At 70.8% G+C, this 111,675-nt stretch carries 98 protein-coding genes and 1 tRNA gene (2 of these 99 cut by a window edge); 44 read left to right on the top strand and 55 right to left on the bottom strand.

What is annotated here, in order from left to right:
* The 3 genes from ACFO6Q_RS01315 to ACFO6Q_RS01305 all read right to left on the bottom strand — a co-directional run.
* Positions 1-1,213 carry the 5' portion of an N-acetylmuramoyl-L-alanine amidase gene (locus ACFO6Q_RS01315; protein ID WP_380018677.1) on the bottom strand. The gene continues 581 nt to the left of window position 1, outside the view, so 1,213 of the gene's 1,794 nt are visible here — the first part of the coding sequence; the start codon lies at positions 1,211-1,213; its stop codon lies off the left edge, out of view.
* A gap of 328 nt (positions 1,214-1,541) precedes the next feature.
* A complete protein-coding gene (locus ACFO6Q_RS01310) occupies positions 1,542-2,192 on the bottom strand; it encodes a response regulator (RefSeq protein ID WP_380018676.1) in 651 nt (216 codons plus the stop codon).
* Entirely contained in the window at positions 2,189-3,316 is a 1,128-nt protein-coding gene (locus ACFO6Q_RS01305) for a sensor histidine kinase (protein WP_380018675.1), read from the bottom strand. Before ACFO6Q_RS01305 ends, ACFO6Q_RS01310 begins: the two co-directional genes overlap by 4 nt.
* A 178-nt stretch (positions 3,317-3,494) precedes the next feature.
* Here ACFO6Q_RS01305 and ACFO6Q_RS01300 point away from each other — a divergent pair, with 178 nt between their 5' ends.
* The 5 genes from ACFO6Q_RS01300 to ACFO6Q_RS01280 all read left to right on the top strand — a co-directional run bounded on the left by ACFO6Q_RS01300 (position 3,495) and on the right by ACFO6Q_RS01280 (position 8,542).
* Entirely contained in the window at positions 3,495-4,214 is a 720-nt protein-coding gene (locus tag ACFO6Q_RS01300; RefSeq protein ID WP_380018674.1) for a hypothetical protein, read from the top strand.
* Between the two features lie 34 nt (positions 4,215-4,248).
* Complete coding sequence (locus ACFO6Q_RS01295; RefSeq protein ID WP_380018673.1) at positions 4,249-4,773, top strand: DUF6622 family protein; 525 nt, start codon at positions 4,249-4,251, stop codon at positions 4,771-4,773.
* On the top strand, positions 4,770-5,189 hold the full coding sequence (locus ACFO6Q_RS01290) for a DUF2141 domain-containing protein (protein ID WP_380018672.1): 420 nt from the start codon (positions 4,770-4,772) through the stop codon (positions 5,187-5,189). The genes ACFO6Q_RS01295 and ACFO6Q_RS01290 overlap by 4 nt, the downstream gene beginning before the upstream one ends.
* Before the next feature lie 10 nt (positions 5,190-5,199).
* Entirely contained in the window at positions 5,200-6,714 is a 1,515-nt protein-coding gene (locus tag ACFO6Q_RS01285; protein ID WP_380018671.1) for a carotenoid oxygenase family protein, read from the top strand.
* A gap of 94 nt (positions 6,715-6,808) precedes the next feature.
* Positions 6,809-8,542 carry a DUF885 domain-containing protein gene (locus ACFO6Q_RS01280; RefSeq protein WP_380018670.1) on the top strand — a complete coding sequence of 578 codons (1,734 nt, stop codon included), beginning with the start codon at positions 6,809-6,811 and terminating at the stop codon, positions 8,540-8,542.
* 58 nt (positions 8,543-8,600) lie between these two features.
* Here ACFO6Q_RS01280 and ACFO6Q_RS01275 read toward each other — a convergent pair whose 3' ends face one another.
* The 3 genes from ACFO6Q_RS01275 to ACFO6Q_RS01265 all read right to left on the bottom strand — a co-directional run bounded on the left by ACFO6Q_RS01275 (position 8,601) and on the right by ACFO6Q_RS01265 (position 10,522).
* Positions 8,601-9,215 (bottom strand): OmpW/AlkL family protein, encoded by a 615-nt coding sequence (locus tag ACFO6Q_RS01275; protein WP_380018669.1) that lies wholly within the window; start codon positions 9,213-9,215, stop codon positions 8,601-8,603.
* A 186-nt stretch (positions 9,216-9,401) separates the two neighbouring features.
* Positions 9,402-9,812, bottom strand: coding sequence for a VOC family protein (locus tag ACFO6Q_RS01270; RefSeq protein ID WP_380018668.1), 411 nt, complete (start codon positions 9,810-9,812; stop codon positions 9,402-9,404).
* On the bottom strand, positions 9,812-10,522 hold the full coding sequence (locus ACFO6Q_RS01265) for a hypothetical protein (RefSeq protein ID WP_380018667.1): 711 nt from the start codon (positions 10,520-10,522) through the stop codon (positions 9,812-9,814). The genes ACFO6Q_RS01270 and ACFO6Q_RS01265 overlap by 1 nt, the downstream gene beginning before the upstream one ends.
* 138 nt (positions 10,523-10,660) lie before the next feature.
* On the opposite strand from ACFO6Q_RS01265, the gene ACFO6Q_RS01260 reads away from it, so the two are divergent.
* Both ACFO6Q_RS01260 and ACFO6Q_RS01255 read left to right on the top strand, forming a co-directional pair.
* A complete protein-coding gene (locus tag ACFO6Q_RS01260) occupies positions 10,661-11,062 on the top strand; it encodes an MbcA/ParS/Xre antitoxin family protein (protein WP_380018666.1) in 402 nt (133 codons plus the stop codon).
* Between the two features lie 5 nt (positions 11,063-11,067).
* Entirely contained in the window at positions 11,068-11,751 is a 684-nt protein-coding gene (locus tag ACFO6Q_RS01255) for an RES family NAD+ phosphorylase (protein ID WP_380018665.1), read from the top strand.
* A gap of 13 nt (positions 11,752-11,764) precedes the next feature.
* On the opposite strand, the gene ACFO6Q_RS01250 is transcribed toward ACFO6Q_RS01255, so the two are convergent.
* The 11 genes from ACFO6Q_RS01250 to ACFO6Q_RS01200 all read right to left on the bottom strand — a co-directional run bounded on the left by ACFO6Q_RS01250 (position 11,765) and on the right by ACFO6Q_RS01200 (position 21,512).
* Positions 11,765-12,061 carry a hypothetical protein gene (locus ACFO6Q_RS01250; protein WP_380018664.1) on the bottom strand — a complete coding sequence of 99 codons (297 nt, stop codon included), beginning with the start codon at positions 12,059-12,061 and terminating at the stop codon, positions 11,765-11,767.
* The gene (locus ACFO6Q_RS01245; protein ID WP_380018663.1) at positions 12,058-12,330 is read right to left on the bottom strand and encodes a hypothetical protein; all 273 of its coding nucleotides are present in this window, start codon (positions 12,328-12,330) and stop codon (positions 12,058-12,060) included. Before ACFO6Q_RS01245 ends, ACFO6Q_RS01250 begins: the two co-directional genes overlap by 4 nt.
* A 121-nt stretch (positions 12,331-12,451) precedes the next feature.
* Complete coding sequence (locus ACFO6Q_RS01240) at positions 12,452-13,732, bottom strand: acetyl-CoA C-acetyltransferase (protein ID WP_380018662.1); 1,281 nt, start codon at positions 13,730-13,732, stop codon at positions 12,452-12,454.
* Positions 13,733-13,825: 93 nt separating this feature from the next.
* Positions 13,826-14,758, bottom strand: a complete 933-nt coding sequence (locus tag ACFO6Q_RS01235; protein WP_380018661.1) for a class I SAM-dependent methyltransferase — start codon at positions 14,756-14,758, stop codon at positions 13,826-13,828.
* 110 nt (positions 14,759-14,868) lie between these two features.
* A complete protein-coding gene (gene ntrC / locus ACFO6Q_RS01230; RefSeq protein WP_380018660.1) occupies positions 14,869-16,272 on the bottom strand; it encodes a nitrogen regulation protein NR(I) in 1,404 nt (467 codons plus the stop codon).
* A 16-nt stretch (positions 16,273-16,288) separates the two neighbouring features.
* Positions 16,289-17,332, bottom strand: a complete 1,044-nt coding sequence (locus ACFO6Q_RS01225; RefSeq protein WP_380018659.1) for a two-component system sensor histidine kinase NtrB — start codon at positions 17,330-17,332, stop codon at positions 16,289-16,291.
* A 40-nt stretch (positions 17,333-17,372) separates the two neighbouring features.
* Positions 17,373-17,963: a 1-acyl-sn-glycerol-3-phosphate acyltransferase gene (locus ACFO6Q_RS01220; protein ID WP_380018658.1), complete on the bottom strand. Its 591-nt coding sequence runs from the start codon at positions 17,961-17,963 to the stop codon at positions 17,373-17,375.
* Positions 17,960-18,385 (bottom strand): alternative ribosome rescue aminoacyl-tRNA hydrolase ArfB, encoded by a 426-nt coding sequence (gene arfB / locus ACFO6Q_RS01215; protein ID WP_380018657.1) that lies wholly within the window; start codon positions 18,383-18,385, stop codon positions 17,960-17,962. The genes ACFO6Q_RS01220 and arfB overlap by 4 nt, the downstream gene beginning before the upstream one ends.
* Positions 18,386-18,430: 45 nt before the next feature.
* Entirely contained in the window at positions 18,431-19,150 is a 720-nt protein-coding gene (locus tag ACFO6Q_RS01210; protein WP_380018656.1) for a hypothetical protein, read from the bottom strand.
* A gap of 29 nt (positions 19,151-19,179) precedes the next feature.
* Complete coding sequence (gene ubiB / locus ACFO6Q_RS01205) at positions 19,180-20,856, bottom strand: ubiquinone biosynthesis regulatory protein kinase UbiB (RefSeq protein ID WP_380018655.1); 1,677 nt, start codon at positions 20,854-20,856, stop codon at positions 19,180-19,182.
* A complete protein-coding gene (locus tag ACFO6Q_RS01200) occupies positions 20,853-21,512 on the bottom strand; it encodes a ubiquinone biosynthesis accessory factor UbiJ (RefSeq protein WP_380018654.1) in 660 nt (219 codons plus the stop codon). The genes ubiB and ACFO6Q_RS01200 overlap by 4 nt, the downstream gene beginning before the upstream one ends.
* A gap of 128 nt (positions 21,513-21,640) precedes the next feature.
* Between ACFO6Q_RS01200 and ACFO6Q_RS01195 the strand changes: the two genes are divergently transcribed.
* Positions 21,641-23,005 carry a hypothetical protein gene (locus ACFO6Q_RS01195; protein ID WP_380018653.1) on the top strand — a complete coding sequence of 455 codons (1,365 nt, stop codon included), beginning with the start codon at positions 21,641-21,643 and terminating at the stop codon, positions 23,003-23,005.
* A gap of 28 nt (positions 23,006-23,033) precedes the next feature.
* On the opposite strand, the gene ACFO6Q_RS01190 is transcribed toward ACFO6Q_RS01195, so the two are convergent.
* A complete protein-coding gene (locus tag ACFO6Q_RS01190) occupies positions 23,034-23,435 on the bottom strand; it encodes a DUF4156 domain-containing protein (RefSeq protein WP_380018652.1) in 402 nt (133 codons plus the stop codon).
* Positions 23,436-23,669: 234 nt separating this feature from the next.
* On the bottom strand, positions 23,670-26,495 hold the full coding sequence (locus tag ACFO6Q_RS01185; RefSeq protein ID WP_380018651.1) for a M16 family metallopeptidase: 2,826 nt from the start codon (positions 26,493-26,495) through the stop codon (positions 23,670-23,672).
* Positions 26,496-26,649: 154 nt separating this feature from the next.
* Here ACFO6Q_RS01185 and ACFO6Q_RS01180 point away from each other — a divergent pair, with 154 nt between their 5' ends.
* The 9 genes from ACFO6Q_RS01180 (at position 26,650) to trmL (ending at position 39,667) form a co-directional block, all read left to right on the top strand.
* Positions 26,650-27,342, top strand: coding sequence for an SDR family oxidoreductase (locus tag ACFO6Q_RS01180; RefSeq protein WP_380018650.1), 693 nt, complete (start codon positions 26,650-26,652; stop codon positions 27,340-27,342).
* Between the two features lie 7 nt (positions 27,343-27,349).
* Entirely contained in the window at positions 27,350-27,877 is a 528-nt protein-coding gene (locus tag ACFO6Q_RS01175) for a hypothetical protein (protein WP_380018649.1), read from the top strand.
* A 107-nt stretch (positions 27,878-27,984) separates the two neighbouring features.
* On the top strand, positions 27,985-30,375 hold the full coding sequence (locus ACFO6Q_RS01170) for a winged helix-turn-helix domain-containing protein (protein ID WP_380018648.1): 2,391 nt from the start codon (positions 27,985-27,987) through the stop codon (positions 30,373-30,375).
* 244 nt (positions 30,376-30,619) lie between these two features.
* Positions 30,620-33,661: a choice-of-anchor J domain-containing protein gene (locus tag ACFO6Q_RS01165; protein ID WP_380018647.1), complete on the top strand. Its 3,042-nt coding sequence runs from the start codon at positions 30,620-30,622 to the stop codon at positions 33,659-33,661.
* A gap of 71 nt (positions 33,662-33,732) precedes the next feature.
* A complete protein-coding gene (locus ACFO6Q_RS01160; protein WP_380018646.1) occupies positions 33,733-36,552 on the top strand; it encodes a hypothetical protein in 2,820 nt (939 codons plus the stop codon).
* A gap of 31 nt (positions 36,553-36,583) precedes the next feature.
* Positions 36,584-37,639: a hypothetical protein gene (locus ACFO6Q_RS01155; RefSeq protein WP_380018645.1), complete on the top strand. Its 1,056-nt coding sequence runs from the start codon at positions 36,584-36,586 to the stop codon at positions 37,637-37,639.
* Positions 37,640-37,726: 87 nt separating this feature from the next.
* A complete protein-coding gene (locus tag ACFO6Q_RS01150; RefSeq protein WP_380018644.1) occupies positions 37,727-38,494 on the top strand; it encodes a hypothetical protein in 768 nt (255 codons plus the stop codon).
* Between the two features lie 221 nt (positions 38,495-38,715).
* On the top strand, positions 38,716-39,132 hold the full coding sequence (locus ACFO6Q_RS01145; protein ID WP_380018643.1) for a hypothetical protein: 417 nt from the start codon (positions 38,716-38,718) through the stop codon (positions 39,130-39,132).
* A 70-nt stretch (positions 39,133-39,202) separates the two neighbouring features.
* Entirely contained in the window at positions 39,203-39,667 is a 465-nt protein-coding gene (gene trmL / locus ACFO6Q_RS01140; RefSeq protein WP_380018642.1) for a tRNA (uridine(34)/cytosine(34)/5-carboxymethylaminomethyluridine(34)-2'-O)-methyltransferase TrmL, read from the top strand.
* Between the two features lie 34 nt (positions 39,668-39,701).
* Here trmL and ACFO6Q_RS01135 read toward each other — a convergent pair whose 3' ends face one another.
* The 3 genes from ACFO6Q_RS01135 to ACFO6Q_RS01125 all read right to left on the bottom strand — a co-directional run bounded on the left by ACFO6Q_RS01135 (position 39,702) and on the right by ACFO6Q_RS01125 (position 41,780).
* Positions 39,702-40,730: an NAD(P)H-dependent glycerol-3-phosphate dehydrogenase gene (locus tag ACFO6Q_RS01135; protein WP_380018641.1), complete on the bottom strand. Its 1,029-nt coding sequence runs from the start codon at positions 40,728-40,730 to the stop codon at positions 39,702-39,704.
* A gap of 26 nt (positions 40,731-40,756) precedes the next feature.
* On the bottom strand, positions 40,757-41,260 hold the full coding sequence (gene secB, locus ACFO6Q_RS01130; protein ID WP_380018640.1) for a protein-export chaperone SecB: 504 nt from the start codon (positions 41,258-41,260) through the stop codon (positions 40,757-40,759).
* Between the two features lie 76 nt (positions 41,261-41,336).
* Complete coding sequence (locus tag ACFO6Q_RS01125) at positions 41,337-41,780, bottom strand: rhodanese-like domain-containing protein (protein WP_380018639.1); 444 nt, start codon at positions 41,778-41,780, stop codon at positions 41,337-41,339.
* Positions 41,781-41,895: 115 nt separating this feature from the next.
* On the opposite strand from ACFO6Q_RS01125, the gene ACFO6Q_RS01120 reads away from it, so the two are divergent.
* The 3 genes from ACFO6Q_RS01120 (at position 41,896) to ACFO6Q_RS01110 (ending at position 43,440) form a co-directional block, all read left to right on the top strand.
* A complete protein-coding gene (locus ACFO6Q_RS01120) occupies positions 41,896-42,348 on the top strand; it encodes a helix-turn-helix transcriptional regulator (RefSeq protein WP_380018638.1) in 453 nt (150 codons plus the stop codon).
* Between the two features lie 134 nt (positions 42,349-42,482).
* Positions 42,483-43,019 carry a DUF4199 domain-containing protein gene (locus tag ACFO6Q_RS01115; protein ID WP_380018637.1) on the top strand — a complete coding sequence of 179 codons (537 nt, stop codon included), beginning with the start codon at positions 42,483-42,485 and terminating at the stop codon, positions 43,017-43,019.
* 40 nt (positions 43,020-43,059) lie between these two features.
* Complete coding sequence (locus ACFO6Q_RS01110; protein WP_380018636.1) at positions 43,060-43,440, top strand: VOC family protein; 381 nt, start codon at positions 43,060-43,062, stop codon at positions 43,438-43,440.
* A gap of 27 nt (positions 43,441-43,467) precedes the next feature.
* Here the strand turns inward: ACFO6Q_RS01110 and ACFO6Q_RS01105 are convergent, their stop codons facing one another.
* The 7 genes from ACFO6Q_RS01105 to ACFO6Q_RS01075 all read right to left on the bottom strand — a co-directional run bounded on the left by ACFO6Q_RS01105 (position 43,468) and on the right by ACFO6Q_RS01075 (position 51,362).
* Positions 43,468-45,147, bottom strand: coding sequence for a SulP family inorganic anion transporter (locus ACFO6Q_RS01105; RefSeq protein WP_380018635.1), 1,680 nt, complete (start codon positions 45,145-45,147; stop codon positions 43,468-43,470).
* A 29-nt stretch (positions 45,148-45,176) separates the two neighbouring features.
* Positions 45,177-45,602: a hypothetical protein gene (locus ACFO6Q_RS01100; protein WP_380018634.1), complete on the bottom strand. Its 426-nt coding sequence runs from the start codon at positions 45,600-45,602 to the stop codon at positions 45,177-45,179.
* A 49-nt stretch (positions 45,603-45,651) separates the two neighbouring features.
* Positions 45,652-46,131 (bottom strand): YiiD C-terminal domain-containing protein, encoded by a 480-nt coding sequence (locus tag ACFO6Q_RS01095; RefSeq protein ID WP_380018633.1) that lies wholly within the window; start codon positions 46,129-46,131, stop codon positions 45,652-45,654.
* A gap of 62 nt (positions 46,132-46,193) precedes the next feature.
* On the bottom strand, positions 46,194-47,495 hold the full coding sequence (locus ACFO6Q_RS01090) for an aspartyl/asparaginyl beta-hydroxylase domain-containing protein (RefSeq protein WP_380018632.1): 1,302 nt from the start codon (positions 47,493-47,495) through the stop codon (positions 46,194-46,196).
* A gap of 28 nt (positions 47,496-47,523) precedes the next feature.
* Positions 47,524-48,156 (bottom strand): YbhB/YbcL family Raf kinase inhibitor-like protein, encoded by a 633-nt coding sequence (locus tag ACFO6Q_RS01085; protein ID WP_380018631.1) that lies wholly within the window; start codon positions 48,154-48,156, stop codon positions 47,524-47,526.
* A 3-nt stretch (positions 48,157-48,159) separates the two neighbouring features.
* Positions 48,160-49,269, bottom strand: coding sequence for a PQQ-dependent sugar dehydrogenase (locus ACFO6Q_RS01080; protein WP_380018630.1), 1,110 nt, complete (start codon positions 49,267-49,269; stop codon positions 48,160-48,162).
* Between the two features lie 11 nt (positions 49,270-49,280).
* The gene (locus ACFO6Q_RS01075; protein WP_380018628.1) at positions 49,281-51,362 is read right to left on the bottom strand and encodes a tetratricopeptide repeat protein; all 2,082 of its coding nucleotides are present in this window, start codon (positions 51,360-51,362) and stop codon (positions 49,281-49,283) included.
* 152 nt (positions 51,363-51,514) lie between these two features.
* Here ACFO6Q_RS01075 and ACFO6Q_RS01070 point away from each other — a divergent pair, with 152 nt between their 5' ends.
* On the top strand, positions 51,515-53,005 hold the full coding sequence (locus ACFO6Q_RS01070; protein ID WP_380018627.1) for an AAA family ATPase: 1,491 nt from the start codon (positions 51,515-51,517) through the stop codon (positions 53,003-53,005).
* A 76-nt stretch (positions 53,006-53,081) separates the two neighbouring features.
* Here the strand turns inward: ACFO6Q_RS01070 and ACFO6Q_RS01065 are convergent, their stop codons facing one another.
* Both ACFO6Q_RS01065 and ACFO6Q_RS01060 read right to left on the bottom strand, forming a co-directional pair.
* Positions 53,082-54,074 (bottom strand): YheT family hydrolase, encoded by a 993-nt coding sequence (locus ACFO6Q_RS01065; RefSeq protein ID WP_380018626.1) that lies wholly within the window; start codon positions 54,072-54,074, stop codon positions 53,082-53,084.
* Positions 54,075-54,098: 24 nt separating this feature from the next.
* Positions 54,099-54,902 carry a lysophospholipid acyltransferase family protein gene (locus tag ACFO6Q_RS01060; protein ID WP_380018625.1) on the bottom strand — a complete coding sequence of 268 codons (804 nt, stop codon included), beginning with the start codon at positions 54,900-54,902 and terminating at the stop codon, positions 54,099-54,101.
* Between the two features lie 132 nt (positions 54,903-55,034).
* On the opposite strand from ACFO6Q_RS01060, the gene ACFO6Q_RS01055 reads away from it, so the two are divergent.
* A complete protein-coding gene (locus tag ACFO6Q_RS01055) occupies positions 55,035-55,487 on the top strand; it encodes a hypothetical protein (protein WP_380018624.1) in 453 nt (150 codons plus the stop codon).
* A 34-nt stretch (positions 55,488-55,521) separates the two neighbouring features.
* Here ACFO6Q_RS01055 and ACFO6Q_RS01050 read toward each other — a convergent pair whose 3' ends face one another.
* The 3 genes from ACFO6Q_RS01050 to ACFO6Q_RS01040 all read right to left on the bottom strand — a co-directional run bounded on the left by ACFO6Q_RS01050 (position 55,522) and on the right by ACFO6Q_RS01040 (position 58,643).
* Positions 55,522-57,162 carry a Na+/H+ antiporter gene (locus tag ACFO6Q_RS01050; RefSeq protein ID WP_380018623.1) on the bottom strand — a complete coding sequence of 547 codons (1,641 nt, stop codon included), beginning with the start codon at positions 57,160-57,162 and terminating at the stop codon, positions 55,522-55,524.
* Between the two features lie 83 nt (positions 57,163-57,245).
* Positions 57,246-58,199: a serine/threonine protein kinase gene (locus tag ACFO6Q_RS01045; protein ID WP_380018622.1), complete on the bottom strand. Its 954-nt coding sequence runs from the start codon at positions 58,197-58,199 to the stop codon at positions 57,246-57,248.
* Positions 58,200-58,211: 12 nt separating this feature from the next.
* Positions 58,212-58,643 carry a hotdog fold thioesterase gene (locus tag ACFO6Q_RS01040; protein ID WP_380018621.1) on the bottom strand — a complete coding sequence of 144 codons (432 nt, stop codon included), beginning with the start codon at positions 58,641-58,643 and terminating at the stop codon, positions 58,212-58,214.
* 93 nt (positions 58,644-58,736) lie between these two features.
* On the opposite strand from ACFO6Q_RS01040, the gene ACFO6Q_RS01035 reads away from it, so the two are divergent.
* Both ACFO6Q_RS01035 and ACFO6Q_RS01030 read left to right on the top strand, forming a co-directional pair.
* Positions 58,737-59,786, top strand: a complete 1,050-nt coding sequence (locus ACFO6Q_RS01035) for a CDP-6-deoxy-delta-3,4-glucoseen reductase (protein WP_380018620.1) — start codon at positions 58,737-58,739, stop codon at positions 59,784-59,786.
* Positions 59,787-59,843: 57 nt separating this feature from the next.
* Positions 59,844-60,410 carry a DUF2845 domain-containing protein gene (locus ACFO6Q_RS01030; protein ID WP_380018619.1) on the top strand — a complete coding sequence of 189 codons (567 nt, stop codon included), beginning with the start codon at positions 59,844-59,846 and terminating at the stop codon, positions 60,408-60,410.
* Between the two features lie 16 nt (positions 60,411-60,426).
* Here the strand turns inward: ACFO6Q_RS01030 and ACFO6Q_RS01025 are convergent, their stop codons facing one another.
* The 4 genes from ACFO6Q_RS01025 to ACFO6Q_RS01010 are packed head-to-tail and all read right to left on the bottom strand — an operon-like array spanning position 60,427 to position 64,164.
* Positions 60,427-60,927 carry a YegJ family protein gene (locus ACFO6Q_RS01025; RefSeq protein ID WP_380018618.1) on the bottom strand — a complete coding sequence of 167 codons (501 nt, stop codon included), beginning with the start codon at positions 60,925-60,927 and terminating at the stop codon, positions 60,427-60,429.
* Between the two features lie 44 nt (positions 60,928-60,971).
* Positions 60,972-62,222, bottom strand: a complete 1,251-nt coding sequence (locus ACFO6Q_RS01020; RefSeq protein ID WP_380018617.1) for a heme biosynthesis HemY N-terminal domain-containing protein — start codon at positions 62,220-62,222, stop codon at positions 60,972-60,974.
* On the bottom strand, positions 62,219-63,322 hold the full coding sequence (locus ACFO6Q_RS01015) for a uroporphyrinogen-III C-methyltransferase (RefSeq protein WP_380018616.1): 1,104 nt from the start codon (positions 63,320-63,322) through the stop codon (positions 62,219-62,221). The genes ACFO6Q_RS01020 and ACFO6Q_RS01015 overlap by 4 nt, the downstream gene beginning before the upstream one ends.
* A 56-nt stretch (positions 63,323-63,378) precedes the next feature.
* Positions 63,379-64,164 carry a uroporphyrinogen-III synthase gene (locus ACFO6Q_RS01010; protein WP_380018615.1) on the bottom strand — a complete coding sequence of 262 codons (786 nt, stop codon included), beginning with the start codon at positions 64,162-64,164 and terminating at the stop codon, positions 63,379-63,381.
* Positions 64,165-64,299: 135 nt separating this feature from the next.
* On the opposite strand from ACFO6Q_RS01010, the gene ACFO6Q_RS01005 reads away from it, so the two are divergent.
* From ACFO6Q_RS01005 to ACFO6Q_RS00990, 4 genes are all read left to right on the top strand, one after another.
* Entirely contained in the window at positions 64,300-65,532 is a 1,233-nt protein-coding gene (locus ACFO6Q_RS01005) for a sterol desaturase family protein (protein WP_380018614.1), read from the top strand.
* Between the two features lie 71 nt (positions 65,533-65,603).
* Positions 65,604-69,170 (top strand): indolepyruvate ferredoxin oxidoreductase family protein, encoded by a 3,567-nt coding sequence (locus ACFO6Q_RS01000; RefSeq protein ID WP_380018613.1) that lies wholly within the window; start codon positions 65,604-65,606, stop codon positions 69,168-69,170.
* 267 nt (positions 69,171-69,437) lie between these two features.
* A complete protein-coding gene (gene yjjJ, locus ACFO6Q_RS00995; RefSeq protein WP_380018612.1) occupies positions 69,438-70,817 on the top strand; it encodes a type II toxin-antitoxin system HipA family toxin YjjJ in 1,380 nt (459 codons plus the stop codon).
* A 142-nt stretch (positions 70,818-70,959) separates the two neighbouring features.
* The gene (locus ACFO6Q_RS00990; protein WP_380018611.1) at positions 70,960-74,262 is read left to right on the top strand and encodes a DEAD/DEAH box helicase; all 3,303 of its coding nucleotides are present in this window, start codon (positions 70,960-70,962) and stop codon (positions 74,260-74,262) included.
* Between the two features lie 179 nt (positions 74,263-74,441).
* On the opposite strand, the gene ACFO6Q_RS00985 is transcribed toward ACFO6Q_RS00990, so the two are convergent.
* The 3 genes from ACFO6Q_RS00985 to ACFO6Q_RS00975 form a co-directional block, all read right to left on the bottom strand.
* On the bottom strand, positions 74,442-77,501 hold the full coding sequence (locus ACFO6Q_RS00985; RefSeq protein ID WP_380018610.1) for an NHL repeat-containing protein: 3,060 nt from the start codon (positions 77,499-77,501) through the stop codon (positions 74,442-74,444).
* 191 nt (positions 77,502-77,692) lie between these two features.
* On the bottom strand, positions 77,693-80,500 hold the full coding sequence (locus tag ACFO6Q_RS00980) for a protein kinase domain-containing protein (protein ID WP_380018609.1): 2,808 nt from the start codon (positions 80,498-80,500) through the stop codon (positions 77,693-77,695).
* 16 nt (positions 80,501-80,516) lie between these two features.
* Positions 80,517-81,110, bottom strand: coding sequence for an ECF-type sigma factor (locus ACFO6Q_RS00975; RefSeq protein ID WP_380018608.1), 594 nt, complete (start codon positions 81,108-81,110; stop codon positions 80,517-80,519).
* Positions 81,111-81,433: 323 nt separating this feature from the next.
* Between ACFO6Q_RS00975 and ACFO6Q_RS00970 the strand changes: the two genes are divergently transcribed.
* Entirely contained in the window at positions 81,434-81,568 is a 135-nt protein-coding gene (locus tag ACFO6Q_RS00970; RefSeq protein WP_380018607.1) for a hypothetical protein, read from the top strand.
* Positions 81,569-81,590: 22 nt separating this feature from the next.
* Here ACFO6Q_RS00970 and ACFO6Q_RS00965 read toward each other — a convergent pair whose 3' ends face one another.
* The 4 genes from ACFO6Q_RS00965 to ACFO6Q_RS00950 form a co-directional block, all read right to left on the bottom strand.
* Positions 81,591-82,274, bottom strand: coding sequence for a Dph6-related ATP pyrophosphatase (locus tag ACFO6Q_RS00965; RefSeq protein WP_380018606.1), 684 nt, complete (start codon positions 82,272-82,274; stop codon positions 81,591-81,593).
* Positions 82,271-82,867, bottom strand: a complete 597-nt coding sequence (locus ACFO6Q_RS00960) for a DUF938 domain-containing protein (protein WP_380018605.1) — start codon at positions 82,865-82,867, stop codon at positions 82,271-82,273. The genes ACFO6Q_RS00965 and ACFO6Q_RS00960 overlap by 4 nt, the downstream gene beginning before the upstream one ends.
* Positions 82,868-82,936: 69 nt before the next feature.
* The gene (locus ACFO6Q_RS00955; RefSeq protein ID WP_380018604.1) at positions 82,937-83,557 is read right to left on the bottom strand and encodes a hypothetical protein; all 621 of its coding nucleotides are present in this window, start codon (positions 83,555-83,557) and stop codon (positions 82,937-82,939) included.
* A 25-nt stretch (positions 83,558-83,582) separates the two neighbouring features.
* The gene (locus ACFO6Q_RS00950) at positions 83,583-85,112 is read right to left on the bottom strand and encodes a M91 family zinc metallopeptidase (RefSeq protein ID WP_380018603.1); all 1,530 of its coding nucleotides are present in this window, start codon (positions 85,110-85,112) and stop codon (positions 83,583-83,585) included.
* A 219-nt stretch (positions 85,113-85,331) separates the two neighbouring features.
* Here ACFO6Q_RS00950 and ACFO6Q_RS00945 point away from each other — a divergent pair, with 219 nt between their 5' ends.
* Positions 85,332-86,561, top strand: coding sequence for a nucleoside recognition domain-containing protein (locus tag ACFO6Q_RS00945; RefSeq protein WP_380018602.1), 1,230 nt, complete (start codon positions 85,332-85,334; stop codon positions 86,559-86,561).
* A gap of 16 nt (positions 86,562-86,577) precedes the next feature.
* Here ACFO6Q_RS00945 and ACFO6Q_RS00940 read toward each other — a convergent pair whose 3' ends face one another.
* Genes ACFO6Q_RS00940 through ACFO6Q_RS00930 form a run of 3 tightly spaced genes read right to left on the bottom strand, consistent with a single transcriptional unit; the run spans position 86,578 to position 87,801 of the window.
* A complete protein-coding gene (locus tag ACFO6Q_RS00940; protein ID WP_380018601.1) occupies positions 86,578-86,937 on the bottom strand; it encodes a hypothetical protein in 360 nt (119 codons plus the stop codon).
* Positions 86,938-86,970: 33 nt separating this feature from the next.
* Entirely contained in the window at positions 86,971-87,585 is a 615-nt protein-coding gene (locus tag ACFO6Q_RS00935) for a DUF924 family protein (RefSeq protein ID WP_380018600.1), read from the bottom strand.
* A gap of 12 nt (positions 87,586-87,597) precedes the next feature.
* On the bottom strand, positions 87,598-87,801 hold the full coding sequence (locus ACFO6Q_RS00930) for a hypothetical protein (RefSeq protein ID WP_380018599.1): 204 nt from the start codon (positions 87,799-87,801) through the stop codon (positions 87,598-87,600).
* A 234-nt stretch (positions 87,802-88,035) separates the two neighbouring features.
* On the opposite strand from ACFO6Q_RS00930, the gene ACFO6Q_RS00925 reads away from it, so the two are divergent.
* Together ACFO6Q_RS00925 and ACFO6Q_RS00920 are read left to right on the top strand one after the other, a co-directional pair.
* The gene (locus tag ACFO6Q_RS00925) at positions 88,036-88,863 is read left to right on the top strand and encodes a protein-disulfide reductase DsbD domain-containing protein (RefSeq protein WP_380018598.1); all 828 of its coding nucleotides are present in this window, start codon (positions 88,036-88,038) and stop codon (positions 88,861-88,863) included.
* Positions 88,864-88,899: 36 nt separating this feature from the next.
* Positions 88,900-89,508 (top strand): redoxin domain-containing protein, encoded by a 609-nt coding sequence (locus tag ACFO6Q_RS00920; RefSeq protein ID WP_380018596.1) that lies wholly within the window; start codon positions 88,900-88,902, stop codon positions 89,506-89,508.
* Between the two features lie 133 nt (positions 89,509-89,641).
* On the opposite strand, the gene ACFO6Q_RS00915 is transcribed toward ACFO6Q_RS00920, so the two are convergent.
* The 4 genes from ACFO6Q_RS00915 to folE form a co-directional block, all read right to left on the bottom strand.
* On the bottom strand, positions 89,642-90,769 hold the full coding sequence (locus ACFO6Q_RS00915; RefSeq protein WP_380018595.1) for a slipin family protein: 1,128 nt from the start codon (positions 90,767-90,769) through the stop codon (positions 89,642-89,644).
* Between the two features lie 414 nt (positions 90,770-91,183).
* Positions 91,184-91,257, bottom strand: a tRNA-Ile gene (locus tag ACFO6Q_RS00910).
* Between the two features lie 497 nt (positions 91,258-91,754).
* The gene (locus ACFO6Q_RS00905) at positions 91,755-93,080 is read right to left on the bottom strand and encodes a TCR/Tet family MFS transporter (RefSeq protein ID WP_380018594.1); all 1,326 of its coding nucleotides are present in this window, start codon (positions 93,078-93,080) and stop codon (positions 91,755-91,757) included.
* Between the two features lie 176 nt (positions 93,081-93,256).
* Complete coding sequence (folE, locus tag ACFO6Q_RS00900) at positions 93,257-93,850, bottom strand: GTP cyclohydrolase I FolE (RefSeq protein ID WP_380018593.1); 594 nt, start codon at positions 93,848-93,850, stop codon at positions 93,257-93,259.
* Positions 93,851-94,024: 174 nt separating this feature from the next.
* On the opposite strand from folE, the gene ACFO6Q_RS00895 reads away from it, so the two are divergent.
* Positions 94,025-96,259, top strand: coding sequence for an HzsA-related protein (locus ACFO6Q_RS00895; RefSeq protein ID WP_380018592.1), 2,235 nt, complete (start codon positions 94,025-94,027; stop codon positions 96,257-96,259).
* A gap of 30 nt (positions 96,260-96,289) precedes the next feature.
* Here ACFO6Q_RS00895 and ACFO6Q_RS00890 read toward each other — a convergent pair whose 3' ends face one another.
* Positions 96,290-96,877 carry a helix-turn-helix domain-containing protein gene (locus tag ACFO6Q_RS00890; RefSeq protein ID WP_380018591.1) on the bottom strand — a complete coding sequence of 196 codons (588 nt, stop codon included), beginning with the start codon at positions 96,875-96,877 and terminating at the stop codon, positions 96,290-96,292.
* A 90-nt stretch (positions 96,878-96,967) separates the two neighbouring features.
* On the opposite strand from ACFO6Q_RS00890, the gene ACFO6Q_RS00885 reads away from it, so the two are divergent.
* The gene (locus ACFO6Q_RS00885; RefSeq protein ID WP_380018590.1) at positions 96,968-98,857 is read left to right on the top strand and encodes an aspartyl protease family protein; all 1,890 of its coding nucleotides are present in this window, start codon (positions 96,968-96,970) and stop codon (positions 98,855-98,857) included.
* An 84-nt stretch (positions 98,858-98,941) separates the two neighbouring features.
* Here the strand turns inward: ACFO6Q_RS00885 and ACFO6Q_RS00880 are convergent, their stop codons facing one another.
* Positions 98,942-100,126 carry a class I SAM-dependent rRNA methyltransferase gene (locus ACFO6Q_RS00880; protein ID WP_380018589.1) on the bottom strand — a complete coding sequence of 395 codons (1,185 nt, stop codon included), beginning with the start codon at positions 100,124-100,126 and terminating at the stop codon, positions 98,942-98,944.
* Positions 100,127-100,520: 394 nt separating this feature from the next.
* On the opposite strand from ACFO6Q_RS00880, the gene ACFO6Q_RS00875 reads away from it, so the two are divergent.
* From ACFO6Q_RS00875 to phhA, 6 genes are all read left to right on the top strand, one after another.
* Positions 100,521-101,111, top strand: a complete 591-nt coding sequence (locus tag ACFO6Q_RS00875) for a hypothetical protein (RefSeq protein ID WP_380018588.1) — start codon at positions 100,521-100,523, stop codon at positions 101,109-101,111.
* Positions 101,112-101,270: 159 nt separating this feature from the next.
* Positions 101,271-102,491, top strand: a complete 1,221-nt coding sequence (locus ACFO6Q_RS00870; RefSeq protein ID WP_380018587.1) for a hypothetical protein — start codon at positions 101,271-101,273, stop codon at positions 102,489-102,491.
* Between the two features lie 832 nt (positions 102,492-103,323).
* Positions 103,324-104,322 carry a hypothetical protein gene (locus ACFO6Q_RS00865; RefSeq protein WP_380018586.1) on the top strand — a complete coding sequence of 333 codons (999 nt, stop codon included), beginning with the start codon at positions 103,324-103,326 and terminating at the stop codon, positions 104,320-104,322.
* A gap of 277 nt (positions 104,323-104,599) precedes the next feature.
* On the top strand, positions 104,600-105,556 hold the full coding sequence (locus ACFO6Q_RS00860) for a TerC family protein (RefSeq protein ID WP_380018585.1): 957 nt from the start codon (positions 104,600-104,602) through the stop codon (positions 105,554-105,556).
* Positions 105,557-105,608: 52 nt separating this feature from the next.
* Positions 105,609-106,403, top strand: coding sequence for a rhomboid family intramembrane serine protease (locus ACFO6Q_RS00855; protein WP_380018584.1), 795 nt, complete (start codon positions 105,609-105,611; stop codon positions 106,401-106,403).
* Between the two features lie 65 nt (positions 106,404-106,468).
* Entirely contained in the window at positions 106,469-107,362 is an 894-nt protein-coding gene (phhA, locus tag ACFO6Q_RS00850; RefSeq protein ID WP_380018583.1) for a phenylalanine 4-monooxygenase, read from the top strand.
* A gap of 30 nt (positions 107,363-107,392) precedes the next feature.
* Here phhA and ACFO6Q_RS00845 read toward each other — a convergent pair whose 3' ends face one another.
* Complete coding sequence (locus tag ACFO6Q_RS00845; RefSeq protein ID WP_380018582.1) at positions 107,393-108,187, bottom strand: undecaprenyl-diphosphate phosphatase; 795 nt, start codon at positions 108,185-108,187, stop codon at positions 107,393-107,395.
* Between the two features lie 188 nt (positions 108,188-108,375).
* Here ACFO6Q_RS00845 and glnA point away from each other — a divergent pair, with 188 nt between their 5' ends.
* From glnA to amt, 4 genes are all read left to right on the top strand, one after another.
* Entirely contained in the window at positions 108,376-109,785 is a 1,410-nt protein-coding gene (gene glnA, locus ACFO6Q_RS00840; RefSeq protein WP_380018581.1) for a type I glutamate--ammonia ligase, read from the top strand.
* Between the two features lie 367 nt (positions 109,786-110,152).
* Positions 110,153-110,908: a TorF family putative porin gene (locus ACFO6Q_RS00835; protein WP_380018580.1), complete on the top strand. Its 756-nt coding sequence runs from the start codon at positions 110,153-110,155 to the stop codon at positions 110,906-110,908.
* Positions 110,909-110,934: 26 nt separating this feature from the next.
* A complete protein-coding gene (locus ACFO6Q_RS00830; protein ID WP_380018579.1) occupies positions 110,935-111,273 on the top strand; it encodes a P-II family nitrogen regulator in 339 nt (112 codons plus the stop codon).
* Positions 111,274-111,284: 11 nt separating this feature from the next.
* Positions 111,285-111,675: the 5' end (the start) of an ammonium transporter gene (gene amt, locus ACFO6Q_RS00825; RefSeq protein WP_380018578.1), read on the top strand. 1,022 nt of this gene lie beyond the right edge of the window; only the first 391 of its 1,413 coding nucleotides appear in the window; its start codon is at positions 111,285-111,287; its stop codon lies beyond the right edge, outside the window.

Below are 111,675 nucleotides of genomic sequence, written 5' to 3'. Positions count from 1 at the left end.
CCCAGTTGATGCCCGGGTCGGTGTGGGTCTGTCCCGGATAGTGCTGGTGTCCCTTGATCTTGACCGACGCCGGCAGGACGTTGATGCCGCTGCCGGCGGCGCCGTTGTAGGCGCTCGAGCAGGGGATCGAGTAGCGCGTGCAGAAGTGGCGGGTCAGCGCGGCGGACGCGTTGTACATCGCCGTCGTGTACCAGGCCGCATTGTCGACGTAGCCCTCGTGCTCGATGCCGAGCGTGTAGCCGTTCTCGCTGCCGATGTGATGCGCCGCCTGCGCCTCGCGCACCATCTGCGTGACCTGGCCGTCGGAACTGCGGATCAGGTAGTGCGCGCTGACCGAGGACGGGTTGTTCTGGAACCAGGAGATGCTGCCGGCGTAGGAGCCCTGCATGGTGTGGATCGCGACCGCCGTCGTCGACCCGCTGCGCGCGTGGAAGTAGGGCGAGGCGACCCACAGCGCCGGCGCGTAGTCGGTGCTGTTGAGGCCGGGGTCGCCACCGCCGGCGCGATCGGCCGCGTGCAGGGTCTCGTCGCGCGCGTCGATCGCGTAGCCGTCCGTCTCGACGCTGCCGCGGGACAGGTCCAGCCGCACGAACGGCGCACGCTGGCGGACCAGCGCCGCGGGCGCGAACTGGCGCTCCCACTCGATCGCGCGTGCCTGGACGCGGATGCCGTCGTCGTCGACGCCGCGGTCGAGCGCGAGCAGCACGTCGTAGGCGAAGCCTTCGCGCGCGAACGCGTCGATCGCGGCACGCGACGCCGGGCCGAAACCGGCGTAGGCGGCGAGCAGGTCGGCCTCGCCTGCGTCGGGCGGCAGTCGCCGCGCGGCCTCGGCCAGCAGCGCCGCCGCACCGAGGATGTTCCAGCGCGGATCGCGCTCGACCTGCGCGCGGCCGACGCCGAGCAGGGCCGCCGCGTCGCCGACCTGGTCGGCGAAGCCGCCGCCCTCGTACAGGCCCATCACGCCGACCGCCGGCGCGGACTCGGCATCGGGCGCGCGCACGCCGTCGAGCATGACCCAGCGGCTCTGCACGTAGGCGATCGATTCGAGCACGCCGCGCGGCAGCTGCGGATAGCGCGCGTAGGCGGCTTCGAACAGGGCGGGCCAGCCGGCGCGCGCGGCGGCCAGCGCGGCGCGATCGGTGGCGGCCTGCCGTTCGGCCACGACCGCATCGCCGGCGTCGCGCGATTGCGCAAAGGCGGTCGTGCACGACAACAGGGACAATCCAAGCACAAGTCGGTTGATGCGCATGATTCCTCTCCAAGGTCCGTGTGGGTTGCGGGAGCCCCCTGAGGCGAGGCGCCCGACTGCGGCGGCGCTGCCCTCCCCGCGAATACGGGCCGCGTCGCGCAGCTCCCTGGACGCTGGCCGAAATCCAGACTAGCCATGCGTCCGGAACCCGTCGATTGCGGGTTTTCCCCAGCATTTCGGCCGCCGCGAGGCGTTCGCTTTGTGCGCTGCATCCCAGTCGCGGATCGCGATTGCGGATGCGGGAAATCGTGCGAAGTGCGGGCGGGCTCGTCGTTCGCGAGCACCGATCGCGTCAGATCACGCGCAGGGTGATCGCCTTCAGCACCGCGCGCGTGCGGTCGCGCGTGCCGAGCTTGTCGAGGATGTCGGAGACGTAGTTCTTCACCGTGCCTTCGGCGAGGAACAGCGAGCGTGCGATCTCCTTGTTGGAGTAGCCGCCGGCGAGCAGGCGCAGGATGGCGATCTCGCGTTCGCCGAAGTTCGCCTTCGGCGCCTCGGTCTCGCGATACGCGTAGCGTGCGCGCACCGGATCGGTCGCCACCGGCTGCAGCAGCGAATCACCGCGCGCGACCGCGCGGATCGCGTCGTGCAGGTCTTCCGGCGCAGCGTCCTTGAGCAGGAAGCCCTGCGCGCCGGCGGCCACCGCGTCGAGCAGCAGGGCACTGTCGTCGAACGTGGTCAGCAGGATCAGCGGCGTCGCGTCGCCGCGGCCGCGCAGCGCGCGCAGCGCATCGGTGCCGGACAGGCCCGGCATGCGAATGTCCGACAGCACCACGTCGACCGTCGTGGTCGCGAGCGCGTCGAGCAGGGCCTGGCCGTCCTCGGCTTCGGCGACCACGTGCAGGTCGCCGAAACCTTCCAGCAGCGACTTCAAGCCGGCGCGCACCAGTGCCTGGTCGTCGGCCAGCGCGATGCGGATCGGCGCGGTTTCCGGCACGGTCATGCGAGGGGAATCCAGGCGTCGATGCGGAAGCCGCGGTCGCCGGTCAGGGCGAGCCCGCCGCCGAGCGCCTCCAGGCGTTCGCGCATGCCGGCCAGGCCGTTGCCGGGACGCACGACCTCGCTGCCGCGGCCGTCGTCGCGCACTTCCAGCACGATGCGCCCTGCTTCGCGAGCGAGCCGCAGCCACACGTTGTCGGCGCCGGAATGGCGCGCCGCGTTGGTCAGCGCCTCCTGCGCCGTGCGCAGCAGCGCCTGTGCCTGCACCACGTCGTCGACGCGCGCGTCGGCGGCGACGTCGACGTGCACGCGCGGGCGCGGCAGCGGCGCGGCGAGTTCCTCGATCGCGCGTTTCAGATCCAGTCCTTCGTGCCGGCGCAGCTGTCCGACCACGCCGCGCAGGTCGTCGAGCAGTTCCCCGGCGAGCCCGGCCGCGGTGCTCACCGCCGGCGGTGCGCCGGCCGGATCGCGCGCGAGCAGGGACAGCTGCAGCTTCAGCGCGGTCAGCTTGTGCCCGGCGACGTCGTGCAGTTCGCGCGCCAGGCGCAGGCGCTCGCCGTCGCGCGCGCTCTCCTCGAGCAGCGACCGCGTGGCGAGCAGGTGCGCATTGACCTGCGCCAGCTCGTCGCGCGAGCGCTCGGCCTGCTTGGCGTAGTAGCCGGTCAGGCCGGCGAACGCCTGGAAGCCGGCGAACAGCAGGGTCACGATCAGCGCGCTCGCGACCGGCCACGCCGACAGCAGGATCGCAAGCAGGCCGAGATTGGCGCCGACGACCAGCGCGATCAGCTGGCCGCGCGGCAGGTCGACCGCCTGCGCGACGACGAGGATCAGCAGCACCGGCGCGATGCCGTCGCGGGTCAGCGCAACCAGCGCCAGCGCGGCCGCCGCCTCGACCAGCAGCGCGGCGAGCACCGGGCCGCGCCGCGGCGAGCAGGACGACCACCAGGCTTCGAACACGAAGCCGGCGAGGAACACCAGCATCAGTGCGATCACCGCCACGTACGCCGCGCGACTGCCCCCGGCCGGGGTGTTGAAGCCGCCGACGAGCAGGCCGGCCAGCACCGTCGCCCAGGTCAGGTAGGCGGCGCAGTGCAGCGGCGAGAACAGCCGGCGGAGACGATCGGGCATGGCCGGGCTCGGGCGGACGGAACCGTTGTGTACCGCCTCGCCGCGGTCGGCTCAAGCCCTCCGCGCGAAGTGGTGACTTCCGGCAGGTCGAAGTCGTGACGGGCGGCATCTGTCGTCGCCGTGCCGGCGCGCCGAGGATGGCGTCACCGCCGCCACGGCGCCCAGCCCGGTTCCTTCCGTGTCCGATCGCCTGCGCATCCGTCCGACCCTCGCCTCGATCGCGGCCTTCCTCTGCCTGACCCTGCTGCTGGTCGAGGCGCACGAACAGCTGCACGCGCTGTCGACGCGGCTGCTGTGCGGCGGCTGGGCCGAACGCACGTTCGACAACGTGCTGCCCTACCCCGGCTGCGGCGCGTCGCGGCTCGCCTTCGTCGACGCCGCCGGCCCGCTGTTCTCCTATGCCTGCCTGTGGATCGGCGCCGCGCTGACGGGGCGCGCGAACCCGCGCGTGCAGGCCTTCGGCTTCGCCCTGCTGTTCGCCAGCCTGCCGCTCGGCCGCGTGCTGCCGCAGGTCGTCACGATCTTCGCCGCCGGCTCCACCTCGGACGAGTACTCGTTCGTGCGCCGCCTCGCCGGCGATGCGCTGGGACGCGACGCGACCGGCTGCGCCGCGCTCGCGCTGGCCCTCGCGCTGAGCGTGCCGCCGTTGCTCGTCGCCTGGCGCCGCCTGCCGGCGCAAGGACGCCTGCGCACGTTCGCACGCTTCTACCTGCTGCCGCTGCCGTTCGTGATCGCCTGGCTGATGGTCGGCATGAACGGCCTGCTCGCGCGCGGTGTGCTGGGCTCGCTCGACCTCGCCGGCTGGCCCGGCCTCGTCGCCGTGCACACGGCGGCGGTCGGCGTGCTGCTGATGCTGCTGCGCACGCATCTGACCGGACGCGCGGCGGTCGCCGCGTGACCGTCCTCGTCTTCACCGTCCGGGAGAGCCGCCAATGATTCTCGACATTCTTCGCGCCACGCCGGTCTGGGTGTTCGCGCTGTTCGCCTGGCTGCTGTGGATGGGCGTGGCGCGGTTGCGCACGCGCGTGCGCCGAGTGCGTTCGCTGTGGATAGCTCCGGTGCTGTTCGTCGCCTGGGGTCTGTCCGGTCTGCTCGGGCGCGCCGGTCCGCTCGCGCCGACGCTCGCCTGCTGGATCGTCGGTGCCGTGGCCGGCGCCGCGATCGGCCGGCGGATCGAGCCGATGCCGGTCGTCGACCGCGCGTCCGGCGCCGTCCGCCAGGCCGGCAGCGCGATTCCGCTGCTACGCAATCTGGCCCTGTTCGGCGCGCACTACCTGCTGCACGTCGCCGCCGCGTTCGCGCCGGCCTCGGCCGCGCGGCTGATGAGCTGGGACATCGCGGTGTCCGGGCTCGGCGCCGGCTACTTCATCGGCTGGGCGGCGCTCGTCGCGCAGATGTGGCGCGCCGCGCCGTCGTCGTCCGTCACCGCCACCGTTCCCTCCAGGAGTTCGCCATGATCGCTCATCCGAAGTACGTGCTCGCCGCCGCCCTCCTCGCCTGCACGACGGTGCGTGCCGCAGGCCTCGACGTCACCGTCACTGGCGTGAGTCCGGCCAAGGGCACGCTGCAGATCGAAGTGCTCGATTCCGCCGCGGCCTGGGACGGCAAGGGCAGGTCGGTCGCCGCCGCCACGCGCCGGGCCGCCGCGGCGCAGGAGACGTTCCGTTTCGACGGCCTGGCACCGGGCAGCTACGCGGTGCGCGTGATGCTCGACGAGAACGACAACGGCAAGCTCGACACGAACTTCATGGGCATGCCGGTCGAGGCTTACGGCATCAGCAACGATCCGAAGGTGATGCGCCGGCCGACGTTCGACGAGGCGAAGTTCGAGCTCGGCGCCGACGGCGGCGCGATCACCGTCCGTCTGCGCTGAGGGCCGGCCCGTGGACCGCCGCCAGTTCCTGCACCGTTTCCTCGCCGGCAGCGCCGCGCTGGCGCTGGCGCCGCGCCTGCTGCGCGCCGAAGTCGCCGTCGCCTCCGACAGCACGCGCTTCGCGCAGGCGCTGGCGAAAGAGCCCTGGCTGGCCGGCTGGAAGGACGTCGCCGCCGAATCGCTGGGGCCGACCGTCGCGACGCTCGAAGGCCGCTGGCCGAAGGAACTCGCCGGCACGCTGTACCGCAACGGTCCGGCGCGCTTCGAGCGCGCCGGCTTCCGCTACCGGCACTGGTTCGACGGCGACGGCATGCTGCACGCGTGGCGCTGCGCGAACGGCCGCGTCGAGCATCGTGCGCGCATGGTCGCCACCTCGAAGTACGTGCGCGAGCAGGCCGCCGGGCGCTTCCTGCTTCCCGCCGCCGGCACCACGATCGACGATGCGCTGCCGATCCGCAACAACGACGACGTCAACACCGCCAACACCGCGGTGATCCGCTTCGGCGGGCGCGTGTTCGCGCTGTGGGAGGGCGGCTCGGCCATCGAGGTGGATGCCGACGAGCTGCGCACGATCGGGCCGGTGGCCTGGCGCGAGGATCTCGTCGCCGCGCCGTTCTCGGCCCATCCGCTGCTCGATCGCGACGGTTCTCTGTGGAACTTCGGCTCGCTCGACCTGCTCGGCGGTTCCGGGCTGCTGCTCTGGCACCTCGGCGCCGACGGCAAGCCGATCCGGGTGGCGACCTTGCCGAGCGAGGGACACGGCTACCTGCACGCCTTCGCGATGACCGCGCGGCATCTGGTGTTCGTGCTGACGCCGTACCGGATCGAGGAAGGCCGGGCGGCGTTCTTCGAGCGCCTGCGCTTCACGCCGGAGCGGCCGTGCCGCATCGCGGTCGTGCCGAAGGACGCGCTGGACGCGCCGCGCTGGTTCGAGGCCGACTTCGCCGCCGTCTACCATTTCGCCGACGCCTGGGAGCGCGGCGGCGAGATCTTCGTGCGTGCGGCGCGGCATGCCGACGTCGAGGCGATGCGCTCGCCGATGGCCGCCGCGATGCGCGGCGAGCGCGGCGACGGCGCCACGCGCACCGACCTCGCCACCTTGCGCCTGGACACGGCCACCGGCCGCGCGCGCTGGGAAGCGGGCGGCGTGCGCGGTCTGGAATTTCCGGTGTTCGACACGCGCCATGCGGCCGCCTCCGCGGCGCGCGTGTACGCGCCGCTGCACCTGGACCGCGGCTCGCCTTACTTCGACGCGGTCGCCGCGATCGACGGCGAGCGCACGGCCATTCATCGCTACGGCGCCGGCGTGCTCGCCGAGGAGCATCGATTCGTGCCCAAGCCCGGCCGCCGCCGCACCGGCGAGGGCTGGCTGCTCGGCACGCTGCTCGACACCCGGCGCGGCCGCAGCGGCCTGGCCGTGTTCGACGCCGAACGCGTCGCCGACGGCCCGCTGGCGCAGGCCTGGCTGCCATACACGTTCCCGCTCGGGTTTCACGGCTGGTTCGCCGGCTCCGCGCGCGCCTGAGCGCGCCGGTCCGGCGCGCCGCGGGCCTGACCATCGGCACTGCCGCGGCGGGGAATCGATGCGATCATCGGCGTTTCTCTGGACGGAGAACGCGATGAAACCCTGGTCCGTGACCCTGTTCTGCGCGGGCGTTGCCCTGAGCGCGCTCGCCCACGCCGAAAGCGCCGACCAGCGCTTCGAGGCGCTGTACAAGAAGGAATGGAGCTGGCGCCAGGAGCAGTTCTCCGGCTACGACGACGAGGACCGCCAGTCCAGCCCGCGCGACCGGCGCCTGCCGGACGTCGATCCGGCGACGCAGAAGCGGCGCCTGGCCTACTGGGACGACGTGCTCAAGCAGCTCGGGACGATTCCCGCGGGCGAGCTGTCGGCGGAGAACCAGGTCAACTTCGCCGTCTACCGGCCGCAGATCGAGAACTACGCCGCCGGCCTGCGCTTCCGCGACTACGAGATGCCGTTCAACAGCGACTCGCAGTTCTGGTCCGATCTGGGCTTCATGACGCGGCGGCCGCTGAAGAACGCCGACGCCGCGCGCAGCTACGTCGCCAAGCTCGACGACGTGCCGCGCTACTTCGAGCAGCAGATCGCCAACATGCGCGCCGGCCTGAAGCGCGGCTTCAGCGTACCGCGTGCGGTGCTGAACGGGCGCGACGTCTCGATCGCCAGCTACGCCGAGGCGAAGACGCCGCAGGACAGCGAGTTCTACAAGCCGCTGAAGTCGCTGCCGGCGTCGATCCCGGCCGACGAGCAGGAGCGCCTGCGCGCCGATGCGGCGCGCGCGATCGGCGAGCACGTGATTCCCGCCTACGCGAACCTGCTGAAGTTCTTCCGCGACGAATACGTGCCGAAGGCGCGCAAGACGCTCGCCGCCGAGGCGATGCCGGGCGGCAAGGAGTGGTATCGCCAGCAGATCCGCGACTACACGACGCTCGATCTCAGCCCGGAAGAAATCCACCAGATCGGCCTGAAGGAGGTCGAACGCATCGACGCCGAGATGCAGGCGACGATGAAGCAGACCGGCTTCCAGGGCGACTTCGCCGCGTTCCTCGAGTTCCTGCGCACCGACCCGCAGTTCTACGCCAAGACGCCGGAGGAACTGCTGATGCACGCGGCGTGGATCTCCAAGCAGGTCGACGCCAAGATCGGCCAGTTCATCGGCCTGCTGCCGCGCGGGCGCTTCGGCATCGAGCCGGTGCCGGCCGCGATCGCGCCGTTCTGGACCGCCGGCCGCGGCAGCGCGCATACCTACTGGGTCAACACCTACGACCTGCCCTCGCGCCCGCTGTACAACCTGCCGGCGCTGACCCTGCACGAATCCTCGCCCGGCCATTCGCTGCAGGGCGCTCTGGCCGACGAGCAGAAGGGCTATCCGGATTTCCGCAGCAAGAACTACATCTCCGCCTACGGCGAGGGCTGGGCGCTGTACTGCGAGAAGCTCGGCAAGGAGATGGGCATCTATCACACGCCGTACGAGGAGTTCGGCCGCGAGACCTACGAGATGTGGCGCGCCGCGCGCCTGGTCATCGACACCGGCGTGCACCACAAGAACTGGACGCGCGAGCAGGCGATCGACTATCTCGCCTCGCACACGGCGCTGAGCCGGCACGAGGTCGAGACCGAAGTCGACCGCTACATCTCCTGGCCGGGCCAGGCGCTCAGCTACAAGCTCGGCGAGATCAAGATCGTCGAGCTGCGCGCGCGCGCCGAGAAGGAGCTGGGTGCGAAGTTCGACCTGCGCACGTTCCACGACGCCGTGCTCGCGCTGGGCTCGGTGCCGCTGCCGGTGCTCGAGCAGCAGATCGAACGCTGGATCGCCGACCAGAAGGCGTGACGGCGCGGATTCGGCGCGGCCGCGACGAGGCGGCCGCGCAGCGCGTTGCGCGCGGGGATCAGAAGCGGTAGCCGAGCGCCACGCCGTAGACCCAGGGATCGATCTTCACGGTGCCGACCTTGGCGCCGTTGACCTTCGCGTCGGTTTCGATGCTGATCCAGCGCAGGTCGGCCATGAACGACCAGCGTTCGTTGATCGCCACGTCGACGCCGGCGTGGACGGCGGCGCCCCAGGAATCGGACAGGTCCAGATTCGTGCCGGCCAGCGGGCCTTTCTCCTTGATGCTGAAGAAGCGCGTGTAGTTGAGGCCGACGCCGACGAACGGCGAGACCTTCGCGCCGGGCGCGAAGTGGTACTGCACGCTGACCGTCGGCGGCAGGTGCTTGACCTCGGCCGCCCGCGCGCCGTTGAGCCGGACCTCGTGCTCGAACGGCAGCGCCGCCAGCACTTCCAGCCCCCAGTTCGGCGTCAGGAAATACTCCAGCGACACCGTCGGACGCGCGTCATTGCCGACGTCGGCCTTCAGCGCGCCCCCGGCGAGGCGACCGTTGTTGGATTTCGGCGATACCTGATGCGCGCCGAACTTGACGATCCAGTCGCCGGCTTCCGCGGCCTGCGTGGTTGTGGCGATGCCTGCCAGGCACGCGGCCAACACGATCGCTTTGCATCTCATCGAGCGTTCCTCCGTGATGGACGCCCGGCGGTGTCGACGGAATGTCGCGCTGCCCCGGGCGCCGTGCGGAACGCTAGCAAACGCCATGCCTTTGAAAAACCGGAAAAAAGGTATTGTGCGTCACATTCCCTTTGTAAAAAGGTGCGCATTAATGTCGCAGCCCGGCACGGCGGCTGTCGACGTGCGTCAGTGTGCGATTTCGTCGTAGCCGCGGCCGAGGAACTGCAGCAGGCAGAAACCGTGGCCGAACGGATCGGCGAGCGTCGCGATGCGACCCCAGGCGGCCGTGCGCGGTTCGCCTTCGAGTACGGCGCCGGCTTCCTGCGCGCGACGCAGCGCGAGCGTCAGATCGGGCACGACGAAATCCAGGTGCACGCCGGTCCAGTGGCGGCGATAGTCGCGCGTCTGCGCGATCGCCTCGCCCGCCGCGCTGCCGGCGGCCTTGCGCAGCAGGTAGATCGGCGAGGTCGCGCCGAGCAGCTCGACCACGTCGCCGCCGAAGCGGCGGCCGACGCGCAGTCCGAGCGCGGCGACGTAGAACGCCTCGGCACGCTCGAGGTCGTCGACGTCGATGTTGGCCAGCAGCGACAGGGACATCAGGGCTTGGGCGCCGGCTCGCGCGCGGACGGCCTGGTCTTCGGCTTGGCCGGCGCGGCCTTCGCCGGTGCGCCGCGTGCGGCTTCCGCCTCACGCTTCCACTGCTCGAGCAGGGCCGCGCGAATGGCTTCCGGCGAGGCCGTGGTCTCGGGCGCTGCGGCCGTCGCGGCCGGTGCCTCCGGCGTGCCGGTGTCGAGGTAGCGTACGAGGCGGGCGACCTGCATGCCGAGGATCTCGTCGACCTGCGGTGCCAGCGCGTCCAGCCCGCTCGAACCGGCGCCGTTGACGCGGTACTCGACGTCCAGACGCGCCGTGCCGTCGTCCTCGGCACGGATCCAGAAGCTGAGGATGCCCTTCAGCGCGAGTTCCTGCAGGGGACCGAGCGCCGTCTCGATGCGCAGCAGGTGCTCCGGCATGGCCATGACCACGCGGCCGTGCTCGGCGCTGCCGCCGGACCAGCGCTCGCAGAAGCAGCCGCCGGCTTCGGCCTTCAGGCTGAGATTGGATGCCTGGCCGGACCAGGTGTGTTCGCCGTTCCACCACATCGGCACCGCCGTGACCGCCGCGTAGGTCTTGGCCGGGGGCGCGGAGACCGGCTCGGAATAGGCGAGGAAGAAGCTGTCCGCCGCCGCCTGCCGGACTTCCGCGTGGGCGGAGGCAGCGAGAGCGAACAGCGGCGCGAGCGCCGCCGCGGGGAGGATGCGTTTCATGCGGATTTTCGTCTCGGCGGAGGGCCGGTTCATGGACGCCGTCGCGGCGCATTAGTTTCGCGCAAATCGCCGCTGGGCTGGCGATGACTTTCCATATGAAGTAGTATCTACTCATACTTCATCTATGGAGTTCTTTCCATGAACGACGTCGCACTGCACCCGACCCGCGAGCCCGCCGGCGAACTCGGCGGCCCGGCGCTGCGCGCGTTCTTCGCGATCGCCGAGCGCTGGGGCCTGCGCATCGCCGAACAGCGCCGCCTGCTCGGCGACCCGCCGGAGTCGACGTTCTACAAGTGGAAGCGCGAACGCGAGGGCACGCTCGGCCGCGACGTGCTCGAACGCATCAGCTACGTGCTGGGCATCTACAAGAACCTGCAGATCCTGTTTCCGGAACCCGAGCGCGCCGACGCCTGGGTGCGCAAGCCCAGTTCGGCGCCGACCTTCGGCGGCCAGTCGGCGCTGGAACGCATGCTCTCGGGCAACGTCGCCGACCTCTACGTGGTGCGCCAGTACCTCGACGCGCAGCGCGGCTGGAACTGACCGCGATGGCCGCCCTGCCACCCGAGAAACGCATCCGCTGGACGCGCGCCTACCGCATCGTGCCGAGCCGCTTTCCGCCGGTCGGCGTGTACGACCGCGTCGCCGATCCGGCCGACCTGGAAGCCCTGTACGAAATCGAGGCGCTGACCAACCCGCGCCTGCGCGAGGAGCTGGGCAGCCTGCGCATGCTGCCGAAGGAACGCCGCATCAGCGGCGCCGGCACGACGCCGATCATGGCCGCGTTCACGCATCTGAATCCGGACGGCAGCCGCTTCTCCGACGGCAGCTGGGGCGTGTTCTACGCCGCGCATCGCGTCGCCACCGCCGTCGAGGAGACGGTCTACCACCGCGAACGCTTCCTGCGCGCGACCAGCGAAGCGCCGCTCGACGTCGAGATGCGCTGCTACCGCACCGCGGTCACCGGGCGCCTGCACGACCTGCGCGGCGGCTGGCGCGCCGAACACGATCCAAACGACTACGCGGCCAGCCAGTCGCTGGCGCGCACGCTGCGCGCGGACGGCTCGAACGGACTGGTCTACGACAGCGTGCGCGATGCGGGCGGCGAATGCGTCGCGCTGTTCTATCCGGACCTGGCCGCGCCGTGCGTGCAGGCGCAGCACCTGATCTACCGCTGGGACGGCGAACGCATCGCCGCCGTGCTCGAAGTCAACGCGGTGACGCGGCGCTAGCTGCGCCTTCCGTTCAAGGGCCGCGGCGCTCGAAGCCGTCGGCGAAGATCGCGTCCGTGGCCGCCGCGCGGCGCAGCAGCAGCTGCGCGGCGGTCTGCGTGCCGCCCAGCGACACCGGCTTGAGCGCGACCACGCGCCAGCCGAGCTGCGCGAGCTGGTCGATCGTGTGCGAGCCGGCGACCGGGCAGGCGAACACCGTGTCGGCGGTCGGCGTGGTCGCGGCTCCCTCGGCCGGCGCGTAGCAGATTTCCGACGCCTGCGCCGTCGCGGCCAGGGCGGCGACGGCGAGCGCCGCTGCGGCGCGCTTCATGGTTTCTGGATCACGAGCTGGTTCGCCGTCGTGTTGTTCTCGGTGACCACCGGGCTGAGCTGCACCACCTGCCAGCCGGCGGCGGCGAGCTGGTCGATGGTCTTGTCCTGGCCGGCCAGCGGGCAGTCGAACTGCGTCGTGCTGGTGGGCAGGTTCGGATCGGTGAACGGCAGGCTGGGGCTGTAGCAGATGTCGGCCTGGCCGGCCTGCGCCAGCGAGGCGCAGCACGCGAAAGCGGCGCACAGCATCGACACGGGAGTGAAACGCATGGGCGGGATTTCCGTAGAAGGGGCTACGCAATGTACGCGCCCGCAAGCGTGAAGTGCGCGCGCGGGCGGTAACGAAGCAGTAACGCTTCGCGCGAAAAAGGGGAAGGCGCGGTTTTCGCGCCTACGGCCGTTCGAGGATCGCCGTCACGCCCATGCCGCCGGCGGTGCAGATCGAGATCAGGCCGCGGCCGGAGCCCTTTTCCTCGAGCAGGGCGGCCAGGGTCGCCACCACGCGCGCGCCGGTCGCGGCGAACGGATGGCCGGCGGCGAGGCTGGAGCCGTTGACGTTGAGCCGGGCCGGATCGATCGAGCCGAGCGGCGCGTCCAGGCCGAGGCGGTTCTTGCAGTAGTCGGCCGATTCCCACGCGCGCAGCGTGCACAGCACCTGCGCGGCGAACGCCTCGTGGATCTCGTAGAAATCGAAATCCTGCAGGGTCAGGCCGGCTTCGGCCAGCATGCGCGGCACGGCGATCGTCGGCGCCATCAGCAGGCCTTCGCCGCGCAGGAAGTCGACCGCGGCGACGCGCGCGTGGGTCAGGTACGCCTGGATCTTCAGGCCGCGTTCGGCGGCCCATTCGTCGCTGGCGAGCAGCACCGCGGCGGCGCCGTCAGACAGCGAGCTGGAGTTGCCGGCCGTCAGCGTGCCGTGGCCGGAGGTCTTGTCGAACGCCGGCTTCAGTGCGGCGAGCTTTTCCAGCGTGGTGTCCGGCCGCAGGATGTTGTCACGCTCGACGCCGCGGAACGGCACCACGAGATCCTTGAAGAAGCCGCGCGCGTACGCCGCGGCGAGCTTCTGGTGGCTGGTCAGGGCCAGGCGGTCCTGCTCGTCGCGGCCGATCTTCCACTCCCGCGCCATCAGCTCGCAGTGCTCGCCCATCGACTTGCCGGTGCGCGGTTCGGCGACGCCGGGGAACGAGGGCTTGAGCTCGGACAGCGAGAAGCCCTTCACCGCCGTCTCGAGTTTCTCCAGCGGCGTCTTCGCGCGGTTCATCGTCAGCAGGCGCTGCTGCAGGCCCTTGGAATACACGATCGGCACGTCGCTGGTCGTGTCGGAGCCGCCGGCGATGCCGGCGTCGATCTGGCCGGCGGCGATCTTGTTGGCGACGATGATCGCGTTGTCGAGCGAGGTGCCGCACGCGCGTGCCGTGGTGATGCCCGGCGTGGTCGGGGCCAGGCCGGAGGACAGCGTCGCCTCGCGCGCGATGTTCCAGTCCGAGGAGTGCTTGATGACCGAGCCGAAGGCGACTTCGCCGAGCTCGAGGCCGTGCAGGCCGAAGCGCTCGACCAGGCTGCCGAGCGTCTTCACCGCCATGCCGAAATTGCCGACGTCCGCGTATGCGGTGTTGTTGCGGCAGAACGGAATGCGCACGCCGCCGATGATGCCTACCCGTTTCGAGCTCACGATCTACCTTCCGTATCCGCTGCTGTCGTCCTGGTCAGCGCCGTCGCCGTTCGACTTCGCCGGGGCATTGTAAGCCGAGCCTGCGCGGCGTGTTCAGGCCAGCCCGGCGGGCAGCGGGCCCCAGTGCGCCTCGTTGTGCCGCCACAGCTCGCGGAACCAGACGCGGAACATCGCCACTTCCTCGCCGCGCGCATCGTCGCCGAGCGCCTCCAGCATCGCCTGCGGCTGCAGGCCGCCGCCACTGACGCGGACCATCGCGTCGAACAGTTCGTTCCACAGCGGCGTGTAGGCGATGCGTGACGCGTCGCGCTCCACGCGCGCGCGTTCGGCCACCGCGTCGCGCCGGCCGCCGGTCTTGATCGCCACGGCCTGCACCCACGGCGAATCGCTGAACGTCGCCAGCGGCTCGAAGCCGGCGCGCTGCGCGAACGTGCGCACTTCCTCCGGCGTGGAGAACTGGTTGCGCGCGACGTCCTTGCGGTGGCTCGGGTCGGCGTTGCGGTGCTGGTCCACTTCCAGCGCGAAACGGCGCCAGCCGATGTCGCTGGCGAGGTTCCAGGTGTCGAAGAACACCAGGCCGCCGGGTTCGAGCACGCGCGCCAGCTCCTCCAGGTAGAGGAAGAAGTCTTCCTTGTCCATGTGGATGAACACGGCGACGCAGTACGCCTTGCTGAAGCTCGCCGACGGCAGCGTCTCGAGGCGGGTGCGCTTGAGTTCGGTCAGGCCGACGTTGGTGAAGTCGGCCAGGCGCTCGCGCGCGACGCCGAGCATGTTCGCCGAGATGTCGGCGCCTTCCCAGTGCGCCACCTTCGGCGCCAGCTCGCGCCCGATGCGGCCGACGCCGCAGCCCAGCTCGAGCACGCGATCGCCGGGCTGGAGGTCGAGCGCGCAGGCGACCTGGCGCGCGGTGTACGCGCCGGTCAGGCGCGCGACGTCCTCGTTCGCGCTGCCGTCGACGGCGATGAACGCGCCGGTCGTCGTGCTCGCCTTGTCGTCCCAGAAGGTCTTGTAGTTCGTTGCAGCCATGGAATGTCGGATCCGCTCAGCGTTTCAAGGAGGGCAGCGATGGTACATGCAAGCCCGCTCCGCGGCCTCGCCGCCGTGCCGTTTCCGGCGCCGGACCGCGGCGGCGGCCGTCACGAGGGCCGCTTCCGGCGCGAGCTGCCGAGCTTGCGCGTCAGCGTGTTGCGGCCCAGCCCCAGCGCCTTCGCGGCGTGCTGGCGATGGCCGCGATGCGCGGCGAGCGCGGCGTCGAGCAGGACCCGCTCGAACTCGGTCAGCGCCTGCGCGTGGAGATTGGCGGTGCCGGCGGCGAGTGCGCGGTCCGCCCAGGCGCGCAGGGCCGCGCTCCAGCCCGACGGCTCGGGCTCCGGCGCGTCGGCGAGCAGCGACGGCGGCAGGTCGCCGACGCCGATCTCGCGGCCCGGCGCGAGCACCGCCAGCCGGCGGCAGAGGTTCTCCAGCTGGCGCACGTTGCCCGGCCAGTCGTAGGCGCGCAGCGCGCCGAGCGCGGCCGGCGAGAAGCGCTTCGCGCCGCTGCCGGCCACCGCTGCCGCGCGACCGAGGAAATGCTCGGCCAGCGCCGGGATGTCGTCGCGCCGCTCGCGCAGCGCCGGCAGGTGCAGGCGCACCACGTCCAGGCGATGCAGCAGGTCGGCGCGGAATTCGCCGCGCGCGACCTTGGCGTCGAGGTCCTGGTGCGTCGCCGCGACGATGCGCACGTCGGCGCGGATCAGTTCGCGTCCGCCGACGCGGTAGAACTCGCCGGCGGCAAGCACCCGCAGCAGGCGCGTCTGCAGGGCCAGCGGCATGTCGCCGATCTCGTCGAGGAACAGTGTGCCGCCTTCGGCCTGCTCGAAGCGGCCGGCGTGGCGCCGCGCGGCGCCGGTGAATGCGCCGATCTCGTGGCCGAACAGCTCCGATTCGAGCAGCTCGGCCGGGATCGCCGCCGTGTTCAGCGCGACGAACGGCTGGCGCGCGCGTGCGCTTTCGCGATGCAGGGCGCGCGCGACCAGCTCCTTGCCGGTGCCGGTCTCGCCGGTGATCAGCACGCCCAGGCCGCTCGCGGCGACGCGGCCGATCGCGCGGTACAGCTCGCGCATCGCCGCGCTGCCGCCGATCAGCTCGGGCTCGCCGCTGGCCGCGGCGAGCGGCGGCGCCGGTGGCGTGCTGCGCGGCGTCGATGCGGCGCGGCGCGCGGCGGCGACCGCCTGGTCGAGATCGAACGGCTTGGGCAGGTAGTCGAAGGCGCCGAGCCGGTACGCCGAAGCGGTCGAGGCGACGTCGGTGAACGCGCTCATGACCACCACCGGAATGCGCGGCTCGCGCAGGCCGATGCGTTCGAGCAGCTTGAGCCCGCTCGCGCCGGGCATGCGCACGTCGGTGAACAGCACGTCCGGCTCGTCGGTTTCCAGCGCGGCGAGGGCCGCTTCGGCGTCGGCGAATTCGCGCGGACGGAAGCCCGCCTCGCGCAGCGCGGCGCCGAGCACGACGCGCACGCTGCGGTCGTCGTCGACGATCCAGGCGGCGGTTTCGCTCATGTGGTCGTGCCTCGCATCAGGATTCCGTCTCGCCGAGCGGCAGCAGCAAGGTGAACACGGTCGCGCCCGGACGGCTGACGTAGCCGAGTTCGCCGCCGTGCTCGCGCGCGATCTCGCGCGCGATCGCCAGGCCCAGGCCGGTGCCGTCGGCGCGGCCGGAGACCAGCGGCTCGAACAGCGTGTCGGCCAGTTCGGCCGGCACGCCGCGGCCGTCGTCGGCGAAGTCCACGCGCAGCGCGTAGCGCGGGCCGTGTCCGCCCAGGCGCGCGCCGTGCTCCACGCGCGTGCGCACGCTCAGCGTCCGCGCGCCGGCCTCGGCCGCGTTGCGCGCGAGGTTCAGGCAGGCCTGCTGCAGGCGATCCGCGTCGGCGGCCAGCGGCGGCAGGCTCGGATCGTAGTCGCGCCGGATGCCCGGCGTGTCCGGCTCGGCCGACAGCAGCGCGGCGACGCGCTCGACGACCTCGTGGATGTTGACGCGCGCGAGGTGCGGCTTGGCACCGGCGTTGAGCAGGCGGTCGGACAGCGCGGCGAGGCGGTCGACCTCGGCCACGATCAACTGCGCCAGTTCGGCCATCTCCGGCTCGTCCAGGCGCCGCTGCAACAGCTGTGCGGCGCCGCGCACGCCGGCCAGCGGTCCCTTGACCTCGTGCGCGAAGCCGCGCAGCGATTCGGACAGGCGCAGCGCGGAATGCTCGACCGGCGCGGACTGCAGCTCGAGCAGCAGCGTGTCGGCGTCCAGCGGCGTCAGCGCCAGATCGGCCGCGCGGTCGCCGATGCCGGTGCGCAGGCGCGCGTCGCGCAGCCAGACGCGGCGGTCCTCGGCCAGCGCGCGCGCGGCGGCCTCGGCCAGGCGAGGCGGCTTCGCGTCAAGCAGGGCCAGCGCTTCGCCGCGCCAGCTGCGCGCGCCGGCGCCGAGCCAGTCGTGCAGGCTCTGGTTGACCGCGCGCAGGACCAGGCTGCGGTCGACCAGGGCCATCGCGGTGGCGCACGATTCCAGCGCCGCCCAGACCGCGCCGGAGCGGTGCGTCGGTGCCTTCGGGGAGGGCGTCTGCGCGGACATTGCACCAGTCTAGTGCATGCGCCGCCGGTGTTGGCGCGGCTCAGACGCCGTGATGGCGTCCGCGATACGGTCGGTAGAACGCCTTCAGCGCGGCGAGGTCGGCGTCCATGTCCTCGCCCGGCCGGAACAGCGGGCCGATGCCGATCGTCCTGGACGGATAGTCGAAATACACCGGCAGGATCGGCACGCCGGCCGCGCGCGCGATGTGCCAGAAGCCGCTGCGCCATTTCGCGACCGGACGGCGCGTGCCTTCCGGGGCGATGCCCAGCCACAGGCGCGGACTGGCGCGGAAGCGGTCGACCATCTGCTCGACCACGCCGTGGGTCGCGCTGCGCTCGATCGGAATGCCGCCGAGGCCGCGCAGAAGCCAGCCGAGCGGGCCGCGGAACAGTTCGCGTTTGCCCATGAACGCGATGTCGACGCCGAGCGCGACCTTCAGCAGCAGTCCCCACACGCCGTCCCACCAGGAGCTGTGCGGCGCGGCGATCAGCACCAGCTTGCCGACGTCGGGAAAGGAGCCGGCCATGCGCCAGCCGCAGCGGTGCAGCGCCCATGCGCAGAGCGCGCGCCGGCGGTTCGGCGCCAGCTGCGGAACGCCGGCCGGCAGCGGCGCCAGGCCGATGCCGCTCATTCGGCGCTCCAGTGGCGCCCTCCACGCGTGCGCTTGATCGACGAGCGGGTCTTCTTCGCCTCGATGCGGCGTTCCTTCGAGGCGCGCGTCGGGCGCGTCGCGATGCGCCGTTTCGGCGCCACCAGCGCGGCGCGGATGATGTCGGCCAGGCGTGCGCGCGCGTCGTCGCGGTTCTTGGCCTGATCGCGGAAGCGGTTGGCCTGGATCACCAGCACGCCGGCGTCGGTGAGCCGGCGGTCGCGCCGCGCCAGCAGCCGCGCGCGCACCGCGTCGGGCAGCACGGTCGAGGTCGCCACGTCGAAGCGCAGTTCGACGGCGCTGGCGACCTTGTTGACGTTCTGGCCGCCGGGGCCGGCGGCGCGCACGAAGCGTTCGACGAGTTCCTCGTCGGGAATGGTCAGCACGCCGTCGATGTCGAGCATGGGCAGGTCCGGCGTCGGGTGGGCGTGCTGGGTTTCGGGCGGCCGTTACTGGCCGGCCGGCGGCAGGGCGAGCACGTCGCGCGCGGTCTTGGCGGAATTGGACGCTTCTTCGCCGAGTGCCTCCATCGCTCCCGCATTGCCGTGCTTGGCGAACTGCTGCATGCGGCCGCGCAGCTTCCCCATGCTGGTGGTGCAGTAGGCAGCGAAGCGCACCAGTCGCTGATTGGCGCCCGGCTCGGCGGCCTTCTGGTTGGCCTGCTGACACAGAGTCTCCGCCTCTTGCAGCGCCGTACCCGCCGTGCCGAGATCGACATTGAGATCGGGTGCCGGAACGGCCTGGGACGGGAGCGCATTGGGCGCCGCCGGCGGCCGCTGGCCGCCGAGCTTGGCCATCGCCGCGGCGCTGCGCGCGGCCTGCAGTTCCATCGCCCGGCGCACCACGCCCGGCGCGCTGACGTCGGCGAAGGTGAACTTCTCCGGATTGCGGCCGGCATCGGCGATCCAGCCGTCGAGCTTCGTGCGGCACGCCTTGCGGCCGTCCTCGCCGGCCGCGCGCATCGGCAGGTTCTTGACCAGGTCCGAATCGCCCGACCACGCGCGCAGGCATTCAATCGCCAGTCCGTCGAGCGGCGCGGCGGCATCGGCCGGGCTGGCGCGCTCGCTGCGCAGCAGGGTGCCCAGCTGCGGATCGGTGGGTTCGCGCAGGCGCGAGCAGGCCGTCGCGCCGAGCGCGCAGGTGATCGCGACCAGGAGGAATTTGTTCATGTGCCGATCTCCGTCGAAAAGCCGTGGATTCAGGTACGCCGCCGTGCGGCGGCGAAGCAGGCCGCCGCCGCGGCGAGGCCGAGCCATGCCGCGGGCGGAAGGCCGGCGAACCGCGGCGACGCGGGCGAGAGCACCGCGATCGCCAGCGTGCCGGCCAGGAGCGATACGCCGAGCGCGAGCCACACGGCCACGCGCTGCCCGCGCCGGATGCGCAGGTCCAGCTGCCTCAGATCGTCGGAAGCGATGCGAAGTTCCAGGCGGCCGCTGCCGGCCTGGGCCAGATAGTCGTGCACCAGCTGCGGCATGTCCGGCGCGGCGGCGATCCATTCGGGTACGCGTCGGCGCAGCGCCTTGAGCATCGCGCGCGGACCGTGGCGGCGGCGCCAGATCCGCTCGAGCACCGGCTTGGCGGTCGCCCAGATGTCGATGCGCGGGTGCAGCAGGCGGCCGACGCCCTCGATGTTCAGCAGCGTCTTCTGCAGCAGGATCAGCTGCGGCTGCAGGGTCAGTTCGTGGCGGCGTGCGACCTGGAACAGCTTGACCACCACTTCGGCAAGCGAGATCTCCGACAGCGGCCGCGTGAAATACGGCTCGCACACCGCGCGCACGGCCGCTTCCAGTTCGTCCAGGCGCGCGTGCGCCGGCATCCAGCCCGCGCGCACGTGCAGCTCGGCGATGCGCGCGTAGTCCTGCTCGAACAGGGCGAGGAAATTTTCCGCCAGCCAGTACTGGTCGCGCTCGGGCAGCGAACCCATGATGCCGAAGTCGAGCGCGATGAAGCGCGGATCGTGCGTGCGCGTGGCGTCGACCCAGATGTTGCCGGCGTGCGCGTCGGCGTGGAAGAAGTTGTCGCGGAACACCTGCGTGTAGAACAGCCGCACGCCCTTCTCGGCCAGCGCGACGCGGTCGATGCCGGCCGCGTCGAGCGCGGCGAGGTCGTCGACCGGGATGCCGCGCACGCGCTCCAGCGTCAGCACGCCCTCGGTCGTGTGCGACCAGATCACCTCGGGAACGAGCAGGTCGTCGGAGCCGGCGAAATTGCGCCGCAGCAGCGAGGCGTTGGCGCCTTCGCGCTGCAGGTCGAGTTCGTTGGTCAGCGTCGTCTCGATCTCGGCCACGACGTCGCGCGGGCGGATCTTGTCGGCGTTGGGATGGAAGCGCTGCACGAGGTCGGCCAGCGCGTGCAGCAAGGCGACGTCGGCGGCGATGCGGACGTGGATGTCCGGGCGCAGGATCTTGACCACGACCTCGCGCGCCGGCGAATCCGCGCCGGCCGGCAGGGTCGCCGCGTGCACCTGCGCGATCGAGGCCGAGGCCAGCGGCGCGTCCGCGAAGCTGGCGTAGCGCTGCTCGATCGGCGCGCCCAGCGCGCGCTCGACGGCGGCGCGCGCGAGCGCGGGATCGAACGGCGCCACCTGGTCCTGCAGCCGCGTCAGCGCATCGGCCACGTCCGGCGGGATCAGGTCGCGCCGCGTCGACAGGATCTGCCCGAACTTCACGAAGATCGGGCCGAGTTCGGTCAGCGCCAGGGTCAGCCGCTCGCCGCGCGGCAGCGTGGCCACGTCGGCGCGCGCGCGCGGCAGCAGTGCGCGCGCATAGTTGAGCGGGCGGAAGCGATGCGTCGCGTCGACCAGATCGTCGAGGCGGTAGCGCACCAGCACGCGGGCGATGCGTACCAGGCGCGGGATCTGGCGCCAGCTCGTCATCGTGCGGTGTTTCCGGCGTGCGCGGCGAGGCGGCGCACGCGCGCATCCAGCCGGTCGGCGCGCTCGCGCAGGGTGTCGACGTCGTCGAGGAAGCGGTCGAGCTCGGCGCGCGCGACGAGGTCGCGGCCCTCCTCGGTGAGGAATTCGGCCGTATCGCGCGCGAGGCCGCGCGCGGACGCCGTCGACCACGCCAGCGCGCCGCGCAATGCGCGCGCCAGCGGCACGCCGAGCACGTCGCCGAACGTGCGTGCGAACGCCTCGTCGAAGTCCGGCGCGAAGCGCGAGGCGATCCGTTCGAGCCGGCGCGCCAGTTCCGCGTCGCCGGCGATCTCGACGCGGCCCGGCAGCGGCGACGCGTCGCGGCCGCGGGCGAGTGCGAGCGAGAGCAGCGCGCCGGGCGTCGCGGCGACGCGCAGCGCGCTCTCGCCCTCGAAAGCCGGCCCGACGCGCAGGCGCTCGCCATCGACGGCCAGGCGCAGCGACGGCGCCGCGCCCTTGAAGTCGATCGTCAGCGCGCGTCCGTGCAGCGCGGACAGCGCCGACTTCGTTTCCGGGTCGAGGCCGACGAGGCGGTTCAGCGCCGCTTCGAGCGCACGGCCGAGCACGGCGAGCAGCGGGTTGGGCGCACGTGCGGCGCGGGCGGCGGATTCGGACATGGGCGGCGATTCTACCTGCCCGCTCCGTCGAAAGGCCGGCCCGCCGCCTCGCTCGCGCGTGGTCCGTTCACGCAGCGCCGACGCGGGCGCGGCAGAATGGCGCCGGACACCGCAGCAGGGGAATTTCGATGATCCGCCGATGGCTCGCCTTCGCGTTGCTCGCCCTCGCCTGCGGCGGCGAGCTGCAAGCGACGCAGGAATTCAGCGGGCGCGCGCCGTCCGGTGCGTGGTTCCGCATGGAAGCGCCGGACGACTGGAAGCCCGGCGATGCGCTGGTGCTGTTCCAGCACGGCCTGGACTTCAGCGACGCGAGCGGTCCGCCGAGCCTGGGCCCGCTGAAGTCGGTGATGCTTGCCGAGGGCTACGCGATCGCCGCCAGCGCGTTCAACCAGCGCGGCTGGGCGATGTTCACGGCGATCGACGACAACCGCGAGCTGGTCGCCCTGTTCGAGCAGAAGTTCGGCCTGCCCGGCGAGATCGTGCCGTTCGGCGGTTCGCTCGGCGGCCTGATCGCGTTGAAGCTGGCCGAGGCGCCGGGCTTCCCGCCGGTGCACGCGGCGTACTCGCTGTGCCCGGCCGCCGCCGGCTCGCGCATCTGGGACACCGCGATCGACGCGCGCCTGGCCTACGACGTGGTCTGCAAGGACGCCGGCGAGCTGGAGGAAGGCGCACCGCCGCTGCCGTGGGCGCTCGACCTGGAGGACATCCCGGACGACCTCGGCGACCTGCTCGACCAGGCGCGCGTGCTGCCGACCCTGGTCGACGTGAACCGCTGCACCGGCGTGAACCTGCCAGAGTTCCTGCGCAATGACGCGATGAAGCGCCGATTGAAGGAACTGATGGACTTCACGCAGATCACCGACGAGAAATTCTTCGTCACCAACATCGGCTACTCCATCTACGTGATGAGCGACCTGGTGCGCGCGCCGGACAAGCTCGGCGGGCGCAATCCGTTTACCACGGCGGGCGTGGACTACGGCAGCGACGCGAACATCCAGGCCGGCATCACGCGCATCCGCGCCGATCCGCGCGCGGCGGCGCGGCTGCGCAGCGTGTCGGATTTCCGCGGCCGCGTCGGCTCGGCCAGGATCGTGTCGATGCACACCAGCCGCGACCAGCTGGTCATTCCGTCGAACCAGGAATTCGTGCGCAAGGTGCTGCCGGCGGATCAGCTCACCAGCGTGATCGTCGACGAGGAGACGCCGAGCCACTGCGGCTTCAGCACCGCCGAAGGCATCGCCGGCTGGGAAGCGCTGCGCGCCTGGCGCGACGGCGCGGTGCAGCCGGACGCGACTTCGCTGCAGCAGTTGTGCGAAGCCCTGGTCGCCGGCGGACAGGTGACCGGCGCCTGCCGCTTCGACGCGGATTCCGAGGTCGCCGCGTTCGACGGCATCGTGCGGCCGCGGCCGCCGGCCTCGCTGCAGCGGCCGGCGCGTTCGAACCGTCCGCTGCCGCCGCTACTGCCCGTGCACGGAACGCGCGCGCTGCCCTGACGGCGGCGCGCGCCGGCCGCGGTGCAGCTCAGTTGCCCTTGACCGGGTAGGTCTCGACCGCGCCGTTCTCGTTGCGCTGCTCGATGCGCATCGCCGGCTTGCCTTCGCGCGAGGCCGGGCCGCAGTGGAACGCGCGCCAGGCCTGCTCGCCGTCCTGCGGATCGCCGACCGGCTGCACGGTGTCGGCACCCATGCGCGCGGCTTCGTTGCGCGCCAGCACCTCCAGTTCGTCGCGCACCTTCAGGTCGCGGCGGCCGATCGGGCCGACGTGGTCGAGCACCGACACGGTCACCTTGCCCATGTCCTTGCAACCGGCGCCGACGTCCTGGTTCCAGGCCGTGCGCACCTTCTCTCCGCCGGAATCGAGCTTGACGCCCCAGCTGCAGGCGGCGAGCGGGACGGCAGACAAGATCAACAAGAAACGTTTCATTGGGTACTCCGTAGATGCCCACATTGGGGATCAAGCGATTGCGCTATCCGGAAAAGCCGTGCGCAGACTCCCCTCTCCCGCTTGCGGGAGAGGTCGGCGCGCGCAGCGCGCCGGGTGAGGGAGGACCTGCAACGATCCACCAAAGTTTCCCTCATCCGCCTCCGGCACCTTCTCCCGCAAGCGGGAGAAGGGACAGCCGGTCACTGGACGGCTTGCCTGCGCCGCGAAACCCTTCTAGCGCAGCGTCTTGCCTTCCGCGTCGATGACCTTGACCTCGCCGAGCTTCAGGTCGCGGATCGGCTGCTCGATCTTCTTGAGGTCGCCGACGATGACCCAGGTCAGCGCGTCCGGCTTGACCACCTCGACCGCGGCGGCCTGCACGGCGGCGTCGGTCTGCGCCTCGATGCGCGGCTTGAGCGTCTGCACGTAGTCGTCCGGGCGGTCGTACAGCACGATGCCGCTGAGCGCGCCGAGCACGGCGCCGGTGGTCTGGTACTCGCCGGGCATGCTGCGCACGTCGCCGACTTTGATCTTGTCGATCTCCTCGTGGGTCAGCGGCTTCGGGCCGATCACGTCCTTCGCCTCGCGCAGGATCTCGGCCACCGATTCGCCGGTCTTGTCGGTCTGCACCGGCGCGTACATCAGGTACGGACGCTGGCCGAGCGCGTTCTGCAGGAAGCTGAAGGCACCGTAGGCCCAGTGCTTGTCCTCGCGCAGATTCATGTTGAGGCGCGAGGTGAAGCTGCCGCCGAAGGCGCCGTTCATGGTCTGGATCTCGAGGTTGTTCTTCGCCTTGGTCGACGGCGCGACCACGCCGGCGAGGATCAGCGACTGCAGCGCGCCGGGACGGTCCATCAGGAACACGCGCGGCTTCGCCGGTGCGGCGACGTCGGCGACGTTCTTCTTCGGCAGCGCCGATTCCGGCGCCTTCCAGTCACCGAACACGGCGTCGAGCTTGGCCGTGATCGCCTCCAGCGTGGTGTCGCCGGCGACCAGGATCCTGGCGTTGTCCGGCCGCACGAAGTCGCGCACGTAGGCGCGCAGGTCGTCCTGCGTCAGCGACTGGATCGAAGCCTCCGTGCCGGAGCCGGTGAACGGAATCGCGTAGGCGTGGCCTTCGCCGTACAGCAGCGGCGGCAGCGTGCGCAGCGCCAGTCCGGTCGGCTGGGTCTTCTCCTGCGCGATGCGCGCCAGCCACTGGCCGCGGATGCGCGCGAGGTCGGCGTCGCGGAACGCGGCGTTGCGCACGATGTCGGCGTACAGCTTCAGCGAGGGCTCGAGCTGCGAGCTCAGCGCGTTCAGGCTGGCGCTGGAGGTGTCCAGGCCGGAGCCGGAGCCGATCTCGGCGCCGAGCCGCTCGGCGCGACGCGCGATTTCCAGCGAATCCAGTTCCTTCGTGCCCTCGTCGAGCATCGCCATCGTGAACGCCGAGGTGCCGAGCTTGCGGCCCTGGTCGGAGGCGTAGCCGGCGTCGAACAGCATCTGCATCTGCACGACCGGAATCGCGTGGCGCTCGGCCAGCACGACCTCGATGCCGTTCTTCAGCTTGCCGCGCTGCAGCTTGGGGAAGGTCAGGTCGGGGAAGCTCGTCACCTGCGGCACGCCCTTGCTGCGGTCGACCTCGGACTTGACCGTGCGCAATTCCTGCTTCGCCGGCAGCTTCGACTCCGGCCGGCCGGCCAGTTCGGCGCGGCCGGGCTTTTCCATCTCGTCCTCGCCGGAGAAGTCGGCGTCCTTCGGCGCCGGCGTCACGGTCAGCGTGTAGTCGCCCTTGGCGATCCACTTCTTCGCCGCGGCCAGCACCTGCGCCGGCGTCGCCGCCTCGATGCGCGCGAGGTCGGTCTTGTAGGCGGCCGGATCGTCGCGGTAGAGCTGGCCTTCGGCGAGGATCGTCGCCTTGCCGTTGACCTTCTCCAGCGCGCGGATGAAGCCGGCGCGCGTGCCGATCTTGACGCGTTCCAGCTCGTCGGCGGTCGGGCCGCCGGCGAGGAACTTCTTCCACTCGTCGGCGACGGCGGCCTCGACCTTGGCCGGATCGACGCCGTTCTTGACGTCGACCTGCAGCTGCAGCTGCGAAGCCAGCGCGAACGGCTGCACGCTGACGGAGACGCTGTCGGCGAGCTTGTCCTTGTAGACCAGGCGCTCGTACAGGCGCGAGGTCTTGCCGCCGCCGAGCACCGCGGCGGCGAGTTCGAGCTGGGTCTCTTCCGGATCGCCCAGCGCCGGCACGTTCCACTGCCGGTAGATGCGCGTCTGCGCGACGTGGTCCTGCATGGTGTCGCGCGTGGACTGGCTGCGTTCGGCGGTCCAGGGCTGCTGGCGCGCGACCGGCGGGCCGGCCGGGATGTCGCCGAAGTACTGCGTCATCTTCTGCCTGGCGACTTCCGGCGTGATGTCGCCGACCAGCGCCACGGTCACGTTGGCCGCGCCGTAGTACGTGCCGAACCACTGCTTCACGTCGCCCAGCGAGGCGGCGTTGAGGTCCTTCATCGAGCCGATCGTGTCGTGATGGTAGGGATGGTTGGCCGGGTAGGCGTTGGCGCTGATGCGCTGGTCGACGCGGCCGTAGGGCTGGTTCTCGCCCTGGCGCTTCTCGTTCTGCACCACGCCGCGCTGCTCGTCGAGCTCCTTCTGGCCGATCGCGCCGAGCAGGTGGCCCATGCGGTCCGACTCCATCCACAGCGTCATGTCGAGCGCGGTGGTCGGCACGGTCTCGTAGTAGTTGGTGCGGTCGAACCAGGTGGTGCCGTTCTGGTCGGTCGCGCCGGCCAGCTCGAACGGACGGAAGAACTCGTCCTTGTGGTTCTCCGAGCCCTGGAACATCAGATGCTCGAACAGATGCGCGAAGCCGGTCTTGCCCTTCGGTTCGTCGGCCGACCCGACCCGGTACCAGACGCTGACCGCGACCACCGGCGCCTTGTGGTCCTCGCTGACGATGACGGTCAGGCCGTTCGGCAGCGTGAAGCGCGTGAACGGGATGTCGATGCCGTCCGGGGCGGCGGCGGCCGCGCCCTGGGCCAGGCCGAGGGTCAGCAGGACGGCGGCGATCTGCTTGCGCATGAGAACTCCTTGTTGGGTCCGGCCGATCCGTCGGGGCCGGATGAGAAAAGCTGGACGGAAAACCTGCGGCAGGCTAACCGCGGCGTCGGCCCCCCGCAACGGACGGATGTCATAGACTGCCGATCGAATCGGGCCGTTCGTACAGGAGCGCGACATGACGCACGTCCTCGTCACCGGCGCGAACCGTGGCCTCGGCCTCGAATTCGTGCGCCAGCTGCTCGCGCGCGGCGAACGCGTCGTGGCGACCTGCCGCCAGCCCGGCCGCGCGCTGCCGCTGAACCGGCTCGCCGGCGAACATCCGGGGCATCTGGTCGTGCTGCCGCTGACCCTGCCGGAGCCGCGCTCGATCGCCGAACTGGCGCGCGAGCTCGAAGCGCTGGACCTGCGCATCGGCCTGCTGATCAACAACGCCGGCGCGACCGTCAACGGCGAACGCCTCGGCACGATTGCGCTGGAAGGCCTGCATCACGCCTTCGACGCCAACGCGGCCGGTCCGCTGCTGCTGACGCAGGCGCTGGCGCAGCGCCTCGAGCCGTCGGCGAGGATCGTCAATCTGTCCAGCAGCCTCGGTTCGATCGCCGGCACCCGCGCGCTGTACACGCCGAGCTACGCGATCAGCAAGGCGGCGCTGAACATGGCGAGCAAGCTGCTCTCGGTCGCCCTGGCCGATCGCGGCGCCATCGTCGTCGCGCTGAGCCCGGGCTGGGTGCGCACCGACATGGGCGGCGCCGGCGCGCCGCTCGGCGCGGACGAATCGGTGGCGGCGATGCTGCGCGTGATCGACGGCCTGAAGCCGTCCGACAACGGCCGCTTCCTGGCGCAGACCGGCGCGGCGATCGACTGGTAGGTCGGGCGTGGATGCAATACTGCGCAATTCACGGATCGGCGGCATCGCCGACGAGGGCGGCATGCGGCAGATCTCCTCGCGCTGGACGTACTTCCACAAGCGGATCTTTCCGCTGCTCTGGTTCGGTTTTCTCGCCCTGTTCGTCGTCGTGGTTCTGCTGGCGCCGCGCGGACAGGACCCTTTCGAGCCGGTCTTCCTGCTCGGTCCCGTCGCGATGGCCGTGTTCGGGTATTTCCTCATGCGCTCGCTGATCTTCGACCTCGTCGACGAAGTCGTCGACGCCGGCGACGCGCTGATCGTGCGCAAGGCCGGCGAGGAAGCGCGCATTGCGCTCGCCGACATCGTCAACGTCGATTCGACGACCCTGGTGAACCCGCCGCGGATTACCCTGACCTTGCGCACGCCGTGCCGTTTCGGCCGCAAGGTCGCGTTCTTGCCGCCGCCCCATCGCCGCCTGTGGGCGCCGTTCGCGCCGAATCCGATCGCCGAGGAACTGGTCGAACGCGTCGATCGCGCGCGCCTTGCGCGCGGCTGAAACGCGCGTCCGCCGCGCAGGTCCGACCGCGCGATCGGTTTGAGGTACCCTGCCGTGCCGCCTGCGCAACGCAGGCGAGGCACGTGTGGGTGGAGCAAGTTTCGTCGATGTCCGCGAGCAGTTATCGGTTTGGCCGGTTCCGTCTCGATCCGCGCTCGCGAGAGCTGTGGGCCGACGGCGAACTCGTCGGCATGCCGCCGAAGTCGTTCGACTGCCTCGCCTATCTGATCGAGCATCGCGACCGCGCAGTCGGCCGCGACGAACTGATCTCCGCCGTCTGGGGCAGCGCCGACGTCGCCGACCATTCGCTGGCGCAGACCCTGCTGCGCGCGCGGCAGGTGCTCGGCGACACCGGCGCCGAACGCACGATGATCCGCACGGTGCCGCGCTTCGGGCATCGCTGGGTCGCGGCGACCGAGGAAGTGGCCGCCGTTCCGGCCACCGTCGCCGTGGTCGCAGCCGCAGCCGCAGCCGCAGCCGCAGCAGAGCGGCCTGCGGAAAATCCGCCGCGCGCCGACGCGGGCGCGGACGCCGCGCCGATGCCGCCGCGGACGCCGCGAGGCTACCGATGGCTCGCCGCCGCCGCGCTGTTGCTCGCGCTGGCGCTGGCCGGCGGCTACCTCTGGCAGGCGCGCGCGCCGGCTCCGGCAAGCGTCGCCGATGCGGCGGAGCTGTTCGTCGTGCTGCCGGTCCGGCTCGCCGATGCGCAGGTCGAATCGGCCTGGGTGCGCCTGGGCGCGATGGACTACATCGCGACGCTGCTGCGCCAGAACGCCAAGCGGCACGTGCTGCCGAGCGAGCAGGTGGTCAGCGTGGTCGGCACCGCCGGCCGCGCCGAGGCGAGCGACGACGGCCAGCTCGGCCGCCTGCGCGCGGTCACCGGCGCCGGCTGGATCGTCAGCCCGCGCGCGAGCGCGTCGGCGCAGGGCTGGCGCTTCACGCTCGACGTCTACCACGGCGACGGCCTGCGCAGTTACGAGGGTGCGGGGGCGACGCCGCTCGAGGCCTCGCGCGCCGCGGCGATCGCCCTGATGGACGCGCTCGGCGTGCCCGACGCGGCGGCACCGCAATCGCCGCTGCCGGTCGACGAACTGCTGCAGCGGATCGACGCGGCCCTGCTGGTCGGCGACCTGGCGCAGGCGCGCGGCCTGGTCGACGGCGCGCCGCCGGCGCTGCGCGGCGATCCGCGCCTGCGCGTGCGCGCCGGCCAGATCGCGGTGCGCCAGGGCCGGCCGGACGAGGCGGAGAGCCTGTTCCGTCCGCTCGCCAGTGACGACGCCTCGATTGCGCTGCAGGTGCGCGCGCTGGCCTACCTCGGCCTGGGCACGGTCACCGTCGGCCGGCTCGACTTCGGCGGCGCCGAAGCCGCCTACGACAAGGTGATCGCGCTGCTCAAGGACAGCGACGAAATCCGCCTGCTCGGACGCGCCTACATGGGCCGCGGCGTGGTGCACGCCAGCCGCAACGAATTCGGCGCCGCGATGGCCGACTTCGGCCGCGCGCGCGTCGACCTGCAGCGCGCCGGCGACCGCATCGGCACGGCCAACCTCGAAATCAACGTCGGCATGGCCGAAATCAACCGCGGCCGCATCGAGCAGGGCATCGCCGCGCTCGACCGCGCGATCCCGATCCTCAGCGGCTTCGGCGTGCGCGACCAGCTGGTGATCAGCCTGCACAACAAGACCTACGCCCAGCTCGGCCTGCTCGACGTCGGCGGCGCGCTGGCGACCAGCCAGCGCGCGATGGAGCTGAGCGCGCAGCTGGCGAACCAGGTCTTCGGCCGCCGCGTGGCCGCGGCGCGGGCGCGCGCGCTGTTCGCCGCCGGGCGCCTGCGCGAGACCGGGGAACTGATCCGGCGCTTCGATCCGCAGCCCGACGATCCGAGCCAGAGCGACACCGAGTTCTCGATCCTGCGCGCGGCCCTGCTCGGCGAACGCGGCGACTACGCCGCGCTCGACGCGCAAGGCGACGCGCTGCTGGCGCGCGTGGCGCGTTCGGCCGACGCCACCGGACAGGGAATGCTGTCCGAGGCGAGCTGGATGGTCGTCGACGCGGCGCTGCGCCGCGGCAGGATCGAGCGCGCCGCGCAGGTGCTGCAAGGCCTGAAATCGGCGCCGCCGGCGCCCGAGGATCTCGATCGCCGCTGGATCGAAAAGCTCGCCGAGGCGCGCCTGCTCGCCGCGCGCCGGCAGCCAGGCGCGGAGGCGGCGTTCGATGCCGCGCTCGCCCTGGTCGAGGAACGCGGCGCGCCGTCGGCGCTGGTCGTGGCGGCGACCGGCTGGCTGCCGGTGCTGCTCGAATCGGGCGAACTCGAGCGCGCGGCCGCTCTCGGCGGCCGCCTGGTGCCCTACGCCGACCGCGACTACCACGCCGCGCAGGCGATGGCGCAGCTGTATCGCACGCTCGGTCGCCAGGAGCTCGCCGCCGAAGCCCAGGCGCGGCTGCGCCTGCTGGCCGGCGAGCGCGCGCCGGACTCCGACGCGCAAGCCGCACGCTGAGGCGACCCGCGCGAGCGCCGCCGGCGGCCGGATCCGGGCGCCCGGCGAGGCGGTTCCCGCTCCTGCGGCGCCCACGCAAGCCGATGATTTCCGGACGATGTTTGGAGTCCGTGCGGGTTCCGTGCGGAGCGCATGGCGGCGCTGTGCGGTGGCCGCGGCGGCGCGGCGGGTATTGATCGGAGACGGCGACGGCGGCGCATCGGCGATCCGCACGCGGCCGACTATTTGAAAGATGGGGAGCACGATGAAAACGATCCGCAGCAAGGGACCGGCGCTGGCCGGCCTGATCGCGCTGGCTCCGCTGGCGCTGGCCGGGACCGGCGCGAGTGCGCCGACGCCTCCCGAACGCGCCGCCAGCCTGGCCGCGGCCTGGCCGGCCACGGCCGGCCTGCTCGATCCGGCCGTATCGGCCGCCGGCGGCCGCAGCGACCGCACGCCGCCGCGCGCGGACCCGGCCGGGTCCGCGCTGCGCGTCATCGACGAAGGCTTCGCGCAGATCGACCTGTCGCAGGGCATCTTCGCGCAGGGCTGGATCCGCCAGAACAACAGCGACCATCCCTGGCTGGTCTGGCAGCAGGGCGGCCTGGTCAACACCTTCCTCGCCTACGACGGTTCGCCGAGCGCCTACATCGCCTCGCATCCGTACTCGACGCTGGCCAACGCCGGCACCCTCAGTTCCTGGCTGGTGACGCCGCCGATCGAGTTCGGCCCGAATACGAAGGTCTCGTTCTACACGCGCACCGTGCTCGGCTCGCAGTGGCCCACACGCCTGCAGGTGCGCGCGTGCAGCGGCGCCTGTGCCGACGTCGGCACGCAGCCGGAGGACGTCGGCGGCTTCCAGACCCTCCTGCTCGACATCAATCCGGACGAGGCGCCCTCGGTCTATCCGGAGGAATGGACGCGCTATGAGCTGACCGCCGCCGACGGCCTGCCGGCCGGCGGCAGCGGGCGCCTGGCGTTCCGCCACTACGTGCACCAGGACGACGGCGTGCTGCGCGGCGAGTGGACCGGGCTGGACCGCGTCGTGGTCGAGCAGGACGACGCCGCCGACGCGCCGCTCGATCTGGAAGTGACCGTGGCCGCCGCCGATCCGGCGCAGCCGGACGCCTGCGGCAGCGCCACCTCGCTGGAGATCGCCGCCGGCGACCAGGTCAACTTCTGCTATCGCGTCACCAATCACACCGGCAAGACGCTGCGCTACCACTCGCTGCGCGACACCCAGGTCGGCACCATCCTCGACCGCGAGCCGATCGAGCTCGCGCCCGGTGCGAGCCACCAGTACAACCGCATCCTGACCGTCAGCGAATCGATCGCGCCGACGGTGACCTGGTCCGGGCAGGCCGATCCGCCCGGCGGCTACGCCGTCGACGACGGCCAGCCGCTGGACTGGGTCGACGTCAGCGACGGCACGCTGTCGCTGGACGGCCGCATCGACTTCCCGGCCGATTTCGATTTCCGCCTGTTCGGCGATCGCATCCAGACGCTGTGCACCGGCTGGGGCGCGGTCACCAACCTGCGCGATTTCTACGGCAGCTGCCCGTCGCTGGCGCAGTTCGGCGTGCTGCCGCTGCCCGATCCGTCGCTGGCGCCGTACGCCAACGCGCTGGCGCTATACGAGACCTCGATCGGTGGCGGCAACGTCTACTGGAAGATCCTCGGCAGCGCGCCGGACCGCCGCTTCGTGATCGCCTACGAGGACGTGCTGGTGACCGGCGGCGACGGCAATCCGGACCACGGCCTCGACGCCGAAGTGATCCTGCACGAAGGCAGCGGCGTGATCGAGTTCCAGTACGCCAACACCGCCTTCGGCGGCCAGCCGGCCTGCGCCCACGGCGGCTGCGCCGGCATCGGCCTGCAGAACAAGAACCTCGCGCAACAGTACTCGTTCCACCAGCAGAGCCTGCGCGACGTGCGTCGCCTGGTGTGGACGCCGTCGGATCCGGACGTCTACGCGCGCACGCGCCAGGTGCAGGTCGTCGCGCGCCGCGCCGAGGTTTCCGTCGACACCGATTCGATCGAGCGCGCCGTGCCGCTCGGCGGCGAGGCCACGGCCAGCGTGCAGATCGCCAACCTCGGCGACGGCCGCCTCGACTGGCAGGCCGGCGCCGCGGCGGCGAACAGCCACCTGCCGTCGACGCCGCGCTTCGCGCTGCCGCTGCACGACGCCGCCGCGGCGCGGTTCGCCGCCAGGCCCGACGCGAACGCCGTCACCGGCAAGCGCGGCGCGGTGCCGCGCGTGGCCGGTACCACGCCGGCACCGCGCGGCAGCGACGACCGTCCGCTGTGGGCGCTCGACATCTGGGGCGGCTATCTGCTGAACGGCACGATCGACTCGGCCGACTACTCGGGCACCTGGGGCGGCGGCTTCGACCTGCGCGGCATGTTCGGCGCGACCACCTTCACCGGCGCCGATTTCCTCGACGACGACTTCGGCGCGCTGTACGCGCTCGACGCCGACGACCACCAGCTGTGGCGCTTCGCGCCGATCAGCACCGTGCCGAACGCGTACGCCGATGCCGAGCTGATCGGCACGCTGGCGCTGCCGTCGGCGGAAACGCCCAGCGGCCTGAAGCAGGACCCGACCAGCGGCGCGCTCTACCTCGCCACCTCCGACGGCTACGGCAGCCGCCTGTGGACGGTCGATCCGCGCAACGCGACGGCGAGCCAGGTGGCGGTGCTCGACGGCGCGCCCGGCATCATCAGCATCGACTTCGACAACGACGGCCGCCTGTACGGCATCGACGTCACCGAAGACGCGCTGTACGCGATCGACAAGACCACCGGCGCGACCGGCGTGGTCGGCTCGCTCGGCTTCTCCACCAACGGCTACATCAGCGCGCTGGCCTTCGATCCGGCCGACGATTCGGTCGCCTACCTCGCCGCCTTCGGCTACCTCGACGCGACCGGGCGCGAGGACGGCTCGCTCTGGCGCGTGGACAGGAGCACCGGCCAGGCCAGCTTCCTGCATCCGATCGTCGGACCCGACGGCGGCTGGTCGCAGATCTCCGCGATCAGCTTCGCGCACCGCGGCAATCGTTGCGCCGAGCTGACGCAGATTCCCTGGCTGCGCCTGGACGCCTCCGGCGGCTCGCTGCAGCCGGGCGATCCGGCCGCCACGCTGAACCTGGTCTTCGACGCGGGCACGCTCGGCGACGGTACCTACCGGGCCGACCTGTGCATCCACAGCAACGACCCGCTGAAGCTGCGCACGGCACTGCCGCTGACCTTCGTCGTCGGCGATCCCGACCGCATCTTCCGCAACGGTTTCGACGGAGCCGCGCCGTGAGCCGCGCCCGCCTCCCGCATGCCTCGGCCGGCGCCGGCGGCGCCGCCTTCCCGCCCATTCCGGAAAACTCCATGAAACGCCTGCGCCGACTTTCCTGCCGCCTGCCGCTGCTGTGCCTGCTCGCGCTGCCGCTGTTCGCGGCCTCCCAGCCGGCCTCGTCTGCCACGCCGTCGCCGGACGAGATCGTCGGCCTCGACGACGGCTTCGACCCCGGCGCCAACGGCACGATCGACGTGCTGGTGCCGCAGGCCGACGGCAAGCTGCTGGTCGCCGGCGGCTTCGACTACATCGGCGGCGGCCAGGCGCTCGGCTTCGCGCGCCTGCTCGTCGACGGCCGCATCGACCGCACGTTCGACGTCGACCTCAACGGCCCGGTCAAGACCCTGCTGCCGCTCGACGACGGCCGCGTGCTGATCGCCGGCTACTTCAGCAAGGTCGACGGCGTCGACCGCTACGGCTTCGCCGCGCTGCAGGCCGACGGCCGCCTCGACCAGGACTACGACCTCGGCCTGGGCAATGCCCCCGTCGCGTTCATGCGCCAGCCCGACGGCAGCATCCTGCTGGTCGGCGTGGGCACCGGCCTGATGCGCCTGGATGCGCAGGGCCGGCCCGACGCGGATTTCGTGCCGTTCTTCGTGACGGAAGGCTGGTACGGCTCGGTCTATTCGGCGGCGACGCAGGCGGACGGCAGGATCGTCGTCGCCGGCTACTTCGAGCCGGCCGACGGCTCGACGCCGCTGGCCTTCGTGCGCCTGAACCCCGACGGCAGCTGGGATGCGGGTTTCCAGCAGCCGTCCGACGAGGACGCGCAGATGCTGGCGTTCTCGGTGCACAAGCTGGTCACGCTCGGCGACGGCAGCCTGGTCGGCGCCGGCCCGTTCGAGCTGCCCGACCACGGCAGCGGCAAGCAGACGGGTCTGCTCAAGCTGCATCGCGACGGCGGCCTCGACGCGGACTTCCGCCCGGACCCGAACGCCGCGGTGAAGGACATCGCCGCGCAGCCCGACGGCCGCCTCCTCGTCGCCGGCGCGTTCAGCCGGATCGACGGCACGCAGGTGCTGCGCGTGGCGCGTCTGAACGCCGACGGCCACCTCGATGCCGGCTTCGCCGCCAACGCGAGCGCGCCGACCAACGCCCTCGCCGTGCTGGCTGACGGCAAGATCGCGCTCGGCGGCGAGTTCACGCGCGTCGGCGGCCAGCCGCGCCAGCGCATCGCGCGGCTGGAGGCCGACGGCCGCGTCGAGACCGCCTTCATCGCCGGCACCGATCCGGTCTATCCCGGCGTCGACGCCACGCCGCGCTGCCTGGTGCAGCTGCCGGACCAGCAACTGCTGATCGGCTGCGGCTTCACCTACGTCGGCACCACGCGCGCGGGCATGGCGCGGCTGCGTGCCGACGGCAGCATCGATCCGGGTTTCGTCGCGCCGACGATCGAGCCGGGCTACTCGAACGCGGTCGAGGTGATCTCGCCGCAGCCGGACGGCAAGTTCCTGATCGGAGGCCGCTTCACCAAGGTCAACGGCGTGGCGCGGCCGGGCCTGGCGCGGCTCAACGCCGACGGCAGCCTCGATGCCAGTTTCGCGCCGCCGAACTGGGCCGGCTCCGGCGAGCCGTGGGCGCGTGCGGTCGCGCTGCAGCCGGACGGGCGCATCGTGGTTTCCGGCCTGCGCGTGGTGACCGATCCGCTGGAACACCAGCCGACGATGACCCGCCTGAACGCGGACGGCTCGATCGACGCCGGCTTCCACGTTCCGGCGCTGGACAACCCGGTCGAGCCGCTGCAGCTGCTGCCCGACGGCAAGATCCTGATCGCCGGCTACTTCGGCCGCATCGACGGCACGCCGCGCCGCGGCATCGCGCGGCTGAACGCCGACGGCACGCTCGATGCGGCGTTCGCCTCGCCGTTCCAGGACAGCGGCGTGGTCAACATCCTGCAGCCGCTGCCGGGCGGCAGGATCCTGATCGCCGGCTATCTGCCGATCGACGGCGAGTCGCAATGGCTGGCGCGCCTGAACGCCGACGGCTCGCTCGACCGCAGCTTCCGCCCGGCGATGCCGGACGAGGCGATCCAGTCGCTGGTGGTCGGGGCCGACGGCGCGATCGCGCTCGGCGGCAAGTTCACCCGCGTCGGCGGCGAAACGCGCCGCAACCTCGCGCGCCTGCGGCCGGACGGCTCGCTCGATCCCGACTACCGGCCGGCCGTGGACGAATGGATCACCGCGATGGCGCAGCTGGCCGACGGCAAGCTGCTGGTCGCCGGCGACTTCACCGGCATCGACGGCCTGACGCGTTCGCACCTGGCGCGCCTGCCGGCCGCCGGCGGCGCTTCGCGGCGTCTGGACGTCGACGCCGCCGGCACGTTGCGCTGGACGCTCGGCGGTGCTTCGCCGATCGCCACCGAGGCGCGCTTCGACGTCTCGCTCGACGGCAGCACCTGGACGCCGCTCGGCCAGGGCCAGCCGACCGCGAACGGCTGGCGCTACGCCGCCGGCGCCGCGCTGCCGCGCGACACCGGCTTCTGGCTGCGCGCGCAGGGCCGCACCGGCGGCCGCGAAGGTGCCACCGGCAACGGCTCGGTGTCGCTGCTCGAATCGACCTTGTTCGCCCGCCTGCAGACCGCAGCCGTCTACATGCTGACCCCGCAGGCCGGCGTCGGCGGCCGCCTCGATCCGGCCAAGCCGGTGGCGGTCTACGCCGGCGAGGTGCGTCGCTTCGAGGTCGTCGCCGAGCCCGGCTACACGGTCGAGGGCGTCAGCGGCTGCGGCGGCAGCCTCGCCGGCAACGTCTACACGACCGCGCCGGCCGGCGCCGACTGCACGGTGACCGCGAGCTTCCGCGACGACGGCGGCGACCGCCTGTTCGCCGATGGCTTCGATGCCGCGGCGCGCTAGGCGCCGCATGGTCCGGCCTCGGCGCAAGACCATGGCGCATCGATACACCGCGGCGATCGCGCTGCTCGGCCTCGCCGCAGCGGTGCCGAGCGGCGCCGCCGAATTCGCAGCGCTCGGCCTGCCCGGCAGCCAGCTCGCCGCGCTGTCGGCCGACGGCTGCACCGCCGCCGGCGGCATCAGCGGCGGCGAGGCCGGTTTCCGCTGGAGCGTCGGCGGCGGCGTGCAGAAGCTGGAGGCGGCGATCAGCGTGCGCGCGCTGTCGGCCAGCGGACGCTACGCGGCCGGTTCCAGCCTCGACGCCGAGCGCCGCGAGGTCGCCAGCTACTGGGACGCCGACGGCCGCCTGCACCGCCTCGGCGGCGCTCCCGGCGTCGATGCGATCAGTGTCGTCAGCCAGGCGTTCGGCGTGACCGACGCGCAACAGGTCGTCGGCAGCGTCGGCAACGCCGCCGCCGCGTTCGCGTGGACGCCGGCCGATGGCCTGCGCCTGCTCGACGCCGGTGGCGCGGCGGCCGCACGCGCCGAGGGCGTCAGCGACGACGGCACGCTGGTCTACGGCTGGAGCGAGAGCGCCGACGGACACCGCCGTGGCGTGCGGTGGTCGTCCGGCGCGGCGCGCCCACTGCGCGGCGACGACGCACGCGACGTACGCGAGATCGCGGCGTCGAGCCGTTCGGCCGGCGTGCTGCTCGGCCTGGCCGAGGACGCGCGCGGCGGCGTGAGCGCGTATCGCTGGAGCGCCGATCGTGGCGTCGTCGCGCCGCCGCCGTTCGAGCCGGCGCGCTTCGTGCGCCTGCTGGCCAGCAGCGAGGACGGCCGGCTCGTCGTCGGCAGTGCCGGCCAGGGCGACGAGCGCCGCGCGATCGTCTGGAGCGCCGCCGACGGCGTGCAGTTCCTCGATCGCTGGCTGGCCTCGCGCGGCGTCGCCGTGCCGCCGGGCTGGCGGCTCGGCGCGGCGACCGCGATCTCCGCCGACGGCCGCCGCATCGGCGGCTGGGGGCTGCGCGACGGACGCTTCGATTCGTTCGTCCTGGATCTGGGCGCCGATACCGGTTCCGCGACCACCGGCTGCGCCACGAAACGCTAGGAGAATCCCGACTTTTCCTTTGCGGCGAACTGCGGGACACTCGGCCAACGCTCTCGTGCGTCGCGCACGCCGGAAGATTCGTCAGCCATGCGCAATCCGCGTCTGTTCGTCATCGGCGCCCTGATCGCCGTCGCCCTGATCTGGCTGTACTTCGTCCTGCCCAGGCCGCCAGCCGAGCGCCCTGCGCCCGTGGCGGCATCGACCGCCGCACCGCCGCACCCGGTCGTGAAACGTGTCCTGGCCGAGCCTCCGCCGGCCCCGCCGACGCTGCCGCCGACCGTGCCGATCGCACCGCCCGTGGTTCCTCCCGGCGACGATCCGCCCGCGCCGGAGCCGGTGCCGGCTGAGGGCGAGGCCGCCGCCGAGGAAGAACCGCCGGCCACGCCGCCGGCCGATCCGGATCGCGCCGCCGACCTGTTCGCCGACCTGCTCGCCGAACAGGAAGCCGAGCCGGAGAAGGACCGCCTGCCGAACACCGCGCGCGACCTGTGGAAGCGTTTCGACGAGGAGAAGGCGGACGAGGACTGGTCCGCCGCGGCGACGCCGAAGCTGCAGGACTCGCTCGACCGCTGGGTCGGCGAGCTGCCCGAAGGCACCGGCGACCACATCGCGCTGGTGCACGTGGAGTGCCGCGCCAGCCTGTGTCAGGTGCTCGCCGCCGACAACGACCTGTCCGGTCAGGGCGCGCGCGCGCAATCCGGGCAGGAGTGGCAGCAGGCGATCGCCGGCCTGCGCGGACAGCCGTGGTGGAGCGAGTCCGGCTTCACCGACATGACGACCCAGGTCGTCACCACCGACGGCTACGTGCTGTACACGACCTACCTCCTGCGCGGCGGCACGCCGCCGTCGTCCTGAGCGCCGCGCAGGCGTCGCGGGACCGCGGATTTTCCCGTCTGCACCGGCGTACGCGGACACCGGCGTACGTCCGCCGGCGCGTCCGTCCGGCCACCCATGACTTTCGGACTAGCAACGCAACTGCTTGATCCTGCATCTATTGAGCTGCAGACGGACCCTGCGACTGCGTTGGCATGGTGCTTGCGTAGTACGGATCACGAACCGTCTTGCAGGAGAGAGTCATGAATACCCGTATGTTGCGCAGTGCCCTGACCCTGGCGTTGATCGCCGGCGCCGCCGCGCACGCGAACGCCGCCACGATGTCGGTCGACGCCGGTGCGCCGATCCAGGCGACCCTGCTGCCCGAGGTGACCGTCGTCGCCAGCAGCTCGCGTCCGTACCAGGAACCCACCCTGCGCGTCGCCGCGACCGCGCCGCTGAGCGTGACCCTGCTGCCGACCGTGCACGTGAATGCGCGGGCGCAGGAGGAACTGGCGATGGTCGTGCTGCCGACCGTGCGCGTCGTCGCGCAGGCCGAGGAGAAGATGGAAGACACGCTCGCCTACCAGAACGAGCGTGCGCACGGCTTCCAGCGCGTCAACGCCGCGGCGACGAGCACGGCGGTCCCCGGTTTCCGCGCCAGCCTGATGCCGCAGTGAGCGGTTCGACGAACCGCTCCGGCGCGGTCCGGCTTCCGGCCGCCCCGCTCGCGCATGCGATCATGCGCGCATGCTGCATGTCGTCCTGTTCCAGCCCGAGATTCCGCCGAACACCGGCAATGTGATTCGCCTCTGCGCGAACAGCGGTGCGGCCTTGCATCTGATCCAGCCGCTCGGTTTCGAACTCGACCACGCCAAGCTGCGCCGCGCCGGGCTCGACTATCACGAATTCGCCACCGTGGCCGCCTACGACGATCTCGCCGCGTTCCTGCACGCCGTCGCGCCGCGGCGCCTGCTCGCATTGTCGACGCGCGGCAGCCGGCGCTACGACTCGGTCGAATACGCCGACGGCGACGCGCTGCTGTTCGGCCCCGAGACGCGCGGTTTGCCGCAGGACGTGCTCGACGCGGTCGATGCGCAGCACCGCCTGCGCCTGCCGATGCGTCCGGGCAACCGCAGCCTGAATCTGTCGAACGCGGTCGCGATCGTCGTCTACGAGGCGTGGCGGCAGCTTGGGTTTGAGGGGCAGGGCTGAGGGCTGAGGGCTGGAAAAGTGGCCTCTCCAGCCCTCAGCCCTCAGCCCTCAGCCCTGCTTCCGGATACTCCGGCTTCTGCTCGCGCGACAGCAGCGCGTGCATGCCTTCGGTCGGGGTGAGTTCCTCGTGCAGCACTTTCTGCACCAGCGCGGTGATCGGCAGTTCCACGCCGTGCGCGTCGGCCAGCTTCATGACCGTGTCGACGGTCTGCACGCTCTCGACCACCTGGCCGATCTCGGCCACGGCCTGCTGCAGGCCGACGCCGCGGCCGAGCGCGAGGCCGAGGCGGCGGTTGCGCGACAGATCGCCGGTGCAGGTCAGCACCAGGTCGCCGAGGCCGGCGAGGCCCATCAGCGTTTCGGGACGCGAGCCGAGCGCGCCGCCGAGCCGCAGCATCTCGGCCAGGCCGCGCGTGATCAGTCCGGCGCGCGCGTTCAGTCCCATCTGCATGCCGTCGGCGACGCCGGTCGCCACGGCGAGCACGTTCTTCATCGCGCCGCCGAGTTCGGCGCCGGGCACGTCGCTGCCGGTGTAGGCGCGGAAGAACGGCGAGTGGAGCTTCTGCGCCACGTCCTGCGCGAAGGCGGCGTCGCTCGAATGCACGGTCAGCGCGGTCGGCAGTCCGAGCGCGACCTCGCGCGCGAACGAGGGGCCGGTCACCACCGCGGCCGGGCGGCCGGGCAGGCGGTCGGCGACGAGTTCGTGCAGGAAGCGGCCCGATTCAGGATCGAAACCCTTGGTCGCCCAGGCGATGCCGACGCCGGGAGCGACCCAGGGCGCGATCGCCGCGAGCACGCCGTCGAAGGCGTGGCTCGGCACGGCGATCAGGATCGTGCCGGCGTCGCGCGCGAGCGGCTCGATCGTGGCCGACAGCTGCAGCGACCCGGGCAGCTCCAGCTCGGGCAGGTAGCGAGCGTTGCGGCGCGTCGTCGCCATCTCGACGATCGCCTGCGGCGACCGTCCCCACAGCGTCGTCGGCACGCCGTTGCGCGCCAGCTGTACGGCCAGCGCGGTGCCCCAGGAACCGGCGCCGAGCACGGCGACCGGTGACGTCGCACTCACCGCCCGTTCCCTGCGTTGCGCCGGGGTCAGGCGTTCGCGCTGGTTTCGCCGGAACCGGCTTCGGCGCGGCGGCGCACCTGTTCGGCGTAGAGCGCGTCGAAGTTGATCGGCTGCAGGAAGAAGGGCGGGAAGCCGCCGTTCTGCACCAGATCGGACACGGTCTGGCGCACGTACGGGAACAGCACGTTCGGGCAGTACGTGGAGAGCACCGCTTCGCGCGCGGCGGCGTCGAAGCCGCTGAGGCCGAACACGCCGGCCTGGTGCACTTCGGCGAGATAGGCGGTCTTGTCCTCGACCTTGCACGTCGCGGTGACGCTCAGCACGACCTCGAAGGTGTCGGTGGCGATCTGCGCCACGCGCTGGCTGAGATTCAGCTCGACATTCGGCTGGCCCTGCTGCTGGAAGATCTGCGGTGCGCCCGGCGCCTCGAAGGAGACGTCCTTGAGGTAGATGCGCTGCAGATTCAGCTGCGCCTGGGCCTGCTGCGGAGGGGTCTGGCCGTTCGGCGCGCCGTTGCTGTTGTCTGCCATGAATCTGCTCGCAAGTATGAGAGGGAAAGGACGTCGATTATTCCACGGACACGCAGGCCGCGCATCCGCGAAGACCTCAGGTGCGTCCCTTCGCCAGCGGCATCTGCGCCTCGATCCACGCGCCGATGCCGCCTTCGAGCCAGAACACCTTGCTGAAGCCGGCCTTCTTCAGGCGCTGCGCGGCCTGCGCCGAGGTCTGGCCGTTCTTGCAGACGACCGCGACCGGCAGGTCGCGCACCTTCGCCAGTTCCTTGCTCTCCGGATCGAACTGGCTCATCGCGACGTGCCTGGCGCCGGGGATGTGCCCCTTCTCGAAATCGGCCAGGCTCGACACGTCCACCAGCAGCGCGTTGTCGCGGTTGATCAGCTGGGTCAGGCCGGCCGGCGTCAGCGCCTTGTAGCTGCGCATGAGGCGCTGCGCCTCGTTGGCGACCAGCGCGATCAGCACGCCGAGGAAACCGAGCGACAGGAACGGATGGTTGCCGAGGAACTCGGGCAGGCGATGCAGGAAGTCGGACATGGGGTCGGCGGCGGGCGCGAGGGCCGCGCATTATCCCGGAGCCGTCGCGGCGAGGCAAAGCCGAAGGACGCATTCCGGTCTTGGCTCGATCCGCGGCGCGGGCGATCATCCGCGCATGCGTTCGTCGACTTTCCGCCTGATGCTCGCCTACGGCGCGCTCGCCGCCGTGGTCGCGGTCTGCCTGCGCCTGGTCAGCCTGATGCCGCTGCGCTTCGACTGGGGGCGCGAACTGGTCGCCGCGGCGATCGCCCTGGCCGGCGTCGGCGCCGGCCTGTGGTTCGCGCGGCGTCCGCGCGAGCCGGCCGTCGTCGCACGGCCTGACCCCGTCCCGCCGCCGCCCGACGCGGCGGGCGCGGAGCAGGGCGGGACGATCCTGCTCAGCCCGCGCGAGCGCCACGTGCTCGACCTGCTCGCCGAAGGGCGCAGCAACAAGGAGATCGCGCGCGAACTGGGCGTGTCGGCAAACACGGTCAAGACCCATCTGGCCAACCTGTACGCCAAGCTCGGCGCGCGCCGGCGCACCGAGGCGGTGGCCGCGGCGCGGCGCAGCGGGATGATCGTGCGCTGACGTCGTGCGGGAGCCTGCGGCGTGGCGGAACCGTCCATCCTGCCGGAATTCACCCGACAATCACCCGTTCGGGCGATGGGGCGGCGGCGCCGGGGCCGCTAGCGTTGCGTCCACCTTCCCACGGAGATCGCGTGATGAAATCCCCGATCCTGAAGTACGGCGTGCTCGCCGGTATCGTCGTCAACGTGCTGATGTTCGGCCCGATCGTGGTGTTCGGCGAGCGGCCGGACTGGATCCGCTACGGCGAGATCGTCGGCTACAGCGCGATGGTGCTGACCATGACCCTGGCCTACTTCGCGATGCGCCACGAGCGCACGCGGCTCGGCGGTTTCCTGAGCTTCTCGCGCGGGCTCGGCGTCGGCGTCGGCGTGACGGCGGTCGCTTCGGTGCTGTTCGGGCTGGCCACCTACGCGTTCTACTGGATCGTCGGTGATCGCTTTCCGCAGAAGCTGTGGGATCACTACGTCGCGCAGATCCAGGGCAGCGGCGCCGACGCGGCGAGCATCGCGCGCCAGCTCGCCGAAATGGAGCAGATGCGTCCGCTGTTCTTCAGCTACGCTTTCCAGGCCGTGCTGATGTTCGCGACCTTGTTCCTGATCGGCCTGGCCGTCAGCCTGGTCTCCGCGGCGCTGCTGCGCCGTCCGGCGCAGCTGGCGCGCGCCGCGGCGTGAGCGGCCGGCTCCTCACCATCCATCCTCATCGGGAGACGACATGAAGCGGGTCACGGGCATCGGGGGAATCTTCTTCAAGGCCAGGGACGCGGCGGCGCTGCGCGCCTGGTACGCCAGGCATCTGGGCATCGACGTGCAGGAGTGGGGCGGCGCGGCGTTCCGCTGGTCCGACGCCGACGGCAAGCCGGTCGGCGGCACCACGGCCTGGTCGATCGGCGACGGCGGCTATTTCGCGCCGAGCCAGTCGCCGTTCATGGTGAACTACCGCGTCGAGGACCTGACCGCGCTGCTGCAGGCGCTTCGCGAGGAAGGCTGCGAGGTGCTGGACAAGACCGACGAGTCGGAATACGGCAAGTTCGGCTGGGTCATGGACCCGGAAGGCAACAAGGTCGAACTGTGGCAGCCGCCGCCGGGCGGCTGACGCGCGCCTTCGCGGCATCGCCTGCGCTCAGCGGCCGGCCAGCTCCAGCGCGGCCCTGAAATCCGGCGCGAAGCGCAGGTGCGCGCCGTCCGGCACGACGTGCATCTGCGCCAGCACGCGCCGCGGCTGCTCCTGCAGCCCGGAAAGAATCACCTGCGTGCCCATGCGCCGGCAGCGCTCGATCATCTGCGTCAGCGCGGTCACGCCGGAGGCGTCGATCAGCGGCACCAGGCGCAGGCGCAGGATGAACACCCGCGGCGGCTGCCGGTACTGGTTGAGCACCTCGTCGAGGCGGTTGGCGACCGCGAAGAACAGCGGCCCGGAGATCTGGAACGCCTCCACGCCGGGCGGCAGCTGCGCGCGCTGGTCCGGCGCCGGTTCGCTGCCGTCTTCGTCGTCGAGCAGCGACACGCCCGATTCCATCGCCACGACCTCGCTCATGCGATGCATGAACAGGAACGCGGCGAGCACGAGGCCGACTTCGATCGCGACGGTCAGGTCGAACATGACGGTCAGGGCGAAGGTCAGCAGCAGCACGGCGCGATCGCCGATCGGCCCGCTCATCAGATGGCGGAAGCTTTCGATCTCGGCCATGTTCCAGGCCACGATGACCAGCACGGCGGCCAGCGCGGCCAGCGGCACGTAGCTCATCAGCGGCGCCAGCACCAGCATGAACAGCAGCAGGAACAGCGCATGCGCGATGCCGGCGACCGGCGAGCGGGCCCCGGCGCGCACGTTGGTGGCGGTGCGCGCGAGGGCGCCGGTCGCCGGCAGGCCGCCGAACAGCGCCGAGCCCGCGTTGGCCACGCCCTGCGCGATCAGCTCGCAGTTGGAGCGGTGGCGGCCCCCGATCATGCCGTCGGCGACCACCGCCGACAGCAGCGATTCGACCGCGGCGAGGAAGGCGATCGTGAACGCGCTCGGGAACAGCTCGTGCGTGCGCTCGAACGGGATGTGCGGGATCTCGAACGACGGCAGCGTGGCCGGAATGCCGCCGAAGCGCGTGCCGATGGTTTCCACCGGCAGCTGGAACAGGGCGACGGCGAGCGCGCCGAGGATCACCGCGATCAGGAAACCCGGCGCCGACGGCTTCCAGCGGCGCAGCGCGACGATCGCTGCGATGCACACGGCGGCGAGCGCGGCGGCGGCCGGCGTGAAGCCGGGCAGGTGCTGCAGGTAGGCCGACCAGCGCTCGAGGAACTCCGGCGGCACCTTGTCCAGCGGCAGACCGAGCAGATCCTTGACCTGGCTGGAGAAGATGCTGACCGCGATGCCGGCGGTGAAGCCGGTGATGACCGGCTTGGGAATGTATTTCATCAGCGTGCCGACGCGCAGCAGCCCGGCGGCGATCAGCATCAGCCCGGCCAGCAGCGTGCACAGGATCAGGCCGCCGTAGCCGAACTTGTCGATCACGTTGAAGACGACCGGGATGAAGGCCGCGGTCGGCCCGCCGATCTGCACGCGCGAACCGCCGAGCAGCGAGATCAGGAAGCCGGCGACGATCGCCGTGTGCAGGCCCTTCTCCGGCGTGGTGCCCGACGCGATCGCCAGCGCCATCGACAGCGGCAACGCGACGATCGCAACGGTCAGCCCGGCGACGAGGTCGTGGCGCAGGTCGGCCGGGCCGTAGCCCTGCCGCAGCACGGTGTAGAGCTTGGGCACGAAGATCTGCCAGCTCGCCGCGCGGGCGGGAGTCGCGGCATTCACGTCGGTATCGGTGACGGCATCGCGGCGGTCTATTGCGACTGCGTGATGTCCGGCAGGCCGGTCATCAGCCACCAGCGCTTGCCGGCTTCGTCGTAGCGCCAGGTCTGCCGGTCGATCACGCTGCGCGCAGCCTGCGTGTTGACGTTGACGAGGCCGATCTCGACCACCTGCTGCACTTCGTTCTCGCCGACCGGGATCGCCGGCTGCTCGTTGTAGCCGGTGATCTGCACCTGCCGGAACCGCGCCAGCTCGAGCGGCGTCGGCGGCCGTTCGGCCAGCACCTTCGGATCGATGAAGGCCTGCGCGTTCTCGACGGTGCCCCAGCGCAGCGTCGCTGCGTAGGTGCGCAGCGTGTCGGTCAGCACGGTTTCCTTCGAGCGCATCTTGTCGGTCGCGCAGGCGGCGAGCATCGCGCTCGCGACGGCGATCAGCAGGACTTTCGCGTGACGGTGCATGAGGGGGATCCTCCCGAACCGCGATTGTGCCGCAATCGGGTGGCGGCCGTCAGCGTTTGGCCAGTGCGACAAATCGCGCATCGAGCGTCGCCGCGGGCGAGCCGTCCGCCAGTGGCACGGTGCAGTGCACGCGCAGGCGGCCCTTGCCGCGCGCGGCCAGCGTCGCGAAGAACTCCTCGAACGCCTCGCCCTCGGCGAGCCGCGCGACGGCGGCGAAGTCCTGCCACACCGGCGCGAGGTAGCGGACCGAGCTGTCCTGCACGTAGATGTCGCACGCCAGCGCGCGCGCGTCGACGGCGAGCTTGATCAGGCCCCAGCCCGACAGCGTCATCAGGCTGGCGAGGCTGCCGCCGAACGCGCAGCCCTTGTCGTTGACGTTCGGCGCCAGCGGCGCGGCCAGGGTGAGCGAGGCACCGTCGTAAGCGTCCGCGCGCAGCGCCATTGCGCGGGCGAGCGGAATGTCGGCGAGCAGTTCGTGTTCGAGGGCGGCGGCGTGCACCGCGTGCGCGGCGTGGGCGAGGTCGATCATGGGCGTCCGTGCGGTTCGTGCGGTCGCGCGAGTGTCCGGGAATCGGGCGTGCCGCTCAACGGTCAGACCGCCGCGGCGCGGTTGAAGTCGCCGATGGCGGCGATCAGTGCGGTCAGCGCGTCGCGCTCGATCTCGCTCAGGTACGGGTTCCAGGCGTCCAGCAGCATCACCACGCGTGTTTCGTCGCTGCGGTTCCAGGCCTCGTGCTCGTAGGTGTCGTCGAAGCTGAAGCAACGGCCTTCCTCCCAGTGCCGTCGTTCGCCGCCGACCTCCAGCGCGAGGTCGCCGTCGGGCACCCGCAGCGGCAGATGCGTGACCACGCGCGTGTTGGTGACGCCGTGATGCGGCAGGATGTGCGTGCCCGGCGCGAGCAGCGAGTAGCACACTTCCGGCGCGTGCTCGCGGATGCGGCACAGCGGCGCGGCGTCGAGCGCCGCGGCGGTGCGCGGGCACTGCCGCGCGTGCTCGTCGTGGCGCTCGCCGTGGCGGAAGAAGAAGTAGGCGTCCCAGGTCGGCGTGCCGCGCTCGCTGTGCAGCTGCTCGCGCAGCCGCTGCGGATCGTCGATGCGGCCGAGGAACGGCTCGAAGCCGCGCGACTGCGCCAGCGCGGCCAGCATCTCGGCGCGGATCGCCGGCGCCTGCGCTTCGAGCGCGTCGTACCAGGGGAACAGCTCGCGCTCGAAGTAGCGAGGACTGGGCAGGTCCGGGACGTAGAGGAACGTCGGCCGCTGCTTCGCCGGACCGTACGCGAGCGGTTCGTCGCCGAGGTACATCGCCAGGCCACGTTCGACGCGCGCCAGCGCGGCGCCGCCGTGGCGTTCGCGCAGCGGTGCCAGCAGGGCGGAGAACAGCTCGCGCCGGCCGGTCGCGACGAAGCGCATCGCGTGCCGCACCAGCGGCCGCAGCGGCGGCGGCGTGCTGGCGTCGTCGAACCAGGCGCCGTGGCGCTGCGCGGCGACGATGGCGCCGAAGTACGCCGGCAGCGCGTCGGCGTCGCGGCCGAGCGCCTGCAGCGTCTCGCCCAGGCGCAGGCGTGCGAAGAACGCGTCCGGTTCCCGGTGCACGGCCCGGGTCAGCACCTCGTGGGCCTCGTCCAGCCGCCCGCGTTCGCGATACAGCACGCCGAGGTTGCCGAGCGTGACGGCATCGTCGGCATGCGCGCGCCGCGCGTGCTCGAGCAGGCGCAGCGCCTGCCCGGCGTCACCGCGCGCGTGCGCGCGCAGGGCGAGGAAGTTCAGCGCGTCGGCGTCGTCCGGCGCCTCGTCCAGCAGCTGCGCGAACGCGCGCTCGGCCTCGTCGTGGCGGCCGGCCTCGGCCAGCGCGCGCGCGGCGCGGCTGCGCGCGGCGGGATCGGAATCGTTCATCGCCGCCCCGGCGCCGATGCGGCGAGGCTCAGCGCCGCAGCGCGGGGTTGAGCGTGTAGGTGCCGGTCAGCGCCGCCTCGGCGAGCACGTGGCCGTCGATCGCGGCGCGCACCTCGGCGAGCGCGAACCGCGACGGAAGATCGAGCGCGGCGACGTCGAGCGCGTACAGCACGAAGCGGTAGTGGTGCAGGCGATCGTCGTTCCACGGCGGGCAGGGGCCGTCGTAGCCGAGGTAGTCGCCGGCCATCGACGCGTCGCCGGCGAACCAGCCGGCGTAGTCGTTCACGCCCTGGCGCGAGCCGGGCGGACCGTGCGGATCGCGCTTGCCGTGGGCGACCACGCCCTCGCCGCAGGCGCCCTGCGCCAGTTCGCGCAGATCCGCCGGCACGTCGACGAGGATCCAGTGCGTGAATTCGGTGCGCGGCAGCGACGCTGGCACGCGCCGGCCGGGCTGGTTGACGTCGTCGCCGACCGTCGGCACGTCGACGTCGATGCACAGCAGGGCGAACGAGCGCGTGCCGGCGGGCACGTCCGACCAGGCCAGGTGCGGACTGCGGTTGTCGCCGAACACGCACGGCTCGCCGGCGGCACCGGGCTTGCCGAACGCCAGCGCGGCGGGGATCGGCTGCTGATCGTTGAAATCGTCGCTGCGCAGCTGCATGGCTCACTTTCCCTTGGCGGCGGGCTTGGCCGCGTAACTGACACGGTAGACCGCGCCGGCGTAGTCGTCGGACACCAGCAGCGCGCCGTCGGGCATCACCAGCACGTCGGCCGGGCGTCCCTGCGCGACCTCGTCGCGCTGGAAGCCGTCGACCAGCACGTGCGGCTTGCCGACCTTGGCGCCGTCGGTCTCGACCGCGACGACGCGGTAGCCGGACTTCTTGGAGCGGTTCCACGAGCCGTGCTCGGCGATGATCGCCGCGCCGCGGTATTCGGCCGGGAAGGTCGAGCCGGTGTAGAAGCGCATGCCGATCGCGCCGACGTGCGGGCCGAGCGCGAACATCGGCGGCGTGTAGTCCTTGCACGACTTGCCGGTGCCGAATTCGGGGTCGAGCGTGTCGCCCTGGTGGCAGTACGGGTAACCGAAGTGCTCGCCGCGCCGCGTGATGCGGTTGAGCTCGTCGGACGGCAGCTCGTCGCCGAGCATGTCGCGCCCGTTGTCGGTGAACCACAGCTGCTGCGTGCGCGGCTGCCAGTCGAAACCGACCGTGTTGCGGATGCCGTACGCCTCGTCGCGCCAGTCGCTGCCGTCGGCCTTCATGCTGATCAGCTTGGCGTAGTCGTTGCCCTTGTCGCAGATGTTGCACGGCGCGCCGATCGGTACGTACAGGCGCCCGTCGGGGCCGAATGCGATGAACTTCCAGCCGTGGTGCGTCTCGCCGGGCAGCTTGTCGGTCACCACCTCGGGCTTGGGCGGCGTGTCGAGCTTGTCCTCGATGCCGCGCAGGACCAGCACGCGGTCGACCGCGCCGATGTACAGGTCGCCGTCGCGGAACGCGATGCCCGACGGCATGCGCAGGCCGGTGGCGATCGTGCGCACCTTCTCCGCGCGGCCGTCGCCGTCGGCGTCGACCAGCGCGTAGACCTTGCCCGCGTCGCGCGAGCCGGCGAACACCGTGCCCTTCGCGCCGAGCGCGAGCTGGCGCGCGTTGGGTACTTCGGTGGCGTAGACCTCCAGCTTGAAGCCGGGCGGCAGGGTCAGTGCCTCCGGCGCGAGCGCGGCGGAACACGGAGCGGTGGCGAAGGCGAGTGCGAGCAGGGCGTGACGGCGCATCGGCATGTCCTCTATTCGAGCCGTTGGAAGGCTTCGGCCAGGGTCTTCTCGTAGTGCCGCCAGTGTCCGGCCGGGAAGTGCACCGGCAGCCCGCCCAGGCCCTGCATGGTGAACGCGAAGCGCGGACCGGGGCGCAGCTCTTCGAGTCCGAGGAAGCGCGCCAGTTCGCCGCCGGCGCCGACCGGGTCGGCGAGGATCGCGTCGGCGGAGACCACCAGGCGCTGCGGCTGTTCGAGTTCGGCGCCGTGGTGCAGATGGCGGCGCGCGCGCGCCAGCCAGTCGGCCGCGGCGAGCGCGTCCTCGCACGGAAGCCCGGCGATGAAGCCGATGCCGAGCCAGTTCAGCAGCGCGTCGCGCGGATCGCGCTCGACGATGACCAGGCGCGTGCCCGGCATCGCGCGGCGGACCAGGGCGAGCAGATGCGCGTCCCAGCGCGGCAGCCAGTCGACGATGCGGCGGCCCGGCCCGATGCCGTTCGCGCGCAGCGGCGCGAGATAGCGTTCGCGCAGCGCCGCGCGCTCGGTCTCGTCGAGCTCGCCGCAGTAGTGGCGGAAGCGCGGCAGGCTGAAATCGTCGTCGCGCATCACCGCGCTGCCGCGGTCGCGCAGCACGCCGATGGCCGGCTGCTGGTCGGCGAGCAGTTCGGCGATGCGTTCGATGCCGCTGCCGGGCGTGCCGAGCAGCAGCACCGGTGCGTCCGGCCACGGCTCGCCGGGCGCTTCGGCGAGCGCCTCGGCCAGTTCCGGACGCGGCGGATCGAGCGGCGGAATCATCGACGGCATGCCGCGCTGCGCCTCGGCGAAGCAGCGCACCGCTTCGGCGGTGTCGCCGGCGCGATCGTGCAGGCGGCCGAGGTAGTTCCAGCGCAGGCGCTTCTGGCCTTCGCTCAGGCTCAGCTTGCCGAACGCCTCGAGCGCCTCGCGCGCGCCGGCGTCGTCGCCCTGGTGCAGCAGCGCGCGGATGCGGATCAGGTGCATCTCGGCGTCGTCGGGCTTGGAGCGCAGCACGCCGGCGGCATGCGCGCGCGCGCTGTCGAGCTGGCCGAGGTATTCCTCGACGATCGCCAGCCGGTTGCGTGCGGCGGTGTCGAGCGGGTTGCGCTCGCTCAGGATGCGCAGGTCGAGCGCGGCCTGCGGCCACTGCCCGGTCAGCATCAGCACGTCGGCGCGCAGGGCGCGCATCTCGTCGTCGTCGGGCACGTGCGCGAGATAGCGCCCGTAGGCGTCGACCACTTCGGCGTTGCGGCCGAGTTCGGCCAGGGTCATCGCCAGCGCGCGCGTCGGCATCGCCAGCGTCGGCTCGGTCTCGAGCGCGGCGCGATAGCCGGCCACCGCTTCCTCCAGACGTCCTCCCGCGCGCGCGACGTCGGCCAGGCCGAGCTGCGCGACGCGCTCGTAGCCGGGCAGCTCGCCCAGGCGACGGTAGTGCGGTTCGGCTTCGGCCGCGCGGCCTTCGCGGATCAGGTGTTCGGCCAGCCACGGCCGCACCTGATGCAGGTTCGGGTCCAGCCGCAGCGCGTTCTCGTAGGCGCGCTCGGCGAACGCCGGCGTGCCGCGCAGGCCGAACGCCTGGCCGAGCAGGAACTGGATCAGCGGCGAATTGGGCTCCAGCTCGGCCGCGCGCGTCAGGTAGCGCAGCGCCGACGATGCGTCGCCGCGTGCGTTGGCCAGCGCGCCGATGCCGGCCAGCGCGTGCGGATCCTCGTCCGCGCGCAGCGCGATGCGGAAGTGCCGCTCGGCGTCGTCGTACTCGCCGCGGTTGAGCGCGATCTGGCCGAGGCCGATGTGCGCGCCGGTCAGGTTCGGGTCCAGCGACAGCGCGCGCTCGAAGCCGCGACGGGCCGGATCGACCTCGCCCAGCTGCAGCCGCATCGAAGCCATGCCGAGATCGATGCGCGCGTCGTCCGGGGCGATCTCGTGCGCGCGTTCGAGCAGCGGCACCGCCTCGGCGGTCGCGCCGCGCTGGTGCTTGAGCAGGGCGAGCGCGTGCATCACGTCGGCGTCGTTGGGGTGTTCGTCGAGCCAGCGGCGATAGCCCTGTTCGGCTTCGGCGAAGCGACCCTGGCGATGCAGTTCGAGCGTTTCTTTGAGCATGTGGCGGAGATTCGGAAAAGGAGAGAGGGCGGAGTCGCCGGGCCGGACCGGCGGCGCCGGTCCGGAGGCGTCGGACGACGGCCGAGAGCCGAAATTATGCCCGATGCGGACATGCTAGGCTTGCCCGCCCTCGCGGAGCCGACCGTCCGTTCATGGCCGATCTTCAGGATCTCGTCACGCTGTTGCGCTCGCGCACCCCGTTGTTGCTGATCGATTCCGTGGCCGAGGCGCGCGTCATCGAAAGTTTCCGCCGCGCGATCGCGCAGTCGCTGCGGCCGCTGTTCCGCTGGAGCATCACCGACGGCCTGCGCCGCATCGACCTGGACCTCGACGCCGGCGAAGAACGCGAAACGCCGCCGGATGCGAGCCTGATGCTGCAGTGGCTCAAGCAGCAGGGCGCGCCGGGCGTGTATCTGCTGCTCGACTTCCAGCCGTACCTGCGCTACCCGATGACCCTGCGCCTGCTGCGCGAGATCGTGCAGCGGCACGACTGCACCGAGCACACGCTGGTGCTGGTCGGGACGGGTTACGAATTGCCGCCCGAACTCGCCGCCGCGGCGACGCATTTCCAGTTCGCGCCGCCGGACGCGAAGGCGCTGGCCGACCTCGTGCGCGAGGAAGCCTTCGCCTACTCGCGCGAGAACGGCGGCCGCCGCGTCGTCGTCGACGCCGACGCGGCGCGCGCGGTCGTGCGCAACCTGCAGGGCCTGGGCCTGGACGAGGCACGCCGCGTCGTGCGCAAGCTGATCTACGACGACGGCGCGCTCACCGCCGCCGACCTGCCCGAGCTGGCGCGGGCGAAAGTGGCCCTGCTCGATCGCGACGGCCTGCTGCATTTCGAATACGAGACCGCGCAGTTCGCCGACGTCGCCGGGCTGGCGCGGCTGAAGCGATGGATCGGGCAGCGCCGGCCGGCCTTCCTCGGCGAGAAGCTCGCCGTCCGGCTCGATCCGCCCAAGGGCATCCTGCTGCTCGGCGTGCAGGGCTGCGGCAAGAGCCTGGCCGCGAAGGCGACGGCCGGCGGCTTCGGCGTGCCGCTGCTGCGGCTGGACTTCGGCTCGCTCTACAACAAGTACCACGGCGAGACCGAGCGCAACCTGCGCGAGGCGCTGAAGAACGCCGAACGCCTCGCGCCGTGCGTGCTGTGGATCGACGAGATCGAAAAGGGCCTCGCCGGCGGCGGCGACTCCGACGACGGCGTGTCGCGTCGCGTGATGGGCTACCTGCTGACCTGGATGGCCGAGCGCAAGGCGCCGGTGTTCCTGGTCGCCACCGCCAACGACGTGCAGGCGCTGCCGCCCGAGCTGCTGCGCAAGGGCCGCTTCGACGAGATCTTCTTCGTCGACCTGCCCGATGCGGCGACGCGCGCGGAAATCTTCCGCCTGCACCTGGCGCGGCGCGAGCTGCGTGCGGAGGAGTACGACCTGCCCGGGCTCGCCGCCGCGACCGAAGGCCATTCCGGCGCGGAAATCGAGCAGGTCGTGGTCGCCGCGCTGTACGCGGCCGCCGCCAGCAAGGCGCCGCCGACGCAGGCGCAGCTGCTGGAGGAGGCCCGCACCGCGCGGCCGCTGTCGGTGCTGATGGCCGAGCGCGTGAACGCGCTGCGCGAGTGGGCGCGCGAGCGTACGGTGCCGGCGGACTGAGTTCGCACGCGGACGGCGGCGATCTGCCGCTTCCTGCGCGAGGAAAAACCCGTGCCCGCGCGCGGCGGCCGCCGACTCAGCCGATCCGCGCCAGCAGCCGCTGTGCGATGTAGTCCTCGGCGAAGCTGCGCAGCGCGAAGTCGGCGAGGAAGCCGCAGTGGCCGCCGTGCGGCGCGATGTCGAGTTCGACCTGCGGCGACAGCTGCAGCGCGCGGAAGTCGGCGACCGGGATCACCGGGTCGTCGGCGGCGGTCAGGATGCCGGTCGGCACCTGCATCGCGGCGAGCGCGTTGCCGGCGATCGAGTAGCCGTCGAGGTAGTTCTCCAGCGAACCGAACCCGGTGTGGCGCAGCACCATCGCGCGCGTCAGCTCGCGCAGGTTGCCGCCCAGCTCGCCCGGTGTGAACAGGGCGGTGTCCGGAAACAGGCGCTGCTTGCGGCGCAGCGACTCGCGCCACTTGCGCAGGAAATAGCGCTCGTAGAAGCGCGGGCCGCCTTCAATGGCGTACAGGCCGGCGCGCGGGCTGACCACCGGGCACACGGCGACGGCGTGACCGAGCGTGATGCCGGCCGCCGGCGCGCGCAGCGCGACGCGCAGCGCGAAGTTGCCGCCGAGCGAGTAACCGGCGATCGCCAGCTGGCGCGGACGGAAGCGCCGCGAGACTTCGCCGACCGCGCCGACCACTTCCTCGATGCGGCAGGAGTGGAACAGCTCGCGGTTGAGATGATGCGTGTCGCCGTGGTCGCGGAAGTTCAGGCGGAACACGTCGAAACCTTCGGCGAGCAGGCGCTCGCCGGTGCGCAGCATGTAGGTCGAGCGCGCGCTGCCTTCCCAGCCGTGCAGCAGAACGACCAGTCCGCGCGCCTGCGTCGAGACCGTCTGCGCGGTATGGAAGCCCTGCAGGCGCACGCCGCCGCCGCAGTCGAGCAGGTGCTCGTTCGCGCCGCGTTCCAGCGCGCCGCCGCGGCGGGCGAGCCAGCGGCGCGGTCCGGTCGAGGCGAGGATCGACTGCAGGTGCGGATTGCGCAGCGCGCGTGGCGGCGCGAATTCGGCGACGGCGCGGTTCATGGCGTTCGTGCGGCCGCGTCGCCTTCAGTCGCCGTAGCCGAGCGTGCGCACGATGCGCGCGCGGCTTTCCTCGGCCATGCGCCGCCGCGCGTCGGGCGTGGGCTCGACCGGCTCGAGGTAGTGGATCTCGGCGTCGAGCCGCGGTCCGCCGAGGATGCGCAGGAAGTTGGCGAAGAAGCTTTCCTTCACGCCGAACGGTACGCCCGGGTCCTGACGGCCGTCGCGGCCGTAGCGCAGCGCCACCGGCTGCACCGGCACGCCGGCGTCGAGCGCGGTCTGGAAGATGCGCGCGTGGAACGTGCCGACGCGGTCGCCGTGGCCGCTGCCGCCTTCGGGGAACACGCCGACCGGGTTGCCGGCGCGCAGGCGCTCGACCACCGTCGCCATCACGCTGGCCAGCGAGTCGGTGTTGCCGCGGCGATGGAAGATCGTGCCGGCGCGCGCGGCCAGCCAGCCGACGAACGGCCAGCGCGCGATCTCGCTCTTGGCCACGAAATTGACCGGCCGCTGGCTGTGCATCAGCTCGATGTCGAGCCAGGAGACGTGGTTGGCCACGTACAGCACCGCGCCCGGCAGCGGCTCGCCGAAGCGGCGGATGCGCAAGCCGAAGATGCGCACCAGCCGGCCCGACCACCAGCGGATCATCGCCTTCTCGAACGTGCCGCTGCCCACGCGCAGGCGCGCCGCCAGCGGATTGAGCGCGAGCAGGGCCAGCGGCACGGCGATCAGTCCGTGCAGCGCCAGCAGCGGCACGCGCACGGCGTAGCGCCAGGGGCGCAGGCGATCGCGCGAAAGGGGGAGGATGGACGTGTCGGCGGTACGGCTCATGAGCGCAATGGTAGCGGATGTCTGGTGCGCCGCCGCATCGCGGCCGCCCCGGCGGCGGATGTCCCGACCGCCGGCGGGCCTGCGTACTCCTGTGCATCCGCGCACCTCGCGCGGCATGCCAGGGAGAAACGCATGCGCACGTCACTGCTTGTCGTCGGCCTGCTGCTGGCCGGTGCGTCCGCGGTCCAGGCCCAGACGATCTGGGACCCGATCGAGATCGCGACGGGTTCCTACTCCGACGGCCGCGATGCGTGTCCGTACGTCGGAAGCTGGCTTTACTTCCCGGAACTGGGCCTGGTTTCGGACGGCGTCGGCGTCGTCTACCGCATCGTCATGCCCGGCTCCGGACCCCTGCTGCCGTGGACGATCCAGGCGCTGCCGCAGGGCTGGGATGCGATGCTGGCCGTGTGCCAGCGCACCGACCTGACCCAATGCGTCGATTTCTCCGACTTCGCCGCCAACGGAGCGGGCGAGGGCGTGACGATTCCCGCCGTGGCCGGAACCTACTACGTCGTCGTTGGCACCGGCTTCGCGGCGATACCGGGCAACTGCGGCAACTACGTCCTGACCGCCGCGCATCCATGACCGGCCGGCAACGGCCGGCGACGTCGGGCGCGCGCTACGGCGAGTAGCGCGCCTCGAGCAGGTCGATCTCGCGCACGAGCCGGCGCGCGATGTCGTCGGAGACGCGGTTGTAGCGCGCCAGGGAGAAGATCTCCTGGCGCGCCGCGCGCAGGCCGGCCAGGCGCAGCGCGCGTTCGGCGGCGTCGGCCTTGCGCAGCTGCTCGGCGTCGACCTCGTTGGCGCCGTCGGCGTCGAGCTGGCGCTGGTACAGGGTCATCACGCGCATCGCGGCGGCGGCGTAGATGTCGGCATCGGCCGCGTTCTTGTCCGACAGGTCCTGCTGGGCGCGCTTGATCGCCGACAGCGCCGCCTTGGTCGAGCGCTGGCGCGCCAGGTCTTCCTCGCGCTGGTGCTGCGATTCGGCGGGGAGTTGCAGCCCGGCCAGCAGCGGCGGCAGGCCGAAGCTGGCGACGAGCAGGGAGAACACGATCACCGTGGTCGCCAGGAAGATCGCAAGGTCCCGTGCCGGGAACGCGCTGCCGTCCGGCAGCAGCAGCGGCAGGGTCAGCACGCCGGCGAGCGTGATCGCGCCGCGCACGCCGGTGAGCGAGGTGGCCAGGATCAGCCGCCACGGCGGCGCGGCGGCCGGCTGGCCGCGCCGGTGCGCGATCAGCAGGTTCACGCGCAGCGAGGCCAGCACCCAGAGCAGGCGCAGCAGCGCCAGGCCGACGTTGATCGCCAGCGCGTAGACCAGCAGCCACCACGGGTCGTGCTGCCCGCTCTGTTCCAGCGCGACGATCGCGCGCGCCAGGATGCCGGGCAACTGCTCGCCGAGCAGCACGAAGGCGATGCCGTTCAGCGCGAACTGCACCGAGTCCCACACCGCCGTGCGCTGCACCCGCGTGGCCGCCGGCGCGGTGCCGGACAGCTCGACGTAGCTCATCGTGATGCCGGCCGCGACCGAGGCGAGGATGCCCGAGGCGCCCAGGTGCTCGGCGGCGAGATAGGCGCCGAACGGCGTGAGCAGGCTGACCAGGATCGGCAGGCCCGCGTCCTGGCCGAAGCGGCGCGTGATCAGCACGTGCCCGTGCGTGATGCCGAGCGTGACCAGCACGCCGACGCCGACGCCGCCGAGCGCGAGCCAGAGGAAGGCCAGCGAAGCGGACGCGAGCGAGAACTGGCCGGTCATCGCGGCCACCACCGCGAAGCGGAAGCAGACCAGGCCGGAGGCGTCGTTGAGCAGGGACTCGCCTTCGAGGATGTGCATCAGCCGGCGCGGCACCGGCACGCGCGCGGCGATCGAGGACAGCGCCACCGGATCGGTCGGCGAGACGATCGCGGCCAGCGCGAACGCCACCGCCAGCGGCATCGCCGGGATCAGCCAGTGCAGCAGGAAGCCGATGCCGAGCACGGTGAACACGACCAGGCCGAGCGCCAGCTGCAGGACCGTGCGCGCGTCCTGGAACAGGCCTTCCTTGGGAATGCGCCAGCCGTCGAGGAACAGCAGCGGCGGCAGGAACAGCAGGAAGAAGAAGTCCGGGTCGAGCGTGACGCCGCGGTTGAAGAACGCCGCCACGCAGGCGCCGAGCCCGATCTGCACCAGCGGCAGCGGCAGCGCGAACGGCAGCATGCGCACCAGGTAGCCGCTCGCCAGCACGAGCAGCAGCATGGTCAGGACGATCTCGATCGACTGCATGGAAAACGCGGCGCGAGCGGACGCCCGACCTTAGCGCGCGCGACAGCGGCGGGCAAACCGCGCGGCCCGGGAAGGCCGTGCCGTCATTCGTCCTGCAACCGCGACAGCGCCTCGCCCAGATCGTTGAGGTGCTGCTCCCACCAGCGCGCCTCGCCCACGTGCGCGAACGCGCGCGGAAACGCCGGGTCGTGCCAGCGCGCCGCGACCCAGCCGGCCCAGTGCACCTGGCGCATCACGCGCAGCGGCTCGATCAGGTCGAGTTCGCGCGCGTCGAAGTCGCGGAATTCGGCGTAGCCCTCGAGCAGGGCGTCGAGCGCGCGCGCCGACGGCGCCAGCATCCACAGGTCCTGCACCGCTGGGCCGCTGCGCGCGTCGTCGAGATCGACGAAGTGCGGGCCGGCATCCGTCCACAGCACGTTGCCGGCGTGGCAGTCGCCGTGCAGGCGAAGACGGGCGGGAGCGATCGCGTCGAACCGTGCGTCGATCTGCGTCGCGATCGCGTCGGTGCGCGCGCGGTAGACCTCGTCGAGGCGTTCGGGCAGCAGGCCGGAGGCGAGTACGGCGCGCGCGGCTTCGCGCACGAAGGTGTCGGTGTCGATCGCGCCGCGCTCGCGGAATCGCGCGCGCGCGCCGACGCCGTGCAGGCGCGCCAGCAGACGGCCCATCCAGGCCAGGTGTTCGGCCGATTCCAGCTCCGGCGCGCGGCCGCCGCGGCGCGGGTACAGCGCGTAGCGGAAGCCGGCATGGCGCAGCAGCGTCGCGCCGCCGACGCGCAGCGGCGCGACCATCGGCAGCTCGGCGTCGGCCAGTTCGAGCGCGAAGGCGTGCTCCTCGGCGATCGCCGCGTCGCTCCAGCGGCCGGGCCGGTAGAACTTGGCCACCAGCGGCGCGCCGTCCTCGACGCCGACCTGGTAGACGCGGTTCTCGTAGCTGGCCAGCGCCAGCAGGCGGCCGTCGCTGACGTAGCCGGCGGCGTCGATCGCGTCGAGCACCGTGTCCGGCGACAGGCCGGCGTACGGCGTATCGGAGTCGGCCATCGCCCGGCTCGCCTAGGCCGGCTTCGGGATCACGGCCAGGGTCAGCCGCGAGATGCACACCAGCCGGCCGGACTCGTCCTCGATGCGGATCTCCCACACCTGCGTCGCGCGACCGACGTGCACCGCCCGCGCGGTGCCGGTGACGGTGCCTTCGGTCTTGGCGCGCAGGTGGTTGGCGTTGATGTCCAGGCCGACGACGACCTCGTTGCGCGCCGGGTCGAGCACGAGCATGCCGGCGAGGCTGCCGAGCGTTTCGGCCAGCGCGACCGAGGCGCCGCCGTGCAGCAGGCCGTACGGCTGGCGCGTGCGCGCGTCGACCGGCATCGAGCCGCGCAGGAAGTCTTCGCCGACCTCGACGATGCGGATGCCCAGGTGCTCGACCATGCAGCCCTGGCCGATCGCGTCGAGCCGTTCGCGGTCGACCGCCTGTTTCCAGATACCCATGCGCGCCTCCGATGCGGGGCCGGCACTATAGCAAGCGTCGTCGCGCCGGCCGCACGGTTCCCGCCTGTGCGGCGCATCGGCGACAATCGCGCCATGTCGTTCACCGTCACCTTGCAGGCCAGCGGCAAGCGCTTCCGCGTCGCCGCCGGCGAAACCGTGCTGGAAGCCGCGCGCCGTGCCCATCTCGCCCTGCCGTACTCGTGCCTGGCCGGCGTGTGCGGCAGCTGCAAGGCGACCCTGATTGAAGGCGAGTGCATCTATCCGCGCAATCCGCCCAGCGCGCTGAACGCGGTCGAGCGGCTGCGCCACCAGGTGCTGCTGTGCCAGGCGGTGCCGGTCACCGATCTTCTCGTCGCCGCGCGCGAGGTCGCTTCGGTCGCCGACGTCCCGCTGCGCCGGCTGACGCTGAAGCTGGTCGACAAGGCCCTGCTCGGCAGCGACGTCGTGCGGCTGATCCTGCTCGCCGCGCGCGGCGAGCGCCTGCGCCGGCTGCCGGGCCAGTACCTGGACGTGCTGCTGGAGGACGGCAAGCGGCGCGCGTTCTCGATCGCCAACGCACCGCACGAGAGCGACGCGATCGAGCTGCACGTGCGCCACGTCGCCGGCGGCGGCTTCACCTCGCATGTGTTCGACGAAATGAAGCCCGGCGCGCTGCTGAAGATCGAAGGTCCGCTCGGCACCCTCGTGCCGCGCGAGGACAGCGAGCGGCCGCTGCTGTTCGTCGCCGGCGGCACCGGCTTCGCGCCGGTGAAGGCGCTGATCGAGCATTTCCTGCACCTGGGCACGCGCCGTCCGATCGGCTTCTACTGGGGCGTGCGCTCGGCCGAGGACCTGTACCTGCGCGGCCTGCCCGAGCGCTGGGCGCGCGACGTTCCCGGCTTCCGCTACGTCCCGGTACTGTCCGACGCAGCGGCCGGCGACGATCGGCAGGGCCTCGTGCACGAGGCGGTGCTCGAGGACCAGCCCGATCTCGGCGGCTTCGACCTGTACATGAGCGGGCCGCCGACGATGATCGACGCCGGGCGCCGTGCCTTCGTGCAGGCGGGCCTGCCGGAGGAGCGGCTGTATTACGATTCGTTCGACTACGCGCCGGACGTGATCGCCAAGATCCTCGGCGGTCGCGCCGGTCTGCACGGCTGGTAGAACTTGCTTCCTCGTCCCTTGTCCATCGCCACGCGCCGCCGCCCCGGAATGTCCGCCATGAACCCTCGCGCCCTGCTGGTCCTGTTCCTGCTGTTCGCCGCGCCGAGCGCGTTCGCGATGCGCTGCGGCAACCGCGTCGTCAGCGAAGGCCTGCAGGACTTCCAGGTGCAGGAGCGCTGCGGCGCGCCGTTCTGGACCGACCGCTACACCAGCGTCGACGTGATCGGCGCCTATGGCCCGGTCGAGCGCCAGCGCACGGTGCAGTACGACGTGTGGTACTACAACTTCGGCCCGCGCCAGTTCATGCGCCAGTTCCTGTTCCGCGACGGCGAGCTGATCCGCGAGGAGACGCTCGGCTATGGCGTCGACGAGATCGGCAGCGACTGCAACCCGATGCGCGACTACGGCGGCATGACCGCCGGCGAGCTGTACGCGCGCTGCGGCGAGCCGGCCTCGCGGCGCGTCCAGGAAGACACGATCGTGCGCCGTCCGCTGCCCGGCGTGGAACGCTGGCGCGACCAGCGCCGCGAGGAGTGGGTCTACGACTTCGGCGACGCGCGCTTCCTGCGCGTGGTGAACCTGCTCAACGGCCGCGTCGGCGGCAGCGGCACGATCGAGCGCTGAGCGCCCGCCGGCGGCTTCAGCAGTCGAAGCCGTGGTTCTTGCGGTAGTACTCGGCCTGTTCCTTCGGCATCTGCTTGAACAAGACGCAGACGGTGTAGCTGCCGACCTGGCGGCCGTTCTTGGTGTAGCCCCAGTCGGAGACGTCGGCGCGCGAGAACTCGATCTCCTCGCCGGCCTCGACGTTGGAGACGATCTGCGGCTCGTTCGCCAGCGTGCCCTTGAAGCCCTTGCCGGCGACGCGGAACGGCGTCACCCAGAAATGCTCGGTGTCCTCGCCGTCGCGCACGGCCACCTTGAGCTTGAAGTCCGACGTGCCGGCCGGCGGGTTCGCGGCGACGACGAGGAATTCGTCGAGCTTGGCGCGCGCCTGCGCGATCGCGGCCGTCATGTCGGCGTCGCCGCGCTCGACCAGCACCACTTCGTTCTCGTCGCGCGCCTCGTCGCGGTCCGCCGCGCGGCCGGACGCCGGCAGGGCCAGCATCGCGGCGAGCGCCAGCGCGCACAGACTCCGTCGCATCTTCATCTCCATCTCCACCTCCGTTCTCCCGTCGAACGCTACGGCTACTTCGCCGCCGGCAACCGCGGCACGCCGTGTTCGCTGCGTTCCTCGAACGCGATCGGCCGCGTGTCGAGCGGCAGGCGCGGTCCCACCGGCTCGCTCGCCTCGCCACGCGCCACGCGCAGCGCGTTCGCGTAGCACACGCTCGCGGCGGCCGCGTCGCCCTGGCCGCGGCGGTAGTCGCCGAGGACCTCCCAGGCGGCCGGCGTCGGCGCCAGGCCGAGCGCGCGTTCGAGCGCTTCCTCGGCCTTGGCCCACTGCGACTGCGCGGCGTACAGGCGGCCGATCGTCGTCAGCAGGGCCGGGCTGTTCGGTGCGAGCGCGAGCCAGCCCTCGGCCTTGCGCGCACGCGCAGCCAGCTCGTCGCCGCCGAGTTCGGCGTAGGCGGCGGCGAGATCCTCGTTCCATTCGCGGCGCAGGGCCGATTCGATCTCGTCCATCGCGGCCAGCGTCTGGCCGAGCGCGGCGGAGCGCCGCGCGAACGCGGCCACCAGCTCCGGGCGCCGCCGCTGCGCGCGCGTCGCCGCGGTCCACAGCGCGTTCAGGCGCGCCGTGTCCGGCGTGGCGCCGTGCGCGGCGTCGAGCACGCGCGTCTCCAGCGCGGCCTGCGCCTCTGGCGTCAGCGACTGGCTGCGGGCGAACGCCGGCAGGGCGTCCAGGGCGGTCTGCGTGTCGCCGCCGGCGAGCGCGGCGTCGATCAGCGTGCGGCGGCCGCGCAGCGAAAGCCCGTCCGCCGCCTTCGATTTGAGCAGGGACAGCGCCTCGGCGGGACGGCCGCGTTCGAGCAGGAAGCGTGCGCGCAGCGCGTCGGCCGCGCGCGTGCCGGAGGCGTCGACGTCGGACAGCGCGCGCTCGGCGCGCTCGTCCTCGCCACGTTCGTGTGCGGCGCGCGCCAGCACGAGCAGGGCCGGCGTGCGGAACGGCGCCTGGCCGCTGACCTTGCCCAGCTCGCGCTCGGCCTGCGCGTAGTCGCCGTCGGCGTAGGCGGTGAGGCCGCCGGCGAGGCGCTCGCGGCCGCGCCGCTGCACCGCACGGCCCCAGGCGCGGAACGGGAAACGCAGCAGCCACCACAGCACCGATATCACGGCCCACAGCAGGAGCAGCATGGCGATCGCGGCGACCACGCTGGTCTCGAGGGTGGTGCCGCGCACGCGCACCTGTACGTAGCCGGGGTCGGCCGCGAGCCAGTGCCAGGCGAATGCGGCGGCGGCCGCGACGAGCAGCAGGAGGGTGATCGTGCGCCAGGCTCTCATGTACCGGCCTCGTTGTTCGACGGCGCGGCGGGCGCGGCCGGTGGGTGCGACAGGGCACGCGTCGCGCGCAGGTTGCGCAGCTCCTTCAGTGCGGTGCCCAGCTCGGGCAGCGCCGGCGCCAGCGGCTGCGCGGCGAGCCGGTTCAGCTCGGCCAGCGCCTCCTGCACCGGCGCGGCCTTCGCCTCGAAGCCGGAGCTCAGCCCGTCGCGCGTGCGCGCCAGCGCGGCGGCGTAGCCGTCGGCGTCGCCGGCCAGCAGGGCGGCCTCGGCCACGCGCAGGTCGAGCGCGGTCAACGAGCGCACGAGTTCGACGTCGCGCGGCGCGACCGTCGCGTCGTCGCGATGGCTCACGCGCACGAACTGCGAAAGAAAACTCTGCCAGCGCGACGGCGGCGCGGCGGCTTCTTCCGGGGCGGTCTGCCTGGCCAGTTCCGGCAGTTGCGTGCGCAGGCGCTCCAGCGCCGCCAGCGTGGCCTGCGTCTCGGCCGGCTTGCTCGCTTCCAGCGCCTGGCGCTCGGCGCCGATCGTCTGCCGCACCGAGGCGAACACCGGGTCCTCCGCCGCGGCCAGCGCCGAATCGGCCAGCCGGTACGCGGCGATCGCCGAGTGCGCGTCGCGGAACAGCGACAGCCGCTCCTGCGCCAGCTGCAGCAGGAATTCGGCTTCGTTCATGGCCAGCGCGTCGCGGCCGCTCAGGCGCTGTTCGGCCAGGTTGGCGACCGCGTCTTCGAGATGGCGCGAACGTTCGCCCAGGCCGAGCAGTTCCTCGCGCACGCTCTTGTTGACGCCGTCGGCATCGTTGAGGCGCGCGCGCAGCGCGTCGAGATCGCGCTTGCGCTGCTCGGCGCCGCGGGCGAGGTCGTCCACGCGCGCCTGCAGGTCGTCGCGCAGCGAGGCCTGCGCGTCGGCCTGTCCCTGTTTGAGCGTATAGGCGAACCACAACGAGGCGCCGGCGGCGGCCAGCGCGACGAGCGCGATCGAAGTGGCCAGGCCGCCGCCGCGACGCGCCGGCGGCGGATCCTGCGGAGGGCGGGATTCCGGCTCGCGCCGGACGGGCTCGACGGCGGGCGCGGGCAGCGCGGTTTCGGTGTCGTCGCTCATGCCGGCATGCTAGCGGAACTGGCTGGTGGAGGCAGCCCCGGAAGCGTGCGGCGATGTCACAAGCGGTGTCGCGCGAGCGCCTTCTGCGCTGCGGCCAGCAGGTCGGCCGGCAGGGCCGAGGCGGCGACGTGGACGTCCTCGAACGCGTTCGCGCGCGCCAGTGCGGCCAGGCGTTCGCTGCTGACCACCAGCATCTGGCGGCGCAGGCGCGCCAGCGTGTCGCGGGGCAGCTGCGCGACCAGGTTCGACAGCGCCTCGCCGCTGGACAGCAGCGTGATCAGCGGCGCGCTCGCCTGCGCGAGCGCCTGCAACTGCCGCGCGCTCCAGCGCGGCGGCATGCGTTCGTAGACGTGCACCGCCTCGACCTCGGCGCCGCGCGCGCGCAGGGTCGCCGCGATCAGCTCGCGTCCGCCCGGTGCGCCGACCAGCGCGACGCGCCGTCCGCGCACCTCGGCCAGGTCGGGCAGGGCGAGCAGGCCTTCGCTGTCGGCGCGTTCGCTCGGCGCCACGGCGGCGATGCCGTGGCGAGCCAGCGCGCGGCGGGTGCCGGCGCCGACGCTGCAGACCCACGCGCCGCTCGCGATGCGCAGCGAAGGCTCGGCGCGGAACGCGAAACGCACCGCGGCCGGACTGACGAAGATCCAGCCATCGTAGCGTCCGGCCGCGCGCAGCGGCGCCAGGCCGGCGTCCGAGGCGCGCAGCGACAGGCCGGGCAGCGCCAGCGGCGTGCCGTGCCGTGCGCGGATCGGCCGCACGAGCGAGGCCGCGCTCGCCGCCGGCCGCGTGACGACGAGCGTGGCGCCGGCCAGGGACGCAAGTGGCGGGGCTTTGGGCGGGGTCATCGCGGCGCGGTGCAGAGAGGGCAGCGCATTTGACCACCCGGCGGAGCGAGCGGCGAGCCCCGCCGTCGCGGGGCGTGTATCGGCGGCGGCACAATCCCTAGAATCGGCGCCGAATCGTCCGCGAGGAAGCCGGGAATGTCCAAGCCATCGACCAGTCGCACGCCTTACACGCTCGGCGACGCGCTGCGGGCGAACGTAGAGGTGGTGCGCGCCACCGCCAGCGACACCGAGCGCCTCCTGCACGGCAGCGGCGAGCTGAAGTTCGGCCAGGGGATGATCGCCACGATCGTCGCGCTGGCCCTGGGCTTTCTCTGCCTGCTCGGCGTGATCGCGTTCCATTTTCCCGAATATCTGACCACGCCCGAACTGCGCCGCCAGTATTCGGTCGACCTGCTGCGTCACGCGATGTTCGTCGCCCTGCTGATCGCCGGCGGCCTGTCGCTGGCCAATCTGGTGCTCGGCGTGCGCCGCAACCTCAACCTGGTGGCGTTCGCGCTGGTGATCCTCGCCGTCGCGCTCGGCGGCTCACGCGTGCAGGTCGGCGACTTCCCGGACCACACGCCCTACATCGGCCTGGACTGGTTCATCCTCGACCTGCTCGGCTCGACCCTGATCTTCGTCGTCATCGAGAAGCTGTTCCCGCTGTACCGGAACCAGACGGTGTTCCGCCGCGAGTGGCAGACCGACCTCAAGCACTTCGCGGTCAACCACTTCCTCGTCGGCGTGATCCTGCTGACGGTGAATTTCGTCATCCACCACGGCTTTGCCTGGCTGGTCAGCCACGACTTCCAGCTTGCCGTGCAGCGCATCTGGTTCGTGCCGCAGCTGCTGCTGTGCATCCTGGTCGCCGATCTCGCGCAGTACTGGACGCACCGCGCCTACCACGAGATCCCGTTCCTGTGGCGCTTCCACGCCGTGCATCACAGCGCCAAGACGATGGACTGGCTGGCCGGTTCGCGCCAGCACGTGCTGGAGATCGTGTTCACGCGCGTGTGCGTGCTGGCGCCGCTGTTCGTGCTCGGCTTCAGCGAGGCCGTCATCAACGCCTACATCCTCATCGTCGGCTTCCAGGCGGTGCTCAACCACGCCAACGTGCACCTGCCGTGGGGGGCGCTGAAGTACCTGATCGTGACGCCGGACTTCCACCACTGGCACCACGCCTCCGACGACGAGGCGATCGACCGCAACTACGCCGCGCACTACGCCTTCCTCGACCATCTGTTCGGCACCGCGGTGAAGGTGCCCGAGCACAAGCCGCTGCCGGAAAAGTACGGCGTGGTCGGCGACTACATGCCGGACGGCTGGGTCGCGCAGCAGACGTTCCCGTTCCGCGCCAAGCCGGCGGCCGATTCCGCCGCCGCGCCCTGAGCCGGCCGGGGGAAAGCCGCCCGCCTGCTACAATTCCGCTCTTGCCCCAAGCCCCCTCACCGGTAGCCGCCATGTCCGTTCCCGCCGCCGCTCTCGCGCCGTCGATCGATCGCGAGTACACGCTCGAGCACAAGTACACGCGCACTGAAGGCCGCATCTACCTGTCCGGCGTGCAGGCGCTGGTGCGCCTGCCGCTGATGCAGCAGATGCGCGACCGCGCGGCCGGCGCGAACACCGCCGGCTTCATCTCCGGCTACCGCGGCTCGCCGCTGGGCGGCTTCGACCTCGAGCTGTGGAAGGCGAAGAAGCACCTGAAGACCTCGAATATCGAGTTCACGCCGGGCCTCAACGAGGACCTCGGCGCGACGATGGTGTGGGGCACGCAGCAGGCCAACCTGTTCCCCGGCGCCAAGTACGACGGCGTGTTCGCGATGTGGTACGGCAAGGGTCCGGGCGTGGACCGCTGCGGCGACGTGTTCAAGCACGGCAACGCGGCCGGCACCTCGAAGTTCGGCGGCGTGCTCGCGCTCGCCGCCGACGACCACGCCTGCCGCTCCTCGACCCTGCCGCACGGCTCGGAACTGGAATTCGTCAGCGCGATGATGCCGGTGCTCAATCCGGCCGGCGTGCAGGACATCCTCGACATGGGCCTGCTCGGCTGGGCGATGTCGCGCTTCACCGGCCGCTGGGTCGGCTTCAAGACGATCGCCGAGACGGTCGAGTCGTCGGCCAGCGTCAACGTCAATCCGCACCAGCTCGACATCGTGTTGCCGGAAGACTTCGCGCTGCCGGCCGGCGGCCTCAACATCCGCTGGCCGGATCCGCCGCTGAACCAGGAAATGCGCCTGCACCAGTACGCCGTGCAGGCCGCATGCGCGTTCGCGCGCGCCAACCGCATCGACAAGACCGTGCTCGACTCGCCGAACGCGCGCCTGGGCATCGTCACCACCGGCAAGAGCTACCTCGACGTGCTGCAGGCGCTCGAGTACCTGGGCATCAGCGAGCGCGACGCGCGCGAGATCGGCATCCGCGTGTACAAGGTCGGCATGACCTGGCCGCTGGAGCCGGTCGGCATCCGCGACTTCGCGCGCGGCCTGGAAGACATCATCGTCGTCGAGGAGAAGCGCTCCTTCATCGAGTCGCAGATGAAGGAGTACATGTTCAACTGGGACCACCACGTACGTCCCTCGGTGGTCGGCAAGTACGACGAGCAGGGCAACTGGATCCTGCCGAGCACCAACGAGCTGACGCCGGCGATGATCGCGCTGGTGATCGCGCGGCGCCTGGCGCGCTTCTTCACCAGCGAGGCGATCAAGGCGCGCGTGGCCTGGATCGAGGCGAAGGAGAAGGAACTGACCCTGCCGCGCGCGAACTTCCCGCGCGCCGCGCACTACTGCTCGGGCTGCCCGCACAACACCTCCACGAAGGTGCCCGAGGGCAGCCGCGCGCTCGGCGGCATCGGCTGCCACTACATGGTCACCTGGATGGACCGCCGCACCGACACCTTCACCCAGATGGGCGGCGAAGGCGTGACCTGGTGCGGGCAGGCGCCGTTCACCGAAACCAGGCACGTGTTCCAGAACCTCGGCGACGGCACCTATTTCCATTCCGGCTCGCTGGCGATCCGCCAGTCGATCGCGGCCAAGGTCAACATCACCTACAAGATCCTCTACAACGACGCGGTGGCGATGACCGGCGGCCAGCCGGTCGACGGCACGCTGACCGTGCCGGACATCGCGCACCAGGTGCGCAGCGAAGGCGTGCAGACGATCATCGTCGTCAGCGACGACATCGCCAAGTGGTCCAGGCCGGAAATCTTCCCGGCCGGCGTCGAGTTCGTGCACCGCGACGAACTGGAAGCCGTGCAGAAGCGCATGCGCGAGATCGAAGGCGTCAGCGTGCTGATCTACGACCAGACCTGCGCCACCGAGAAGCGCCGCCGCCGCAAGCGCGGCAAGATGGAAGATCCGAAGAAGCGCCTGTTCATCAACTCGCTGGTCTGCGAAGGCTGCGGCGACTGCGGCGAGAAATCGTTCTGCGTCTCGGTGCTGCCGAAGGAAACCGAGTACGGCCGCAAGCGCGAGATCGACCAGAGCAACTGCAACAAGGACTTCTCCTGCGCCAAGGGCTTCTGCCCGAGCTTCGTCTCGGTCGTCGGCGGCGGCCTGAAGAAGAAAAAGGGCAAGGCCGAGGTCGATTTCTCGGCGCTGCCGCAGCCGGTGTTCGCCACCGACCTGGCGCAGCCGTGGAACGTCCTCGTCACCGGCATCGGCGGCACCGGCGTGGTCACGATCGGCGCGCTGATCGGCATGGCCGCGCACCTGGAAGGCAAGGGCGGCACCGTGCTCGACCAGACCGGCCTGGCGCAGAAGGGCGGCGCGGTGACCTGCCACCTGCGCATCGCCAAGGCGCCGGAGGACATCCACGCCGTGCGCATCGCCGCCGGCGAGGCCGACCTCGTGCTCGGCTGCGACATGGTCGTGGTCAACGACTACTGGGCGCTGTCGAAGATCCGCGCCGGCCGCTCGCGCGTGGTGCTCAACACCTACGAGGCGATGCCGGGCACGTTCACGATGAAGCCGGACATGCAGTTCCCGGCGCAGGCCATCATCGATGCGGTGAAGACCGCGCTCGACGGCGCCTCGCCGGAACTGGTCGACGCGACGGAGCTGGCCACCGCGCTGCTCGGCGACACCATCGCGGCGAACCTGTTCATGCTCGGCTACGCCTGGCAGAAGGGCTGGGTGCCGCTGTCGCACGAATCGCTGATGCGCGCGATCGAACTCAACGGCGCGGCGATCGAGATGAACAAGGCCGCGTTCAACTGGGGCCGCCTCGCCGCGCACGACGTCGTGCAGGTGCGCAAGGCAGCCGGGCTGCCGAACCCGCACACGCCGTCAGGCGCGATCCCGCTCGCCCTGCCGGTGCGCCGTGCGGCGTCGAACGGCAACGCCGGTGCGCTCGACGACGCGACGCTCAGCGCCACGCTCGACGAGCGCATCGCGCGCCGCGTCGCCTTCCTGACCGACTACCAGAACGCGGCCTACGCGGCGAAGTACCAGGCGCTGGTCGACAAGGTGCGCGCTGCGGAAGCGGCGAAGACGCCGGGCTTCACCAGCCTGACCGAGGCCGTCGCACGCTACGCGTTCAAGCTGATGGCCTACAAGGACGAATACGAGGTCGCGCGCCTGTACACCAGCGGCGACTTCGAGCAGCGCCTCAAGGACACCTTCGACGGCGACTACAAGCTGCACTTCAACCTCGCCCCGCCGCTGCTGGCCAGGCGCGACGCCGACGGCAACCTGAAGAAGGCCGAGTACGGCCCGTGGGTGTTCAAGGCCTTCAAGCTGCTGGCCAAGCTGCGCGGTCTGCGCGGCGGCGCGCTGGACGTGTTCGGCTACACCGCCGAGCGCCGGATGGAGCGCCAGCTGATCGCCGACTACGGCAAGACGCTCGACGAGCTGCTGGCCGGCCTGAGCGGCGACAATCACGCGCTGGCCGTCGACATCGCCTCGGTGCCGGAATTCATCCGCGGCTACGGCCACGTCAAGGAACGCCACTTCGAGAACGCGATGAAGCGGCAGGACGACCTGCTGGCGGCGTGGCGCAATCCGGTGGCACAACGCGTGGCGGCGTGAGGCCGACAACGTCGCGGCGCTGTCCGTGACGTCGCGGGGCGAGGCTGGAATTTGCGTCGGACGATACGGCGGCCGATCCGGCCCGTCGCGTCGGCGTAGGTCCGCGTCTTCTGCGAAATATCTATTCAAGAATCGCAGAGGTTTGGATTGGGTCTGGTTGTCTATTCCATAATTTCCATTGCATATCATTGAGATAGTCTATCCTTGCGAGCTTTTCTGAGCGGGCTTGGCTTGACTATCTATTCATGAATCTATTCAATCCACCTCATGGACGAGGCTCGCTGGGACCTTCTCGAAACCCTGCTGCGTCGCCGCGGCGTGCTGCCGGCGGCGGCGATCGCGGCTGAACTCGGGGTCAGCCAGCCGACGGTTTCGCGCCTGCTGACGCAGGCCGGCGAGCGCGTCGTGCGCATCGGCCGCGCGCGCGCGGCGCGCTACGCGCTCGCTCACGAAATCGCGCGCCTGGGCAGTCACTGGGCGCTGTATCGCATCGACGCCCAGGCGCGGCCCGAGCGGATCGGCGAACTGCATGCGCTGCACGGCGACGGATTCTTCTTCGCGCCCGACGGCGAGCGCCCGGCGCTGACGCACGGCGATTTCGCCTCCGGCCTGTACCCCGGCTTGCCCTGGTTCCTCGACGACCAGCGGCCGCAGGGTTTTCTCGGCCGCGCGTTCGCGCGCCGCGTCGCCGCCGAAATCGGCGCATCGGACGACATCCTGCTCTGGCGCGGCGACGACGTCGTGCTCGCGATGCTGCGCCATGGCGACGACCTGTCCGGCGATCTGGTCCTCGGCGAGGTGTCCCTGCAGCGTGCGCTGCAGTCGATCCTCGATCCGCAGGGCACGCTTCCCCTGGACGATCGCGTCGCGCGCTACCCGCCACTCGCCGAAGCTGCGCTGCGCGGCGAGGCGGTCGGGTCGTCGGCCGGGGGCGAGCAGCCGAAGTTCGCGATCACCTTGCGATCGGAAGAAGGCTTCGTCCCGGTCATCGTCAAGTTCAGCGATCAGTTGGAAACGCCGGCCGGGCGGCGCTGGGCCGACCTGTTGATCGCCGAACATCATGCCGGCGCGGTGCTGCGCGAGCACGGCCTTCCCGCCGCGGACAGCACGATCGTCGAAGCCGGCGGGCGGGTTTTCCTGCAGTCGACGCGTTTCGATCGCACGCCGTCGCTCGGCCGCCGCGGTCTGGTCTCGCTGGCCGCGCTCGACGCGGCGCATTACGGCCACGGTCGCGTCGCATGGCTCAGCTTCGCCGCGCAGCTGCATCGCGACGGCTGGCTCGACGCCGACGACGCGCGCCGCCTGCGCCTGTTCCACTGGTACGGAACGCTGATCGGCAACAGCGACATGCACCTGGGCAACGCCTCGCTGCACCTGCGCGATGCGCTGCCGCTGCCGCTCGCGCCGGCCTACGACATGCTGCCGATGCGGTTCCGGCCGGCGGTCAACGGCGAGATCGTCGAACGCCGCTACGAGATCGCGCTGCCGGCGCCGGAACAGGCTTCCGACTGGCGCGCGGCGGCGCCGATGGCGCGCGAATTCTGGCGGCGCGTCGCCGGCGAGGCGCGCATTTCGAACGCGTTCCGTGCCATTGCCGAGGATGCGGACGCGACGATCGCGCGCGCGCAGGCGCACTTCGCCGCCTGAGGAACGCGGCAACCGGCCGTCGGCGGCATTCCTCGCTGAACCGTTTCCGTCGCGCCGTCGCGGTTCCCGCGACGCGGGCTGGACGGCGGCGGCGCGCGCGCGCAGGATGGGAGGTTTCCCGGCCGGCCGCACGCGTTCGCGCATGGATGAATCGACCTTTCGCCAATGGCTGTCGCAGCGTGCGGAGTCCGCGCTGGACCGGCACACGCTCGAGGAGGGCGCGGGCTACCTGCGCCACGGCCGCGTGCGGCGGATCTGGTACGACAGCGAGCGTGCGGAAGCCGGCGCGCTGTACGGTGCGGTGCAGGGTGGCGCGCCGGAGCCGTACACGGCGAGCGTGCGCATCGCGCTGAACGGCGCCGCGCTGCCGCATCTGCACACGCACTGCACCTGTCCGCTCGGCGGCGACTGCAAGCACGTTGCCGCGCTCGTGCTGAAGGCGCTCGACGCCGCCGCACCGGTGCCGATGCGGCCGGTCGAGCCGCCGCCGCTCGGTCCGTGGGCGAGCTGGCTCGACACGCTGGAGGCGCCCGCCGCGGCGAGCGTGGAGAAGGCCGCGGAAGCCGCACGCGTGTTCGGTTTCGTGCTGCGCCTGGGCGCGGGCGCGCTGCCCGGCGTGCAGGCGCAGCCGGTGTGGCTGACGCCGGGCAAGCGCGGCGGCTACGTCGCGCCGCGGCCGATCCAGCCGCATCTCGCCGGCGATCCGTGGGCCGGGCTCAGCCCGGCGCAGTTCGAGCACGTCGCGCAGCTGCGCATGCGCACGCCGGTTTCCGCCGGCGCGTACCTGCTGACCGAAGCGCGCGACGAAGCCCTGCTGGAAACCCTGCTGACCGAGTACCCGTGCTTCATGGACAAGCCGTCCGCGCAGCGCGTCGCGCTCGGTCCGCAGCGCGCGCTCGGCTGGCAGTGGCAGAGCTACGAGGACGGCAGCCAGAAGCTGATGCCGGTGCTGGCCGATGCATCGCCGAAGGCGCGCCTGCTGCGCATCGGGCGGCTGTGGTACTGGGAGCCGGCGCAGCGCGCGCTGGGCCTGGTCGACGCCGACGCCGAGGTCGCCGAGGCGGCGCTGCGCGCGCCGGTGCTGCTGCCGGAGCAGGCGGCCCTGCTCGACGAGCGCTGGCAGCGCAGCCCGCGGCTGAAATCGCTGCCGGCGCCGGCGCCGCCGGCGCGGCTGGAAACGCACAAGGTCACGCCGACGCCGGTGCTGACCCTGCGCGCGGTGCCGGCGCAGGCGCTCGGCCAGCCGTACCAGGCCGGCTGCGTGCGGCTGAGTTTCGACTATGACGGCCCGCGCCTGAAATTCGCCGCGGCCGCCTCGCGCGAGCGGCGCCTGCACGAGGGCCGCCTGCTGGAGATCGTGCGCGACCGCGCCAGCGAGATCGCCGCGGCCGAACGCCTGGACAGCGTCGGCTTCGTCGACGCCGAACTGCTGCCGCGCATCACCGGCGTCGCGCGCGGTGTGCTGCGCGAGGGCGATTTCGTCATCGAGCACGGCCGCGGTCAGCTCGCCGCGGCGGACCAGGTCTTCGCGCTCGCCTCGCGCCTGCGCGAACTGGGTTTTCGCATCGAATCCGAATCCGATTTCCCGTTCGAGCTGGTCGACGAGCCGGACGACTGGTACGCCGAGATCGAGGAATCGGGCAACGCCTGGTTCGACCTGCGCCTGGGTATCGACCTGGGTGGTGAGCGCGTCGACCTGCTGCCGATCCTGCATCGCCTGCTGGCCGATCCGCAGTTTCCGTTCGCGCCGCGCAAGGGCGAGGCCGAGGATGCGGTCTGGCTGGTGCCGATCGATGCGCGCCGGCGCGTGCCGCTGCCGCTGGGCAAGCTGCGCGAGCTGATCGCGCCGCTGCTCGAATGGCTGCAGACGAGCGGCCACGAAACCGCTGACGGCGCCCTGCACCTGCATCGTTCGCAGGCCTCGGTGCTGCAGGAACTCGGGCCGGACCTGCCCTGGCGCGGCGGCGAACGCCTGCGCGCCGAACTCGAACGCCTGCGCGAGGCGCGCACGCCGCTGGCCGAACCGGAAGGTTTCCGCGCCGAGCTGCGCGCCTACCAGCGCGACGGCCTGGCCTGGCTCGGCTTCCTCGCCGACGCCGGGCTCGGCGGCATCCTCGCCGACGACATGGGGCTCGGCAAGACCGTGCAGCTGCTTGCGCACCTGCTGTCGGAGAAGCAGCGCGGGCGGCTCGACGGGCCGGCGCTGATCGTCGCGCCGACCAGCCTGGTGGCGAACTGGCGTGACGAGGCGAAGCGCTTCGCGCCGGATCTTTCGGCGCTGGTGCTGCACGGTCCGGAACGTTCCGAACTGTACGCGCGGATTCCGCAGCACGACCTCGTCATCACCACCTATCCGCTGCTCGCGCGTGACGAGGACGCGCTCGCCGCGCACACCTACGCGCTGCTCGTGCTCGACGAGGCGCAGGCGATCAAGAACGCCAAGAGCCAGACCGCGAAGTCGGTGCGCAAGCTGCCGGCGCGGCGGCGCCTGGCGATGACCGGCACGCCGCTGGAAAACCACCTCGGCGAGCTGTGGGCGCAGTTCGACGCGGTCGAGCCCGGCCTGCTCGGCGTGGAGAAGAGCTTCACCAAGTTCTATCGCACGCCGATCGAGAAGCACGGCGACGTCGAGCGCCGGATGCGCCTGCAGCGCCGCATCGCGCCGCTGCTGCTGCGCCGGCGCAAGGAGGACGTGCTGGACGATCTGCCGCCGAAGACCGAGATCGCGCGGCAGGTGGAACTGGACGGCGCGCAGCGCGAGCTGTACGAAACGCTGCGCCTGGCCCAGCACGAGCGCGTGCTGGCCGAAGTGCGCAAGCGCGGTCTCGCGCAGAGCGGCATCGTCGTGCTCGACGCGTTGCTCAAGCTGCGCCAGGCCTGCTGCGATCCGCGCCTGGTCAAGCTCGACGGCGCGCGCCGCGTCGACGGCTCGGCCAAGCTCGAGCTGCTGCTGGACCTGCTCGACGGCCTCGTCGACGAAGGCCGCCGCGTGCTGGTCTTCAGCCAGTTCACCGAGATGCTCGGCCTGATCGGCGAGGCGCTCGACGCGCGCCAGCTGCGCTGGCAGTCGCTCACCGGCGACACGCCCGCGCGCGAACGCGGCGACCTGGTCAAGCACTTCCAGGAAGGGAACGTGCCGCTGTTCCTGATCAGCCTCAAGGCCGGCGGCGTCGGCCTCAACCTGACCGCCGCCGACACCGTCATCCACTACGACCCGTGGTGGAACCCGGCGGTGGAAACGCAGGCCACCGACCGTGCGCACCGCATCGGCCAGGACAAGGCCGTGTTCGTCTACAAGCTGATCTGCTCGGGCACCGTCGAGGAGAAGATCCAGGCGCTGCAGCAGCGCAAGGCGGAACTCGCACAGGCCGTGCTCGAAGGCGGCAGCACGCAGAGCCTGCGCTTCGACGAGGAAGACCTGGCGGAGCTGTTCGCGCCGCTGTAAGGCCCTCGAAAAGCCGCCGCGCCTCGCTCGCGATCGGCGCGCAGCGGCCCGGATTCATTCCGGGCCGCACGACGGGAAAACCGCGGGGAAACGGTTTCAGGAATTGCCGCCGTCTCCGCGGCGCATCCGTTGGTGCGAAAGGGAGCGCGGCCCGGCCGCGCCCGATTCCGCGAACACGCTCAAGGGTCGAAGCCGTCGCCGAAGACGAGGTCGGGATCGCCGGTGACGGTGAAGGTGACCGGCACCGCGACTTGCCGTCGCTCGGGATCGTTGCTGTCGATGCACGCGTTGCCGGTGTAGGTCCCCGGTGCCAGCCCGCTCGCGTCGAAGGTCAGCGTGACGGCCTGCGTACTGCCCGGCTGCACGGTTCCTTCCGATGGCGATCGGCTGAGCCAGGCAATGTCGTCCGGCGACGCGCAGGGTCCCGGCGCGGCCGCAATGGCCAGCGCGTCGAGCTGGCTGCCGATCAGGGCGCTGCCCTGGTGGTAGGTTCCCGGCCCGACGAAGCCGCCGTAGCCGTCGTTCACCACCGTGGCCTGGCCGGACTGCCGGTCGATCGTGTACAGGTGGCTTTCGTAGGCGCCGGTGGCTGGATCGAAGCTGCCGTTGTCGACCGCGGCGAAGTAGAGCGTGCCGGTGCTCGCGTCGAAGTCCATGCCGGCGGCGGTGGTCACGTCAATGCCGAGCGCACCGACCACGTCGACCTGGGCGCCGGCCAGGTCGACGACGACGGTGTTCTGGTTGCAGATGTCCACGCTCCACGCGTTCCCGGCCGGATCGATCGCGAGGTCGATGAGGCCGGCATCAGGGATATTGCCGACCGCCTGCACGGCGGCGGAAGCCAGGTCCACCGTGTACAGCGTGGTGGAGCAGGTGCCGAAATTCGCCGCGACGAGATAGGTCGTGCCGCTGCTCGGGTCCCAGCGCATGCCGGTCGGGAAACCGGCCGAGGCAGGCACGTCGACATTGCCGATGATCCGCTCCGAACCGTCGTTCGTATCGATGGCGATCAGGAGCCGGAAATAGGCGTCGACCACGTATGCGGTCGAAAAATCGTAGTCCACGAACGTGCCGGCGAAATAGGAGTGCGAGCTCTGGCTCAGGTACTGCAAGGCGCCGGGGAACGAAGCGTCCAGCTGGGCATAACTGTTGAGCTCATAGGGAAACCAGGTCGAAAACACCATTCCGAACGCGGGTACGGGCGGCCGATAGCGAAGCGGGGTGATCGGCACGTCCTTCGCCTTCGCCGGCGGCGCGGCCGCGGCCGTCGCAGTGCGCAGCGGCAATCCGCTGGGCGCTTCGCGACGCGGATGCAGGGCACGATTGCGCGGGGGAATCGGATAGTGTCGAGCGCCGGCCGACATCTCCCCGGACGTCCAGTCCAGGTCGCGGTCGCCGTCGTTGCGGAAATCGAGGGTCGCCGTGGCGCTGCCGCCTGCCGCGGCGCTCGCCGCGAGCGTGGTCTGGCCGAGCGCGATCTGCGGCGCGCCGACGTCGAGCGTGGCCGACTGCGAGGCCGTGAAGCTCGCCGATTCGCCTCGCGCCCAGTGCAGGGAGAGACCGTCGCTGAGCACCGGCGCGCCCCACGAGTATTGGTAGTTGGACGGCCCGCTCTGGCCGGCCTGCAGGCCGACCGTGGCCGATCGGCCGAAGTCGTGGACGCCGTCCTGGGCGCCGAACTCGACCGTCCGGTAGCGGTAGTCGAACGTGCCGTCCTCGTTGAGGATGGCCTGGAAGGTGACCCGGCCCGGATCGCCGGGATCGGCGTAGTAGGCGTCGACGTGGTTCTTGTCGGTCCACTGCACGACGAACCGGCGCGCCGGCGCGGAACCGAGCGTGGCGACGTGGAGGCTGCCGGCGGTTCCGAAGAAATCCCACCATGGCATCAGGGCGGCCTCGACCGTCGCGCCGAAGCCGTACGCGAACGGCAGCGGTTCGCCGCCTTCGGCCGCGCCGCAGCTGTCGGCCGGTGTCGCCTTGAAGGCGATCAGGCCCCAGTCGCTGATGCAGATGCTCGAATACGCCACGCCGTAGAAGTCGAAGGCGAACGGCAGCGGTTGATCGATCTGGCGCGTCAGGGGCGAGGGTTCCAGTAGCGTGCCGCTCGCCGCGATGTCGACGAAGGCGTCCGTGCTCGCGGTCGGCACGTAGGGCGGCAGTATCGTGTGTCCCGTCCAGGCGGGATCGAGCGTCGTGGACTGGGCGGCCGCGAAGATGCGGTTGTACCGATAGCTCTCGCCCGGCGCGATTGGCACGTTGGCGTTGGTGAACAGCGGCGCTCCGCCGGAGGCGTCGGCGAGCGTGTGATAGTTCAGCGTCAGCGGCGTGTGGTTGGTCACCGTGTAGCAGGCGTTGATCTGGTCGCCGACGCTGGCCTGAAGCGTACCCGCGCTGGCGCACTGGGCAGGATCGCCGTCGTATTGCGCCAGCCCCACGCTCAGCGCGATGCCGCTTTCGGGTGGCGGCGCCTGTGCGACGACCGAGCCGATGAGCTGGAACACCAGGCCGTTCGCCGATGTATTGACGCACGCTTCCAGCCCGGTCCAGGTCGGGCAGTTCGGGTAGAGATCGCCGCCCGGATTGCGCACCATCGGCGAATGGCCTGGCACCGGCGAACCCAGGTGCACGGCACTCCAGTTCCACGTGTACCGGATGTCGAGCGGCGCCGGAGGGGTGGCGACGATCGACAGCCAGTACGTGCCCTGCGCCAGGCTGCACGGCGTCGGCAAGGCCATGCCGAAGGCGCTCCAGGCGCCGCCGGAAAGTGCTCCGTGGGTATGGGGCAATGCGTCGTAACTGCAGGCGGCAGCCGCCGCGGGCTGGCCGCCGGCGTCGGGATAGATGGCGATCCTGAAGGGTCCGACATCCACGTCGGTGCCGTTGGGCACATCGGTCCCGTAAACGATTCCGTTGGCGATGACCTGATCGATCGTCCAGCCGGAAGCGTCGGCGACGTAGAAATCGTCCGCGCCCTCGCCGCTGTACGCGGCGTAGTCGGGGTCCGGAAACACCATGGAGACGATCGCTCGGGCTTCGCCCTGCCCGTCGTGCTGCAGGATGTTCTGGCTGTAGAGCACGCTGCCGCCCGGCAAGGCGCCGAGGGTTGCGGCCCGCTCGGCACGAATGCCTGTCGAGGGAACGGCGGTGTGCGCGAACGACGCCGGCGCGAGCGCGGCGACGCTGAAGCATGCCACCCGGCGCACGAGGCGGAGCGCGCGCGTGGGGATGTGGATCGTCATGAAAGGTCTCCGAACAGTCGGTGTACGGGTGCGATGCGGCATCCGCCCGATCGTTGCGCGAGCGTGCCCGCCCCACAGGGCGGATTTCGGCGCCGGAACCTGACATGGGAGTGGTTTGAGGGCCACCCGGGTACGCCAGGTGAAGCACGAAGGTGCGCGGCGAACAGCCGGCGCGGTCCCGCCGCGCCCGGCTAGAACGTCCCGACGCCCCGATGGTCCGGCACTTTCCCGGTGCCGGAGACGCGTAGCAGGCCGCGTTCGGCGCGCGCGAGCCGGTCGGGATCGATGCCGGGTCGGCCCAGCTGGTGCGCGAGCCGGTCGCGCAGGCGGTCGAACTGCCAGATCTGCAGCCGGTCTTCGCCGCCGAGCGCGCCGACCAGCGCCGCGCGCTGCGCATCGAGGCATTCGAGCAGGTCCGGATCGCGCGTCGCCAGCGCCTGCGCCCACAGCAGATGGACGGCGACGCGCAGCGCGTCCGGCGTGTCCGTGCCCTGCAGGCGGCGGAACGGCTCCGCCGCGCGGCTCAGATGTGCGATCGCCTCGTCGAGTTCGCCCAGCGCCAGATGCGCACGGCCGATGCCGTCTTCGATCGAGGCGATGCGCAGCGGGTTGTTCAGCGCTGTGTCCTTCTCCGATGCCCGCGCGAAGGTCGCCAGCGCCCGGCGCGGATCGCCCTGCTGCAACTGGGCTTCGCCGAGCAGCCTGTGCAGCTCACCTGTATCCGCGTCCGCCTCGGACGCATCGAGCGCCTGCTGCGCCTGGCTCGCCGCGTCGCCGAAGCGGCCGGTGGCGAGCTGGTAGCGGATGCCGGCGCTGGCGATGTATTCCTTCGCGCGGGCGAATTGCGCCACGGACGCCGGCCGCACCTTCTGCAGGTGATCCAGGAAAACGCGGGCGCGTTCGGGCTCGCCGAGGGCGAGATGGCTGCGCAGCAGCAGGTAGTGCAGAACGATCGCCGGATACGACTCGGGCCCGTACAGGGACCCGCTCTCCGCCAGCGCCGGTTCGAGCACGGCGGCGGCCTGGCGGTATTCGCCTGCGCCCAGCAGATTCATTCCCAGATTCGAGCGCGCGGCAAGCCGGGTACTTCTGGACGTGCTTCCCGCTGCGTGCTCGACGATCTCGCGCAATGCGTCGACGGCGGATCGGTAGTCGCCCTGGCTGCCGAGGAACTTCGCCAGGGAAATCCGCGCCTCGACGCCGTCGTCGCCGTCCAGCGCACCGCGTCGGCGCAGGGTTTCGACGACGGCCTGCATGTCCGCCACCGCCTCGCGCACCTGACCGAGCGCGAACCGGCTGCGGCTGCGGCGGGACATCAGCTTGGCCTGCCAGTCGAGCTGGTCGTCGCGCACCTGGCTCGCCGTCGGCAGCGCCTGCGTGATCAGGTCGACCGCATCGCGCTCGCGGCCGATGCTGGCGTAGATGCTGGACGCCACGTCGACGCTGCGGAGGTAGTCCTTGGGGTTGTCGGCGCGGCGTGGCGTCGACAGCGTCACCGCCTGTTCCGCGGCGGCGAGGCCGTTGCGCGGCATGCCGAGGTTGTAGAACGCCGCGGCGATTTCGCTCAGCAGCGCGGCGCGCACGGACGGGTCCACGTCGTTGCGCGCGTCCAGTGCGACGTCGGCGCGTTCGAGCAGCTGATCGGCGCCGATCTGCGAGGCGCCGGCCAGATCTGGATCGGCCTGCCGGAACAGGCTGCGGAAAAAGTCGACCAGGGCGTCGGAACGCTCGCGCTGTCGTTCGGCCTCCACGCGCTGCTCGTGCTCGCGCTGTGCGCGATCGAGCGCCAGGGCGCTGACCGCGAGCAGGCCCAGCGCGAGCACGGCGGTCAGCGCGCTCGCCGCCTTGTGCCGGCGCACCAGCTTGCCGACGCGGTAGCGCCAGCTGCCGCGATGGGCGCTGACCGGGTTGCCGGCCAGCCAGCGTTCGAGGTCGTCGGCGAAGGCCTGCGCGGTGTCGTAGCGTTCGGCCGGCAGCGGCGCGCTCGCCTTGGCGATGATGCGGCCGAGGTCGCCCTTCAAGTCGCGGCGCAGCTTCTGCGGCGAGCTGGCGCGCAGGCGGACCAGGCGTTCGGCCTGGGCGCGGTCGCGCAGCCAACACGCGGCGAACGCCTGATGCGGCGCAGGCACCACGACCGTGGTGGCATCGGCCTGCGCGTGCGCACGCGCTTCGCGTGCGGAGATGCCGCTCGTCAGCTCGTACAGCACGATGCCGAGCTGGTAGACCTCGCTGGCGGTGGTCGCCGGCTCGCCGCGCAGCTGTTCCGGTGCGGCGTAGGCCGGCGTGAGCGCCAGGGTGCGGGTCTCGTGCGCGGGTGCCTGCGCGTCGATCACCTTGGCGATGCCGAAATCGAGCAGCACGGGTATGCCGTCGTGGTCGACGAGGATGTTCGACGGCTTCACGTCCCGATGCAGGACCAGGTTGCGATGCGCGAACTGCAACGCGCGCGCGATCTGCACGAACAGACGCACGCGCGCGGGCAACGTCAGCGTGCGATGGTCGCACCACTCCAGCAGGCGCTCGCCGTCGACGTAGTCCATCGCGAACCACGGCCGGCCCGCGTCGGTCAGGCCGGCGTCGATCAGCCCGGCGATGTTGGGGTGCGTCAGCCGCGCCAGGATCTGCTGTTCGCGGTGCGCTCGCTCGCGCGTCACCGCCAGTCCTTCGCCGTGCAGGATCTTGATCGCCACGTGCTGGTCGATGCCGTCGTCGCGACGCGCCAGGTACACCTCGCCCATGCCGCCGCGGCCGAGCGGACGCAGCAGGCGGAAGCGGCCGCCGAGCACGCAGCCGGCGGCGACCTCGGCCGCCGCGGGACGCATCTGCGCCTGGTTCGCGGCGACCGTATCGGAGGTGGCCAGCATGCGGCGGACGGCGTCGGCGAGTTCGCGATCGGCGTGCTCGACTTCGGCCAGGCGAAGATCGCGCTGCGCGGGCGTCAGGTCGAACAATGCGTGCAGCAGGGCCAGTTCGGCGCGTCGGCGTGCAGGTTCGGTCATGGCGACGAGCGATCGCTCAGTCCAGGTGCTCGCGCAGCCAGCCGCGCGCCATCGCCCAGTCGCGATACACGGTGCGCTCGTCCAGCTCGAGCAGCGTGGCGATCTCCTGCACGGTCAGGCCGACGAAATAGCGCAGCTCGACGATCCGCGCCAGCCGCGGTTCGACGTGTTCGAGATCGTCGAGCGCGTCGCCGAGCCGGACCGCGTCGATCGAGTCGGGCAGCGGCGGCACCTGGTCGTCGGCCCAGTCGACGCGGACCCAGCCGGCGCCGCGCTTGTCCGCGCTCGCCGCGCGCGCGCGATCGACCAGTTCGTGGCGCATCAGCCGCACGAAGGCGTGGAAGAAATGCGCGCGATCGTCGACCTGCAGCAGGTCGATGCCGAGCACCTTCAGCAGCACGTTGTGGACCAGCTCGGTGGGCTGCAGCGTGCTGGCGCGTTCGCCGGCGAGCAGCCGCGTGGCCATCACGCGCAGCTCGGCGTACACGTGCGGCAGCAGATGATCGAACGCTTGTGCGTCACCGGCCTGCCAGGCGCGGATCAGCCGGGTCACTTCCCTGTCGCCCGCGGACGACGTCGTCGTGGTCGACGCCTCGGACGAAAGCTTCAAGCCGTGTCACCTCCCCAGTGGGCCGTACGAGCCGCCGGGGAATGGTACGCGCCGCCTCTTCCGTACGCATCCGCATCGTCGGCGGTGAATCGGGAAGACGTTCGTGCGGAGGCGGCATCGATGTGCTGGCGGCGCCCGCGCCGGATCCTCGACGAGGACGATCCGGGGCGGTTCGCGCCGTTGCGACGACGGCCCTCGTTCATCGGCTTGAACCGCGGCCAACCTGCGTCCTGCGATAACACGCCGGTAACGCGCGACCGACGCGATGCTCATGTCGCCGGCGCGAGACTGCATCCATCGCGCAACGAAAGGAGAACGCAGCAATGAAAATCTCATTGAATCGCTTCGCTTGGTCGGCCGCCGCGCTGGGCCTGCTGTTCGCCCTGGCCGCCTTCAAACCGACGCCGCCCGACCAGCAGCCGACGCCGACGCCGCCGAGCGGACAGTCCAGCGGCTGATGCCGGCGACCGCCGCGCCGCTTCAGGCGGCGTCGCGGTCGAGCAGATCGACGTACTGGAAGCGTCCGTCGCGCAGCACGCGCTCGCCGCGCGCCAGTTCGATGGGCTCGCGCCACAGTGGCCCGGCATGGGCGCAGGTGTGGAATTCGCCGTTCTCGCCGCAGGGATCGACGCCGCGCGGCAGGTCGTCGAGCAGGGCCGAGTCGTAGTCGCGGCCGCAGAAACTCGCATCCAGCTGCGCGGTGTCGACGCAGCAGAGGATCGCGCGATAGCCGCGCGCGACGAAATGGCGGGCGAGGGAGGCGGTGTCCTCGCCCCACAGCGGAAACAGCCCGTGCCAGCCGGCGCGGGCGAGCTGCGCTTCGCGCCAGGCGCGCACGTCGCCGAGGAACAGGTCGCCAAAGGCGATCGTGTCGAGGCCGGGTTCGGCACGCCGCGCCGCCGCCAGGGCATCGGCGAACGCGGCTTCGTAGAGGTCGTTGTCGGCCACCGCGGGAATCTGCGCGACGTACAGCGGCAGGCCGAGGCCTTCGGCCTGCCGCTGCAGGATCGAGCGGCGCACGCCGTGCATGCTGATGCGGTCGTAGTCGGCGGTCACGGTGGTGAGCAGGCCGGCGACGCGACGATCGGGGTCGGCCCGCAGGCGTTCCAGCGCGAGCGTCGCGTCCTTGCCGCCGCTCCAGGACAGCAGGATCGGCGTGCTCATCGCATGCGCCGCCACAGGCGCAGGCGGTTGTTCGCCGGCAATGCGAGATCGTCGGCGAGATCGAAGCCGGCCTTGCCGGCCAGCACGTCGATGGCGGCCGTGTCGCGGATGCCCATGTGCGCGGCGCGTGCCTTCAGCGTCGCGTCGAACGCGGCGTTGCTGTCGCTGGTGTGGCGGCCGCCGATGTTGAACGGACCGTAGATGGCGAGTCTGGCGTCGAGCGTCGTCGCGGCAGGCAGCGCGGCGAACAGCATCTCGACCTCGGGCCAGCTCAGGATGTGCAGCGTATTGGCGCTGAACACGGCGTCGTAGCTTTCGCGCGGCCAGGCTTCGCCGACGTCGAGCGCGAGCGGCGCGGGCGTGTTCGGCAGCGCCGCCTCGTCGAGCCAGGCGCGCAGGCCGGGCAGGTGTTCGGTGCGCTCGGAGGTCTGCCAGACGAGTTGCGGCAGCGCCGCGGCGAAATGCACGGCGTGCTGGCCGGTGCCGCTGCCGATCTCGAGCACGCGCCGGCGATCGGCGAACCAGTCGCGCAGCACGGCCAGGATCGGGTCGCGGTTGCGTTCGCAGGCGGCGGAGAAGGGCTTGTCGGACATGCGCTCAGTGTGCCCGAGCGCGCCGCGGCTCGCGAGTCGCCGCGTTGCGACGCGGCCATCGTCCCGTGCCTATTGCGACTCGAAATCGAGCCTGGCGGTGTCGAACCACGGCGTGCACAGCGTCTTCTGCCTGCCGACGGCGTCGAACGAGGCGCGCCACAGTTCCACGCCGTCGATGGACTGCCGCGACGAGAACAGCGTCGGCTCGAACGGTGCGACGCCGAGGCAGTAGCGCAGGTGCGTGGCGTCGCCGACTTCGATCAGCACGTCGCCGCCGAGTTCGGCGCCCGGCGCGACGCGCGCGGCGAGCGGGATCGGCGGCACGGTCGGCGCGGGTTTGCGCAGCGGAACGATGCGGTGATGCAGCACCAGCCCGTCCTTGCCCGGCTCGGTGGTCGGCGTCGCCGCCGAACCGGCCTTGAGCCGGCCCTGGGCGACGGCGAGGCTGTTGCCGCGATCGAACAGCGCGACCGGCTGCCGGCTGCCGTTGTGCAGCAGGTAGCGCAGCCGCAGCAGGCGCTTGCCGGCGTCGAAACCGAACTGCGCGTTCAGGCGCAGCCCGGCGTCCTCGATCGTGGTGCTGGGCAGGGTGTCGTCGGTCAACGGCGGCAACGGCGGGGGATCGGGCAGGCGCTGCGGCGCGGCGCCGTTGAGCGCCGCGGCCAGCAGCAGCGGAAGCATCGCATTCACGCCCGCAGTCTAGCCCCCGCGATGTTCAGAGCGCGTAATGCAGGCGCAGGTCCAGGCCGAGTTCGGCGCGCAGGCCGTTCTCGCTCAGCGCGACCGGGTTGGCGGTGGTCTTGGGCGTGTTCGGATCGCGGTCGAAATCGAACTTCACGCCGGTGTTCTCCAGCCCGACCGCCTGACGCTCGGAGTTGGGCACGCCAGCATTGCGGTCCTGCGCGTCGCTGCCGCGGTAGTCGCCCGGCTGGAAGGTGCCGGTCACCGCGTTCCAGGCGTGCGACATCTCGTGGAACAGCACGCCGACCGGAGCCGGGAAGGCGCTCATGTGGAACGACGGGTTGTACGCGATCACGGCGTCGTCGCCCTTGCCGGCGCGGCCGTTGACGATTTCGGTGTCGGCCCAGGTGCCGCCGGCGTCGACGTCCGGCATGGTGTAGCCGTTCTCCTCGTTGGACAGCTCGCGGATCGTCACGCTGTTGCCGTTGGCGGCGGCGCGGTCGAACTCGGCCAGCATCTGGCGGCCGACCGGCGAGGCCTGCAGGAAATCCATGTCCGCCTGCACGCGCTGCACGAACGCCGGCGAACCTTCGAGCTTGACGCCCTTCGTGCCCGGCGAGCCGGTCAGGTCGACGTTGACGATCTGGTTGTCGGCGCCCTTGGCGGCCGAGAACGTGTCGATGTCCTGCTGCGCGTAGACGACGTCCTTGCCGGCCGCGTTGTCGACCGTGTCCGTGCCGGCGCCGGTGTAGACGCGGTCGTCGCCGGCGCCGCTGACCAGGGTGTCGTCGCCGACGCCGCCGGAGAGCATGTCCTGGCCGTCGCCGCCTTCGATGCGGTCGTTGCCGGCGCCGCCTTCGAGATAGTCCGCGCCTTCCGCGCCGAGCAGGGTGTCGTCGCCGTCGCCGCCGTAGACGACGTCGTTGCCGGCACCGGCGTCGATGACGTCGTTGCCGCTGTTGCCGAACACGTCGTCGCTGCCCGCGCCGGTCTTGATCGTGTCGTTGCCCAGGCCGCCGTCGACGATGTCGTCGCCGGCTCCCGTGGTGATGGCGTCGTCGCCGGCGCCGCCGTCGACGATCAGGTTGACCTTGACGTCGGAGGCGACCTCGATGGTGTCGTTGCCGTCGCCGCTGCGCACGGTCAGCGCCTGCGCGTCGGCCATCTCGAACTGGTAGGCCTTGCCGTTGAGCTGCACCGCGAGCGAGCCGTCGGTGTTGTTCCTCACCGCGACGCGGTCGTCGCCGCGGCCGGTGGTGACCACCAGCTGGTCGGAGCTGACGTACTGGCCGCCCTGGCCGTCGTCGACGAGGGTGCGCTCGCGCGCGATCGAGATGTCGCCGTCCTGGTGCAGCGGATCGACCGCGATGGTCTTGCCGTCCGGCGTCTGCCGCGTCGTGCGCGCGCCGCTGTTGCTGGCGTTGCCGTCGATGCGCGTGCTGGTGCCGCCGGCCCGTGCGGCGCCGGCGGGATCGAGATCGGCGGCCTTCGCGTACTGCGCGGCGCTGGGCTGCACTTCGCGGAAGGAGGATTCGTTCGAGCGGACGGCGGATACGGGCGACATGGCGTACCTCGGGACTCAGGGAAAATGCGCCATCCTTGGCGAGGGGAAGTCCACCGTACGCCTGCGTACTGGCCCGGTCAGCCTCGGGCGTACCCGAGTTGGGGTTTTCCCTAGGGCGGCCGCCCTCCGTGCGCGTATCGCGCCGTCCGCCGCAGGTGACGCCCGCGTCCCGCCGCGCTTAGGATGCCGCGCGGCGTCCCGCCGCTCCCGGCCGCATCGATGCTCAACCGTCTCTGGCTCGGCTTCTTCCTGACCGCCGCCGCCGCCGCGCTGGCGCAGTGGCTGGTCGGCGGCAATGCCGGCGTGTTCGCCGCCATGGTCGCCAGCCTGTTCGAGATGGCCCGGCTGTCGGTCGAGGTCATGATCCTGCTGTTCGGCACGCTGACGCTCTGGCTCGGCCTGCTGCGCATCGCCGAACAGGCCGGCGTGGTCGATGTGCTGGCGCGCTGGCTCGGGCCGCTGTTCGGCCGGCTGATGCCGGACGTGCCGCGCGGCCATCCGGCGATCGGCCTGATCACGCTGAACTTCGCCGCCAACGCGCTGGGCCTGGACAATGCGGCGACGCCGATCGGCCTGCGCGCGATGCGCGAGCTGCAGACGCTCAATCCGAGCCAGGACACCGCCAGCAACGCGCAGATCCTGTTCCTGGTGCTCAACGCCTCGTCGCTGACCCTGCTGCCGGTGTCGATCTTCATGTACCGCGCGCAAGCCGGCGCGGCCGATCCGACCCTGGTGTTCCTGCCGATCCTGCTCGCCACCAGCGCCTCGACCCTGACCGGGCTGTTCGCGGTCGCCTTCGTGCAGCGGCTGAAACTGCACGATCCGGTCGTGCTGATCTGGCTCGCCGCGGTCGGCCTCCTGCTCGGCGGCTTCATGGCCGTGCTGGCGACGCTGTCGGCGACCGCGCTGGCGGCGCTGTCCTCGCTGCTCGGCAACCTGACCCTGTTCGCGATCGTGATCGCGTTCCTGCTCGCTGGCGCGTGGCGCAAGGTGCCGGTGTACGAGAGCTTCGTCGACGGCGCCAGGCAGGGCTTCGACGTGGCCAGGAACCTGCTGCCCTATCTCGTCGCGATGCTCTGCGCGGTCGGCGTGCTGCGCGCGTCCGGCGCGCTCGACTTCGCCCTCGACGGCATCCGCTGGCTGGTGCAGACGCTGGGCTGGGACACGCGCTTCGTCGAGGCGCTGCCGACCGCGCTGGTCAAGCCGTTCTCCGGCAGCGCCGCGCGCGCGATGCTGATCGAGACGATGAAGACGCACGGCGTCGACAGCTTCCCGGCGCTGGTCGCGGCGACCGTGCAGGGCAGCACCGAGACGACCTTCTACGTACTCGCGGTCTACTTCGGCGCGGTCGGCATCCGGCGCGCGCGTCACGCGGTCGGCTGTGCGCTGCTCGCCGATCTCGCCGGCGTGATCGCCTCGATCGCGGTGTGCTACTGGTTCTTCGGCTAGGACGCGGCGTCGGGGTTCAGTCGCCGAAGCGGCGCTCGCAGTAGGCGCGTTCGGGCGACGACTCCAGATACCGGCAGAAATAGAACACCGCCTTGACCTCGCCGGCGGCGTCGCGCTCGATCTTCCATTTCTTCGTCGACAGCTTGCGGCAGGCGTCGGCGACGTAGGTGCCGTTCGGCGTGAGGTCGGTCGCCGCGCCGTCCGGCGAGCGTTCGCGCACGCTGTGCAGGTTGCAGAAGCGCACCCAGCCGGCGTCGTCGGGAACCATTTCGAGGACCACCGCGTAGCCGGTGTCCTTCGGCACGTCTTCGGCGTAGCGCGGCTGCGCCGCGGCGGCCGTGGTCGCGGCGAGGCAGGAGAAAAGAATTCGTCGCATGAATGGCTTTCTACGCCGCGACGGCCGCGGCCGCTAGAACGACGAGCCGGGCTGGCGCAGGAACTGCGCTTCCGCGGCCGTCGACTCGCGGCCGAGCACCGCGTTGCGATGCGGGAAGCGGCCGAAGCGCGCGATCACGTCGTGGTGTCGCACGGCGTAGTCGAAAAATTCGTCGAAGCGCGCGCGCAGCGCGGCCGGCGCCTCGTCGCGCAGCGCGCGGAAGCATTCGACCGAGCGCTGCTGGTCGGCCAGCGACTCCGAATGCTCCAGCGGCAGGTACAGGAACACGCGTTCGCAGGCGCGCAGCGCGCGGTCCGCGCCCAGGTGCAGGCCTTCGTCGGTCCAGGCGCGCGCCAGCCCGTCGTGTGCGAACGCGCGCGGATCGTTGCGGAACAGGTTGCGCGAGAACTGGTCGAGCACGATCACCAGCGCGAGGCGGCCGCGCGGCACCGCCAGCCAGCGTTCGAGGCGTCCGGCGACCGCTTCTTCGCGCAAGCCGGCGAAGCGCGCGCGGACTTCCTCGTCGACCGCGGTGCCGGCGCCGAACCACAGGGCGCCTTTCTCGGCGAGCACGCCCGCATCGTCGGCCGACCGGCCGAACCAGTAGTCGAGCACTTCGCCCAGGCGCGGATCGAGCGCGGCGTCCATGCGCGGCGCCCGTCAGCGCGTGGCGGGGCGGCCGCCGAGCACGCGCGCCGGCAGCAGGATGATCGCGCGCAGCAGTTCGAACACGCCCTCGACGGCGAAGCCGATCAGGCGGAACGGCAGCAGCAACAGCCACACCAGCGGATACAGCACCAGCGCCAGCAGCGCCAGCGGCCAGCAGAACACCAGGAGCAGCAGCCAGAGTACGAAGGTCAACATCGACGGTCCCGTCCTCGCGTCGTTCGCGACGCACGCACACGGTGCAACAGATGGGGGCGGTGCGGGAGTGCCGAAAGGGGTATGCGACCTTTCGCGGCCCCGCTGCACGAGGCGGGTTTCATGAAGCGAGCTTCATGCGCTCGGGCGCCTGCTTCCCGTTACGGATTGCTAACCTGCGATGCCCTACCGTAGCAGCGAGGTCGGAACGCGATGTCTAACCACGCCACTTCCCTCTTGCTTTCGATCGTTCTGGGTACGCCGGCGGCGATCGCCGCACCGGCGCCGGCGGCGGAGAGCGCCGCGGAACCGGTGCAGATCGAACTGATCGCCGAACACACGGCGCTGACGCCGGGCCAGCCCGAGCAGATCGGCCTGCTGCTGCGGCATCAGCCGCACTGGCACACCTACTGGATCAATCCCGGCGATTCGGGCCTGCCGACGACGTTGGAATGGACCCTGCCGGCCGGCTTCCAGGCCGACGCGGTCGCCTGGCCGGTGCCGCGCCGGTTCGAGGTCGGCGGTCTGTACAACTTCGGCTACGACGGCGAGGCCGTGCTGCCGGTGTCGATTGCCGTGCCGGCCGATGCGCCGGTCGGCTCGACCGTGCGCTTCGCCGTCGCCGTGAAATGGCTGGCCTGCCGCGAGGAATGCATTCCGGGCAAGGCGAGCCTCGACATCGAGCTGCCGGTGGTGCGCGAGGCGCCCAAGCCCGACACGCGCTGGATCCGCCAGTTCTCCGATGCGCGCCTGGCGCAGCCGCAGGCGACTGCGTGGAAGGCGTCCGCGCGCGAGGACGGCGGCCGCTTCGCGGTCACGCTGAGCGGCCCGGGCCTGCCGCCGGCTTCGGCCACGCTCGACGCCTTCGCCGCGCAGAAGAAACTGTTCGACAACAAGCCGCCGACGATCCGCCGCGACGGCGACGCGCTGATCGTGGAAAGCGGCAAGAGCGAATACTTCACCACCGCGTCGGAAATCGAACTGTGGCTGAGCACCGACGGCACCAGCGGTCCGCGCGGCTGGCGCGTGCGCGTTCCGCTCGCCGCGTCCACCCCCGCCCCGTAAGCTGCGCATCGTCCTCCCCACCGCGAGAGATTGGCCATGAGAACCTCGATCCTGTCGTTGACCGCCGCCCTGTGTCTCGCCGCGGCGCCCGCCTTCGCCAACGTCGAAATCGGCAAGCCGGCACCGGACTTCAGCGCGACGGACGCGCAGGGCAAGACGCAGACGCTGTCGCAGTACCAGGGCAAGACCGTCGTGCTGGAGTGGAACAACCCCGGCTGCCCGTTCGTGCAGAAGCACTATTCGAGCGGCAACATTCCCGGGCAGCAGTCCGCGGCGGTCGCCGACGGCGTGGTCTGGCTGACCATCAATTCCGGCGCCGCCGGCAAGCAGGGTCATCTCGATGCGAAGGGCGCGCAGGATTTCCTCGCGCAGTTCCACGCCGCGCCGACCGCCTACCTGTTCGACGGCGACGGCAAGATCGGCCACGCCTACGGCGCGAAGACGACGCCGCACCTGTACGTCATCGATGGCAGCGGCACGCTGCGCTACATGGGCGGCATCGATTCGATCCCGAGCGCGGACAAGGAAGATCTGGCGAAGGCGACGCAGTACGTGCCGCAGGCGCTGGCCGAGCTGAAGGCCGGCAAGCCGGTCAGCGTGCCGACCTCGGAGCCGTACGGCTGCAGCGTGAAGTACGGCTCGTAGGGTTCGCTCGCGCGGCGGCCCGGGCGCGGCCGGAACAGGCGGCGCAAACGCGCGAAAAAAAGGCCGCCCTCGTCGAGGGCGGCCTCAGGGTGCCGCAAGGTCCGAGCCGTCGCGCGGATGGCGGACCGGCACCTCAGCGATCCGCCTTCAGGCGAACCAGCTGGTTCATGACGCCGTCCAGGCCGTCGAACACGGTGAGCTTGCCGATCTTCTCGGTCACCTTCTCCAGCGACTCGAGCTCCTTCAGGCGCAGCAGCATCGGGTTGTCGGCGATCAGCTTGGCGGTGTTGAGCGCCGAACGCATCGCGTTGGCTTCCTCGCGACGACGGATCACGTTGGCCTGCGCCGACTTCTCCGCCTGCACGACGCTGTTCAGGATCTCGCGCATCTCGCCCGGCAGGATCACGTCCTTGACGCCGACGCCGAGCAGCTCCACACCGAACTCGACGACGCGGCCGCGCACGTAGGCGTGGATGTCGCCGTCGAGCGACGCCTTGTCGCCGAGCAGTTCGTCGAGCGTGCGCGCGGCGACGACCTTGCGCAGGCCGAACTGCAGCTCGCGGTACAGGTACTCGCCGAACTTCGCGACCTTGGTGCGCATCGCGACCGCATCGACGACGCGGTAGCTCGCGGCCAGGTTCACGCGCAGGCTGACCTTGTCGCGGGTCAGCATTTCCTGGCCCGACACCTCCACGCTCTGCACGCGCAGATCGATCACCTCGGCCACCACGTTCTTGGTGAAGTTCCAGAACGCGTACGCGCCCGGCGCCAGGGTCGAGGCGAGCTTGCCGTCGACGAAGACCAGCCCGGTGCACTCCGCCGGCACGTCGAGCGCGACGGCGTAGCGCGCCAGGGTGCCGAGCTGGCGCAGGCGCGTGGCGACGTCGGCCGCCAGCCGCAGATCGTCACCGAGCGCGACACGCTCGACTTCGATCTTCAGCGGGCCGCGCCAGTACAGCTTGCGCGCCCCCGGCGCGAGCACGTCGACGAGCTTGCCGTTCTGCATCACCAGGCCGGCCTCGTGCGTGCCGATGTCGGCGAGCACGAAGGTTTCGCCCAGCGAAGCGCCCAGGCGCTCGATCAGCGCATCGACATCCTTGCCGTCGTATTCGTTCCTGGCGAGATCGAACACGCGCACTTCGTTGTCGCCGAGCGTATTGATCCGGTACACGCCCGGCCCCAGCACGCGCTCGAAACGACGGTTCCGGTACTGCAGGCCGCGCTCGCCGTCGCCGATCACGACCCTCTTCATCCACAACATGACGCAACTCCTTCCATAGCGGCGGCTCGGGTGTTCTTCGCGCGTCGCCGCCGGATCGCGCGAATGAAAAAGGTGGAAACGCCCCTGACGGCGTCGCGGCGGAACCCGGCGCGCATTCGGTGGGGACTGCCGCATGTCGAGTGCGGGTGCGGCATCGGACTGCATGCCGCGCCTCGCACTCTCGATGCCGGATCCGTACCGACGCGGGACCGGTTTCGGCCATCGCCGCCGCTGCATTTCGCCTCTCTCCGACCGGCGAACCGGACGGATCGAGGTGGGAACGCACGGGGCGTTTCCGGGTTTGGGACTTGCGTCCCGATAGCACTGCGTGAAAGGCAGTTTCAAAGAGCGGGAGTCGAACCCGCGGCCTGATGATTACGAGTCATCTGCTCTAACCTGGCTGAGCTATCTTCGTGAACCGGGCAGGATTCGAACCTGCGACCTGATGGTCATGAGCCATCTGCTCTCCCAGACTGAGCTACCGGTCCTGAAGCGAACGACGGCGTGCGGGCCTCGGCATACGCGAGGGCAGAGCCCGGGCGCACCGGGCGGGATCGATCCCGCACCGCTGCGGCCTGCCGTTTCATCGTCCGCGCATTGCCGCCTGTCGCCAGGCGGCAATTCTCCTGGCGCTCGCCCGCGCCGAATTCGTGGTCGTCACTTTGCGAACGCCGGAATGAAAAACGCCCCGGGGGCAAGCCTCCCGGGGCGTTCGCGGCATACGGGAGGTCGGGTTGGCCCGACCTCACATCGAAGACGAGGTCAGATCGGATTCGCGCGCGGAAGTTCGCGCTGTGGCATGACGGGCACGAGCGCATGCGGGCCGCGATAGGCGGCGCCCTGCGCACGATTTCCGTTGTCGAAGTCGATCCGTTTCATGACACGTCGTCGAAAGTTTTCACGCGCACCGTTTGCGCGGGGCGCGAACCCTACGCCGCTCGTTCGCGCAATGCAAGAGGGAATCGCGGGAATTTCCGAGGTTTTTTCAGCGCGCTTCGTCGGTGGCCGGCCGCACCTCGAGCTCGGCCGTTTCCGCGACCGCCTCCGGTGCGATCGTCGCCACCGGCGCCGCGGCGGCGATCGCGGTCGGCAGGTTCGACGAGGCGCGCGCGGCGAGCAGCCACGCCGCGCCGACCAGCACGGCGGCGACGCCGAACGTGACGCCGGCCCAGGCATCGTGCAGGTGCGCGTCGGTGACGGCGGCGAACGTGCGCGTGAACAGGGTCGGCGCGAGGATGCCGGCGACGCTCGACAGGCTCGCGATCGCGCCCTGCAGGCGCCCCTGCTCGGTCGGGTCGACCTGGTGCGAGATCAGCGCCTGCGCAGCGGGGCCGGCCACGCCCCACAGTGCCGCGACTGGCGACGCGGCCCAGAACCAGTAACCGGTCGGCGCGAGCGCGTACAGCGCGAAGCCGAGCGTGCCGAAGCCGAGGCCGATCAGCAGCGTGCGGCGTTCGCCGAAGCGCGCGACGATCCGCTTGACCAGTCCGCCCTGCACGATGATGCCGAGCACGCCGACCAGGCCGAGCGTGTAGCCGACCATCTTCGGACCCCAGCCGAAACGGTAGTCGGCGTACAGCACGAAGGTGCTCGGGTAGACGATGTGCGCCAGCGCCATCAGGAACAGCACGCCGATCAGTCCCCACACCTGCGGATAGCGGCGCAGCAGGCGCAGCGAGCCGATCGGATTGGCGTGGCTCCAGTCGAAGCGCGGCGAGCGCTTTTCCGGCGGCAGGGATTCGGGCAGCACGATCAGGCCGTACAGGAAATTCGTCAGTGCCAGACCCACCGCGAGCCAGAACGGCAGCCGCGGATTGACTTCGCCGAGCACGCCGCCGATCGCCGGCGCGATGACGAAGCCGATGCCGAAGGCCATGCCGATCATGCCGAATGCGCCGGCGCGCTTCTCCGGCGGCGTCACGTCGGCGACGTAGGCGTTGGCGGTGCTGAAGCTCGCCGCGGTGATGCCGGAAATCAGGCGGCCGATGAACAGCAGCGGCAGGCTGTTGACCAGCGCCATCATCAGGAAGTCGAGGCCGAGGCCGAGGTTGGACAGCAGGATTACCGGCCGTCGCCCGAAGCGGTCCGACAGCGCGCCCTGCACCGGCGTGAACAGGAACTGCATCGCCATGAACGCGGTGGCGAACCAGCCGTACCAGACCGCGGCCTTCGACACGTCGCCGCTGAGGAAGCCTTCGATCAGGTGCGGCAGCACCGGGATGATCAGGCCGAACGACAGGATGTCGATCAGCACGGTCACGAAGATGAAGATCAGCGCGGCGCGCCGCGGCTCGGTCGGGGAGGCGTTCAAGCGGTTGTCCGGCAGTCGGGGCGGCGTGGGCGCGCAGCTTAGCCGATCGCACGTCGCGCCGAGGGTCGGACACGGCAATCGCCCGGGCCGCCGGCCGTGGTGCCGCGGAACGCCCTTTCCGTCGCCGTGGAGCGTCGCCTCGGAGCCGGTTCGTCCGCCGCCGGCGGACGCCGCGCTCAGTGCGGCGAATGGATGTCGATGAAGCGCAGGAATTCGGCGCGCGTGCGTGCGTCGTCGCGGAAGCTGCCGCGCATCTGGCTGGTGATCATCGACACGCCGCGCTTGTGCACGCCGCGCGTGGTCATGCACTGGTGCACGGCGTCGACGACCACGCCGACGCCGCGCGGCTTGAGCACGTCCTCGATGCAGTGGGCGACCTGCGCGGTCAGCTTCTCCTGCACCTGGAAGCGCCGCGCGTAGGCGTCGACCACGCGCGCCAGCTTGCTGATGCCGACCACCTTGTCGGTCGGCAGGTAGCCGATGTGCGCGCGGCCGATGATCGGCGCCATGTGGTGCTCGCAGAACGACTCGAACTCGATGTCGCGCAGCACGATCATCTCGTCGTAGCCGGCCACTTCCTCGAAGGTGCGGCGCAGGTAGTCGGCCGGGTCGATCGCGTAGCCGGAGAACCAGTCGCGGTAGGCCTCGACCACGCGCTTGGGCGTGTCGAGCAGGCCTTCGCGCGCAGGGTCCTCGCCGGCCCAGCGCAGCAGCGTGCGCACGGCTTCCTCGGCCTGGGCGGTGGTCACGGCGGCGGGCTCGGATTTCATGGCGGACTCCTGTGGGACAGTCGCCCAGTTTAGCGGCGCCGGCCGCCGTCGGCGTCGGGAAGTGCACAGCCGGTCCCTTTTCGGCGCCGTTCGCCGTGGGAATGTGCATGGGGCGCGTGCGTTGCGGCGCCGCATTGCGTTGGGTACGGGCAACCGTCCATCGAGGGGGAATCCATGCCGTTGACGATCCTGCGTTCCGCGGCGGGTGTCGCCGCCGTCCGTGCCGCCGCGTGCCTCGCCGCCGCTGCTGCGGCGTCTTTCGCCGTCGCCGCGCCGCAGGGCTCGCCGGCGAATCCGCTGCTGTTCGTGACCCAGGTGCCGGTACCGGCCGACTTCGCCACCATCGGCTCGGTGTTCGCCAACCACCGCGGTGGCATGCAGGCGGTCGCGCGCGGCGGCGATCTGTGGATCCGCTATCCCGACGGCTTCCTGCGCAACCTCACGCAGGAGGCCGGCTACGGCAACGCCGGCCGGCAGGGCGCAAACGCGATCGCGGTGCGCGATCCGGCCGTCGCCTTCGCCGGCGACAAGGCGGTGTTCAGCATGCTGGTCGGCGCGCCGACGGCGCAGTACCAGGTCGGCCAGTGGTACTGGCAGCTCTACGAAGTCGCCGGCCTGGGCCGCGGGCAGCCGGTCTCGATCACTCGTGTCGCCGGCCAGCCGGCGGACTTCAACAACGTCGAACCGGCGTACGCATCCGACGGCGGCCTCGTGTTCGCCAGCGACCGTCCGCGCGACGGTCGCCGTCACCTGTATCCGCAGCTGGACGAGTACGAATCCACACCGTCGACCAGCGGCCTGTGGAAGCTCGCGCCGGACGGGCGGTTGACCTTGCTGCAGCACGCGCCGTCCGGCTCTTTCGGCCCGCTGGTGGACAGCTACGGACGCATCGTGTTCACGCGCTGGGACCATCTGCAGACCGACCAGCAGGCCGAGACGGACGCCGACGCCGAGCAGGGCGGCGGCGCGTCGGTCTACGGCACGTTCGACTACGCCAGCGAGGCCGCCTCCGCCGCGCGCGGCCCGCGCGCGCCGGAACCCTACCCCGAGCCGCTGACCGCGGTGGCGGGCTCCGCAGTCAACGGCCACCGCTTCAATTTCTTCTTCCCATGGCAGATCAACCAGGACGGTTCCGGCGAGGAGACGCTGAACCACGTCGGCCGTCACGAACTGCATTCGTATTTCGCGCGCAGCTTCACCGGCGACGCCGCGCTCGGCGACTTCATCGCGCAGACGTCCGGCCGCGCCAACCCGAACCCGGTGGAGAATCTGCTGCAACTGGCCGAGGACCCCACGCAGCCCGGCCGCTACTACGCGATCGACGCACCGGAGTTCTACACGCACGCGGCCGGGCAGCTGGTGTCGATCCGGGCCGCGCCGGACGCGAACGCCGACGATCTGGTGGTCACCTACCACGCACCGCGCAGCGCGGCGGAACTGCACGACAGCGCGCCGCCCGCGTTCCCGGGGCGCTACCGCGATCCGCTGCCGCTGTCCGACGGAGCCCTCGTCGCGGTGTGGACCGGGCAGTGGCAGCTCGCCGGCAACACCGGCACGCGCGAGCATCCGGCCTCCAACTACACCTTCCGCCTGCAACGCCTGGCACTGGGCGCCGGCACGGCGACGCCGGTGGAGGCGCTGACGCCGGGCCTGGTCAAGAGCGTGTCGTACTGGGATCCCGACGTGCTGGTCAGCTACGACGGGCCGCTGTGGGAGCTGTCGCCGGTGGAGGTGCGTGCGCGCGAGGTGCCGGCGGCGACGGCGGAACCCGCGCTGGCGGCTGCCGAAGCGCAGGTCTTCGCCGAGGCGGGCGTCGATCCGGCGCGCTTTCGTGCGTTCCTGCGCGAGCGCGGGCTCGGCGTACTGGTCGGCCGCAACGTCACCGCGCGCGACGATGCCGATCGCCAGCAGCCCTACGACCTGCGCGTTCCCGGCGGCGTGCAGACCGTGGGCGGCGCCGGCACGCCGCGCGACATCGTCTGGATGCAGTTCTTCCAGGCCGACCTGCTGCGCGGCATGGGCGGCACCGTGCAGCCGCGCGACGGCCGCCGCGTGCTGGCGCGGCCGCTGCACGAGCCGGCTGCGCTGTCGTTCATGCCGCCCGCGCCGGCCGGTGCGCCGACCGGTGCGGTGAAGATCGCTGCCGACGGTTCGGTCGCCGCGCTGGTACCGGCGCAGCGTGCGATGAGCTGGCAGAGCACCGCCGCCGACGGCGCTGCGGTCGTGCGCGAGCGCTACTGGATCAGCGTGCAGCCGGGCGAGATCCGAGCCTGCGACGGCTGCCACGGCGTGAACCGCGCCAACCAGGCCGGCGCTCCCGCCGCGCAGAACGCGCCGGCCGCCCTGCGCGATCTGCTGCTGTGGTGGCGCGACCACGCGGACGAGGTGTTCGCCGACGGCTTCGACTGATCGCGGCATTGCCGCGGCGCCGGGCGGCGTTCACTCGTCGGCGCCGCGCCGCGCCGGCTGCGGTTCGAGCGGGGCGAGCACCCAGGACAGCGAGACCAGGCGGTCGCGGCGTGCGTCGCGCGGCTGCTGCAGCAGGTCCATCAGGCGCGTCAGTAGCCGGTTGATCTCGGCCAGCTCGTCCGGCCCGACCCAGCCCTTGCCGCGTGCGGCCCACAGTTCGCGCAGCGGGCCGTCGACGACCGAGTCGCGGTCGGCGATCGCGCGCGCGAAGTCGCGGCCCGCCACGCGCAGCACGCTGGCGGCGACGCGGCCGACCGCCTGCGCGTTCGCGTTCGCGCCAGGGCGGTAGCGCAGGCGCAGGCGATCGCCGGCCCGCGTGCGCGAGCGGTAGCGCCGCCCCTCGGCGGTGACCTCCTCCTCGATCAGTCCGCCGGCGGCGAGCTGGCGCAGGTGGTAGTAGAGCCCGTCGGCCGGGCGGCCGAGCTGGGCTGCGAGTTCGGCCACGGACACCGGTCCGCCGAGCGCCTCCAGCGTGTCGACGATCTCGATGCGCGTCGGCGACGCCAGCAGCTCGATCTGCGCGGCGGCCTCGACGGGCGCGCGTTTGCTCCGTGCCATCGGTTGGGTTGCCTTGTTTGAAATTTCGTTGAATTATTCAAACAACGGCGGTCGCGCGCAAGCGCCGCCGAACCACGACGGAGCACGACGATGTTGAAGCACGTACGGGCGGGCCTGCTGCTGCTCGCCGTGGTCTGCGCCGGTGCGCGCGGCGCGCCCGCGGACGACGCGGCGGTGCTGTTCGCGCGCTACAAGGAGGCCAGCGGCGGGGCACGCTGGGATGCGATGAAGGCGGCGGAAATCCGCGGCAGCCTGCGCGCCGGCGGCCTGGACGGCACCTATCGCTCGGTGCAGGACCTGCTGCGCGGTCGCTCGGCCAGCCAGTACCGGCTCGGTCCGATCGAGGGCGCCGACGGCTACGACGGGCGTGCCGGCTGGAGCCGCGATCCGGGCGGCGAAGTCGCCGTGCTCGACGCCGAAGACGCCCGGCGCCGTGCGCGCAGCCAGGCCTGGCTCGACGCGCACGGTTACTGGTATCCCGAACGCCATCCCGCGCAGTGGGAACGGCCGCAGGTGCGCGAGGCGGACGGCCGGCGCTACGACGTCGTCATCGCGACGCCGGACGGCGGCGATCCGGTCGGCCTATGGTTCGATCCGGCCACGCACCTGCTCGTGCGCGTCGTCCAGCGCCAGGGCCAGGACACCGCCACCACCGTGCTCGACGACTGGCGCGCGGTCGACGGCCTGCGCCAACCGTTTCGCTCGGTCACCGACGTCGCCGATGCCGCCGGGCACGTCGAGCCGCGCCAGCGTACCGAGGTGCGCGTGGAGAGCGTGGCGTGGAACGTGCCGGTCACCGATGCGGATTTCGCCGCACCCGCGATGGCGCCGACGGCGCGCATCGACAACGCGGCCGGCGTCACGCTGATTCCGTTCGAGCTGGTCAACAACCACATCTACGTCGACGGCGAGCTCGACGGCAGGAAGGCGCGCTTCCTCGTCGACACCGGCGGCGCGAACCTGCTCACGCCCGCGGCGGCGGCAAAATTCGGCCTCAAGGGCGAGGGCAAGCTGGCTGCGCGCGGCGCCGGCGACGAGACGGTCGACGTCGCATTCGCGCACGCGAAGGAGGTCCGCGTCGGCGACGCGAAACTGGCCGCGCCGGTGTTCATGATCATGAGCCTGGGCCAGCTGCCCGCCGTCGAGGGCTACGACAGCGACGGCCTGGTCGGCTACGAGATGTTCCGCCGCTTCGGCGTGACGATCGACTACGCCAGGCGCGAACTCGTGCTGGCCGAGCCGGCGAAATTCGCGCCGCCGCCGGAAGCGACGGCGGTGCCGTTCGAGCTGGCCGAGCGCATTCCGATCGTCGCCGGTCGGCTCGACGGACTGCCGCTGCGCATCAGCGTCGACACCGGTTCGCGCGCGTCGCTGACGCTGCATTCGCCGTTCGCGAAGGAGCACGCGCTGGCGCAGAAGTACCGCGCCGCGCCGGAGGCGGTGGTCGGCTGGGGCGTCGGCGGTCCCGCACGCGGGCGCCCGGTGCGGCTGGGCAGGCTCGAGCTCGGCACGGTCGCGGTCGACGGCGTCGCCGGCGATCTCTACCTCGGCGAGAAGAGCGCGTTCGCGGCGCCCGATCCGCAGGCCAATCTCGGCGCCGGCGTGCTCAAGCGTTTCACCGTCGCGTTCGACTATGCGGCCAAGCGCATGTACCTGGCGCCGAACGCGGACTTCGCCAAGGGCGACGCCTTCGATCGCAGCGGCCTGTGGCTGCTCGGTGCGGAGGAGGCGCTCGAGGTCGTCGACGTCGCCGCGGACAGCGCGGCCGCGGGTGGGCAGCTGCGCACCGGCGACCGCATCACGGCCATCGACGGCGAAGCGGTCGCCCGGCGCTCCCTGTCCGAGTGGCGCCAGCGCCTGCGCGAGCTGCCGGCCGGTACGCGCCTGCCCGTCGACTACCGTCGCGGCGGCCAGCCGATGCGCGCGGAGCTGGTGCTGGCCGACCGCATCCCGGCGACGAGTCCCGCCGCCGGGAAGTGAGGCATCGGGAAAGCTCGACCAGCGTCGTCTTTTGCGCGAAAGCGGGAACGACGACGAGCGGGACCCTTCGAGTCGAGGCGCCCGTCACTCGACGCGGCAGAACGCCGCCTTGAGATAGCGCGATTCGGGCACGTGCGCCTGCCACGGGTGATCCGGGCCGGCGCCGCTGACCTTCAGCACCTGCACCGTGCGGTTGGCGTAGAACGCCGCGCGGCGCAGCATGTCGAGGAACTGTTCCTCGCTGACCAGCCCGGTGCACGAGCAGGTCAGGAAGATTCCGCCCGGCTTCACCGCGCCGAGCGCGAGCTTGTTCATGTCCAGGTACTTCTTCAGCGCCGGGATCACCTGCTCGCGGTCGCGCGTCATCTTGGCCGGATCGAGGACGACGACGTCGAACTGCTTGGCGTTGTTCGCCGCGGCGTCGCGCAGCCAGTGGAAGATGTCGGCCTGCACGAAGCGCACGCGCGCCTTGTTCAGGCGTGCGTTCTTCTCGGCGATGCCGAGGATCTCCTCGTCGAGGTCGACGCCGACCACCTCGTCGGCGCCGCCGATGGTCTTGGCGTAGATGCCGAAGCCGCCGGAATTGCAGCACAGGTCGAGCACGCGCTTGCCGGTGCAGAATTCCGACAGCGTCTTGCGGTTGTCGCGCTGGTCGGCGAAGAAGCCGGTCTTGTGCTTGGTGCCCGGCGCGGCGTGGAAGCCCACGCCGTGTTCGTGGATCACCGTCGGCGTCGGCGGTGCCGGAATCCCGCAGTCGAAGCTCTCCTGCTTCTGCACGTGCTCCTCGGCGAACCAGTACAGGTTCGCGTCGGGGAAGTGCTCGAGCAGGCGGCGCCGGATCAGGTCGCGCTGGCGGAACATGCCGGCCGAGAAGTATTCGATGACCAGCGTGTCGGCGAAACGGTCGACGACCAGACCGGAAAGGCCGTCGCCTTCGGAGTGGATCAGGCGATACGCGTCGGTGACCTTGTCCAGCCCGAGCGTGTCGCGGCGCAGCGAGACCGCCGCCGCGATGCGGCGCGCGAAGAAGTCTTCGTCGACGGCCTCGTCCGGATCGGCGGTCAGCACGCGCAGCGCGATGCGCGAATGGCCGTTGTAGAAGCCGCGGCCGGCGAACGTGCCTTCGCGGTCGACGATGTCGACGACGGTGCCGGGCTTGGGCTTGTTCACCGGCTTCTCGACCATTTTCTGGAAGATCCAGGGATGGTTGGAGCGGCGTTCGGTCTTGAGGTGGATCAGGGGCAGGGGTTCGGCAGCTTGTGGATTCATCGTGGATACCAGTAAAGGATGGCTGAGGGCTGGCAAGGCATTGCGGATGTCCAAGAAGTCTGGCCTTAGGGTTTTCCCTTGTTTGCCGACCTGCCCGATTGGTATAGATTGTATATCCTGCCCCGAGTTAATGGTCGCGAGCGTCTAGCTGCGTGAGGTAGAGATTAAAAGTGTTGGATGTTAAGTGGCTTATATGGCGAGCCGTTGAGAGCGGTCCAGTGGCGGGATTGATGGATAAACTGTTTGCGGATAAACGAAGGAAGTCGTCGATCCGATTAGTGGGTGGCGTGGCTCCACTGCATTGGGCTGAGAATAGGGTGGAAAATTCTTTCTCGGAAATGCACTGATAGTGACTGCGGATAAGTAGTTTTCGCGACCTAAAAAAGGAGGTTTTATGCGCAATGCTTTTTCAATCGCTATGCTTATTTCATCCGTGTTTATTATAATTTTTTCGGATTCGGCGTTTGCGGTCAACGAGCCTGGTGTTTCCATCACGTGCGTCAAGCCTGGCTCTTTAGGTCGCCCCGACGAATTATGTCGAGAGCAATGGAATTTCCCGGGCGATACTGTATTTTTTGATGTGAATGTAATCGGAAATCCGGATTATGTAATACAGAAATTCCGGGAGGACGGCGGAGGCACCGAAGGCGGTGGGTATATTGAACTGTTTGTGGATGGGCAGAAGGTAAACAGAATTAGAATTGATGATGGAAATACAACATATACCCGGGTCGTCAACGTTTGGTATCCTATATTCAACCAGTATTTGCCATGGGTGATGGGATCTCCTACGAAGGTAAGATTCTCTTATATTATTCCAGCGGGTGTCGGCTCAATTGGGAATCATGCTTTTAATGCCAGATTCTCTGGGGACGATTTTACATCACCAGCGAATTCTGCGGTATGGACGAGGAAGGTTTCTTGCGATCCGTATTTCTTCCCTCCTGGGTGGAGAAATCCTCCCGCTGGCTCGGGTTGCCCCTGAGCGGCCTGTGGGTGTGACGAGGCCGCCGACGATTGCTCGTCGGCGGCATTAATGTATCTGCTGGAAAATTATGTGTTCTCATGCCGAGGCTTTAAGATTCATCAATAATTCATCACGAGTGATCCATGCTTTCGAGGACATGATGATGGGGATACACCGATGCGAAATCTGACCACACTGACGCTGGCCCTCGCTGCCGGCGTCGTCGCCATTCCCGCTGTTGCCGACAGCAACTTGACTCCAATTTCGCCTTCGGCGATCAAGTCCCATCAAGCAGCGGTCGCTGCTGATGCCTTGGAAAGGAACAAGCGCGTGCGTGCCGCAGCTCCCGCTCAGGGTGGGGGCGTGGCAACGGAGAAGGCTTTGGCGAAAGCGGGTGACGCTCGTCCTGGTACGCCACACGCGAACGGATTTCGTACTTATCCTCCGAGCTGCGCTGCTGATCCGCTGCCGAGTTCGGTCAGTGGTCCCGTCCTCGCCCAGGCGCGAGTGCCGCTGTTGGCCAAGGACGCCTACACGCTGGATCCGGTCGGAGTGGAAGACGTCACCCTTACAGTCTGGCGCTTGGCTTGCAGCAGCAGTGGTGAGCTGACGCCGTACAACGGTGATGGGGGTGCCAACTCGTTGACCTTGGTGAGTTTCGCACGGGACACGAATGCCAGCCCCGATACGCTGGTGACGTTCCCGCTGCTCAAGGCCTCGCAGTCCGGGAGCGATTTCGACGACGCCAGCCGAGTGCGTCCCGCCTCGGAGCCGAATACCGTCATTTCGGACACGGCGTTCGATTCGCCGATGCCGGATGTTGTGACCTACTCGCTCGAAAACTATCCGTATGTCGGCTATCGCTCGTTCTTCTTCAACTATCCGTTCGTTCTGCGCGTGGATCCGGGGCTCAGCAATGTGAATCCCGTCGACGTCCCTGTCGAGGGCTACGAGCCGATCCAGTCGGAATATCCCGACGCATTCAATACGCTCCCCTTCGATGGGTATGCGGCGGCACAGTGGGTCGGCAAGACTCGCCCCGATGATGGCCTGCTGGTGCAGATCAGCGAGCAATGGACCGGCACGGGCGCCGATGCGACCTATTCACGCCAGCTCGTGTTCGACCTGCTGACGAAGGACCAGAACGGCAACGCTATCTGGCTGGTCGGCAATGCGCCGTTCAATGAGGGGGGGCGCTCCATTACCATGGATGCTTTCTACATCAGCGGCCCTCGCCCATTCCCGCACTGGGGCAAGGTCACGTTCACGTTCCCGCACTGCAGCCGTCTCGACATGAGCTTCACGCCCGACGGCGGTCTGCCTGCGTCGGCGCCGGTCATCAACGGTAGCGCCGAATATAGCCGGCTGTTCAGTGCCAACGGCATGATGTGCGAATAAGGAAATTGCGGTCCCCCTTTCGCCGCGATGCGGCGGGAGGGGCACGCGTATTGCGTGCAAGGATCGCATGGCGATACACGTGCCGAGTGGTTGAGGAACTCTTCCGGCAGGATTTGAGAGCTAGCTCACGAGCCTCGGGTTTTCCCTAGTCCCGACAAAAGTGTACGGGCGTAACATGCCTGACGATTGACCTGCTGGCGCCGGCGGGTCGCGGAGCGCAGTCATGAGCATAGGCATACCGGGTGGTCCCAGGCAGGGCGGTGCGGCGGATCCGAGCACGCTTTTCCCGCCGCGTGGAGAGCAACCTGACCCGAAGTCGGGGGCGGGCGGGGAAGGGACGGATGCCAATGCCGTCACGCCTAACGCCCCCGAGGGCGGTGAAGGCGCCGAAACCGGCGGCAAGGAGACCGGCGGCTCGCCGTCGGACGCCGTCGGCGGCGACCGTGGCCCGGGCCAGACCGATCCGCTCCATGGCGGCGGGAATGGCGGGAACGGCTGGAACCATGGCAACGGCTGGCCGCATGGCGATGGTGGGCCGCACGGCGATGACGGTCCGAGAGGCGGTGGCCGCGATGGAGACGGTCCGCGCGGCAATGGCTGGGGCAATGGCAACGGCAATGGTTGGGGAAACCAGGGGCGCGGTGGCGGCGACGGCCTGATCTCGGGCACGCTGAACCAGACCGGCCAGCTCGTTTCCGGCCTCGGCTCGCTGATCTTCGGCGGTCGCAACCAGCCGGTGGTGAACACGCCTCGGACCCCTCAGGATTCGCCATTCGACACCGGTGGTCGCAACGGATCTCCGACTCCGACCGGCGGCGATCCGGGGCGGGTCGTGGATACGGGCGCGCGTGCGCCCGGAGAAACCACCCCGCGAACCACGCAGCCGCCGGGCACGCCCGGACGCACCGATTCGGCGCCGGTCGCGCGCGGCAATACCGAACCGGCGGCAACCACCGTCCCGAACGGCGCGCAGCAGCCGGGCGCCTCCGGTCGGCCTGCAGGCACCGAAGCGCGCAATGCCCCGCAGGCCGGCAATGCGGCAGCGACGCCGCAGGCGATGCAGCAGTCCGCGCAGACCGGCGTGCTGACGGCCGGACTGTCGGCCGCGGCGCAGCAGGCCCTGCTCGGCGGTCTCGCCGCGAATCAGACGACCACGCTGCCGCAGCAGGCGACGCAGCCGCAGAACGCACAGCCTCAGCAGCAGAACGCATTGCACGACGCGCAGGCGCGGCAGGCAGCCGGGCTGCCGCTGACCGCGGAGCAGCGCTCGTTGCTGCAGGGGGCGCTGCTCTCCAATCCCGCCGCGAATGCACAGACGCACGACAAGACGCTGTCCGCGCCGCCGCAGCAGATGCCGGCCGGCGACAACGAACTGCGCAACCCGCAGCAGTTGCCGGCCGATGCGAAGCGCCAGGCCGAGGCGATGGACCGCTCGCTGGCCAAGCAGACCGCCGAGCAGCAGCAGACGCGCACCGCGAACGATCCGCGGGCGAACGAAGCGCAGGTGCGCGCCGACGCACGCGCGCTGCGCGACGGCGCGGACGCCAAGACCCGTGCGAACCTGACCGACGCACGCCAGAACGTCGGCGAGAACGCCAAGCAGAATTCGCAGCTGGCGAACGCGGAACGCCGCCCGGCCGGTGCGACCGAATCGCTGCGCCAGGCGATGGACTGGGTCGGGCAGCAGGTTCGCGGCGTTGGCGCCAATGCGCGTACCGACGAGGAGGGCGTCACCGCGATGCGCGTGGTGGCGGGCCTGGTCGTCGCTGCGGTCGTGGTCGGCGTCGCCATCGCGGTGCTGTACGCGCTGCGCGTCGCCTTCGTTCCCTGAAATCCGGCGCGCCGCGCTGATTGCCCGGCGCAGCGCACTTGTCAGCAGCCCGCGCGACGGTTATCGTCGCGCCCGCAGAAGGGGAGTAGCTCCCGCTGTCGCGATCGTCAACACGAATCTGGATTCCGTGCGAATCCCAGGCTCCGGTCCGACAGGCAGGCCTCGACGAGACCTGTGAGCGAGACCTTCGCCGATCTACGGCGAAGGTGTGCCCTGCGAAAACGCAAAGGCCCCGCGCGCCGCCGGCTCGCGGGGTTTTGTCTTTTCGGAGCATCGCATGCAAACCATCGGAACCACCGGGCTGTGGAGCGCCTTCGCGCTGATCGTGATCGCGGCGCTGGTCGTCGACTTCGCCGTACTGCGCAGCGGAGGCCCGCATCGCGTCTCGTTCCGCGAAGCGCTGATCTGGAGCCTGGCCTGGGTCGGCCTCGCGCTCGCGTTCAACCTCGGCCTGTGGTGGTGGCTGGACGGCCACGCCGGGCGCGCCGTGGCGAACGACATCGGCCTGGAGTTCCTGACCGGCTACGTGGTCGAGAAGTCGCTGGCGGTCGACAACATCTTCGTGTTCCTGATGATCTTCAACTACTTCGGGGTGCCGCCCGAGCAAAGGCAGCGCGCACTGATGCTCGGCGTGCTCGGCGCGATCGTGCTGCGCGCGATCCTGATCTTCATCGGCGCCGCCCTGGTCGCGCGGTTCCACTGGATCCTCTACCTGTTCGGCCTGTTCCTGATCGTCACCGGCGTCAAGATGCTGCTCGCTGCGAACCAGGAGCCGGACCTGGAGGCCAATCCGATGCTGCGCTGGATGCGCAGGCACCTGCCGCTGACACGGGAATTCCGCGACAGTGCGCTGAGCGTGCTGGAGAACGGCAAGCGCCTGTACACGCCGCTGTTCGTCGTGATGATGCTGATCGCGGTCACCGACGTGATCTTCGCGGTGGACTCGATTCCGGCGATCTTCGCGGTCACCGAGGATCCGTTCGTCGTGCTGACCTCGAACGTGTTCGCCGTGCTCGGACTGCGCGCGATGTTCTTCCTGCTCGCCGGCGCGGCCGAACGCTTCCATCTGCTCAGCTACGGCCTTGCCGCGGTGCTGCTGTTCATCGGCACGAAGATGCTGATCGCGGACTTCTACAAGATTCCGATCGGCATCGCGCTCGGCGTGGTCGCGCTGCTGATCGGCGCCTCGATCGTCGCCAGCCTGCGCATTCCGCCGCGCCGCGACGCCGGCTGACGCCACCGCCGCGGGCTTGAGCCGGCCGCGGCGCATCCCCATGATGCCGGGCATGGATTTCGCGCGCCCCGTTCCCGAACCGACCGCTGTCGCCGTCGCGCACGATCGCGAGCGCGTGCGCTACGCCGTGCTCGGCGCGGCGGCCCTGCTCGCCGGCGTCTGGGTCGCCTGGCTGCTGGCCTGGCTGCTCGGCTGGTCGCTCGACGACCTTGGCGTGCGGCCGCGCGACTTCTCCGGCCTGATCGGCATCCTGACCGCGCCGTTCGCGCACGCCTCGTTCGAGCACCTGATGTCGAACACGCTGCCGCTGGCGCTGCTCGCCACCCTGACCCTGTACTGCTACCCGCGCGCGGCGCGGCTCGCGGTGCCGCTGATCTGGCTCGCGTCCGGCCTCGGCGTGTGGCTGTTCGCGCGCTCGTCCACGCATGTCGGTGCGAGCGGCATCGCGCACGGCCTGATGCTGTTCCTGTTCGTCATGGGGCTGCTGCGGCGCGACCGTCTGGCCGTCGTCGTGTCGCTGGTGGTGTTTTTCCTCTACGGCGGCATGCTGATGACCGTGCTGCCGCGCGAGGCCAACGTCAGTTTCGAATACCACCTGGCCGGCGCCGTCGCGGGGCTGGTCGCCGCCGTGCTGCTGCGCGCGCGCGATCCGCTGCCGCCGCGCAAGCGCTATTCGTGGGAAGAGGACGAGGCGGGCGAGCCGCTCGTCGACGAGGAACTGGAACTGCCGCGCGCGCGCGACGTGCCGGTGCTGTGGCAGCGGACCACGCCGGACGACGGCGCGAACGGCCGCGTGATCGTGTTCCAGCCGCGCCCGCGCGACGACCGCCCGCCGACGCTGCACTGAATCGCGCGCGGCGCCGCTGCGGCCGATCCGCGCTAAGCTTCGTGTCCGTCCACCGGAAACGTGCCATGAACGCCAGCGCTCCCCGCCGCGTCGAACATCAGCAGACCGACAAGGGCTACGTGCCGGTCTACACCACGGCCGTCGTCGAGCAGCCGTGGTCGAGCTATTCGCGGACGGACCACGAAACCTGGGCGACCCTGTTCGAGCGTCAGCGCGAGGTGCTCAAGGGCCGTGCCTGCCGCGAATTCATCGAGAACCAGCAGCGCTTCGGCATGACGCCCGACGCGATCCCGCGGTTCGACGAGCTCAACGCGGTGCTGGCGAAGGCGACCGGCTGGGAACTCGTGGGCGTGGAAGGTCTGCTGCCCGAGCTGACCTTCTTCGACCATCTGGCGAACCGGCGCTTTCCGGTCACCTGGTGGATCCGCAAGCCCGAGCAGATCGACTACATCGCCGAACCGGACCTGTTCCACGACCTGTTCGGCCACGTGCCGCTGCTGCTCAATCCGGTCTTCGCCGACTACATGCAGGCCTACGGCCGCGGTGGCGTGAAGGCGCACGGCATCGGCGCGCAGGCGCTGGTCAACCTGACCCGGCTGTACTGGTACACGGTCGAGTTCGGCCTGATCCGGCAGGACGGCGCCTTGCGCATCTACGGATCCGGCATCGTGTCGTCGAAGGGCGAGTCGATCCACTGCCTCGAATCGGCGGCGCCGAACCGCATCGGCTTCGATCTGGCGCGCATCATGCGCACGCGTTACCGCATCGACACCTACCAGAAGACCTACTTCGTGATCGACAGCTTCGACCAGCTGATCGACGCGACGCGGCCCGACTTCACGCCGCTGTACGCCGAACTCGCCGCGCAGGAATCGGTGCCGGCCGGCGACGTGCTGGCGAGCGATCGCGTGTTCCAGCGCGGCAGCGGCGAAGGCTGGGCGCAGGACGGCGACGTCTAGCGCCGCGGCCCGTTCGCGCGGTCGCGCGTCTCAGGCCGCCGCCGGCAGCATCAGCAGCAGCGCGACGCCGAACACGATGCGGTAGATCGCGAACGGCGTGAAGCGGTGCGTGCGGATGTAGCCGAGCAGCCACTTCACCGCGACGAACGCCGTGATCAGCGAAACGGCGAACGCGATCGCCAGCGCACTCCAGTCCTCGTGCGCGCTGCTGCCGTTCTTCATCGACTTCAGCAGCTCGTAGCCGCTTGCGGCGAACATGGTCGGGATGCCGACCAGGAAAGCGAATTCGGTCGCCGCCGCGCGGTTGCTGGTGCCGGCGAGCAGGGCGACGAAGATGGTCGCCGCTGACCGCGAGGTACCGGGAAAGATCGCCGCGACGACCTGCGCCAGGCCGACCAGCACCGCCACGCGCCAGGTGATGGCGCTGCGATCGGGCTGCTTCGCGGCGAACCATTCGGCTGCGATCATCCACAGGCCGCCGACGATCAGCGCCCAGGCCACCGGGACGATCGACTCCGGCAGCTTGAAGCCCAGCCGCGTGGCGAGAAAGCCGAGCACGCCGGTGATCAGGAACGCGGTCATCAGCTTCAGCGCGTAGTCGCGGTTCTCGGCCTGGGCGAATCCGGTGGCCAGCCGCCACAGCCGTTCGCGATAGATCAGCACCACGGCGAGGATCGCTCCGGCCTGGATCACGACGTTGAACACATCCGAGCGTCTGCCGAGCCAGTGTTCGGCGATCAGCAGGTGGCCCGTGCTCGAGATCGGCAGGAATTCGGTGATGCCCTCGATCAGGCCGAGCAGCGCGGGAATCAGGATGTCGTTCATGGCGGTCCGGGGAAGAGCGAACGGGAGACGGGAACAATCTGGTGCAAAACCGGGGAAAATCGCACCATATTGGTGCTATCGATGCCCGATCCTGCAGGTCAGTGTATTGATTTCATTGGAGAAGATGGGGAATTCCGGGTTGGCACAGGCATTGCTGTATCCGCGGCACCTACCGCTTCGAGATCGTCATGTCCGCCCAGAACGTGTTGAAACTGATCAAGGATAACGACGTCGAGTTCGTCGATCTGCGCTTCGCCGACATGCTCGGCAAGCAGCATCACGTGACGTTCCCCGCGCACTCGGTCGACGAGTCGCTGTTCGAGGACGGCAAGATGTTCGACGGCTCGTCGATCGCCGGCTGGAAGGGCATCAACGAATCCGACATGGTCCTGCTGCCCGATCCGGACACCGCCATCGTCGATCCCTTCACGGCCGACAAGACCCTGCTTCTGCAGTGCGACGTGCTCGAGCCGAGCACGATGCAGGCCTATGCGCGCGATCCGCGCTCGGTCGCCAAGCGCGCCGAAGCGTACCTGAAGTCGACCGGCATCGCCGACACCGCCTACTTCGGACCGGAGCCGGAATTCTTCATCTTCGACTCGGTGCGCTACCGCAACGACATGGGGCACGTGTTCTACGAGATCGGCTCGGAAGAAGCCGCGTGGTCGTCCGGCAAGTCGTTCGAGGGCGGCAATTCCGGCCACCGCGGCGGCGTCAAGGGCGGCTACTTCCCGGTGCCGCCGGTGGACACCTTCCAGGACCTGCGCGGCGAGATGTGCAAGGTGCTCGAGGAGCTCGGCCAGGTCGTCGAGGTGCACCATCACGAAGTGGCGAACGCGGGCCAGTGCGAGATCGGCACGCGCTTCAACACGCTGGTGAAGAAGGCCGACGAGCTGATCACGATGAAGTACGTGATCAAGAACGTCGCGCACCGCAACGGCAAGACCGCGACCTTCATGCCGAAGCCGATCGTCGGCGACAACGGTTCGGGCATGCACGTGCACCAGTCGCTGGCCAAGAACGGCCAGAACCTGTTCGCCGGCGACCTCTACGGCGGCCTGTCGCAGACCGCGCTGTACTACATCGGCGGCATCTTCAAGCACGCGCGCGCGATCAACGCCTTCGCCAATTCCTCGACCAACAGCTACAAGCGCCTGGTGCCCGGCTTCGAGGCGCCGGTGATGCTCGCCTACTCGGCGCGCAACCGCTCGGCCAGCTGCCGCATTCCGTTCGTGCACAGCCCGAAGGCGCGCCGCATCGAGGTGCGTTTCCCCGATCCGGTCAACACCGGCTACCTGACCTTCAGCGCACTGATGATGGCCGGCCTCGACGGCATCCTGAACAAGATCGACCCGGGCGCGCCGGCGGACAAGGACCTGTACGACCTGCCGCCGGAGGAAGAGAAGAACATCCCGACCGTGTGCCACTCGCTCGACCAGGCGCTCGACGCGCTGGACAAGGATCGCGCGTTCCTGAAGGCCGGCGGCGTGTTCAGCGACGACTTCATCGACGGCTACATCGACCTGAAGATGCAGGAAGTCACGCGCTTCCGCGCGGCGACGCACCCGCTCGAGTACCAGATGTACTACGCGATCTGATCGCCCCTGCCGCGCTCCGTCCGCGGAGCGCGGCAGCGGACCCGCCGCTGCGTTTGCGCATGCGGCGGGATTCATCCGGCAGCGGCCCGGCCGCTGCGGCCAATCAACTAATGCGTTAGTTGATTGGATCATTCGTGGCCGCGCTCCGGCAGGGCGGGGCGAGGAGAAAAGAACAGACACCGTCATCGAACATCCGGACATCCGCCGCGAACGGATCGCGGCGAACGGGAGGGGCGCCGGTTGCGGGCGCCGACCGCGGGAAGCGGCAACGAAGGGGCGACACAGCCCCAGGAACCATGCGCAGGAGGCGACCGTACGCGTCGCGGCAGCGGCGGCGCGGCCATCCGTCCCGATCCGGAGAACCCGCATGAAAGGCCGTTCACGCCCCATGATCCTGTTCGCGTTCGCGCTGTCCTCTCCCGTGCAGGCCGACGATGCCGCTTCGAGCGGCCCGGTCCTGAGCGGCAACCTCGGTATCGTCAGCGACTATCTGTTTCGCGGCCTGTCCCAGACCGGCCAGGAGCCGGCCCTGCAGGGCGGCGTCGAATACGGCAGCGCGAGCAGCTGGTACGTCGGCGCCTGGGGCAGCAACGTCAGCTGGCTGTCGGACTATTCCAAGCTCGGCGAGGACGTCTCCAACAGCGTCGAGCTCGACCTCTACGCCGGCTGGCGCATTCCGCTGGACGCCGACTGGAAGCTCGACCTCGGCGTCTACGGCTACTACTACTCCGGCGACTACCCGCACGGCTTCACGCGCCCGCACACCGTCGAGGGCTACGTCGGCGTCGGCTGGTCGTTCCTGTCGCTGAAGTATTCGCACGCGTTCACGAACCTGTTCGGGTTCGCCGATTCCAAGCACAGCGACTACCTCGATCTCTCCGCCAACTGGGAGTTCTCGCCCGGCTGGGTGATCAACGCCCACGTCGGCCACCAGCGCGTCGAGCATTCCGGCGCCGCGAACTACACCGACTGGAAGCTCGGCGTGACCCGCAACTTCGCCAACGGCATCGCCGTCGCGCTCGCCTACTGCGACACCAACGCCGACGAGCTGCTCTACACGAACGGCTACCGCGAATATCTCGGCCGCCGCACCGGCGTGCTGAGCCTGGGCAAGACGTTCTGAACCCATCGACGCATCAGGAGAGTGGCATGAAGCTGATCACCGCAATCATCCGGCCGTTCAAGCTCGACGACGTGCGCGATGCGCTGTCGCAGGCCGGCGTCACCGGCATCACCGTCACCGAGGTCAAGGGCTACGGCCGCCAGAAGGGCCACACCGAGCTGTACCGCGGCGCCGAGTACGTCGTCGACTTCGTCCCCAAGATCAAGATCGAGACCGCCGTGCCCGACGGCCGCGTCGAGGCGACCGTCGAAGCGATCGCCGACGCGGCGCGTACCGACAAGGTCGGCGACGGCAAGATCTTCGTGACCCCCATCGATCACGCCGCGCGCATCCGCACCGGCGAGATCGGCGACGACGCGCTCTGAGGAGGAAAGCCATGAGAAACCGACTGTTCCTCTTCACCGTCTTCGCCACCTGCGAACTGCTGCCCTCGCTCGCCTTCGCCCAGGGCGCGCCCGCGGCGGTGCCGAACAAGGGCGACACCGCCTGGATGCTGACCTCGACCGCACTCGTGCTGCTGATGAGCGTGCCCGCGCTGGCGCTGTTCTACGGCGGCCTGGTGCGCAGCAAGAACATGCTGTCGGTGCTGATGCAGGTGTTCGTCGTGTTCTCGCTGATCAGCGTGCTGTGGTGCGTCTACGGCTACAGCCTGGCCTTCACCGAGGGCAACGCGTTCTTCGGCAGCTTCTCGCGCCTGTTCCTGCACGGCACCTTCGATCCCGCCGCCGGCACGTTCGCGCTGGCCGGCACGTTCTCCAAGGGCACGC

It is taken from the genome of Dokdonella ginsengisoli (assembly GCF_042652785.1).
GTDB lineage: Bacteria > Pseudomonadota > Gammaproteobacteria > Xanthomonadales > Rhodanobacteraceae > Dokdonella_A > Dokdonella_A ginsengisoli.
This window is presented reverse-complemented; position numbering and strand designations above follow the sequence as displayed.

Excerpts from the sequence above, each read along its gene's own strand:
- ACFO6Q_RS00985 (WP_380018610.1), bottom strand. The coding sequence starts at position 77,501 with ATGACGATCCACATCCCCACGCGCGCGCTCCGCCTCGTGCGCCGGGTG.
- ACFO6Q_RS01060 (WP_380018625.1), bottom strand. The coding sequence starts at position 54,902 with ATGAGCCGTACCGCCGACACGTCCATCCTCCCCCTTTCGCGCGATCGC.
- ACFO6Q_RS01270 (WP_380018668.1), bottom strand. The coding sequence starts at position 9,812 with ATGTCCCTGTCGCTGCTGGCCAACATCGACGTCGACGACCTCGAGCGT.
- ACFO6Q_RS01080 (WP_380018630.1), bottom strand. The coding sequence starts at position 49,269 with ATGCGCCGTCACGCCCTGCTCGCACTCGCCTTCGCCACCGCTCCGTGT.
- ACFO6Q_RS01275 (WP_380018669.1), bottom strand. The coding sequence starts at position 9,215 with ATGAGATGCAAAGCGATCGTGTTGGCCGCGTGCCTGGCAGGCATCGCC.
- ACFO6Q_RS00835 (WP_380018580.1), top strand. The coding sequence starts at position 110,153 with ATGAAAGGCCGTTCACGCCCCATGATCCTGTTCGCGTTCGCGCTGTCC.
- ACFO6Q_RS00845 (WP_380018582.1), bottom strand. The coding sequence starts at position 108,187 with ATGAACGACATCCTGATTCCCGCGCTGCTCGGCCTGATCGAGGGCATC.
- ACFO6Q_RS00895 (WP_380018592.1), top strand. The coding sequence starts at position 94,025 with ATGCCGTTGACGATCCTGCGTTCCGCGGCGGGTGTCGCCGCCGTCCGT.
- ACFO6Q_RS01220 (WP_380018658.1), bottom strand. The coding sequence starts at position 17,963 with ATGAGCGGCATCGGCCTGGCGCCGCTGCCGGCCGGCGTTCCGCAGCTG.
- ACFO6Q_RS00935 (WP_380018600.1), bottom strand. The coding sequence starts at position 87,585 with ATGGACGCCGCGCTCGATCCGCGCCTGGGCGAAGTGCTCGACTACTGG.
- ACFO6Q_RS00930 (WP_380018599.1), bottom strand. The coding sequence starts at position 87,801 with ATGTTGACCTTCGTACTCTGGCTGCTGCTCCTGGTGTTCTGCTGGCCG.
- ACFO6Q_RS01155 (WP_380018645.1), top strand. The coding sequence starts at position 36,584 with ATGGCGCATCGATACACCGCGGCGATCGCGCTGCTCGGCCTCGCCGCA.
- ACFO6Q_RS00880 (WP_380018589.1), bottom strand. The coding sequence starts at position 100,126 with ATGAATCCACAAGCTGCCGAACCCCTGCCCCTGATCCACCTCAAGACC.
- ntrC (WP_380018660.1), bottom strand. The coding sequence starts at position 16,272 with ATGAGCGAAACCGCCGCCTGGATCGTCGACGACGACCGCAGCGTGCGC.
- ACFO6Q_RS01210 (WP_380018656.1), bottom strand. The coding sequence starts at position 19,150 with ATGAACAAATTCCTCCTGGTCGCGATCACCTGCGCGCTCGGCGCGACG.
- ACFO6Q_RS01070 (WP_380018627.1), top strand. The coding sequence starts at position 51,515 with ATGGCCGATCTTCAGGATCTCGTCACGCTGTTGCGCTCGCGCACCCCG.
- ACFO6Q_RS01055 (WP_380018624.1), top strand. The coding sequence starts at position 55,035 with ATGCGCACGTCACTGCTTGTCGTCGGCCTGCTGCTGGCCGGTGCGTCC.
- ACFO6Q_RS01045 (WP_380018622.1), bottom strand. The coding sequence starts at position 58,199 with ATGGCCGACTCCGATACGCCGTACGCCGGCCTGTCGCCGGACACGGTG.
- ACFO6Q_RS01190 (WP_380018652.1), bottom strand. The coding sequence starts at position 23,435 with ATGAAACGTTTCTTGTTGATCTTGTCTGCCGTCCCGCTCGCCGCCTGC.
- ACFO6Q_RS01250 (WP_380018664.1), bottom strand. The coding sequence starts at position 12,061 with ATGAAGCGCGCCGCAGCGGCGCTCGCCGTCGCCGCCCTGGCCGCGACG.
- folE (WP_380018593.1), bottom strand. The coding sequence starts at position 93,850 with ATGAAATCCGAGCCCGCCGCCGTGACCACCGCCCAGGCCGAGGAAGCC.
- ACFO6Q_RS01295 (WP_380018673.1), top strand. The coding sequence starts at position 4,249 with ATGATTCTCGACATTCTTCGCGCCACGCCGGTCTGGGTGTTCGCGCTG.
- ACFO6Q_RS01265 (WP_380018667.1), bottom strand. The coding sequence starts at position 10,522 with ATGAAACGCATCCTCCCCGCGGCGGCGCTCGCGCCGCTGTTCGCTCTC.
- ACFO6Q_RS01015 (WP_380018616.1), bottom strand. The coding sequence starts at position 63,322 with ATGAGCGACGACACCGAAACCGCGCTGCCCGCGCCCGCCGTCGAGCCC.
- ACFO6Q_RS00830 (WP_380018579.1), top strand. The coding sequence starts at position 110,935 with ATGAAGCTGATCACCGCAATCATCCGGCCGTTCAAGCTCGACGACGTG.
- ACFO6Q_RS00920 (WP_380018596.1), top strand. The coding sequence starts at position 88,900 with ATGAGAACCTCGATCCTGTCGTTGACCGCCGCCCTGTGTCTCGCCGCG.
- ACFO6Q_RS01180 (WP_380018650.1), top strand. The coding sequence starts at position 26,650 with ATGACGCACGTCCTCGTCACCGGCGCGAACCGTGGCCTCGGCCTCGAA.
- ACFO6Q_RS00965 (WP_380018606.1), bottom strand. The coding sequence starts at position 82,274 with ATGAGCACGCCGATCCTGCTGTCCTGGAGCGGCGGCAAGGACGCGACG.
- ACFO6Q_RS01000 (WP_380018613.1), top strand. The coding sequence starts at position 65,604 with ATGTCCGTTCCCGCCGCCGCTCTCGCGCCGTCGATCGATCGCGAGTAC.
- ACFO6Q_RS01145 (WP_380018643.1), top strand. The coding sequence starts at position 38,716 with ATGAATACCCGTATGTTGCGCAGTGCCCTGACCCTGGCGTTGATCGCC.
- yjjJ (WP_380018612.1), top strand. The coding sequence starts at position 69,438 with ATGGACGAGGCTCGCTGGGACCTTCTCGAAACCCTGCTGCGTCGCCGC.
- ACFO6Q_RS01260 (WP_380018666.1), top strand. The coding sequence starts at position 10,661 with ATGAACGACGTCGCACTGCACCCGACCCGCGAGCCCGCCGGCGAACTC.
- ACFO6Q_RS01020 (WP_380018617.1), bottom strand. The coding sequence starts at position 62,222 with ATGAGAGCCTGGCGCACGATCACCCTCCTGCTGCTCGTCGCGGCCGCC.
- ACFO6Q_RS00990 (WP_380018611.1), top strand. The coding sequence starts at position 70,960 with ATGGATGAATCGACCTTTCGCCAATGGCTGTCGCAGCGTGCGGAGTCC.
- ACFO6Q_RS00970 (WP_380018607.1), top strand. The coding sequence starts at position 81,434 with ATGAAAATCTCATTGAATCGCTTCGCTTGGTCGGCCGCCGCGCTGGGC.
- ACFO6Q_RS01120 (WP_380018638.1), top strand. The coding sequence starts at position 41,896 with ATGCGTTCGTCGACTTTCCGCCTGATGCTCGCCTACGGCGCGCTCGCC.
- ACFO6Q_RS01280 (WP_380018670.1), top strand. The coding sequence starts at position 6,809 with ATGAAACCCTGGTCCGTGACCCTGTTCTGCGCGGGCGTTGCCCTGAGC.
- ACFO6Q_RS00890 (WP_380018591.1), bottom strand. The coding sequence starts at position 96,877 with ATGGCACGGAGCAAACGCGCGCCCGTCGAGGCCGCCGCGCAGATCGAG.
- arfB (WP_380018657.1), bottom strand. The coding sequence starts at position 18,385 with ATGCTCGACATCGACGGCGTGCTGACCATTCCCGACGAGGAACTCGTC.
- ACFO6Q_RS01160 (WP_380018646.1), top strand. The coding sequence starts at position 33,733 with ATGAAACGCCTGCGCCGACTTTCCTGCCGCCTGCCGCTGCTGTGCCTG.
- phhA (WP_380018583.1), top strand. The coding sequence starts at position 106,469 with ATGAACGCCAGCGCTCCCCGCCGCGTCGAACATCAGCAGACCGACAAG.
- ACFO6Q_RS01235 (WP_380018661.1), bottom strand. The coding sequence starts at position 14,758 with ATGGCTGCAACGAACTACAAGACCTTCTGGGACGACAAGGCGAGCACG.
- ACFO6Q_RS01040 (WP_380018621.1), bottom strand. The coding sequence starts at position 58,643 with ATGGGTATCTGGAAACAGGCGGTCGACCGCGAACGGCTCGACGCGATC.
- ACFO6Q_RS01005 (WP_380018614.1), top strand. The coding sequence starts at position 64,300 with ATGTCCAAGCCATCGACCAGTCGCACGCCTTACACGCTCGGCGACGCG.
- ACFO6Q_RS01200 (WP_380018654.1), bottom strand. The coding sequence starts at position 21,512 with ATGTCCGAATCCGCCGCCCGCGCCGCACGTGCGCCCAACCCGCTGCTC.
- ACFO6Q_RS01100 (WP_380018634.1), bottom strand. The coding sequence starts at position 45,602 with ATGCACCGTCACGCGAAAGTCCTGCTGATCGCCGTCGCGAGCGCGATG.
- ACFO6Q_RS01305 (WP_380018675.1), bottom strand. The coding sequence starts at position 3,316 with ATGCCCGATCGTCTCCGCCGGCTGTTCTCGCCGCTGCACTGCGCCGCC.
- ACFO6Q_RS01025 (WP_380018618.1), bottom strand. The coding sequence starts at position 60,927 with ATGCGACGGAGTCTGTGCGCGCTGGCGCTCGCCGCGATGCTGGCCCTG.
- ACFO6Q_RS01010 (WP_380018615.1), bottom strand. The coding sequence starts at position 64,164 with ATGACCCCGCCCAAAGCCCCGCCACTTGCGTCCCTGGCCGGCGCCACG.
- ACFO6Q_RS01255 (WP_380018665.1), top strand. The coding sequence starts at position 11,068 with ATGGCCGCCCTGCCACCCGAGAAACGCATCCGCTGGACGCGCGCCTAC.
- ACFO6Q_RS01110 (WP_380018636.1), top strand. The coding sequence starts at position 43,060 with ATGAAGCGGGTCACGGGCATCGGGGGAATCTTCTTCAAGGCCAGGGAC.
- ACFO6Q_RS00860 (WP_380018585.1), top strand. The coding sequence starts at position 104,600 with ATGCAAACCATCGGAACCACCGGGCTGTGGAGCGCCTTCGCGCTGATC.
- ACFO6Q_RS01095 (WP_380018633.1), bottom strand. The coding sequence starts at position 46,131 with ATGATCGACCTCGCCCACGCCGCGCACGCGGTGCACGCCGCCGCCCTC.
- secB (WP_380018640.1), bottom strand. The coding sequence starts at position 41,260 with ATGGCAGACAACAGCAACGGCGCGCCGAACGGCCAGACCCCTCCGCAG.
- ACFO6Q_RS00915 (WP_380018595.1), bottom strand. The coding sequence starts at position 90,769 with ATGTTGTGGATGAAGAGGGTCGTGATCGGCGACGGCGAGCGCGGCCTG.
- ACFO6Q_RS00875 (WP_380018588.1), top strand. The coding sequence starts at position 100,521 with ATGCGCAATGCTTTTTCAATCGCTATGCTTATTTCATCCGTGTTTATT.
- ACFO6Q_RS01245 (WP_380018663.1), bottom strand. The coding sequence starts at position 12,330 with ATGCGTTTCACTCCCGTGTCGATGCTGTGCGCCGCTTTCGCGTGCTGC.
- ACFO6Q_RS01030 (WP_380018619.1), top strand. The coding sequence starts at position 59,844 with ATGAACCCTCGCGCCCTGCTGGTCCTGTTCCTGCTGTTCGCCGCGCCG.
- ACFO6Q_RS01195 (WP_380018653.1), top strand. The coding sequence starts at position 21,641 with ATGATCCGCCGATGGCTCGCCTTCGCGTTGCTCGCCCTCGCCTGCGGC.
- ACFO6Q_RS01050 (WP_380018623.1), bottom strand. The coding sequence starts at position 57,162 with ATGCAGTCGATCGAGATCGTCCTGACCATGCTGCTGCTCGTGCTGGCG.
- ACFO6Q_RS00885 (WP_380018590.1), top strand. The coding sequence starts at position 96,968 with ATGTTGAAGCACGTACGGGCGGGCCTGCTGCTGCTCGCCGTGGTCTGC.
- ACFO6Q_RS00855 (WP_380018584.1), top strand. The coding sequence starts at position 105,609 with ATGGATTTCGCGCGCCCCGTTCCCGAACCGACCGCTGTCGCCGTCGCG.
- ACFO6Q_RS01085 (WP_380018631.1), bottom strand. The coding sequence starts at position 48,156 with ATGCAGCTGCGCAGCGACGATTTCAACGATCAGCAGCCGATCCCCGCC.
- ACFO6Q_RS00940 (WP_380018601.1), bottom strand. The coding sequence starts at position 86,937 with ATGCGACGAATTCTTTTCTCCTGCCTCGCCGCGACCACGGCCGCCGCG.
- ACFO6Q_RS00960 (WP_380018605.1), bottom strand. The coding sequence starts at position 82,867 with ATGTCCGACAAGCCCTTCTCCGCCGCCTGCGAACGCAACCGCGACCCG.
- ACFO6Q_RS00870 (WP_380018587.1), top strand. The coding sequence starts at position 101,271 with ATGCGAAATCTGACCACACTGACGCTGGCCCTCGCTGCCGGCGTCGTC.
- ubiB (WP_380018655.1), bottom strand. The coding sequence starts at position 20,856 with ATGACGAGCTGGCGCCAGATCCCGCGCCTGGTACGCATCGCCCGCGTG.
- ACFO6Q_RS00950 (WP_380018603.1), bottom strand. The coding sequence starts at position 85,112 with ATGTCGCCCGTATCCGCCGTCCGCTCGAACGAATCCTCCTTCCGCGAA.
- ACFO6Q_RS01150 (WP_380018644.1), top strand. The coding sequence starts at position 37,727 with ATGCGCAATCCGCGTCTGTTCGTCATCGGCGCCCTGATCGCCGTCGCC.
- glnA (WP_380018581.1), top strand. The coding sequence starts at position 108,376 with ATGTCCGCCCAGAACGTGTTGAAACTGATCAAGGATAACGACGTCGAG.
- ACFO6Q_RS01185 (WP_380018651.1), bottom strand. The coding sequence starts at position 26,495 with ATGCGCAAGCAGATCGCCGCCGTCCTGCTGACCCTCGGCCTGGCCCAG.
- ACFO6Q_RS01075 (WP_380018628.1), bottom strand. The coding sequence starts at position 51,362 with ATGCTCAAAGAAACGCTCGAACTGCATCGCCAGGGTCGCTTCGCCGAA.
- ACFO6Q_RS01170 (WP_380018648.1), top strand. The coding sequence starts at position 27,985 with ATGTCCGCGAGCAGTTATCGGTTTGGCCGGTTCCGTCTCGATCCGCGC.
- ACFO6Q_RS00945 (WP_380018602.1), top strand. The coding sequence starts at position 85,332 with ATGCTCAACCGTCTCTGGCTCGGCTTCTTCCTGACCGCCGCCGCCGCC.
- ACFO6Q_RS01225 (WP_380018659.1), bottom strand. The coding sequence starts at position 17,332 with ATGTCCGCGCAGACGCCCTCCCCGAAGGCACCGACGCACCGCTCCGGC.
- ACFO6Q_RS01310 (WP_380018676.1), bottom strand. The coding sequence starts at position 2,192 with ATGACCGTGCCGGAAACCGCGCCGATCCGCATCGCGCTGGCCGACGAC.
- trmL (WP_380018642.1), top strand. The coding sequence starts at position 39,203 with ATGCTGCATGTCGTCCTGTTCCAGCCCGAGATTCCGCCGAACACCGGC.
- ACFO6Q_RS00980 (WP_380018609.1), bottom strand. The coding sequence starts at position 80,500 with ATGACCGAACCTGCACGCCGACGCGCCGAACTGGCCCTGCTGCACGCA.
- ACFO6Q_RS01090 (WP_380018632.1), bottom strand. The coding sequence starts at position 47,495 with ATGAACGATTCCGATCCCGCCGCGCGCAGCCGCGCCGCGCGCGCGCTG.
- ACFO6Q_RS01125 (WP_380018639.1), bottom strand. The coding sequence starts at position 41,780 with ATGTCCGACTTCCTGCATCGCCTGCCCGAGTTCCTCGGCAACCATCCG.
- ACFO6Q_RS01115 (WP_380018637.1), top strand. The coding sequence starts at position 42,483 with ATGAAATCCCCGATCCTGAAGTACGGCGTGCTCGCCGGTATCGTCGTC.
- ACFO6Q_RS01290 (WP_380018672.1), top strand. The coding sequence starts at position 4,770 with ATGATCGCTCATCCGAAGTACGTGCTCGCCGCCGCCCTCCTCGCCTGC.
- ACFO6Q_RS01035 (WP_380018620.1), top strand. The coding sequence starts at position 58,737 with ATGTCGTTCACCGTCACCTTGCAGGCCAGCGGCAAGCGCTTCCGCGTC.
- ACFO6Q_RS01165 (WP_380018647.1), top strand. The coding sequence starts at position 30,620 with ATGAAAACGATCCGCAGCAAGGGACCGGCGCTGGCCGGCCTGATCGCG.
- ACFO6Q_RS01065 (WP_380018626.1), bottom strand. The coding sequence starts at position 54,074 with ATGAACCGCGCCGTCGCCGAATTCGCGCCGCCACGCGCGCTGCGCAAT.